General features: G+C 62.6%; 92 protein-coding genes (2 of these 92 cut by a window edge). 45 read left to right on the top strand and 47 right to left on the bottom strand.

All coding sequences use genetic code 11. The features are described from left to right. Positions 1 to 1,401: the 5' portion of a nitric oxide reductase transcriptional regulator NorR gene (gene norR, locus JM946_RS19405; RefSeq protein WP_203169017.1), read on the bottom strand. The gene continues 147 nt to the left of window position 1, outside the view; 1,401 of the gene's 1,548 nt are visible here — the first part of the coding sequence; the start codon lies at positions 1,399 to 1,401; the stop codon falls past the left edge of the window. A gap of 143 nt (positions 1,402 to 1,544) precedes the next feature. Here norR and hmpA point away from each other — a divergent pair, with 143 nt between their 5' ends. Beyond that, complete coding sequence (hmpA, locus tag JM946_RS19400) at positions 1,545 to 2,714, top strand: NO-inducible flavohemoprotein (protein WP_203169016.1); 1,170 nt, start codon at positions 1,545 to 1,547, stop codon at positions 2,712 to 2,714. 38 nt (positions 2,715 to 2,752) lie between these two features. Here the strand turns inward: hmpA and JM946_RS19395 are convergent, their stop codons facing one another. Next, entirely contained in the window at positions 2,753 to 3,199 is a 447-nt protein-coding gene (locus JM946_RS19395) for a cupin domain-containing protein (RefSeq protein ID WP_203169015.1), read from the bottom strand. A 193-nt stretch (positions 3,200 to 3,392) separates the two neighbouring features. Here JM946_RS19395 and JM946_RS19390 point away from each other — a divergent pair, with 193 nt between their 5' ends. Then, positions 3,393 to 5,051, top strand: a complete 1,659-nt coding sequence (locus JM946_RS19390) for a phospholipase D-like domain-containing protein (RefSeq protein ID WP_203169014.1) — start codon at positions 3,393 to 3,395, stop codon at positions 5,049 to 5,051. 11 nt (positions 5,052 to 5,062) lie between these two features. On the opposite strand, the gene JM946_RS19385 is transcribed toward JM946_RS19390, so the two are convergent. The 24 genes from JM946_RS19385 to JM946_RS19270 form a co-directional block, all read right to left on the bottom strand. After that, positions 5,063 to 6,103: a DUF5924 family protein gene (locus JM946_RS19385; RefSeq protein ID WP_203169013.1), complete on the bottom strand. Its 1,041-nt coding sequence runs from the start codon at positions 6,101 to 6,103 to the stop codon at positions 5,063 to 5,065. 75 nt (positions 6,104 to 6,178) lie between these two features. Further along, positions 6,179 to 8,161 (bottom strand): flagellar biosynthesis protein FlhA, encoded by a 1,983-nt coding sequence (locus JM946_RS19380; protein WP_322110953.1) that lies wholly within the window; start codon positions 8,159 to 8,161, stop codon positions 6,179 to 6,181. A gap of 27 nt (positions 8,162 to 8,188) precedes the next feature. Beyond that, positions 8,189 to 9,253: a type III secretion system export apparatus subunit SctU gene (gene sctU / locus JM946_RS19375; RefSeq protein ID WP_203169012.1), complete on the bottom strand. Its 1,065-nt coding sequence runs from the start codon at positions 9,251 to 9,253 to the stop codon at positions 8,189 to 8,191. Continuing rightward, entirely contained in the window at positions 9,250 to 10,041 is a 792-nt protein-coding gene (gene sctT / locus JM946_RS19370) for a type III secretion system export apparatus subunit SctT (protein ID WP_203169011.1), read from the bottom strand. The genes sctU and sctT overlap by 4 nt, the downstream gene beginning before the upstream one ends. Before the next feature lie 2 nt (positions 10,042 to 10,043). Beyond that, on the bottom strand, positions 10,044 to 10,310 hold the full coding sequence (gene sctS / locus JM946_RS19365; RefSeq protein WP_203169010.1) for a type III secretion system export apparatus subunit SctS: 267 nt from the start codon (positions 10,308 to 10,310) through the stop codon (positions 10,044 to 10,046). 1 nt (position 10,311) lies between these two features. After that, complete coding sequence (gene sctR, locus JM946_RS19360; RefSeq protein ID WP_203169009.1) at positions 10,312 to 10,965, bottom strand: type III secretion system export apparatus subunit SctR; 654 nt, start codon at positions 10,963 to 10,965, stop codon at positions 10,312 to 10,314. Continuing rightward, the gene (gene sctQ / locus JM946_RS19355) at positions 10,962 to 12,068 is read right to left on the bottom strand and encodes a type III secretion system cytoplasmic ring protein SctQ (protein ID WP_218042992.1); all 1,107 of its coding nucleotides are present in this window, start codon (positions 12,066 to 12,068) and stop codon (positions 10,962 to 10,964) included. The genes sctR and sctQ overlap by 4 nt, the downstream gene beginning before the upstream one ends. Beyond that, complete coding sequence (locus tag JM946_RS19350; protein WP_203169007.1) at positions 12,052 to 12,360, bottom strand: hypothetical protein; 309 nt, start codon at positions 12,358 to 12,360, stop codon at positions 12,052 to 12,054. Before JM946_RS19350 ends, sctQ begins: the two co-directional genes overlap by 17 nt. Positions 12,361 to 12,617: 257 nt before the next feature. Next, complete coding sequence (locus tag JM946_RS19345) at positions 12,618 to 13,142, bottom strand: hypothetical protein (protein ID WP_203169006.1); 525 nt, start codon at positions 13,140 to 13,142, stop codon at positions 12,618 to 12,620. After that, positions 13,142 to 14,473: a FliI/YscN family ATPase gene (locus JM946_RS19340; protein ID WP_203169005.1), complete on the bottom strand. Its 1,332-nt coding sequence runs from the start codon at positions 14,471 to 14,473 to the stop codon at positions 13,142 to 13,144. Before JM946_RS19340 ends, JM946_RS19345 begins: the two co-directional genes overlap by 1 nt. Before the next feature lie 3 nt (positions 14,474 to 14,476). Then, positions 14,477 to 15,124, bottom strand: a complete 648-nt coding sequence (gene sctL, locus JM946_RS19335; RefSeq protein ID WP_203169004.1) for a type III secretion system stator protein SctL — start codon at positions 15,122 to 15,124, stop codon at positions 14,477 to 14,479. Next, positions 15,121 to 15,846: a SctK family type III secretion system sorting platform protein gene (locus JM946_RS19330; protein ID WP_203169003.1), complete on the bottom strand. Its 726-nt coding sequence runs from the start codon at positions 15,844 to 15,846 to the stop codon at positions 15,121 to 15,123. Before JM946_RS19330 ends, sctL begins: the two co-directional genes overlap by 4 nt. Beyond that, positions 15,836 to 16,696 (bottom strand): type III secretion system inner membrane ring lipoprotein SctJ, encoded by an 861-nt coding sequence (gene sctJ / locus JM946_RS19325; RefSeq protein WP_203169002.1) that lies wholly within the window; start codon positions 16,694 to 16,696, stop codon positions 15,836 to 15,838. Before sctJ ends, JM946_RS19330 begins: the two co-directional genes overlap by 11 nt. Continuing rightward, positions 16,693 to 17,085, bottom strand: a complete 393-nt coding sequence (locus JM946_RS19320; RefSeq protein WP_203169001.1) for a hypothetical protein — start codon at positions 17,083 to 17,085, stop codon at positions 16,693 to 16,695. Before JM946_RS19320 ends, sctJ begins: the two co-directional genes overlap by 4 nt. 39 nt (positions 17,086 to 17,124) lie before the next feature. Continuing rightward, the gene (locus JM946_RS19315; protein WP_203169000.1) at positions 17,125 to 17,610 is read right to left on the bottom strand and encodes a tetratricopeptide repeat protein; all 486 of its coding nucleotides are present in this window, start codon (positions 17,608 to 17,610) and stop codon (positions 17,125 to 17,127) included. 12 nt (positions 17,611 to 17,622) lie between these two features. Then, entirely contained in the window at positions 17,623 to 17,841 is a 219-nt protein-coding gene (locus JM946_RS19310; RefSeq protein ID WP_203168999.1) for a hypothetical protein, read from the bottom strand. A 46-nt stretch (positions 17,842 to 17,887) separates the two neighbouring features. Further along, complete coding sequence (locus tag JM946_RS19305) at positions 17,888 to 18,133, bottom strand: hypothetical protein (protein ID WP_203168998.1); 246 nt, start codon at positions 18,131 to 18,133, stop codon at positions 17,888 to 17,890. Then, on the bottom strand, positions 18,130 to 19,263 hold the full coding sequence (locus JM946_RS19300; protein WP_203168997.1) for an FHA domain-containing protein: 1,134 nt from the start codon (positions 19,261 to 19,263) through the stop codon (positions 18,130 to 18,132). Before JM946_RS19300 ends, JM946_RS19305 begins: the two co-directional genes overlap by 4 nt. 42 nt (positions 19,264 to 19,305) lie before the next feature. Further along, positions 19,306 to 20,166, bottom strand: a complete 861-nt coding sequence (locus tag JM946_RS19295; RefSeq protein ID WP_203168996.1) for a hypothetical protein — start codon at positions 20,164 to 20,166, stop codon at positions 19,306 to 19,308. Positions 20,167 to 20,251: 85 nt separating this feature from the next. Further along, on the bottom strand, positions 20,252 to 23,092 hold the full coding sequence (locus JM946_RS19290; RefSeq protein ID WP_203168995.1) for a serine/threonine-protein kinase: 2,841 nt from the start codon (positions 23,090 to 23,092) through the stop codon (positions 20,252 to 20,254). 15 nt (positions 23,093 to 23,107) lie between these two features. After that, entirely contained in the window at positions 23,108 to 23,650 is a 543-nt protein-coding gene (locus JM946_RS19285; protein WP_203168994.1) for an ECF-type sigma factor, read from the bottom strand. Between the two features lie 175 nt (positions 23,651 to 23,825). Beyond that, the gene (locus tag JM946_RS19280; RefSeq protein WP_203168993.1) at positions 23,826 to 24,983 is read right to left on the bottom strand and encodes a methyltransferase family protein; all 1,158 of its coding nucleotides are present in this window, start codon (positions 24,981 to 24,983) and stop codon (positions 23,826 to 23,828) included. A 95-nt stretch (positions 24,984 to 25,078) separates the two neighbouring features. Beyond that, entirely contained in the window at positions 25,079 to 26,155 is a 1,077-nt protein-coding gene (locus tag JM946_RS31320; protein WP_203168992.1) for a glycoside hydrolase family 11 protein, read from the bottom strand. A 358-nt stretch (positions 26,156 to 26,513) separates the two neighbouring features. Beyond that, the gene (locus JM946_RS19270) at positions 26,514 to 27,620 is read right to left on the bottom strand and encodes a glycoside hydrolase family 43 protein (protein ID WP_203168991.1); all 1,107 of its coding nucleotides are present in this window, start codon (positions 27,618 to 27,620) and stop codon (positions 26,514 to 26,516) included. A gap of 464 nt (positions 27,621 to 28,084) precedes the next feature. On the opposite strand from JM946_RS19270, the gene JM946_RS19265 reads away from it, so the two are divergent. The 4 genes from JM946_RS19265 (at position 28,085) to JM946_RS19250 (ending at position 37,008) form a co-directional block, all read left to right on the top strand. Beyond that, complete coding sequence (locus JM946_RS19265) at positions 28,085 to 29,962, top strand: cellulase family glycosylhydrolase (protein WP_203168990.1); 1,878 nt, start codon at positions 28,085 to 28,087, stop codon at positions 29,960 to 29,962. A gap of 260 nt (positions 29,963 to 30,222) precedes the next feature. Further along, complete coding sequence (locus JM946_RS19260) at positions 30,223 to 33,129, top strand: TonB-dependent receptor (RefSeq protein WP_218042990.1); 2,907 nt, start codon at positions 30,223 to 30,225, stop codon at positions 33,127 to 33,129. 1 nt (position 33,130) lies between these two features. Further along, positions 33,131 to 34,615 carry a tryptophan halogenase family protein gene (locus tag JM946_RS19255; protein ID WP_203168988.1) on the top strand — a complete coding sequence of 495 codons (1,485 nt, stop codon included), beginning with the start codon at positions 33,131 to 33,133 and terminating at the stop codon, positions 34,613 to 34,615. 62 nt (positions 34,616 to 34,677) lie between these two features. Next, complete coding sequence (locus tag JM946_RS19250; protein ID WP_407700584.1) at positions 34,678 to 37,008, top strand: glycoside hydrolase family 31 protein; 2,331 nt, start codon at positions 34,678 to 34,680, stop codon at positions 37,006 to 37,008. A gap of 59 nt (positions 37,009 to 37,067) precedes the next feature. Here JM946_RS19250 and JM946_RS19245 read toward each other — a convergent pair whose 3' ends face one another. Then, positions 37,068 to 37,940 carry a rhamnogalacturonan acetylesterase gene (locus JM946_RS19245; protein ID WP_203168986.1) on the bottom strand — a complete coding sequence of 291 codons (873 nt, stop codon included), beginning with the start codon at positions 37,938 to 37,940 and terminating at the stop codon, positions 37,068 to 37,070. 299 nt (positions 37,941 to 38,239) lie between these two features. On the opposite strand from JM946_RS19245, the gene JM946_RS19240 reads away from it, so the two are divergent. The 8 genes from JM946_RS19240 (at position 38,240) to JM946_RS19205 (ending at position 50,221) form a co-directional block, all read left to right on the top strand. Beyond that, on the top strand, positions 38,240 to 41,482 hold the full coding sequence (locus JM946_RS19240; RefSeq protein WP_203168985.1) for a TonB-dependent receptor: 3,243 nt from the start codon (positions 38,240 to 38,242) through the stop codon (positions 41,480 to 41,482). An 87-nt stretch (positions 41,483 to 41,569) separates the two neighbouring features. Further along, positions 41,570 to 43,861: a pectinesterase family protein gene (locus JM946_RS19235; RefSeq protein ID WP_203168984.1), complete on the top strand. Its 2,292-nt coding sequence runs from the start codon at positions 41,570 to 41,572 to the stop codon at positions 43,859 to 43,861. Between the two features lie 148 nt (positions 43,862 to 44,009). Beyond that, positions 44,010 to 45,002, top strand: coding sequence for an aldo/keto reductase (locus tag JM946_RS19230; protein WP_203168983.1), 993 nt, complete (start codon positions 44,010 to 44,012; stop codon positions 45,000 to 45,002). Then, positions 44,999 to 46,138, top strand: coding sequence for an amidohydrolase family protein (locus JM946_RS19225; protein WP_203168982.1), 1,140 nt, complete (start codon positions 44,999 to 45,001; stop codon positions 46,136 to 46,138). Before JM946_RS19230 ends, JM946_RS19225 begins: the two co-directional genes overlap by 4 nt. Further along, positions 46,135 to 47,346: a UxaA family hydrolase gene (locus JM946_RS19220; RefSeq protein ID WP_203168981.1), complete on the top strand. Its 1,212-nt coding sequence runs from the start codon at positions 46,135 to 46,137 to the stop codon at positions 47,344 to 47,346. The genes JM946_RS19225 and JM946_RS19220 overlap by 4 nt, the downstream gene beginning before the upstream one ends. A gap of 3 nt (positions 47,347 to 47,349) precedes the next feature. Continuing rightward, complete coding sequence (locus JM946_RS19215) at positions 47,350 to 48,081, top strand: SDR family oxidoreductase (RefSeq protein ID WP_203168980.1); 732 nt, start codon at positions 47,350 to 47,352, stop codon at positions 48,079 to 48,081. Positions 48,082 to 48,156: 75 nt separating this feature from the next. Continuing rightward, positions 48,157 to 49,452 (top strand): L-fucose:H+ symporter permease, encoded by a 1,296-nt coding sequence (fucP, locus tag JM946_RS19210; RefSeq protein WP_203168979.1) that lies wholly within the window; start codon positions 48,157 to 48,159, stop codon positions 49,450 to 49,452. A gap of 7 nt (positions 49,453 to 49,459) precedes the next feature. After that, the gene (locus JM946_RS19205; RefSeq protein ID WP_203168978.1) at positions 49,460 to 50,221 is read left to right on the top strand and encodes an IclR family transcriptional regulator; all 762 of its coding nucleotides are present in this window, start codon (positions 49,460 to 49,462) and stop codon (positions 50,219 to 50,221) included. Between the two features lie 3 nt (positions 50,222 to 50,224). On the opposite strand, the gene JM946_RS19200 is transcribed toward JM946_RS19205, so the two are convergent. Continuing rightward, complete coding sequence (locus JM946_RS19200) at positions 50,225 to 52,684, bottom strand: glycosyl hydrolase family 95 catalytic domain-containing protein (RefSeq protein ID WP_203168977.1); 2,460 nt, start codon at positions 52,682 to 52,684, stop codon at positions 50,225 to 50,227. A gap of 176 nt (positions 52,685 to 52,860) precedes the next feature. On the opposite strand from JM946_RS19200, the gene JM946_RS19195 reads away from it, so the two are divergent. Next, entirely contained in the window at positions 52,861 to 53,253 is a 393-nt protein-coding gene (locus JM946_RS19195) for a c-type cytochrome (protein ID WP_203168976.1), read from the top strand. A 32-nt stretch (positions 53,254 to 53,285) separates the two neighbouring features. Here JM946_RS19195 and hutU read toward each other — a convergent pair whose 3' ends face one another. Further along, positions 53,286 to 54,950: a urocanate hydratase gene (gene hutU, locus JM946_RS19190; RefSeq protein ID WP_203168975.1), complete on the bottom strand. Its 1,665-nt coding sequence runs from the start codon at positions 54,948 to 54,950 to the stop codon at positions 53,286 to 53,288. Between the two features lie 2 nt (positions 54,951 to 54,952). Then, complete coding sequence (gene hutH, locus JM946_RS19185; protein WP_203168974.1) at positions 54,953 to 56,488, bottom strand: histidine ammonia-lyase; 1,536 nt, start codon at positions 56,486 to 56,488, stop codon at positions 54,953 to 54,955. 202 nt (positions 56,489 to 56,690) lie between these two features. Between hutH and hutC the strand changes: the two genes are divergently transcribed. Both hutC and JM946_RS19175 read left to right on the top strand, forming a co-directional pair. Next, positions 56,691 to 57,458: a histidine utilization repressor gene (gene hutC, locus JM946_RS19180; protein WP_203168973.1), complete on the top strand. Its 768-nt coding sequence runs from the start codon at positions 56,691 to 56,693 to the stop codon at positions 57,456 to 57,458. Then, positions 57,458 to 57,967: a nuclear transport factor 2 family protein gene (locus tag JM946_RS19175; protein ID WP_218042986.1), complete on the top strand. Its 510-nt coding sequence runs from the start codon at positions 57,458 to 57,460 to the stop codon at positions 57,965 to 57,967. Before hutC ends, JM946_RS19175 begins: the two co-directional genes overlap by 1 nt. A gap of 4 nt (positions 57,968 to 57,971) precedes the next feature. On the opposite strand, the gene JM946_RS19170 is transcribed toward JM946_RS19175, so the two are convergent. Continuing rightward, the gene (locus tag JM946_RS19170) at positions 57,972 to 58,178 is read right to left on the bottom strand and encodes a DUF6494 family protein (RefSeq protein WP_203168971.1); all 207 of its coding nucleotides are present in this window, start codon (positions 58,176 to 58,178) and stop codon (positions 57,972 to 57,974) included. A 578-nt stretch (positions 58,179 to 58,756) separates the two neighbouring features. On the opposite strand from JM946_RS19170, the gene JM946_RS19165 reads away from it, so the two are divergent. The 3 genes from JM946_RS19165 (at position 58,757) to JM946_RS19155 (ending at position 63,833) form a co-directional block, all read left to right on the top strand. Then, entirely contained in the window at positions 58,757 to 59,017 is a 261-nt protein-coding gene (locus JM946_RS19165; protein WP_203168970.1) for a hypothetical protein, read from the top strand. A gap of 554 nt (positions 59,018 to 59,571) precedes the next feature. Then, positions 59,572 to 62,355, top strand: coding sequence for a caspase family protein (locus JM946_RS19160; RefSeq protein ID WP_203168969.1), 2,784 nt, complete (start codon positions 59,572 to 59,574; stop codon positions 62,353 to 62,355). A gap of 41 nt (positions 62,356 to 62,396) precedes the next feature. Further along, positions 62,397 to 63,833: an autotransporter outer membrane beta-barrel domain-containing protein gene (locus JM946_RS19155; protein ID WP_203168968.1), complete on the top strand. Its 1,437-nt coding sequence runs from the start codon at positions 62,397 to 62,399 to the stop codon at positions 63,831 to 63,833. 69 nt (positions 63,834 to 63,902) lie between these two features. Here JM946_RS19155 and JM946_RS19150 read toward each other — a convergent pair whose 3' ends face one another. Further along, a complete protein-coding gene (locus JM946_RS19150) occupies positions 63,903 to 65,621 on the bottom strand; it encodes a serine/threonine-protein kinase (protein ID WP_203168967.1) in 1,719 nt (572 codons plus the stop codon). Between the two features lie 276 nt (positions 65,622 to 65,897). Here JM946_RS19150 and JM946_RS19145 point away from each other — a divergent pair, with 276 nt between their 5' ends. From JM946_RS19145 to JM946_RS19130, 4 genes are read left to right on the top strand one after another with little or no spacing between them, the layout of a single operon-like run. Continuing rightward, positions 65,898 to 67,379, top strand: a complete 1,482-nt coding sequence (locus JM946_RS19145; protein WP_203168966.1) for an efflux transporter outer membrane subunit — start codon at positions 65,898 to 65,900, stop codon at positions 67,377 to 67,379. 55 nt (positions 67,380 to 67,434) lie between these two features. Then, the gene (locus JM946_RS19140; protein WP_203168965.1) at positions 67,435 to 69,996 is read left to right on the top strand and encodes an FHA domain-containing protein; all 2,562 of its coding nucleotides are present in this window, start codon (positions 67,435 to 67,437) and stop codon (positions 69,994 to 69,996) included. Further along, positions 69,960 to 71,339 (top strand): HlyD family efflux transporter periplasmic adaptor subunit, encoded by a 1,380-nt coding sequence (locus JM946_RS19135; RefSeq protein ID WP_203168964.1) that lies wholly within the window; start codon positions 69,960 to 69,962, stop codon positions 71,337 to 71,339. The genes JM946_RS19140 and JM946_RS19135 overlap by 37 nt, the downstream gene beginning before the upstream one ends. Next, on the top strand, positions 71,336 to 74,413 hold the full coding sequence (locus JM946_RS19130) for a peptidase domain-containing ABC transporter (protein WP_407700575.1): 3,078 nt from the start codon (positions 71,336 to 71,338) through the stop codon (positions 74,411 to 74,413). Before JM946_RS19135 ends, JM946_RS19130 begins: the two co-directional genes overlap by 4 nt. 87 nt (positions 74,414 to 74,500) lie before the next feature. On the opposite strand, the gene JM946_RS19125 is transcribed toward JM946_RS19130, so the two are convergent. Next, entirely contained in the window at positions 74,501 to 74,761 is a 261-nt protein-coding gene (locus tag JM946_RS19125) for a hypothetical protein (RefSeq protein ID WP_203168962.1), read from the bottom strand. 275 nt (positions 74,762 to 75,036) lie between these two features. On the opposite strand from JM946_RS19125, the gene JM946_RS19120 reads away from it, so the two are divergent. From JM946_RS19120 to JM946_RS19110, 3 genes are read left to right on the top strand one after another with little or no spacing between them, the layout of a single operon-like run. After that, the gene (locus JM946_RS19120; RefSeq protein WP_203168961.1) at positions 75,037 to 75,303 is read left to right on the top strand and encodes a hypothetical protein; all 267 of its coding nucleotides are present in this window, start codon (positions 75,037 to 75,039) and stop codon (positions 75,301 to 75,303) included. Between the two features lie 55 nt (positions 75,304 to 75,358). Further along, positions 75,359 to 76,111, top strand: a complete 753-nt coding sequence (locus tag JM946_RS19115) for a peptidylprolyl isomerase (RefSeq protein ID WP_203168960.1) — start codon at positions 75,359 to 75,361, stop codon at positions 76,109 to 76,111. Between the two features lie 23 nt (positions 76,112 to 76,134). Beyond that, positions 76,135 to 77,427 carry a sigma-54 interaction domain-containing protein gene (locus JM946_RS19110; protein WP_407700583.1) on the top strand — a complete coding sequence of 431 codons (1,293 nt, stop codon included), beginning with the start codon at positions 76,135 to 76,137 and terminating at the stop codon, positions 77,425 to 77,427. A 67-nt stretch (positions 77,428 to 77,494) separates the two neighbouring features. Here JM946_RS19110 and JM946_RS19105 read toward each other — a convergent pair whose 3' ends face one another. The 5 genes from JM946_RS19105 to JM946_RS19085 all read right to left on the bottom strand — a co-directional run bounded on the left by JM946_RS19105 (position 77,495) and on the right by JM946_RS19085 (position 83,651). Beyond that, positions 77,495 to 78,856 (bottom strand): LVIVD repeat-containing protein, encoded by a 1,362-nt coding sequence (locus JM946_RS19105; protein ID WP_203168958.1) that lies wholly within the window; start codon positions 78,854 to 78,856, stop codon positions 77,495 to 77,497. A 15-nt stretch (positions 78,857 to 78,871) separates the two neighbouring features. Beyond that, positions 78,872 to 81,043, bottom strand: coding sequence for a xanthine dehydrogenase family protein molybdopterin-binding subunit (locus JM946_RS19100; protein WP_203168957.1), 2,172 nt, complete (start codon positions 81,041 to 81,043; stop codon positions 78,872 to 78,874). Positions 81,044 to 81,050: 7 nt separating this feature from the next. Then, a complete protein-coding gene (locus JM946_RS19095; RefSeq protein WP_203168956.1) occupies positions 81,051 to 82,034 on the bottom strand; it encodes an FAD binding domain-containing protein in 984 nt (327 codons plus the stop codon). After that, complete coding sequence (locus tag JM946_RS19090; RefSeq protein WP_203168955.1) at positions 82,031 to 82,687, bottom strand: 2Fe-2S iron-sulfur cluster-binding protein; 657 nt, start codon at positions 82,685 to 82,687, stop codon at positions 82,031 to 82,033. Before JM946_RS19090 ends, JM946_RS19095 begins: the two co-directional genes overlap by 4 nt. Positions 82,688 to 82,766: 79 nt before the next feature. After that, positions 82,767 to 83,651: a helix-turn-helix transcriptional regulator gene (locus JM946_RS19085; protein WP_203168954.1), complete on the bottom strand. Its 885-nt coding sequence runs from the start codon at positions 83,649 to 83,651 to the stop codon at positions 82,767 to 82,769. A 174-nt stretch (positions 83,652 to 83,825) separates the two neighbouring features. Here JM946_RS19085 and JM946_RS19080 point away from each other — a divergent pair, with 174 nt between their 5' ends. From JM946_RS19080 to JM946_RS19045, 8 genes are all read left to right on the top strand, one after another. After that, the gene (locus JM946_RS19080; protein ID WP_203168953.1) at positions 83,826 to 84,536 is read left to right on the top strand and encodes a response regulator transcription factor; all 711 of its coding nucleotides are present in this window, start codon (positions 83,826 to 83,828) and stop codon (positions 84,534 to 84,536) included. Between the two features lies 1 nt (position 84,537). After that, positions 84,538 to 85,905, top strand: coding sequence for an ATP-binding protein (locus JM946_RS19075; RefSeq protein ID WP_203168952.1), 1,368 nt, complete (start codon positions 84,538 to 84,540; stop codon positions 85,903 to 85,905). Between the two features lie 94 nt (positions 85,906 to 85,999). Next, positions 86,000 to 86,692 (top strand): carbonic anhydrase, encoded by a 693-nt coding sequence (locus JM946_RS19070; protein WP_203168951.1) that lies wholly within the window; start codon positions 86,000 to 86,002, stop codon positions 86,690 to 86,692. 11 nt (positions 86,693 to 86,703) lie between these two features. Next, on the top strand, positions 86,704 to 88,254 hold the full coding sequence (locus tag JM946_RS19065; protein ID WP_203168950.1) for a SulP family inorganic anion transporter: 1,551 nt from the start codon (positions 86,704 to 86,706) through the stop codon (positions 88,252 to 88,254). A gap of 23 nt (positions 88,255 to 88,277) precedes the next feature. Further along, positions 88,278 to 88,574, top strand: coding sequence for a hypothetical protein (locus JM946_RS19060; RefSeq protein ID WP_203168949.1), 297 nt, complete (start codon positions 88,278 to 88,280; stop codon positions 88,572 to 88,574). 47 nt (positions 88,575 to 88,621) lie between these two features. After that, complete coding sequence (locus JM946_RS19055) at positions 88,622 to 89,146, top strand: hypothetical protein (protein WP_203168948.1); 525 nt, start codon at positions 88,622 to 88,624, stop codon at positions 89,144 to 89,146. A 95-nt stretch (positions 89,147 to 89,241) separates the two neighbouring features. Next, entirely contained in the window at positions 89,242 to 90,660 is a 1,419-nt protein-coding gene (locus tag JM946_RS19050) for an alginate export family protein (RefSeq protein ID WP_218042984.1), read from the top strand. Positions 90,661 to 90,853: 193 nt separating this feature from the next. Continuing rightward, entirely contained in the window at positions 90,854 to 91,303 is a 450-nt protein-coding gene (locus tag JM946_RS19045) for a helix-turn-helix domain-containing protein (RefSeq protein ID WP_203168946.1), read from the top strand. A 15-nt stretch (positions 91,304 to 91,318) separates the two neighbouring features. Here the strand turns inward: JM946_RS19045 and JM946_RS19040 are convergent, their stop codons facing one another. After that, the gene (locus JM946_RS19040; RefSeq protein ID WP_203168945.1) at positions 91,319 to 91,477 is read right to left on the bottom strand and encodes a hypothetical protein; all 159 of its coding nucleotides are present in this window, start codon (positions 91,475 to 91,477) and stop codon (positions 91,319 to 91,321) included. Between the two features lie 193 nt (positions 91,478 to 91,670). On the opposite strand from JM946_RS19040, the gene JM946_RS19035 reads away from it, so the two are divergent. Beyond that, positions 91,671 to 92,132, top strand: a complete 462-nt coding sequence (locus JM946_RS19035; protein ID WP_203168944.1) for a cupin domain-containing protein — start codon at positions 91,671 to 91,673, stop codon at positions 92,130 to 92,132. A 70-nt stretch (positions 92,133 to 92,202) separates the two neighbouring features. Here JM946_RS19035 and JM946_RS19030 read toward each other — a convergent pair whose 3' ends face one another. The 4 genes from JM946_RS19030 to gcvA are packed head-to-tail and all read right to left on the bottom strand — an operon-like array spanning position 92,203 to position 95,719. Continuing rightward, positions 92,203 to 92,820, bottom strand: coding sequence for a secretin N-terminal domain-containing protein (locus tag JM946_RS19030; protein ID WP_203168943.1), 618 nt, complete (start codon positions 92,818 to 92,820; stop codon positions 92,203 to 92,205). Between the two features lie 16 nt (positions 92,821 to 92,836). Next, positions 92,837 to 94,240 (bottom strand): substrate-binding domain-containing protein, encoded by a 1,404-nt coding sequence (locus tag JM946_RS19025; RefSeq protein WP_203168942.1) that lies wholly within the window; start codon positions 94,238 to 94,240, stop codon positions 92,837 to 92,839. Next, positions 94,237 to 94,791, bottom strand: coding sequence for an RNA polymerase sigma factor (locus JM946_RS19020; protein WP_218042983.1), 555 nt, complete (start codon positions 94,789 to 94,791; stop codon positions 94,237 to 94,239). Before JM946_RS19020 ends, JM946_RS19025 begins: the two co-directional genes overlap by 4 nt. 40 nt (positions 94,792 to 94,831) lie before the next feature. Further along, a complete protein-coding gene (gcvA, locus tag JM946_RS19015) occupies positions 94,832 to 95,719 on the bottom strand; it encodes a transcriptional regulator GcvA (RefSeq protein WP_203168940.1) in 888 nt (295 codons plus the stop codon). 118 nt (positions 95,720 to 95,837) lie between these two features. On the opposite strand from gcvA, the gene JM946_RS19010 reads away from it, so the two are divergent. The 9 genes from JM946_RS19010 (at position 95,838) to JM946_RS18970 (ending at position 111,146) form a co-directional block, all read left to right on the top strand. Beyond that, positions 95,838 to 96,230, top strand: a complete 393-nt coding sequence (locus JM946_RS19010; RefSeq protein ID WP_203168939.1) for a RidA family protein — start codon at positions 95,838 to 95,840, stop codon at positions 96,228 to 96,230. Positions 96,231 to 96,238: 8 nt separating this feature from the next. Continuing rightward, on the top strand, positions 96,239 to 97,336 hold the full coding sequence (locus JM946_RS19005) for an oxidoreductase (RefSeq protein WP_203168938.1): 1,098 nt from the start codon (positions 96,239 to 96,241) through the stop codon (positions 97,334 to 97,336). Between the two features lie 144 nt (positions 97,337 to 97,480). Then, positions 97,481 to 98,428, top strand: a complete 948-nt coding sequence (locus JM946_RS19000) for an SMP-30/gluconolactonase/LRE family protein (RefSeq protein ID WP_203168937.1) — start codon at positions 97,481 to 97,483, stop codon at positions 98,426 to 98,428. 160 nt (positions 98,429 to 98,588) lie between these two features. Continuing rightward, complete coding sequence (locus JM946_RS18995; RefSeq protein ID WP_203168936.1) at positions 98,589 to 99,179, top strand: RNA polymerase sigma factor; 591 nt, start codon at positions 98,589 to 98,591, stop codon at positions 99,177 to 99,179. Further along, the gene (locus JM946_RS18990) at positions 99,172 to 100,191 is read left to right on the top strand and encodes a FecR family protein (protein WP_203168935.1); all 1,020 of its coding nucleotides are present in this window, start codon (positions 99,172 to 99,174) and stop codon (positions 100,189 to 100,191) included. Before JM946_RS18995 ends, JM946_RS18990 begins: the two co-directional genes overlap by 8 nt. Before the next feature lie 151 nt (positions 100,192 to 100,342). Next, a complete protein-coding gene (locus JM946_RS18985) occupies positions 100,343 to 103,513 on the top strand; it encodes a TonB-dependent receptor domain-containing protein (protein WP_203168934.1) in 3,171 nt (1,056 codons plus the stop codon). A gap of 63 nt (positions 103,514 to 103,576) precedes the next feature. Then, entirely contained in the window at positions 103,577 to 108,079 is a 4,503-nt protein-coding gene (locus tag JM946_RS18980) for a hypothetical protein (protein WP_203168933.1), read from the top strand. 408 nt (positions 108,080 to 108,487) lie between these two features. Further along, positions 108,488 to 109,765, top strand: a complete 1,278-nt coding sequence (locus tag JM946_RS18975) for a hypothetical protein (protein WP_203168932.1) — start codon at positions 108,488 to 108,490, stop codon at positions 109,763 to 109,765. Between the two features lie 94 nt (positions 109,766 to 109,859). After that, entirely contained in the window at positions 109,860 to 111,146 is a 1,287-nt protein-coding gene (locus JM946_RS18970; protein ID WP_203168931.1) for a hypothetical protein, read from the top strand. A 61-nt stretch (positions 111,147 to 111,207) separates the two neighbouring features. Here the strand turns inward: JM946_RS18970 and JM946_RS18965 are convergent, their stop codons facing one another. From JM946_RS18965 to JM946_RS18950, 4 genes are all read right to left on the bottom strand, one after another. Continuing rightward, positions 111,208 to 111,930, bottom strand: a complete 723-nt coding sequence (locus tag JM946_RS18965) for an endonuclease/exonuclease/phosphatase family protein (protein ID WP_203168930.1) — start codon at positions 111,928 to 111,930, stop codon at positions 111,208 to 111,210. Positions 111,931 to 112,017: 87 nt separating this feature from the next. Then, on the bottom strand, positions 112,018 to 114,408 hold the full coding sequence (locus JM946_RS18960) for a glycoside hydrolase family 127 protein (RefSeq protein ID WP_203168929.1): 2,391 nt from the start codon (positions 114,406 to 114,408) through the stop codon (positions 112,018 to 112,020). 80 nt (positions 114,409 to 114,488) lie between these two features. Further along, entirely contained in the window at positions 114,489 to 115,145 is a 657-nt protein-coding gene (locus tag JM946_RS18955) for a GntR family transcriptional regulator (protein WP_203168928.1), read from the bottom strand. Positions 115,146 to 115,247: 102 nt separating this feature from the next. Further along, positions 115,248 to 115,343 carry the 3' portion of a GntT/GntP/DsdX family permease gene (locus tag JM946_RS18950; protein ID WP_203168927.1) on the bottom strand. Its footprint extends 1,215 nt past the window's final position, so 96 of the gene's 1,311 nt are visible here — the last part of the coding sequence; its start codon lies beyond the right edge, outside the window; the stop codon is at positions 115,248 to 115,250.

Genomic DNA, 115,343 nt, shown 5'->3' with positions numbered 1-115,343 from the left:
GAGACTGAGACCACTGATGTCGACGTGCTCATGTTCGCAGCGGACGGGCGGCGCTGCTTCGACGCGGGGCCTGCCGAGATCCAGATGACAGGTTTCGATGGTCACGATGCGATCGCTGCCCGTTCCTCCGGCGGCGGCTTTCAACGCGGCGCGACTGATGGTGTGCTCCAGTTCCCGCACGTTGCCCGGCCAGGTTGCGTACAGCAACGCCTGTTGTGACTCCTGCGACAGCCGCAGGCCGCGCAAGTGCAGACTGGCGCGATTGCGTTCCAGTGCGTTACCCGCGAGCAGCAGGATGTCACGACCGCGATGGCGCAATGCCGGCACCTGCAGAGGATAGATGCTCAAGCGGTGATACAGATCGGCCCGGAAGCGCCCGACGCGAACCTCTTCGGCGAGATCGCGATTCGTCGCAGCCACGATGCGCACGTTCACCTTGATGTGTTCATCCGAGCCGACGCGCTGAATCTCGCCACTCTGCAACACACGTAGCAGCTTCGGCTGCACGGTCATCGGCAGCTCGCCAACTTCATCCAGCAACAGCGTGCCGCCATCGGCGATTTCGAACTTGCCGCGACGGTTCGCGGACGCGCCCGAAAACGCGCCGGCGACGTGACCGAATAGTTCGCTCTCTACCAGCGCCTCGGGCAAAGCCGCGCAATTCACCGATATGAGCGGTCTTCCGCTGCGATGAGAGCCGTAGTGGATGGCGCGCGCGACCAGTTCTTTGCCAGTGCCGGTCTCGCCAGTGATCAACACGGTCAGATCGCTGTTTGCGACCGTATCGATTTCCTTGAGCAAGGCGCGCATCGGGGCGCTGCGCCCGATCAAGTGCTGATCCGGCCTCAACTCCGCCAGCAAGGCGCTGCTGACCAGGCTTTGACGCTCCATCGCATCCTGCATGCGTGTGAGTCGCTCGATGATCTCCAGACAGCCGCCGGCAAGATTCGCAAAAGTACGGAGCGCATCGAGCGCTTTTTGATTGAAGGTGCCTCGGCGTAGCGCGTCGATTGTGAGCACGCCCAAGGGGCCGTTGCTGCCGCGAATCTGCACACCGGCGCAGTCATGCACGTGGAGACGATCCGCGACATTCGGAATGAGGCCGTCGAACGGATCGGGGAGCGCGGAGGTGGGCGGAAAACGCAGCACGTCGGCCGCGCCCATGATGGCCTGCAGGCGCGGATGCTCACTTACAGGGAAACGTCGGCCCATGGCGTCGGCGCTGAGTCCGTCGACCGCGACGGGCACCAGATCGGGTCCTCGAAGTTGCAGCATGGCGCACGAGTCGGCGTGCGTGGCTTCCTTCAATGCCGCCAACCAGAGTTGCCATGAGAGCGTGGTTTCTCCGTCCAGCGCCTCGCGCAGCACCCGCTCGCAGGCGGCGATCAATGCAGTGGTCATTACGACTCGATGATGTCATATCGACTCCTCCGGCAAGTGGGTCATTTTGACTCAGGGTGGAAAGGAACCCGCCGAATCAATGACCTACCGGGTGGCACGAGCCTTGCTCTACATAAGTGGTATCGCCAGCAAGAGAGGATTGCATGCTTACCCCCGCCCAGACCGCCATCGTAAAGGCCACCGCGCCGGTCGTTGCCCAGCACTCCGAGCGCATCACCACCGTGTTCTATCCGTTGATGTTCGAGCGCTATCCGGAAGTGCGCGAGGTGTTCAATCAGGCGCATCAGCATGGAGGCTCACAGCCGCGCGCACTTGCCAACGCGGTCGTCGGCTACGCCATGAACATCGATAACCTCGGTGCGTTGACGGCCGTGGTCGAACGCATCGTGCAGAAGCACGTCTCGTTGAACATCACACCGCCGCAGTATCGGATCGTGGGCGAGTGCCTGATGGAGGCGATCGGCCGTGTACTCGGCGACGCTATCACGCCCGAGGTCGCCGCCGCTTGGTCCGCCGCGTACTGGCAACTCGCCGATCTGTTGATCGCGGCGGAAGAAAAGGAATATCAGCGTAAGGCCGCGATGACTGGCGGCTGGCGCGGTACGCGTCGCTTGCGCGTGGTGAAGCGTGAGCGCGAGAGCGATGTCATCACGTCGTTCTGGTTTGCTGCCGCCGATGCAGGTTCGCTGATGGACTTCAAACCGGGCCAATACCTGGGGCTGCGGATCGACGTCGACGGTCAGACAGTTCAGCGCAACTACAGCCTGTCGGATCTGCCGAATGGAAACACCTATCGCATCTCCGTGAAGCGTGAGCCCGGCGGATTGGTCTCGAATTTCTTTCACGATCATGTGCAGCCGGGCTTCGAGGTCGATGCCTTCGCGCCAGCAGGCGAGTTCACACTGGCGGAGACGTCCAAGCCGGTGGTGCTGCTGACGGCCGGCGTCGGGCAGACACCGGCGCTGCCCATGCTCGATCGGGCGCTCGCCAGTGGGCGACGCGTCATCTATCTACATGCGGCGCTCAACAGCGCGGTGCATGCGTTTCGCGAGCGCATCGACGCATTGGCTTCACGTCATCCGAATCTGCAGCACGCGTACATTTATAGCGAGCCGCTGCCGGGCGATGAGCCGCATCATCGCGGCTTCGTCACTTCGGAGCTGCTGCAGAGATACACGCCGGCAGACGCGGAGGTTTATTTCCTCGGGCCGAAGCCGTTCATGGTCCATGTGAATCGCACGCTGCGCGAATTGAAAGTCGCCGCAGAGCGGATTCGCTATGAGTTCTTCGGGCCGATGGAAGCGTTGGACTGAAGCCGAGACGCCGCCAGGCCAGGGACGGCCGCGGCGGACTACTGTTTTCTGGCGGACGGCGTGGCCGACGAGGTCCAGTTGATGACGTGATAGGTCGCCGGCCCCGCGCCGATGTTTCGCAGCGAGTGCATCTCATTGGAGGCATTGAACACCACCGAGCCCGGGCCCACGCGCTTCATCTGCCCATCCACCAGCACCTCTACCTCGCCCTCCTTGATGATGACGAGTTCTTCGTTGGCGTGCTTGTGAGGCGCATGTGAAGTCGCGCCGGCGGGCAGGGTGGTGACATGCAGCTCCAACTCGTCGAGCGTCGCGGTCGGCGCCCGCAGGAATTGGCGGACAGCGCGTACTTCCTCCTGCTGGACCGGAACGTCGCCCCATGCGATGGCCACCGAGCCCATGGGCTTGGGCGCGCTGACGGCAGTGATCGCAAACGTGGCGGCCACGGATACGGCGGCAATCGTGATATCGCGCGGAGTAATCACAACAGAGGCTCCTCGAAGCTGGAATGCAAGCAGATGGCCGCGTGACAGTACGCGACCGGCGAGTACTTGTCAGCCGAATTCCGTAGCCGTGTCGGCGACTGCTGCCAGCGCCAAGGCCATTTCGCGGCTGTTGGAACGACTGGCCCGCGGTGGAGTTGAGCGAATGCAACTTCACCCATATTAGAAGAGGGCTATGCTCCCCAGACCAACGGACAATGGATCGATTCTTCGGCCGGGGCAAACCTGCTGGCGCGCCTCGCTTGCCGAGCGGGCGACCTTGCTGGTTGATGGCCAGGAGTACTTCGCCGCGCTGAGAGCGGCCCTGCTGCGCGCCCGTAAGCTGGTTCTTATCGCCGGCTGGGACATCGACAGTCGCGTCAACTTGCCGATCGCCGCGGGCGCATCCGGCGAGGCGCTGTCTGCGCCGACGCAACTGGGAGAGCTGCTTGGATATCTGCTGCGCACTCGTCCGGGCCTGCAGGTCCATGTGACTCGCTGGAACTACCATTGGTTCTATCGTGACGACCGTGAAGTGGATACGCGTGAGCAGCTCGAAGCGCGCGGCGTTCATTTCTACGAAGACGCGCAGCACCCGACGACCGGCTGCGTGCATCACAAAGTCGTGGTCATCGACGATGCGCTGGCGTTCGTCGGCGGCATCGATCTGACTCACAGCCGCTGGGACACTCGCGACCATGCGCCGGACGATCCCCGGCGCTCCAATGTGGACGGACAGCCTTACATGCCGGTGCATGACACACAGCTGTGTGTCAGCGGCCCCATCGTCAGCGATGTCGCCGCCTATCTGCGGGAGAACTGGCCGGCAGGCGAGGCTCCTGCGCCCGTGCAGGTGGATTCGGCGTGCTGGCCCGAAGAACTGCCGGTGCACTTCCATCGCATCGCTGCGGGCGTCTGCCGCACGCTCCCCTCGCCACCGTGCACCGTTGCCGTCAGGGAAGTCGAGGCGTTCTACCTGGCCGCCATCGCTCGCACCGAACACTCGTTGTATCTGGAAAACCAGTACTTCACGTGCCCCGACATCGCTCAGGCCATTGCCGCTCGCTGCCGGCAAGTGCCCACCTTGCAGGGGCTGCTGGTCGGTATGGAACGTCCGAAGACGGCAGCGGAGCTGCACACCATGGGTCACGGCATGCAACGTTTCTATCGTGTGCTGGCGGAGAATGGGGTGACCGATCGCGTGCCGCTGGTCGCGGCGCTCAGCGGCAGCGAAGGCATCAATCTGCACTCCAAGCTGGGGTTGTTCGACGATCGCTGGCTGACGGTCGGGTCGGCCAACTTGAACCGGCGCTCCATGGGTTTCGACGTCGAATGCAATCTGGTGCTGGAAGCCAGTACGCCGGAGCATCGCCAGCGCATGCTCGAGCTGCGCAACGGCTTGCTTGCGGAACATTCCAATATGACGTCCAGCGCCGTTGCCGAGGTCGTGCGGGTCCATGGGCTCGCCCAGCTTCCCACGCTGACGTGCGGCCAGCGGCGTCTTGTTCGTTTGCGCCCGGATACACTGCCGGCGCACTTTGGCCCGCTACTGGTGCCGATATTCGATCGCGACTGTCACTGGATTCCGCCGCCAACTGCGCGTTCCAAATCGCGCGGACTCTTCGCCCAAGTAGCAGTGCTCGGGCTCGTAGCACTGGGGGCCGGCGCGTGGTGGGACGAATTGCCTCATCTACAAACGCTCACGCGCAGCGTGACTACCGTGATCGATGAACTGCAGGTCGAAGCAGAAACGTCGCTGCGCTATTTCGAGTCGCAGCAAGCAAAGAAAGCCAGCGACCCGCGTCCCCCTGCGACGGCGTCCGCGCGCGGCTCCGACACCGAGACATCGAAGTGAGCCCGTGCCCGTCAGGGCTGCACGGTGAACTGCATTCGTTTCAGCAGCTGACCCTGGGGCGTCTTCACGTCCACGATCCAGCGCCCCAGCGCATTCGCCGGAAAACTCTGCTTGCGTGAGTAGGTGCGCCAGCCCTGCTCGTTGCCGCCTCGGATTTCCGAGCTGATGCTCTCGACGTCACCGCGATGACGCCATTCGAACACGATGGACTGCGCGACACCGCTGGGCGCACGGATCGCGGCGAAGGCGACGACACCAGAGGCGAGCTCAGCCGTTGTGAGTGTGCGAACGCGCGGGCCGGGCGTCAGATCGTCGATGGATTGCGTGATGACGGCTTGGGTCACTGCCAGACCCGCGGGCGGCACATGAGCGCGCAATGCCCATATCAGCGCCGGTGCAAGCACGGAGCAGGCCACCCACAGCCATCGGTGACGACTGGATCGCAGTGAGCGCAGCGACATAGGCGATGTGAGTAATAACCACAAGCTCACGGCAGCCAGTGCGAGCGGCAACGCCTCGTCCAGCGACAGATGCACGACCATGGGCACGACTACCACCGCCGCGATCAAACTGCAGTAGGCATGAAACAGAAGGCGCGTGGCTGCGCGGGCCGCGATCCAGCGCTCATACAATGGATCGAGCGCAGTCAGCAGCGCGGCGCCCGCAGCGATCGCGATGAATATGATCTGCCCGATATCCCGCTGCAGGGCGCCGAATAGAAACGGCAGCGAAAAGAACAGCACTTCCTGCTGTAACGACTGGGTCAGGAAGTTGGAAACGAACTTGCCGATGCCCGAGCGGCGACTTTCGAGATAGCGCCGGACCAGGGGCTCGATGAGCAGCCACAGCCAACCTGCCAGGGCGGCCACGGCGACATAGCGCGCCAGGCCCGCGCCACGCTTCACCATCACGAACCCGACCACGCCGGTGACGAAACTGATCGTGGGAATGAGCCAGGGCAAGCGTTCGACGACGTGGGCAATCCGCACCCAGGCGCCCCCGGATTCGCGCTCCTTGGTAGGAATTTCAGTCGTCGTCGAATCTGTCTCCATGTGGCGAAAGAGTCGCCGAGCCGGAGACAAAAAGGAAGATGTTTGCGATCGGCGTCAAGCGCCTCGTTCAGGGCGTCAGCTCAGCGACACCGACTCGACCGGGTCGATGCGAACGCGCGGCTCCAGCTCCTGGTAAGACAGCACTGGGATGCGCCCGAGCTCCGGCTCGATCAGCTTGCGCAGGTGCGGGCGGATCTCCAGCGAAGTGAGCAATACCGTGGGCGCGCGTTCCGGCGCCGGCGTGCTGCGTGATGCGAAGCTGGCTCGCAGCTTGGTGATGACCTCGCGACGCGCCTGCGGATCGAGCATCATCACCGTGCCCGCTGAAGTCTGACGCAGCGATTGGCGCAACCGGTCTTCCAGAGTCGGATGGAGCACGACCGCGGACACCGCGCCGGCATTGCCGAACCGATAAGAGATGTAACGCGACAGGCTGGTCCGCACGTATTCGGTGACCAGCGTCGTGTCCTTCTCGCGCGGCGCCCACTCGACCAGCGCATGAGCGATCTCACGCAGGTTGCGGATCGAGATGTCCTCGCGCACCAGGCGCTTCAACACATCGGTCAGCCGCGGCACCGGTATGTTCCGTTGCAGCTCGCGTTCCAGGTCGGGGTATTCATCGGCCAGACGTTTCAGCAGCAGCTGCGTTTCCTGAATCCCGATGAACTCGTCGGCGTGCTGTCTCAATACGAACAACACATGGCGAGTAAGCACTTTCTCCGGCGCTTCGCTGGCCTCGGAGCGGTCGAACCGCAGCTCGCCATGCGCGGCGGGAATCTCGTGAATACAAATGCGATAGGCGCCGTCCGCGAGCTCGGGCGTACGACGCATGACGATCCCCGGAAACGGTACGCCGAGATCGGTTTCCAGCACCCGGCGGATCAGCTTGAGCTCGATCTCCAGCGCGTCCGGTTGCAAGTAACGATCGATGGTCGGAAACACCTCGACCGACAACGGCACGGCGAGCAAACGATCGGTGGCGTCGAGCCACGGCCTGACCAGCTCGGTGCCCTCGCGGCGCATGACAGGCATCGGCCGATCGCCCGCCTGCTTGTAACGCCGCCGATGCGGCAGCAACGCATAGCCGGCCGCGCCCACCAACCCGGCGAGCAGCAAGAACGGCAGCTTCGGAAAGCCCGGGATCAGCATCAACGCGAGAATCACGGCGCTGCCGATCAGCAGCGCGCGAGGATGCACCTTCAACTGGTCCGCAATTTCGTCGCCGAGCCCGGGCATAGCCGCTCGGCTCGGATCCGCGACGCGCGTGATCAGGATGCCCGCCGAAATGGAGACGAGCAGCGACGGAATCTGCGACACCAGCGCGTCGCCGATCGTCAGTACCGCATAGGTCTGCAACGCGTGGTTCAGGTCCATGCCCTTGCGCAGCGTGCCGATCGCAAGTCCCGCAAGAATATTCACAGCCGCGATGATGAGCGCGGCGATTGCATCGCCTTTGACGAACTTCATCGCGCCATCCATGGCGCCGTATAGATGACTTTCGCGTTCCAGGCGGCTGCGGCGCTGACGCGCTTCGTCCTTGTCGATCAGTCCGGCGCGCAGATCCGCATCGATGCTCATCTGTTTGCCGGGCATGGCGTCCAAAGTGAAGCGTGCACCGACTTCCGCCACGCGCTCGGCACCCTTGGCGATCACCACGAACTGCACGATCGCGATGATCAGGAACACCACGACCCCCACGATGATGTCGCCGCCCACCACCAGATTGCCAAACGTGAAAATGATGTCGCCCGCGTTCGCGTGCATCAGGATCTGACGGGTCGATGCGATATTGAGCGCGAGGCGGAACAGCGTCGTGAACAAGAGCAGCGACGGGAAGGTCGACAGCCCGAGCGGCGAGCTGACATACAGCGCGACCAGCAGCAACAGCACCGACATGCTCAGATTCACCGCGATCAGCAGATCGAGCATGAGCGGCGACAGCGGCAGGATCATCATGCCGATCGCCGCCACCACCAGCAGCGTCAGCAGGATGTTGTTTTGTAACAGCGCCGCGCGCCACGGGATCGAGCTGGGAATGTCCTTTGCTATCGTCGCCACGTTCGCTCCATAGGGTTGCCGCGCGCCTCAGGGCGTCCGCCCGATCGAGCGCGCCCATCGCAGCACTTCCGCGACCGGTTCGATGAGCTCATCGGGAATGTACTGGTCGACGGGTACGGTTGCTTGCAGTCGTCGCGCCAGATCGATGTTCTGCATCACCGGGATGCCTTCTTCCTCGGCGATCCGCCGGATCTGGCGCGCAAGGTCGCCTTCGCCTTTGGCGACCACGACGGGCAGATCGGTCTCGCCCGCTTCGTAGTACAAGGCCACCGCGATGTGCGTCGGATTGACGACCACGACGTTGGCGCGTCGCAGGTTCTGCAGCATGCCGGCGTTGGCGACTTCCTGATGGATCTGCCGGCGGCGCGAACGGATCTGCGGATCGCCCTCCATCTCGCGCTGCTCGCGTCGCACTTCCTCGATGGTCATCATGTTGCGGCGTCGATAGTCCCAATGCTGGAACCACACATCGAAGACGGCGATCAGAATGAAGCCGCCCAACGCCGCCCACGACAGGATGCTCAGCATTCGCGTACTCAGCGGCAGCAGCTGAGCGGTCTGCAGCCAATGCGCTTGAAACAACGTCGAAAGCAGCTGACGGCCGAGCAGCCAGATCACTGTCACGAGCAGCAGCGTCTTGATCGCAAGCTTCACCAGTTCGATCAGGCTGCGGCGTGAAAACAGCCGCCGCATGCCTTCCACCGGGCTGGCGCGAGACAGCTGCGGCTTCACGGCTGCGAAAGAAAACACGCTGCCGACTTGAATGAAGGCGGCCAGGGCGCTGGCGGCCACCAGTACGACCACCAACGGCCAGATCATGTGCCACGCTTCCAGCAGCAGGCCGCGGGTCCAATCGGCGACGCTCGCTGGCGACTCGAGCGCGCGAAAATCCGCACTCGCGGTCTTCTCCAGCAACGCGGTGAGTCCGGTGAGAAGCTGCGCGCCGGCAACCGAGAAGTAGAGTACTGCCGCCAGCACCGCAACCGTCGCGGGTACGTCGGCGCTTTTCGGCACATCGCCTTTCTTGCGCAGATCACGCAACCGCTTGATCGTCGGCTGCTCGGTTTTGGCTTGCGAAGATTGACGGCTCATGGCGTCACGCGCTCGAACGGCGCCAGCATGGCGTCGAAGCGCATCATGGGCAGCCATTCGCCGTTGGCGGCGACGATGGTGCCGTAAGCCAGCAGCAGGATCGTGAGAGCCAGCACCTTGAGCGGCAACGTGACGAAGAACACGTTGATCTGAGGCGCGAAGCGCGACAGATATCCGACCGCCACCTCGAGCAGCAGCATGATGATCACGAAGGGCGCCGCCACCTTCACTGCGATGACGATGAGATTGAGCACGCCGGTCGTCAGCAGCTGCACGATGGTGAGATTGGACGCGAGCGGATGCAGGCTGGACAGCGGCCAGATGCGATAGCTGTCGAACAGCATGCCGATCAGCGACAACAAGCCGCCAGCAATAAGAAACAACGCCGTGAACATGCGCATGAACAGCGTCCCGACCATCGAATCGTTCTGCCCCGTGCCCGGATCGATGGTGGTCGCGAACGACAGGCCGGTTTGATATTCGATGATGGTGCCCGCCACATACAACGCCCAGAAGCCGACGCTTGCGGCCAGGCCCAGCACCAGGCCGATCGCGGCTTCCTTGCCGACATACACCAGCAAGCTGGACAGTGGCAGTGAATTCATCGCCGGGTCATGCAGCGCCATGGGCAGCAGCGCCGTCGACAGACCGGCGACAAACGCGATGCGGATGAAAGCTGGAATACTGTTGCCCAGGAAAATCGGTATGACGCTGAAGGCCACCGCCATGCGCGACATCAGCAGCGCGACCGTCATCAGCATCTGTTGCCACTGGCTTTGCAGATCCATGGTCAGCGGATGGTTGGAATCGCATCGAACAGGCGGTTGGCGAAGTTCAGCAACTCGCCGCCCAGCCAGGCCGAGGTGAGTGCGATCGCCACGATGGCCGCGATCAGCTTGATGCCGAACGAGATGGTTTGATCCTGGATCTGCGTGATCGCCTGCGCGAACGCGACCAGCAGGCCGACCACGCCGGCCACCAGTACCGCCGGCAGCGACAGCCACAGCACCAGCAGCAGCGCTTCCTGGACGTTGGTTGCAAGTTGCTCGATCGGCATGTCAGCGATACGTCAGGATCAGGCCGTGGATGAGTTTCGACCAGCCATCCAACAGCACGAACAACAGCAGCTTGAGCGGCACCGAGACCACGGTGGGCGAGAACATCATCATGCCGAGCGCGACCAGTACGTTGGCCACCACCAGATCGATGACCACGAACGCGAGATACAGCAGAAAACCGATGGTGAACGCGGCCGTCAGCTCGCTCACCGTGAACGCCGGCACCAACACCATCAGATCGTCAGAGCGCAGCGATTGCGCTTGCTCCGCGGACCATAGCTGATGCGCCGACTTAACGAAGAAGTCACGTTCACGCGGGCGCGCGTGTTTTGCGAGGAAAGCGCGCAACGGTTCTCGTGCGTCGGAGACGATTCGAAACAAACTCGACGCTTCCATGCGACCGCTCGACAGCCCTTGCTCGGCGCGCTCGGCGATCTGGGTGGCAAGCGGCGCCATGATGTAGATCGACAGCACCAGCGCCAGGCCGTTGAGCACCAGATTGGGCGGAATCTGCGGCAGACCGAGGGCGTTGCGCACTAGCGCCAGCACAATCACGATCTTGGCGAACGAGGTGACCATGATGGCGATCAGCGGCGCGAGCGACAGCAGCGCCAGGGTCAGCAGGACGACGACGGGATCGGGAGTGCCAGTCATGTTGTCGGGCTGCTGTTCTCTTCGAGATATACGTGAGTGATGCGGACGCCGAGGCGTTGGCCGATGGCCACGAGCGCGCCGTGCGCGATAAGGCTGTTGCCAACGCGCAGTTGAATGGTCGAGTCGCCGATGTCCTGCGGCAGCTCGAGTACCGCGCCGGGTTGTAAACGTTCGAGCTGCCACAGTGGCACGTTGAGCTCGCCGGCATCGAATGTGACTGGCACTTCCAGTGTTCGCGCCGTGCGCTCGCTGTCGATGGCGACAGGTTTGGGCGGAGTGGCGGTGGCCGTCGCTTGTGGTTGCAGTTTCATGGTGAGCGCCTGGACGTTTCTGATCTGGAGCTGCCGGTGGCGAACCATGGCCAGCGCCGCGCTGAGATTGCCGATACGGCAGTCGATGTTGATGCCGGCTCGCGTGTGACGTGCGGATTGCACCCAGACGATGTCGCCGGCTTCCAGCTTTCGCATGGCCGACGTGGTGAGTCCGGTTTGTCCAAGCACGAGACGGATGGGAATAGGCAACAGGTGCAGGTTCGCTCGCTGGGCTTTCGATTGCGCCGGCAGCTGTTCGTCGAGCCATGCCAGCGTGGCAGCTGATGGCACTGAAAGTCGACCGTGAGTGACGCAGCCGTCGTCTCCGCGTTGCAAGCGGAAGCCAAGCTTGATGGGCCAGTCGGTTCGTAGTGCCGCTTTCCACTGAATGTCTGTCACTTGCAGCGATTCAGCGAGGACTCGCGGTGTGCTGGTCAGCAATGATGCAACGGTTTTGCGGACCACCAGGCTGCGGAGTGCTGGCGGAAGCAGCTCGAAGGGTTCGCCGATCATGAGTGGATCGATGGCGCCGAGGTTGTCGAGCTCGATCTGCAGGCTGTGAGCGCCGGAGGCGAGGGTGACTGTTATCGCGTGCTCGCCTGGTTGCGCGTTGGCCCAGGAAAAATTCAGCTCCTGGTCGCCGATTTTGAAGGTCGCCGGGCCGTGACGATGTAACAGGCGCTCGATGGCGGGTAGCACCGCTGGATCGATGGTCTCCCATGAGATGGGCTCCGACGTGGCCGGCGAGATGGGCTGCGGCATGGGAAGGAGTTGCTCAGGCTGAGCGGCCATCGCCGTAGCCCTCGATGATTTCGACTCTCGCCACCAGGCCCGTGCTCGCTCCGAGCCGCTCTTCCAGTTCCGCTCGATGCGTCCACATGCTTCGATACGCCGCGTCGTTTCGCGCGAGCAAACGTACGTGGAGGAAGGCGCCGTCTCTTATGAATTCGGCGGACGCGCCGCCCACGATGGCGTGATCCAGAGACACAATGAACCGCGACGCATCGGCTCGCGCCGCGCGTTCCATCGCGACGCTGGTCGCCTGTTCGATCAGCCGCACCGCTTCTTCTAAATCCGGTGCCATCCCAGGCGGCGCCGCCGTTTGAGTCAACGGCAGGGAATAGTAAAGAGAACCCGCCATCGCCGGCACGCCTGTCGCCAACGAGCCCGCATCGCGGCCCTCGGAGGCGGCCGAGTTCGTTGGTTCGGGCAGAGCGGAGCTGGGCTCGCTCAGAGCCTGGCGGAAGCGAGCGATCGTTTCCGTTTGTAGCGCTCTCTGATCCGGGGAGCGAGGGCTTACGCCGGACGTGGGCGGGGTGAGCTGGAGAGGGCGAGTGTCGCTCATACGCCGGCACTCACAACGTCAGAGAGCCACGCGGCGTGTGCCCGGCGCGCGGCAATGGTGGCGAGTTCTTCGTTCTCTCGATGCTGACGAAGCGACCTGGCGTATGCGAGCGAGTGACGGGAGCGAGCAAGTCTGTCGCCGAGTGCTTCCAACCTCACCTGCGCCTTGCGAACAACACCCCGCGCTTTCGTAACCTCATCGGCAGCGACCCGCAACCGCGCTTCGATTTCAGAAAGCTGTTCGTGAACATCGCGCTCCCAAGCGATGAGCACGACGTGATAGCGGTTGTAATCCTCACCGCGACTCAATACGCCATGCGTGCTCAACCAGCTCTGCCATTCGCTTTCCCACGCATCGCGCTGCAGCCGCGCCTGAGCAAGCTCCGCGCGACAAGCCTCTGCTTCGTCTTCGACTTCCCGAAGGACGGCCACCTTCGCCTGCAAATCGCGCTCGAGCGCAGCAAGCCGCGAACCGCGAACGCGATGCAAGTGTTCGAGCGTGACGATATCCCTGGACCGCATCACGACTCCACCGCCCGCCTCAGCAACGCGAGGGTCTCAGGGAGCGAGCCGCGCTCGCCCAACTGCTGTCGCAACAACTTGGTGATATTCGGCTTGCAACGAATCGCCTTGTCCGCCAAGGCGTCAGCCCCCGCCTTGTACTCACCGATCTGCAGCAGCACCTGAATGTCCGCATGCTTCGCCAGCAACTCACGCAGCTCAGCCGCAGCCTTGCGGTGCTCGTTCGATGTCACATGGCTCATGACTCGACTGCGACTTGCGGCGACATCGATGGCTGGGTAGTGATCCGCTGCCACCAACTCACGGGACAACACGATGTGCCCATCGAGCAGCGCCCGCAGCTCCTCGCCGATGGGATCGCCTTCTTCGTCATCGACCAGCACGGTATAAAATGCGGTGATCGCCCCATGAGCACTTTGCCCAGCGCGTTCCACTAACGTCGGAAGCGCCGAGAACACCGAGGGCGGGTAACCACGTCGCGTCGGCGGCTCGCCGGCAGCCAAACCGATCTCACGCAAGGCGCGTGCATAACGAGTCACCGAGTCGATCAGCAGCAGCACCGATCGATTCTGCTGGCGAAAGAACTCGGCAATCGCCGTCGCGACGTTAGCGGCTTTGACTCGCTCACCCGCGGGACGATCCGACGTCGCGGCGACCACAACCGTCTTGGCCGCGCGCCCCGGCGGTAAAACATTGTCGATGAACTCTCTGACCTCGCGACCACGTTCACCGATCAGCCCCACCACCGTCACATCGGCGGCCGTGCCCTGTGCAATCATCGCGAGCAACGTGCTCTTGCCTGCACCCGCCGGCGCAAACACGCCGGTGCGTTGGCCTTCACCGCAAGTGAGTACGGCGTCGATCGCTCGTACGCCAGTCTGCAACGAGCGCTGTATCCGTTTGCGGTCGAGCGGATTCGGCGGTCGGTTGTGCACCGGGAAGTCTTCCGTTTCACTCAGCGGGCCGAGGCCGTCGATAGGTTGACCGAAACCATCCACCACCCGGCCAAGCAGGCCGTTGCCGACGCGAATCGTCGGCGCGCGGCCGCAATTCACCACCTCGGTCTGGACGCAGATGCCGTCGAGCTCTCCGAACGGCAGCAACAGCGTTGCTTGCTTCTGCACGCCGACAACTTCAGCAAACCTGCGCTCCGAGCTGCCGTTGGTGCGCAGCTCGCACAGATCGCCGATACGGGCTTGCACTCCCGTGGCCTTGATCAACGTTCCCACCGCTTCAAGCACACGACCGCGCGACTCGACGGGAGCGACGTCGAGCAACGCTTCATCGAGCGCAGCAGCGAGATAGTGAGGGCGCTGTTGGTGGATGCGCATGACTCACTCCTCGGAGCGAAGATCGCTGGCGAGCCGCTTGCCGACGAAAGCGTTGAGCAGGCCACGACGTAGGGCGGCGAGCTGTGTGTCGATGCTGCCGTCGATGACGCCGAACTCGCTTTCGAGCACGCAGGTGCCGCGCGAGGCGTTGGGATCCTTGGCCACGTCGATCCATTCGACTTGAGGAAATTCCTTCAGCAGCGACGAGACCGCGTCGTTGGCGGGGTCGAACTGCTCCGCGCTGACTCGCAACCGGAGCGGCGTATCGCTCTTTGCTTGCGCCAGAACACGCCGGATCAACGGCTCCAGCAGCGCCCGGTCGCTGGTGTTCGCCAGAATCTGCTGAACCGCCTTGAGCACGGTCTGCACGATGCGGGCTTCGAGGGAGGTAAACGAGTGCTCGAGTTGTGCTTTGGTTTCGGCAATCTGAGTCGACAGCTCCGCACGCGCCTTACGCAATCCAGCCTCATACCCACGTCGACGTGCCTGTTCGATTTCCGCTTCGGTGGTCGCGCGCAGTTGCTCAGCCGCACGCTGAGCAAGGCGAACCGTCTCGCGCGCCTCGACCATCGCTGTGAACTCGTCGGCCTTGATCACCGGATCCCGTCCGGCGATGAGCGCGGCGCGGTTGATCGAGAGAAGGGCGGTCACGCGGCCACCTCCGTGATCGGAACGTTCTCATCGAACAGCCACGAGCACTCGGGCGCGATCATCGATAGAGCTGTCACCACAACATTTGCATTCGACTCCCGGTGATTCAGCGCGGAGCCGATCGAGAAACATTCCTCCGGCCATCCGATGGGGAACTTGAACCGCAGACGACCATGGAGCGCGAGTGTTTGCGGCGGTAGGGCGGAATAGATGATCGCCACACCGCGACGCGCCCAGGCGTCGCTGTGGCCCAGACGCGAGCGCCAGTCCGCGGGCCACAACGCCGGCGCGGCTGGGACAGGCATCGGGCCGCGCCATTCCAGCACCAGTTTGTGAATGTCTTGACCCAGGCTGCGTTGAATCAAGCTCGCATCGTCACGGCTCACCAACAAGCGCAGATGCTGACGCACGAGCAGACCGGCCAGCACGAGACACAGTCGATGGAGCGTCGGGGCGTCGAGCAACGCCAGTCGTTTGCTCCGCTCCAGGAAATCGAAGTCGAACTGGTCGTGGAGCTGGCGCTCACGCAGGAGGGTCGTGGACAGCTCACGAATCCAGAAGGGTTGTGAGCTCAGGGCGGGTTCGATCGAGCCGAGGCGAGCGGTCAACTGCTCGCGCCAGCTGTCGTGCAAATATTCCGCCGGAAACAGATTGAACCTGGTGATCGCCGCCCATGGCGTGCGGCGCTCGTGTGGCGCGAGGCTGGCATGCTCAGGCGGCACGGCGATCCTCCCTACCCACTCCCATCGACTGCCGGCTCGGGTCTGGCTCAGACGTTTTGCCCCGAGCGAGCAGATGAGCCACTCCCGAGCCGAGCGAAGATGCATGCAACAGCATCACCACCATGGCCGCGACCAGTAGCCATGGAATCGCGAGCAGAATCCACAGAGTGGTCGTGCTCGTCGAGGCCACCGTGGCGCCGAAGAACTTGGTCAGCGGAATCTGCGTGCCAGTGGTCACCGGAGCGCGAGCAGGAAACAGGCTGACGGCCACGTTGTCCGGTCCGAGGCCTTCGATGCTTCGCACGACCAGATCCTTCACCGCCGGCACCAGTAACTGCATGTTCAGATCGGGTCGATGCTTGATGAACACCGATGCGGACGACGGCTTCACGGTAGTGTCGAGCGCATTCTGGGCGGGAACGACGATGTGCACGCGCGCGACCATGACGCCGTCGATCTCGGACAAGGTATGCGAAAGCTCCTGTTGCAAGCCGTGTATGAAGCGCATGCGCTCTTCGGTGGGCGAGGAGATCAACCCGTTGCGCTCGAAGACTTCGCCGAGACTCGAATAGCGCTGCGCAGGTTGAGCGTCGGCACGCAACAGCTCGATCGCCGTGGCGACATCTGCATCGCGCACGTAGACGCTGAACTGCTTGTCGTCGGTGACGCGCTTTTCCGCCTCGATGCCGCCACGGATCAACGTGAGCAGCACATCGTTCGCTTCCGTTTCGGTCAGTTGCGAGTAGATGGCTTGTTTACAGCCGGCAAGGGCGAGGATCGAAAGCACTATCGCCGCTCGCCAGGCGTGGCGAGCGGACTGCCGGGACGCAGCGCCATTCAGGAGGCTCATGCACGTTGAGTCAGGGTCTGGACGCCGTTCTCGAAGATCGATGCGCACTTGGAGGAGACTTCGACATCCAGCGCGCAATTGATCATTTGCATCTGGGTCACCACCAGTTCCTTGGTGGTTACTTCCTTGCCATCCGAGAAGCGATGCAAGGCAGCCTGACTCGCTTCCCAGCGCTGCGACAGGCGCTCCAGGTGCAGCTGCAAGCGGTTCTCGCCGACGCCGCTCGTGACGAACGAGCCGCTCGCGCTTGCCGCCGATGTGTTGTTCGGTGCGAACATGAGCTGTTCGAAGCGCGCCACCGACTCAGGTGAGCTCGGCGCACGGCTGACAGGGTTTTGCGAGCTTTGCGGGGCAAACGCCAGATCGGGTAGAACGACGGGGGTGCTCACGCGGAAATCTCCGTTGTCGAAGGGGGGCCGTGAGCATGCTCACGGGCTGACGTTGTAATGCCGGAAGTAGGCGAACGAGCTCGCGTCGCTTTCCGGCGGAGCCTCCTGCTTGCGAGCGAGCTCGACACAGCAGTTGGCGATGCTGATGGCGCCGGCGTCGGCGCCATCGGCGATGATCTTCTCGAACAGCTCGAGCGCTCCCGGGCGGCGCGCGTGCACCAGCATCGTGCCGAGCACCGCACGGCCGATCTCACAATCGGGATGCGTTTCCAGCAGGGCGTTGAGCTCGTCGATGGCTTGATCGAGCTGGCCGCGCCTCGCGTGCACCATGGCCAGCGCGATAAGCGGCGAGGGTTTGCCCGGCCGCAGCTGGCGCAGGCAGATGAATATCTGTTCGGCGCGCTCGTGCATGCCGAACTCGGTGGCCAGGAATCCCGTCTCAGCAAGGCGCTCGAGCAGCAGCGGATCCGGCGCCTTGATACGCCGTGGGGGAATGCCGATGCTCGCGACGCCTTGCTGTGACATGTCGCTCTCCTGTTAGCGAGAGATGGCGCGGGCCGGCGCCGACTTCGCTTCGGAGTCGGACTTGATGATGGCCGACACGGCCGTCGCGACGATCTGATACTGATTCATGCGCAGGCTGGCCTGCGTCAGCTCGGCCGCCGTGGAGTTGGCGCCCAGGCCGTTCACCGCGCTGGATGCCGTGCTCTCGGCGCTGCCTACCGTGTTCACCAAACCGTTCAGGGCAATGGTCATCGTCCTCTCCTCGTTACATGCACTTACATGGGGGGCAAAGTACTCGTCATCCTCGCAAGCTCGCGTGCACCGCCTCGAGCACTTCGATCGACAGTTCGGCGCTTTGCGCGAGCGCCTGCTGAGTACGAAATTCATCCTCGGGTAAGGGCTCGTGCAAGCGTTGACGCGCGCTATCGCGAGCCTGCTCGAAACAACTGCGATATTCCGTCAGCACGCTGTCGCTCGCATCGTCGTGCAGACGACGCGCGAGCTCGCCGTAGGTGTCTGGATCGTCGGGTTTCACCAAGGTCATGAGCGCTTACCCAATGCAGCGACATAGAACTCATATTCGCGGCCGTCACGCGCGAACACCACACGATCCAGCTCGATGCGTTTGATGTTGAAACCGTCGAACTCGTCGCCTTCTCGATAACGCTTGCCTACCTCATTCACCAGATAGCGCTGCTGGCGCCACATCAGCACTGCAAAGCGCTGCGTGATCTGATTGGGTTGCGCCTTAGACGTCGTCTCCGCCACTCGCGCGACCGGCAGTACTTGCAAGTCGAGCAGGCGCAGGCCGGGCACATCTTTGGCCAGCGTGCGCAGGCGAGTCGCCTCCTGCTCCGATGCGATCGGCTGTGTGCAAACGAGCTGCCCGCCGCCGCGATACTGCGGTTCGCAAGCGATGTGCGCCATCGATGCCATCCGTGACATCGCCTCCAACATCTCGTCCGTCGCAAACACTTCGACGCGTGGTCGGAAGCTCGAAACAGCGGCATCGTCGGATAGTTTGATCCGATGATCGTTGCTGGGCACGTAACCGGACAGCAGCAACTCGCGTCCATTGCGTTGATCGATGCCAATCTCGAGCTCGCTGCCGGTGGGTGCGATCTTTGCGAGCCACTGACGCGCGGCGTCCACTCTGGAAGGCATATCTGCCGACTCCGGCGTGGAGAGCGCCGCATAAGTCAGGCTCAGCACACCGGTGAGTCCCACCAGTAATGTCGCGAACAGCACATACGGATTCACTTTGCGCAGCGAACCGATCGCTCCCGTCTCCTCGGTGCGCACGGCGAGGCGCTGCTGGAGCCGCTGCCAATCGGTCGAAGCAGCCCCGACACTGAAAGCGGCTTCGCCGCATTCGACGATCTGTCCCTCGCTGAGCGCGGCAATCTCGCCAGGCGCGATATGCCGGCCGTCGATGGCAACGGACGCATTGAGTGCGCGACAGCTCATGCCGAATCGATCCGCGCTGATCTGGCAATGAGCGGCAGCCACTCCGCCGTCACAGAGCACGACGCCGGAGGAGAAATCCGAGCCGATCACGAGCTTGCCGTCGTCGGGCAATGCCGCGGTCGCGCCGTGATGCAAGCCGTTCAGAACATATATTTGTCTGAGCGGGGCTACCGCGGTCGCATCAGTTGTTACGTGACTTTCGGACACGCGCGTTCACCGTGGAGTGTGATGCACGAAACGTTAGCTGCGTCACGTGAAGTCGCCAACGCAAATCGCGGCTCGAGACGACAAAACGCCAGGAGCACCGGGCGCTTTCGGACCGCGTGCCCGCCGGGCGTTCAGCAGGGCTGCCGAGTCGTCGATCATGGCGCGTGCGCTTTGAATGGAGGTGGAGCGCAGCCGAGCGGCCAGCAGCGCGGCCAGCTCCTCATGGCGATGATTGAATCGGAAACACATCTCGCCGAGATACAGGTGAAAAAAGCTGCAGGGGATCTTGCGGAGCGTCTGCAGGCGCTGTTTCGCGAAGCCCCAGAATTCCTCGATGGGCGTCGATCCCAGGGGAATGGTGTTGCGAGCGTTGACGACGACGTAGCGACCGCGAACCTGCAGGTTCGCCAGCGCCTGCTGATGATCGATGGTCCATACGCCACCAACGGCGGTTCGTTCGCGAAGCAATGGCACGCTCGCTTCCGGCGGCCCGTCGGGAGCCGCGACCATCACCGTGCCTTCGTGCTGAGCGATGCCCATGACGAGCACTCGGCTGGCAGTGGTCCAGCCGCGAAAGCCGCTACGTTGCCGCGATGGAGCGGGGCGACACTGAGCCACCGCGAATGCGGAGCGACTCACGCGCGCGTCGATGGCGCAACAGGCGCGAATCAAACGGTAGAAGCGCTCCTTGGTGTCGACGCATGCGTCGGCTTCGTGTCGCTGGCTGTACACTGAAGCGCCTTGCACGAACGCGCTCAGCAGTTGCGTCTTGGCCGCTTCGGCCAGGCGAATCGATTCCCAAACTGAACGCCAGCTGTACCGATGGCCGCAGCCCTGGCACTTATAACGTCCATCGCCCAGCTTCCAGCTCTGCGCCGCCGAACACTGCGGACATGTGGTCATGTCTGCTCCTTTCAATCGTTGGTCAGTGGAGCGAGCGCCGGAGCGCCGCTCTATCACTGCTTACGAAATCGGGGAGTCAGAAGGCTCACATGGTTGTCACTGTCTCTCGCCAGCGCGCGGCTTCGGCCGGCTTGTTCCACGTTGCATAAAGCGCGACCAGCGCCTGCGCGGTTCGCTGGCGCAGGCGAGCTTCATACGCGGGCAAGCGGGTGACCATCAAGCGTTCATATGTGCTCTTGAGCACCTTTTCGGATTCTTCGCGCAGGCCTGCGCCGGCGAGCGCTACGCCGAGCAAGCTCTGCGTCTTCAGAGTGCGCCAATGAGTCGGTGCGTTTCGTTCGCGCTGCGCCGAAGTCTCACGTAGCAATTCGAGCGCATCCGAGAAATTGCCACGTTCGATCAGCACTGAAGCGAGTCGATCGTTGAGGTCCAGCGTGTACGACTCGGTTGGGCCAAACACCTCGATGGCGCGCGGTGCTACCTCGCGCAACAGGGTCTCCGCCCGCGCCAGATTACCCTGCTCCTGATAGGTTTGAGCAAGATGGGTCGCGGTGACGATGGCAAGCGGATGATCGGCGCCGTAAGCCTTGGTGGCTCGCTCGACCACACTGGCTTGTAACTTCGCAGCCGCGCCCAACTCGCCGCGATCCCGATAGATCGAAGCCAGGAGGTTCTCGGCTCTGAGCGTGTTGGTGTGATCCACGCCGATGGTCCGCCGCGAGAGCTCGACGGTCTGCGTCTGCAGGCGCTCGGCGGTTTGCAGGTCGCCGATTTCACGATGGCTGGTCGCAAGGTTGTGACGGATGATCAGCGTCTCGGGATGATCCTCGCCGGCGATGCGGCGCGAGATCTCGAAGGCCTCGCCATTGAGCGCCATCGCCTGATCCCACTGACCGAGATCCGCGTGCGTATTGGCGAGGTTGTTCATCGAAGTCAGCGTGCTCGGATGCTCCGGCCCGAACGCCTTGCGACAGATCGCCAGCTCTTGCGCATGCAGCTGCTGAGCGTTCAGATATCTGCCCTGATTGCGATAGCCGATCGCCAGGTTATTCATGGTCGACAGCGTCTCTTCGTGCGCCTCGCCCAGGATGCGCTGCTGAGTCGGCAGGATCTTCTCGAGCAGCGACACCATCTGTTCGAACTTGCCGCGCTGATAGAGCAGCAGCGCCACGTTGCCCGCGTGAGCCAATGTGTCGGAGTGCTCGGCGCCGCGCACTCGGGTCATGCGATCGAGCGTCTCCATGGCGAGCGGCTCCGCTTCCTCGTAGCTCGATTCCGCGATCATGATGCTGACGAGCTGGGCCCGAGACTGAAGTGTCTCCGGATGATCTTCACCGAGCTGTTGACGCCGCAGCTCGAGCGCACGCTCGTGATGTTCCCGCGCCGTAGCGTACGCGCCGAGTGCGTCGTACGTCGTGGCGAGCGTGTACTGCACATTGGCCTCGATCAACGGCTGGTCGACGAAGCGCTCACGTGCTTTGGCGGCAGCGCGATCGAGGACCGTGCGCAGCTTCACGTCCGGCTCCGGCTGTTCGTCCGGCCCTGCCTGAGCGAGCAGATCGTCTCGCAGGAAGTTGATCACCTGCTCGCGCGATGCGGCTTCGATCTGCGCTCGATGCTCCGCTTGCCTGGCGCGCACGGCCAGCCAGGCACTCACAGCGGTCGCGCCGACCAGGAACAGAACAAACACGGCGAACATCCCGACCACGGCCCGATGTCGTCGCGCGAATTTTGCCAGCGCATACACGGCTGTATGTGGACGCGCCAGCACCGGCTCGTTGCGCAGATGACGTTCCAGATCCTGCGCCAGTTCGGTGGCGCTCGCGTAGCGACGACCCGGTTCCTTTTCAAGGCAGCGAAGCACGATCCAATCGAGCTCGCCTTGCAAATGTTTGCTCAGCTGCGCCAATGGGACACGAACGCGCGCAATGGCGACAGCGGCCTGCTCGGGCGACAGTGTGCGAAGTTTGTGAGATGGTCGCTGCGGCTCGTCGCCACGAATGCGCTGTTTGATCGCGGCGATTTGCGAATCCGAGACGGCATTGACATCAAAGGGCAGGCATCCCGTCAGTAGCTCGTACAGCAGCACGCCGAGCGCATAAATGTCGCTCTGGGCATCGACCGCGCCGTTGCCCGGATATGTCTGCTCGGGGCTCATGTAGGCGGGCGTGCCGACAAACTGATCGAATGCTGTGAACTGCGTGTGATCGCCGACGCGCCCCTGCGTGGCCTTGGCCACACCGAAGTCGATGACTTTGGCCAGCGCCGCGCCCTCGTGCAGGGTCACCAGAATGTTGGAGGGTTTGATGTCGCGATGGATGACGCCTTTGGCATGCGCGTGCTGAATTGCGTGGCACACCTGAATGAACAGGCGAATGCGCTCTTCGAGCGTGAGTCGGCATTGAGCGCAGTAGTCGGTGATCTTGATCCCGCGCACCAGCTCCATGACGAAGTAGGGCCGGCCAGTCGGCGTCGAGCCGGCGTCGAACACCGTGGCGATGCCTGGATGATCCATCATCGCCAGCACTTGCCGCTCCGCCTGGAAGCGCGAGACCACCGCCCGCGTGTCCATGCCGAGCTTGATGATCTTCAGCGCGACTTGTCGTTGCAGAGGTTGCGATTGCTCCGCCAGGTATACGACGCCGCAGCCGCCTTCGCCTATCTGATGTAACAGCCGATACGGACCGATGGCTTCGACTTCCGCATGCTCCTCGAGCCAACTGCGCTTCGAATCGGCCGCAGCGCTGGGGATAATTGGCGAGATAAAGTCGTCCGCGGGCTGCACGCCTGAGAGTAGCGCGTCGATGCGCTCGCGCAGGCTGCGGTCGTCGCCGCAGGCGCGATCGAGAAAGCGCGCCCGTTCAGATTCGGGCAGCGCCAGCGCGGATGAGAACAGCGCTTCTTCAAGCTGCAGCGTCTGGGTCATGCTCGAAGCGTCTCTCTAGGAGTTGCGCAGCTCGCGATAGATCCACGTCTTGGCGAACATCCACCAGCGATTGGCGGTGGCGCGCGACACGCTCAAGGCGAGCGCGGCTTCATTCACTTCCAGGCCGACGAAGTAGCGCAGCTTGACCAGCTCGGCGATTTGCGGGTGTTCAAGCTCGAGCCGATCGATGGCGGCGCTCATGGCGAGCAGGCGCTCATCCTCCTCGCCAGTTTCGGCAAGCTCCACTTCATCGATATCTATATGCTGATTCGCGCCACCATGGCGAAGCGCCTGCCGACGACGAGCCCGGTCGATCAATATATGGCGCATCGTTTCAGTGGCGGCGGCGATGAAGTGCGCCCGACTCTGCCATTCGCCGGCTTCGGCGCGACTCAGGCGCAGCCAGGCTTCGTGAACCAGCGCCGTCGGTTGTAATGTCGCATCGTGCGCGCGCCTGGCTATTTGTGTCGCCGCCAGTCGCCTCAGTTCGTCGTACACCGCCGGGAGCAGGGCAGCGATCGTGGGTTCGGTGCGGTGGCGGCGATTGCTTTCGAGCACTAACGATCCTTTGGTTGCGAATATTCCGTCGCAGCTCGCGGGTCTTGTCGCGCGACATCCCTGTCACGCCCGGATTCTTGTACAGCAGTGCTGAAAAAGTACAGCGTTGTCCGCGACGCCGATTGGCGACAAGGACTTGCAAATCCTTCAGGTTGCGCTGACGCTGGGAGCCGCGCTACCAGAGCCGTGGAATGAATCGCCACCTGACGCTCTGAGCGTATTGCGCATAGCCGTTGTCATACATCAGCAAGTGACGTTCTTCAGTGATAGCGCGGAGTGCGTAGATCACTGTCCAGCCGAATAGCGCGACCAGCGTATAGCCGGTCGCGCGCCAGTTGCCGTCCGCGATTGTCATTCCGATGGTGGGAAGCGCACCCAGCCACCAGGCGAGGTTCTTCGCCGCATAGGCAGGATGTCGCACCAACGCGTAAGGCCCATGCGTGACAATGCCTCGGTTAGTCAGATTACTGGCCTTGAAGCCCAGCGCAATCGATGCCCAGGAGAAAACGGCCAGCGCCATCAGCAGCGTCACGTTGATGCCGAGGTGGAGCAAGTCATTCTCGAAGTGGGGGAAGTCGCTGCTGCGCCATTCCAGAAAACGCATCGTGAAATCGTTGAAGGGCGGGTAGCAGATCAAACAGATGAACCAACCGAAGAAGGTGGGATCCACGCTGCGGATACGGTTGCCAAGCGCCGGCAACTCGATGATGTAGCCCAACGTGAATAGCAGCGTGTCCACGAACAGAATCAGCTGAAAGGCCGCCCAGAACAGGGAGGTGTCGAACAGCACGCGCCCGGACACGCCGCTGTCCACGGCGGTCGCGAGCTGCAGCAGCGATCCCACCAGGTTGGCGATGTGAATCAGGCACCAGTTGATCATCAACGGCGCGAAGAAGAACTTCAGCAGCAACGCCAACCCGGCCTGGCGGGCGAGCGGCGAAAGCCGCACCGTGGTTGGCAAGGCCATGGATGAACTCGACCCTCTGACTTTCGCTGCGCGGCTGCGTCGCAGGGCGAACCACAATCCCTGCATGAAGGTAAAGCTCTTCGAGCGCATCCACGGATAGCGCGCGTAGTACGGGACCAGTATCACCGCATACAGCACGACGAGCGTGACCAGCACGGCATGCACGCTGATCGTCGCCTCGATAGAAAACATGCCGAGATGCCACTGCCCTTGCAGGATCGAGCGGTGAAAATCGCTGACACTGGCAATGATCCAATACGACAGACCGATGAAGGCCAGCGTCGATAGATAACTGGAGGCGAAGCGCCAGCTGCACAGCCGGCCGAGCGGGGTGACGGGGGCAATGGTGGCGATGGAAACATTCATGGCGGTCCGCTGCCGATGCTCTCTTGCTCACGATCGAGGAGAGGGCGCAGGGCCGCGCCCTCTCGCAAGCCCAAGCTAAGGTGTTTACGCCCCGATCAGGGAGTATTGCCGTAGCCGATGGCGCCGTTACAGTGCATCCATTCGCTGTTGGATCCACCGCCGCAGCTGCCGTTGGCGTACAGCCCGGTGTTATAGGATTGCGCTTCGGACTGGCGCGTCTGGCCGTTCACCTGGATGTAGTCCACCTGCACATCGCGATTGCCGCCGTCGTTGGTGAACGCGACCGTGATGCCGCCGCTCAGGCTGGTGGTCGCCGTATAGTTCTGCATGCCCGTCGACAGTGACCAGGTCGCGACGTTGTTGTTGTTGACGCGCAGGGTGATGGACTCGCCGCCGGCCGTGCCACGCGCACGCACGACGATGGTCTTGTTTCCACCGCCGCCACTGCTGCTACTGCTCGAAGACGACGAACTGCTGCTGGAGGACGAGGAGCTGCTGCCGCCGTCGCTCACGGTGATGTCGGAGCTGCCGCTGCTCTGATATCCCTCGGTGGCCATGACCATGTAGTTGTGAGTGCCCATGTTCATGCCATAGCTGCGCCAGGCGTCGAAATGATTGCCAGTGGTAATGCTCCCGCCGACGCGCTTCTGCTGCCGAACGCTCCAGTATTGATAGAACGTCCGCGTGCCTTCGATCGAGGGCGCGTTGACTCGCTGGGTGCGATAAACATCGTAAGTGCCGCCGTCGCTCACGACGGTGCCCATGAAGCCTTCGCCTCCGGGCGGACGCCACGTGCCCCAGCTATCGACGATGTAATATTCCACCAGCGGGTTGGTGGTCCAGCCATAGAGCGCCAGATATGAATTGCCGGACGGATTGAAGCTGCCCGAATAATTCACCACGCGGCGCCCGCCGGTTTGCCAGCCTTTGCCGCCGACCCAATTCCCGACGTTGGACCATTGTGAGCTGTAGCGACCGCCCGGCTGCAAGGTGAACGACACCGAGCCGCCGCCATCGGTCCAGAACGAATAATAGTAGCCGCCGTGAGTGCCGGTCTGACTCTGGGTCAAGGTTTGCGCGGGTGTCGCTGAGAAGCTCAGCGCCGCCACGCAACCCAGCGCGGTGGCCACGAACCTTGACTTCGACGTAACTCCTTTCAATCTCGCGAGCATGAGAAGTCCCCCTTTCATGTGACGGGCCGCGACGTTGCCGCCCGCTGCAAAAGTTCATTCCTTGGTTGCTGCTGGAATAGAGAGTCAAGTGTGAGGGGTTGCCGAGTGGATCACCTCCCTGTGTCTGCTGCGATCGAGAATGTTACCGCTACCTTGCGGGCGAGTACTTATGCGCCTCGAGCCGTTGGAGTGTCAAGCGAGTCTCGGCATGCATCGGAAAATATAGGTCGCCGCGAGCGGAATCGGCGACGTGGCGGCAAGCGCGCTGGCGAGCATGGCGCGTTTGTTAAGCGCACATAAAGTTGCGCCGGCTCACGGGCCGGCGCAACACACTTGCTATCGAGTCGCGAGCGACGCGTCAGCGACTGACGAACGGATCGATGGTCTTGATTGTGCCGTCGGGGTTGTAGAACAGCTCGGTGACTTTCACGTTGCGCAGACGCGTCTGTCCGGAGAGCTGCGAGTCGGCGTAGAACAGCCACCAGCGCCCGTCCCATTCGACGATGGAATGATGCGTGGTCCAGCCTTCGACGGGCTCGAGAATGCGACCGGTGTATCTGAACGGACCGTACGGCGAGTCGCCGATGGCGTAGACGATGTAGTGCGTGTCGCCGGTCGAGTAGCTGAAGTAGTACTTGTCGTTGTACTTGTGCATCCAGGACGCTTCGAAGAAGCGGCGATCGTGATCGCCGCCCAGCAGCGGCTTGCCGTTCTCGTCGGTGACCACCACGTCACGTGGCTGCTCCGCGAACTGGAGCATGTCGTCGCTCAACATCGCGACCTTTGCAGTCAGCGCGGGTTGATCGTCCGCCTGCAAGTCGGTCTTCGAGCCGTTTGGATCGTACTCGCCAGTGGTGAAGCGTTGCAGCTGTCCGCCCCAGATGCCGCCGAAGTACATGTAGCTCTTGCCGTCCGAGTCGGTGAAGACAGCCGGATCGATCGAGAAACTGCCCTTGATGGGCTCCGGCTGCGGTTCGAACGGTCCGACCGGCGACTTGGAGGTCGCGACGCCGATGCGAAACGCGCCTTGTTTGTCCTTGGCGGGGAAGTAGAGGAAATAGGTATCGCCCTTCCTGGCCGCGTCCGGCGCCCACATCTGTTTGTCGGCCCAGGGCACTTGATCGATATCCAGCGCGACCGGATGCAGAGTCACCGGGCCGCCGATCTTGTCCATGCTCAGCACGCGGTAGTCGCGCATCTCGAAGTGCGAGCCCAGGTCGTCCTCGGGCGTCGGGCCTTCGATGTCGTGACTGGGATAAACATAGATCTTGCCATCCCAGACGTGCGCCGAAGGATCGGCGGTGTAGATCTCGGAGATGAGCGGCTGAGACAGATACTGACGTCCTTCTGTAGCTGACGCCTGCGGAGCTGCGTTGTCAGCGTCGGCGGCGGTTTCATTCTCGGAGGAGCATGCGGCGACGGCGAGCGCTGCGCATGCAACCAGATACATCGGCGGACGATTCATTCAGTTCTCCTGAGGATGACGGCAATGGGCAGCATCGAAGCTGTCTTGTTGGCGCGCCAACGTTAGCACCAATCGGGTGCGTCTGGTAGCGGTATCAAACTATCGGGCGGCCAGGAGGTCAAGGCGCGCGGCAGGTGACAGCGACAGACAGGAAATCCAAAAAGCGGCGCCCCGAGGCGTCGAGGCAACATGTGGCCTGCAAGAAGCGGAGCGAGCCCCGAGCCTCCTGAACGCATCTCTAAGCGCCGGATCACAGCCGGAAAAATGGAATCGTGGTCTCGGCCTTTGTCCCTGGACACCGAATCAGGACAGCCGCCGAGGACAGCGATTCGTGTTGACAGCGATGGCCAAGTGGGCTCACGGTGCGCACCGTCCAAGGAATGCACTACATCGGGTCGGGCCGTAGCGCGTCGGCCAAAAAGGCGTGCGCGGCCTGTCGATGTTTCACCAACGGGGGAATGGAGATGTCCAAACTCATGTCGTCGCTGCGACGCAGTGTCGTCGCTTGGAGTGCTCTACTGCTGTTGCCCATGGCCGCCTGGTCGCAGACCTTGCCGCCGGCATCGCAGGTCGCCGCCCAGATGCAACTCGGCTGGAATCTGGGCAATACGCTGGAAGCTCAATGCGGTGAGACCGCGTGGGGCAATCCCATGGTCACCCAGCAATTCATCGACTCGGTGCGCGCTGCCGGCTTCAATTCCATCCGCATCCCTGCGGCTTGGGATTGTCACGCCGATCAATCCACCATGACGATCGATGCGGCGTGGATGGCGCGCGTCAAGCAAGTCGTCGACTACGCGCACGGGCAGGGGATGTACGTCATCCTCAACATCCACTGGGACGGGGGCTGGCTCGAGGAACATCCGCTGTACTCGCATCAACAAGCGGTCAATCAGAAACAGAACGCCTACTGGACTCAGATCGCCACCACGTTCCGGAACTACAACGAGCGGCTGCTGTTCGCCGGCACCAACGAAGTCCATGCCGATTACGGCACGCCGACCACCGAACACATCACCGTGCAGCAGTCGTATCTGCAGACTTTTGTAAACGCCGTTCGTGCTACCGGTGGCAATAACGCTTCGCGGACCTTGGTGGTGCAGACCTACAACACCAACGCCTGGCACGGCCTGAACTACTTCACCATGCCTACCGACACGATCGCGAACCGGATGATCGTGGAGATTCATCACTACGACCCTTACGACTTCACTTTGAATCCCAGCGGCAGTTGTCTGTACTGGGGCGCGCCGTATCCATCGCAGAGCGCGTGCACGTGGGCGCAAGAGGCATATCACGACGACCTGTTCTCGCAGGTAAGAAACAAGTGGATTGCGCAGGGTGTGCCGGTGATCATCGGCGAGTACGGCGTGGCTACGCGTCCCAATCTCAGCTTGCCGGCGCGTCAGTACTATCTCGAGTACGTCAACCGTGCGGCGGCCGCGAACGGCATCAAGACGTTCTATTGGGACAACGGAGTGAACCCCAATCAGACCAATGGCTTCGCACTGTTCGATCGCAACAGCGGCGCAGTCATCGATCAAGGCGCACTGGATGCCGTCAAGCGCGGCGCTGGCATCGGCGCGCCAACGAACTACACACTCACCGTGAACAAATCGGGCGCCGGCAGCGGCACCGTGACCTCGTCCCCCTCGGGAATCAACTGCGGCAGTACCTGCAGCGCGAATTATTCGAGCGGGACGTCAGTGACGCTGACTGCAGCGGCGGCGAGTGGTTCGACGTTTGGGGGTTGGGCCGGAGCATGTAGCGGCACGGGCGCGTGCACTGTTGCGATGACTGCAGCGCGTTCCGTCACTGCAACGTTCAACGGTCCAGGCGGCAGCTATTCGCTCAGCGTCACGAAGATGGGCAGCGGGAGTGGCACCGTCACTTCCACGCCTTCAGGAATCAATTGCGGCAGCACCTGTGCGGCGAATTTTTCGAGCGGCACGTCCGTGTCGCTCACAGCGACGCCCGCGAGCGGCTCGACGTTCGGCGGCTGGAGTGGAGCGTGCTCCGGCACCGGCAGTTGCACGGTGTCGATGACAGCAGCGCGCAATGTGACCGCGACGTTCAACACTTCCGGCAGTGGTGGCACGTGCGCGAACGCCATCACCTTCACCAATAACACGGGCAATTTCAACACCACGGGCGCGGTGTGTTATCGAACCAATGCGAACGTCAACGGTTGGGGTTGTTCGAATTTCGACGGCCGCACCCTCACCGTGGGTGGGCAAGCTCGAAGCTGCGGACAGCTGCCGCTGACTCGATCGTCTGACGGTTATTACTACTTCTCGGTGACCGCTGGCACTTATCCCTGGGCGAGCATTTACGCCTGGTAACTCACAACAAAGACTGAACGGCTGCCGGCGCGCGTAACGCGCGTCGGCAGCCGATTGTCTAGCGGCAGACATTCACGCATGTCGCCAAGTATCCACATATGCCAGCGCCGCGGAAGATGAACGAAACACCTCGCCAAGTATTCTTGTCCACCGGTGGACAGACTTGTATGAGTTATGATATTCATTAGTGAATAATATTTCATAGCCTTCCGTAGCCGCGGGCGGAAGGGCACTGGTCAGGCAATGGGGGATACGTTGTTATGGCTGAGGTGAAATCACGCTGCGTCGCTCGCAGCTCGTCCGTGACGAAGGCTGTGCGTCGTGTGCTTCGTGAGAAAAGCAGGACGTCGGCGGCGCCCGCACTGGCGATGTTGATGACATTGGCGGCCCCTGCGCATTCGCAGGAGGCAGCGGGCGAGCCCGAAGAAGTCGTCGTCACGGGCATTCGCCTGCAACTCGAAACATCTCAGGCGCGCAAGGAAAACGCCGAAGAGATCCTGGATTCGATCACCGCAGCCGATATCGGCGCACTTCCCGATCGAAGCGTCACCGAGGTGTTACAGCGCATTCCAGGTCTCACTATCGGTCGAGTGCCGGAAGCGCGCGATGCTGACCGTATCGCAGTGGAAGGCTCCGGCGCGACCATTCGCGGCTTGTCATGGGTGCGCAGCGAGCTGAATGGGCGCTCGGCATTCTCTGCGAATGAAGGTCGTACGCTCGGTTTCGAGGATATTCCTCCCGAGCTGATGTCGGCGGTGGATGTTTATAAAAATCCGTCCGCGGCCATGATCGAAGGCGGCCTGGCCGGCGTGGTGGACCTGCGCACTCGCATGCCCTTCGATAGTCCCGATCGGGTGCTGGGTGTGTCGGCGGAATACACCGTGGGCGATCTGGCCGAGAAGGAGCGTCCTTCGGGTTCGTTTCTTTACAGCGATCGCTGGAACACCGGCATCGGCGAATTGGGCCTGCTGATCTCGGCGAGCGCATCGCAATTGACGACTCGAACGCACACGCTGCACATCGATAAATATTACGCGCGCACCGACTTGCCAGGTTACGAAGGCCAGACGGTGTTTGCGCCAGGTGGCGTCGGCTGGCGTCAGCTGACCGTCGATCGCGATCGCCTGGGCGGCTCGCTGGCGTTGCAATGGCGGCCGAGCGATACCGTGGACGTGTCTCTGCAATATTTCCTTGCGGACGCCACGTTCGAGCAGGACGAGAATGCTTTGTGGACCGAGCAGGGAAACAGCCTTACCGGTCGCAATCTGCAAGTCGCCAACGGGTATCTGGTCGGCGGCGATATCGGTAACACGTATTTCAACGGCTCGTCGCGCTTCAACGAGCGCGAGAGCGAGAATCACGACGCCGCGCTTCATCTGACGTGGCGGCCCGGCGATCAGTGGCGTTTCGACCTGGACGTGCAGCGCGCCTTCGCCGATACCGACGCCATCGATCTGACCATGGGATCGCCCACGTTTGCTCAGGGCAGTGGCGACGCGCTGGGAGTGGATCTGCAGCTCAACGGCAGCCGCAAGCCGAGTTTCGTAGTCATGCCCAACAGCGTCATGACCGATCCGGAGCAGTTCTACTATGGCTGGGCGATGGATCATTACGAGAAAAACGATGCCGATGCCTGGGCCTACCGGGCCGATGGCGAGTACACCTTCGACAACGGCGACTGGCTGGATCGCATCCGCTTCGGCGTACGCCACGAGGATTACAACTCGACCACGCGTGAGACCGGTTACCGTTGGGGTTCCGTGGCACAAGGCAACGGCGACACGACGTTCGCCAGCGGCAGCGTGCCCGTCATGCGGCAGGATTTCTCGGATTGGTTTCATGGCGGGCGAGCGCCGAGTGGCTACATGTTTCCTCGGACCTCGGCGTTCGACAGTCGCCAGAGTTTCCAGAACACGGTGCTCAGCGTCTCCACCCCGGGCACCTGCTGCGCGTGGACGCCCTGGAATGGCGACTTCACCGATACTTCGCCAGGCAACGACGGCTTGGGCATCAACACTCAGGACCAGCGGACCTGGGCAGGGTATGTCGCCGCGCATTTCCAGAAGAACAAACTGGACGGCAATCTCGGCGTGCGCGTGGTTCGCACCGAGAACCTCGGCACCGGACTGCTGACCTTCAGTGGCGCCAATCTCATCGGAGCGCCGGAGGAGCAGGCCTTCGCCAACGGCGCCTCCTTCGAAGCGACCGAAGAGAACACCTATACAGACGTGCTGCCGAGCTTGAATCTGCGGTACAAGTTACGGGACAACCTGTTCCTGCGCTTCGCGGTGGCGCGTTCTTTGGCGCGCCCCGACTTTCCGAAGCTGCTGCCCGCGATCAACATCAGCGCAGACCTGGGCGTGATGGTGGGAGGCGTCTGCAACGAGTTACCGGAAGGCGTCGAGGTCGGCAACTGCGTGTTCGAATACAACGGCTATTCGGGCAACCCGGACCTGGAGCCGATGCGCTCCTGGCAATACGATCTGGCCGCCGAGTGGTACATCAATCCCACCAATTCGCTCAGCGGCGCGATCTTCTACAAACGGGTCGAAGGTTTCCTCGAGACCTCGTTGAATTCCGCGGTGGAGTACACCAACAACGGCCAGACTCGCACGGTCCGTGTGCTGCGTCCCGAGAATCAAGGCAACGGTCACGTGCAAGGTTTCGAAGCGGCGTGGAACGGCTTCTTCGACTTCCTGCCGGGCTTCTGGAGAAACTTCGGCGCGCGAGCGGCATTCACCTATGTGGAAAGCGGCGGGACGCGCAACGTCGCGGCCAATCCGTACGACGCCAGTCAACGCGACAATTCGGCCATCGACGAATACCCGCTCGAGGGTTTGAGTAAGACCAGCTACAACGCGGAGCTGTACTACAGCACGCAGCGTTTCGAAGCACGCCTGGCGTACAACTGGCGCGAACGCTACGTGCTCACCATGGCCGCGGCCAATCTGGATATTCCCGCCTGGGCGGATGATTACGGTCAGCTCGACGGCTCGGTGCAGTGGAACGTGCGGTCGAACATCAAGGTCGGTGTGCAAGCGGTCAATCTCACCGACGCGACCTATCGGGTACTGGTCGACAACGTTGCGCAGAACACCGGTCTCACTTATCACAACTGGGTGAGTGCCGATCGTCGCTACAGTGTGTTCGTCCGGACCAGTTTCTGACATGCACTTCGTGATCGCAGGCGGCGGCTCGGCGGGCTGGATGGCCGCCGCCGCCCTGGCGCATACCCTCAAGGGTGCGCACCGGGTGACGCTGGTCGAGTCGGAGGAGATCGGCACGGTCGGCGTCGGCGAGGCCACGATCCCGCCGCTGCAGTTCTTCAACCAGGTGCTGGGGATCAACGAGCGGGAGTTCGTGCGCGCCACGCAGGCCAGCTTCAAGCTGGGCATCGAGTTTCATCACTGGGGTCGGCTCGGCCAGCGATACTTTCATCAGTTCGGCGAGTTCGGCGCCAACATCGACGGGATTTCATTTCATCAGTTCTGGCTGCGCCTGAGCGCGCATGGGCATCCGTTTGCACTTGCAGACTATTCGCCCGCAGCCATCGCCGCCGTCCAGAGCCGTTTCCTGCCGCCGTTCCCATCCATGCCCAAGGACATGCCGCAACTTGCGTATGCGTACCATTTCGACGCCGGGCTGTATGCGCGCTTTCTGAGGAGCTACGCCGAACAACGCGGCGTCGTGCGCATGGAAGGTCGCATCGTGCACGTCGCTCGCGATGGCGAAAACGGACTGATCCAAAGTCTGCAACTGCAGGACGGTCGCGTGGTCGCCGGAGACTTCTTCCTCGATTGTTCCGGCTTCCAGGGCCTGTTGATCGAGCGCACCCTGCAGACCGGCTTTGAAGACTGGAGCCAGTGGTTGCCATGTGATCGTGCGCTGGCCGTGCCGTGTGAGCTCAGCGGAGATATCGTGCCGTACACGCGTTCGACGGCGCACCGGGCGGGATGGCAATGGCGCATTCCATTGCAGCATCGCATCGGCAACGGTCACGTCTACTGCTCCAACTACGTCGACGAAGACGAAGCGACGCGCGTTCTGCTCGATAACCTGGACGGCAATCCGCTCGCGGAGCCGCGCTTGTTACGTTTCACGACCGGACGCCGCAAGAGATTCTGGAATGGCAATTGCGTGGCGCTGGGGTTGGCGGCCGGTTTCATGGAGCCGCTCGAATCGACCAGCCTGCATCTGGTGCAGGCGGCGGTGTTTCGCTTTCTGTCGTTGCTGCCGCGATCGAGCATGCCCGATCCCGCCGCGGAGCAGGAGTTCAATCGCCTCTGTGGCATCGAGTACGAGCAGATCCGCGACTTCATCATCCTGCATTACGTGGCCAATCGACGCGAAGAGAAATTTTGGCGAGACTGCGCCAGCATGGTTATTCCCGACAGCCTGGCGCATCGGCTCGAGCTGTTTCGCTCGCGAGCCAAAGTCGCCAGGCATGATGGACAACTGTTTGCGGATGCGAGCTGGGTTGCAGTCATGCTGGGACAAGGCGTTCAGCCGCAACGATGGGATCCGCTGGCCGACATCATGCCGCTTGCGGAATTGCAGCAGAAGGCTGAGGGCTTGCGGCGCAGGTTGCATGAGGCAATCGCACGCATGCCGAGCCATCGGCAGTTCATCGAGAACCATTGCAAGGCCGCGTGATGTCAGCAAACGATTTCGAAGTTTCGCAAGAGAACCCTCAGATGACGTTGATGCGTGTAACCATGGACTGTCTCGGTCGTGCGGCAATGGTCCTGAGCGGGCTGCTCATTGGCGGCGTAGTTCAGGCGCAACCGTTGGGGCTGCTGGATCGTAACGGCAGTTGGGTCGCGATCGAGCCGTATGGTCACAATATCGTGCGCGTGACGTTGAGCCTGGAGAAGGAGCGGGTGGTAGCGCCACCCGGCTATGGGTTCACAGCCAGCGCCGACGCCGACGGTTGGAAACACTCAGTCGCCGATTCGGGCGCCGATGTTTTCACTTCGCCGGCCATGTCGGTCGAAGTGAAGGCGCAGCCGCGGCCCGGTCCGCCAACTCAAATGCAACGTTACTTCGCTTCCTCATTGCCGCCAGTCTCCCTGGTGATGCGCAGGGCCGGTGGGGAAGTGATCGTCGAGATGAGCGGCTGGGAACTGGCCCCGCACACCGTGAACGGCGAGAAAACCTTCCGTGTCGGCGCCAGTTTCGTCGCGCCTGTCGACGAGCACTACTACGGCCTGGGTCAGAATCAGGAAGGAATCCTGGATCACCGCGGCCGCACCCTCGATTGCAAACATAACTACGACGCACCCGCGGGCGAAACGGTGTGCGTGCCATTCCTGGTGACCAACAAAGGCTATGGCGTGATCTGGGACAACCCTTCCAGCACCGTCATCTCGGCGGGGTTGCAGGGCCGGACGACATGGCAGTCGAGAGTAGGCGAGCGCGTCTCGTACTTCGTCATCGCGGGCGCGAACGCGGATGACGTTTACGCGGGCTATCGCAAGCTCACGGGAGTCACGCCTCTGCCACCAAAAGCTGCGTTCGGTTACATCCAGAGCAAGGCGCGCTATGAGAATCAGCAGCAAGTGCTCGATGTGGCGGCGGGTTATCGTCAGCGCGGCTATCCGCTCGACATCATGGTGGTCGACTGGTTCCACTGGACGCGCATGGGTCAGCTCGACATCAATCCGGTCGACTTTCCGGCGCCGGCGGCGATGAACAAGACGCTCAACGATCAGGGTATACGCACCATGATCAGCGTGTGGCCGCGGTTCGAGCTGGAGTCGCGCTACTTCAATTTGCTCGCGGCCAAGGGTTATTTCCTGAAACATCAGGACGGCCGTCCCGTGGACGGCTTGCCCGTGCGCAACGATCGCGCCGGGGCATTGCTCGACAGCACCAATCCCGAAGCGCGCGAATGGTTCTGGGGCAAGATCCGGGACAACATTGCTTCGCAGGGATTCGACTGGTTCTGGCTGGATGAAACCGAGCCCGACCTGGTGCCGGATGGTTACTTGTATAGCATCGGATCGGGCGATCGATACCGCAATCTCTATCCATTGGTGCACACGCAAGGTGTTGCGGAGGGCTCCCGCCGAGATCGTCCCAACAAGCGCAGTTTGATCCTGGCGCGTGCGGCTTACCTTGGCGCGCAGCGTTACGGCAATTTGTTCTGGTCGTCCGACATTCATCCGACGTGGGAGGCGCTGCGGGCGCAGGTGCCGACGGGCCTGAATTTCACGGCATCTGGCCTTGCATACTGGGGCAACGACATCGGCGGATGGCAATGGCACACGCCCGCCGACGGGCCCGAGCGCAAGCCACTCGTCGATCCGTCCGACGCGCGCGATGTCGTCGGCAACTACGACGACTACCCGGAATTGGCTGTACGCTGGTATCAGTACGGAACATTCACTCCTACCATGCGCGCGCATGGCTTGCGCAAGCAAACCGAGGTTTGGTCGTATGGCAAGGAAGCAGAAGCCGTCATCAGCAGATATCTGAAGTTGCGCTACACGCTGATGCCTTATCTGTATTCGCTGGGCAAGCGGACCTACGACACAGGCGCTCCGTTCATGCGCGCTTTGTTCATGGACTTCCCCAAGGATCCCAAGGTTTTCAACATCGGCGATCAATACATGTTCGGTCCGGCATTCCTGGTGGCGCCGGTCACGGAGCAGGGCAGAGAGAGCCGTGAGGTGTACTTGCCCGCCGGCAGCGATTGGTACAACTACTGGACCAACGAAAAACTGTCGGGTGGCCAGACCGTCACCGTGGCGGCGCCCATCGATGTGATTCCGTTATTCGTGCGTGCGGGCTCCATCGTGCCGCATGGCGTGGATATTCCAAGCACCGCGACACCTCAAGCGCTCAAGGAGCTCCGTGTGTACCCGGGCAAGAACGCAGAGTTCGCGCTGTACGACGATGACGGAGTGTCGTACGACTACGAAAAGGGCAAGGGACGAACGACACGATTGAAATGGGACGATAAAGCCGGCCAGCTCACGACCGAGGGAGACAAAGCTGTAAGTCGTTCGGTGCGCGAGCTGTTACAGGTCGTGCGAGCTCGTTAGCGCGCCCGAGCAGGCGAGACGTCGCCTGCTCGACCACGCGTAAGTTTCCGCTTTCGCGTTTACCGCTGATCGACGATCAACAGCGGGCGCATCTCCGGGACTTGCGTTGCAAGCTCGGCGGTGACCATCGCGGCGAAGTAGTCGGCGCCCTTGCGACCCAGATGGGTGTAGTCGAATGACAGCTTCGGCTGCGCGAGCGGCGGCAATGAGGGATCCGCGGCTTTGGCGTTGTTCGCTGGCGGCCGATCGTTGGTCTCCTTGGGCGCTTCGATCGTCGTGCCGGTCGCCGCGGCGGCTGCAACTTCCGGTGACGGAGGACGCTGCGCGAATTCATTTGCAGCGGTCGAGCCCATCGCCTCCACCGCGCTGCTGCTCAGGGCGTTCAGATCGATCACCGGAACTTTCATCTCTTTGGCCACGCGCTTCACCGCGTCGGCCCAGGGGATCAGTGTGTTCTGCACTTTGCCGTCCTTGAACTGCCGGCGGGTGAGTGGAGTGACCAGGATGGGCTTGGCTCCCACGGCTCGAGCCTCGGTCACATAACGGCGTAGGTTGGCGGGGAATTCAGTGGCGAGGTCGGTGGAGCGGCCCGGCTTGCCCGGCTGATCGTTGTGGCCGAACTGAATCAACACCCACCTGTTGACGTATCCAGGGGTGCGCGCTTCGTTCAACGCCAGCTCCCACGAGCCCTCCGCGATGTAGCTGCCTGAACTGCGACCGCCTCGCGCAAGATTTACGCAGGCGGCGAACGAAGTCACATGCTCGGCGCAGAAACTGCTGCCCCAGCCGCCCTGCACGGCCACGGTCGAATCTCCGATCAAAATGATCTTGGACGCCTGGATTTTTTTCGGCGCTTCCGGAGCGGCGCTCGCGGGATGGCAGCTGAACGAAACAAACAACAGGGCACTGCCCAACAAGGATTGCACTCGCATCGATATCTCCGTGGAAGCCACGCGACCTGCCAGGCAGGCCGCTTCGGATGGTAGCGGTAAACCGAGACTCGCATGGCTACGCGTCAAAGCCGGTTGACTTTCATATATGAAGAAAACATCATTAATGAAAGTCACCGGATCGGCACGGCTCTGCGCCGGGACCGCTCGGGGACGGCGCGGCGCTAATGCGTTGATTTCGGTCGGGAAAGCATTTTCCCCGAGTTGCCACCGGTGTCAACGACCTTGGCGCACGCGCACGACGACACGACAAAAACTTATTGCGTGCGAGGGGGATGAGTATGTCCAAGAGCAACGCGACCGTCAGAGTCGCAGTCCGTGTGGCGCTGGGCGCCATCGCAGTCGGCGCCGTGCAGCCGGTGGTGTTCGCGCAGGGAGCGAGCGACAACACCGGAGCGACGCGCCTGGAAGAAGTGGTGGTCACGGGTTATCGCGAAGCGCTGCGTAGCGCGCTCGATGACAAACGAGCCAGCGCGGAAATGGTCGATGTGATCAACGCAGAGGACATGGCGGACTTTCCAGATGCGAATCTGGCCGAGTCGCTGCAACGTTTGCCCGGCGTATCGATCGATCGCGACAACGGTGAAGGCCGAACCATCACTGTGCGCGGCCTCGGCAGCGACTTCACGCGAGTTCGCATCAACGGACTGGAAGCGCTGTCGACAGCTGGATCGAGCGACTCCGGCAGCAGCCCCAACCGCGGCCGCGGTTTCGATTTCAACACGTTTGCCTCCGAGCTGTTCAGCTCGCTGAAAGTGCAGAAGACCGCGAGCGCCGACATCGACGAAGGTTCGCTGGGCGCGACGGTGGATCTGATCACCGGACGGCCGCTCGATTTCGACCGACGCACCATGGCGTTCTCGGTGCAGGATGCCTATTACGAGATTGGCGAAACTCACAATCCCCGACTGGCCGGACTGATCGCCGATCAATTTTTCGACGGACGGCTCGGTGTGATGGCCTCGGCGGCATTCAACAAGCGCGAACAGAATATCGATGCGTACCGGCGCTCCCCGGGATCGGCCGACTACGCCTATCGAGGCGCAACGTTCGCTTCCACCACGGCGCCCAATCTGATTCGCGGCTTCGCGGTGCCGGATGCGAGCATGCTGCCGTCCACCATCACCAATCCTGGAGTGCGCGATGCGCTGAGCGGCTCGAATCCCGCGGCTTACGCGCAGTTGAACGACCTGACAGTGATCCCGGCGTTGCCGGCGATCGAAGAAGCGCAGCTGGAGCAGGAGCGCCTCGGCGTGACCCTGGGTCTGCAGTGGCAGGCCACCGACACCACCATGGTGAGTCTCGATGGCCTGTACTCGAAGTTCGAGCAGGACCAGATCAATTATCAGATCTCGCCCATCGGTATGAATCGCAACAATACCAACGCGAATCTGAACACCGCCACCGCGAGCACTTCGCAAGCGACTCGCCGTGGAATGTATGCGACCTGCACTTCGCGAGCCGCCACCGCCACGCAGGACGCCATCGACTGCGGCGAGCAGTTCTATGGATCCACGCCGGTGTTCGCCGGCGGGTACAGTCGGAATCCGAACAATCTGGAGCCGTACGAGTACTACAACCATCCCGGCTCGGTGGGCTATCAGGTCGATCCGACCGGACTGGGCCTGGCGATGCGGGGCGCGTTGATCGGTCGACCGGCGACCCGCTTGCTGGACGCGCATGTGAACGAGGCCAATCAGGCGGACTACCTGGTGCTGCAGAACGTGGATTTCCGTTCGGCGGCGGACGCGAGCTTCTACACCACCGAGTTCAACCAGGTGTCGTTGAACGTCGATCATGAATTCAGCGATCGGTTGCGCATGAAAGCCGTGTACGGCCAGTCGGAATCGACCAATGACAGCCAGGGTCTGCTGGCCGAATTCAATCGCATGGATTCCCCTGGAACGTTCGTCTACGACGATCGTGGCGGCGGCTCCATGCCGGTCTACGACTTCGGCTTCGACGCGGCCGACCCGAGCAACTGGGATGTCGTCAAAGGCTTCTCGGCGTTGCGCATGTATCAGCGCGAAGTGAAAAACAGCTTCGAAACCGCGCGGCTGGATTTCAACTTCGAAGTCACGCCGGATGTGAGCGTGGACGTCGGGGCGAGCCTGCGCACTTACGAGTTCGAGACCCGCCAATTGCAGCGGCTCACGACCGAGACCCTCAACCCGAGCCTGCTCGAGCTGGGCAAATCGGTGTCGGAGATGAGCCGTGTGTTCACGTTTGGCGACGGTCTCGATGTGCCCGCGGGCGTGCCTCGTCGGTTTCTTGCGCCGGATCTCAACGCTTTCCGACGTGCGACCGGCTTCGATTGCAACTGCGTGAACGAGTGGGGCGACTGGCGCTTGTCGTACCTGTCGACGCCACAGAACGCATACGGCGTCATCGAGGATGACCAGAGCTATTACGCGCAGCTGAATTTCCGTTTCGACGTGTTCGGCCGCGAGCTGCGCGGCAATACCGGCATTCGATATGCCATGACCGATGTGGAAGCGAACGGCTTCACCACCGGCTCGCGACCCATTCAGGCCAGCAACGACTACACCGACACGCTGCCGTCGTTGAACCTGAGCTACGAGATCGTCCCGGACCTGCTGTTGCGATTCGGCGCAGCCAAAGTCATGGCGCGCCCGCTGCTCGGCAATCTCGCGCCGAGCATCACCTCCCTGTCGATCCCGACCAACGGCAACAACACCGGGGCGTCGATGACGCTGGGCAATCCGAAGCTCGATCCGTTCCGCGGCAAGAACTTCGACTTCAGCGTGGAATGGTACTTCGCCGAAGGCGGTTTGCTGTCGGCCGCGTATTTCACCAAGAAGATCGATGCCTATCCGCAGACCATCGTCACCACGCAGACGCTGTCGTCGTTCCTGGATCCGGCCATCATAGAGCAGATCCTGGCGCAGCAGACCAACGCCAACGCCATCAACTACATCCTGGCGGACAATCCGTTCGATGTGCGGCAGTTCAAATCGGCGCCGGGCGGCGACATCAAGGGCTACGAGATCACCTATCAGCAGAACCTGACCTTCCTGCCGGGTTGGATGAGCAACTTCGGCGTGCAGGCCAACTACACGCATATCGATTCGGAGCTGCTGTACATCATCGATCCGGGCACGCCGGACGGCTCGCGACCGCGCCTGGTGCAGCCCGGCCCGTGGCTCGGCGCATCGCCGGATTCGTACAACCTGACCGTCTACTACGAAACGGAACGCTGGAGCGCGCGTCTGTCGAGCGCATTCCGCGATGGCTATGTTACGCAGTATCCACTCGCGTCGGGCTCGTGCGATCCGGGCGTGTGCGATTCGCCTTTGATCAACGACTTCGTCGGTAGCGAGGAGACCCTGAATCTCGATGCGTCGATCTCGTACGTGCTCAACGACGCGGTCACGCTGAACTTCGAGGCGCTGAATCTCACCAATCAGGAGGATGAGCGCTGGGCCTACCAGGATCATCCGCTGGTGACTCAATACCGCGCCACCGGCCGGCAATTCTTCGCCGGCGTTCGACTGCGCTTCTAGTTGCTGCGGATCCGGGCTGTCGGCGTGAGATGCCCCCTTCGAGCGCCGGCGGTCCGGATCTTTCTGGAGAAGGAGACGATTGCGAACATGTCGAAGTGGTGGTCGATTGCGTTGAGCGGCATCGCGCTCGGTGGGCTTGCTGCGTGCGCAACCCGGCAGCCGCCTGAAACTTCCGGTGCACAGAGCCGTGAAGTACTGGCGTTTCCAGGCGCGGAGGGCGCAGGGCGCTTGTCGCTGGGCGGCCGCGGCGGGCGCGTGTTGAAAGTCACCAATCTCAACGACACCGGGCCGGGCAGTCTGCGCGCCGCGATCGAAACTCAGGAGCCACGGATCATCGTATTCGATGTTTCCGGCACGATCGCCCTGGAAAGTCCGCTCCGGATCGCCGCACCACGAGTCACCATCGCCGGACAGACCGCGCCGGGCGACGGCATCACCCTGAAGAATCACGAACTCGTCGTCGAGGCCGACGATGTGGTGATTCGATATCTGCGCTCTCGGCTCGGCGACGAGCAGGGCGCGGAAAGCGACGCCATTTGGGTTCGGAGCGGCCGGCGCATCATTCTGGACCACGTGTCCGCCAGCTGGTCGGTGGACGAAACATTGTCGGTGAACAATGGCTTTCGCGATCCGGCCGACGGGTTCTACGATGTGACCGTGCAATGGTCGATCATTGCGGAGTCGTTGAACAACTCGCTGCACGTCAAAGGACCGCACGGCTACGGCTCGCTGATCGCCGGCGGCTTTGGCACGCGCATCAGCTTTCATCACAATCTCTGGGCGCATCATTCCGGGCGCAATCCGCGACCGGGCAACCCGGCACAGCCCGATCGCGACCCTGTCGGAGCGTTCCATGACTATCGCTCCAACGTTTTCTACAACTGGGGCGGTGAACATGCGGGCTACAACGCGGACACCGGTCGGAAGGCTTCAATCGTTCGCTATAACTTCGTCGACAACACGTATATCCAGGGGCCTCAGTCCACCGGGCAGGTGATGTTCGCCGAGTCCAACGAACTGGCCCAGGCCTGGTTCGCGGGCAACACCATGAATGGCGAGATGCCTGGGGATCCATGGCGCCACGTCACGGGCAAGTCGCAAGGGCGCTATCGCCTGACGGAAGCGGTGGAGGTCGCGCCGGTAGCGCGTGACCCAGCTAACAGCGCGTATGAGCGTGTGTTGAACTACGCCGGTGCGTCGCTGGTGCGCGATGCCGTCGATCGACGTGTCGTGCAGAGCGTGCGCAATCGAAATGGAAGCCTGATCGACAGTCAGAAGGATGTCGGCGGCTGGCCGGAGCTTCGATCGTTGCCGCCACCGCAGGATGCCGACAACGACGGCATGCCCGACGCATGGGAGCGCGAGCACGGTTTGAATCCGTCACTCGATGACAGTGCGCAGGATGCGGACGGAGATGGCTACACCAATATCGAGGCGTACCTCAACGATATCGTGAGTGTTCAACCGCGCGTGACGTATAACGGCGTGGCTTACGGTTCATTGCAAGAGGCGCTGGATGCGTTGCCTGAGGGCGGGGGCGAGTTGCTGCTTGCGCCCGGGCAGTATCGAGAGAAGCTGAGCATCGACAAGTCAAAGGTGCGACTTCGTGGTCTCGGCCAGCGGCCCGAAGATGTGGTGCTGGTGTGGGGCGATGCGGCTGCGACTGCCGGTGGCACGTTCCGCTCGGCAACGCTGCATGTCAGCGGCGACGATTTCCAGGCCGTGAATCTGACCATCCAGAACGACTACCACTTGCGCGCTACCACCCAGTCGCAGGCGGTGGCGCTATCGGTGACTGCGGACCGAGCGGTGTTCGACCGGGTTCGATTGCTTGGAGCGCAAGACACCCTCTATGCGGGCGCGAAAAAATGCGCCACCGAGCCTTGCCCGACCAGTCGGCAATATTTCCGGGATTGTTATATCGAAGGCCACGTGGATTTCATTTTCGGCGACTCCAAGGCGTTCTTCGAGCGTTGCCACTTGCACGCCATTGCTCACGATGAAATCCTGATCACGGCGCACGCGCGCACTGCCCCGGACCAGGACAAGGCATTCGTGTTCGACCACTGTCGCATCACCGGCGATGCCGGCGCCCGATCGATCTATTTCGGCCGGCCGTGGCGCGATTACGCGGCCGTGATTTTCATGAACACCCGGATCGATGGCAATCTGCATCCCGACGGCTGGCGCGAGTGGACGCCCGGCAAGACCGATCGATTGCAGCGCGCTTATTACGCCGAGTTCCAGTCGACCGGCCGGATGGCGGATATGAAAAGACGGCAACCTCACGCGCAGCGGCTCTCGCCGGCCGAGGCGCAACAGTGGCAACGAGACAGATTCTTGAAGGGCAACGATGGCTGGACGCCAACGAGCCCCTGACCCAAGGACCCAATGATCAAGGCTGACAGATCGATCCGGCGCATCTGCGAAGCGACTGCGTTGCTGGTGAGTGCGTAGAGTGTCTGCAATGCAACCGCAGCCAGTATCCCGAATCCCGCGCCGTCGAATTGGCAGGACCGGCCTGCATGTGTCCGAGATCGGGCTGGGCGCCGCGCCGCTCGGAAATCTGTATCAGCCGATCTCGGAGGCCGATGCGCAGGCCACACTGGCGAGCGCACTGGCGGCAGATGTGACTTACGTCGACTGCGCGCCGTACTACGGCTTCGGCTTGTGCGAGCGCCGCGTTGGCGATGCTCTGCGAGGCCGGGACGATGTCGTGATCTCGACCAAGGTGGGCCGGGTGCTGGTCGCGGCGCCGGAGGTGGTCGATGACCGTGAGCGCCACGGCTTTCGCTCTTCAATGCCGTTTTCGCCGATCTTCGATTACTCCTACGACGGCGTGATGCGCTCGTGGGAAGCGAGCCTGCAGCGACTCGGGCTGGCGCGCATCAATGTGCTCTACGTGCACGACATCGGCTCCATCACTCATGGCGACGCGCATCAGCAACGCATGATGGAACTCACCAAGCGGGGCGGCCTGCGCGCGCTGGAGGTGCTGCGAAGTGAAGGTCAGATCGACGGGTTCGGTCTCGGCGTGAATGAGATCGACGTGTGTCTCACGCTATTGCGTGAAGCCGATCTGGACGTAATCCTGCTCGCCGGCCGCTACACGTTGCTGGAGCAGGGTGCGATGGATGAGCTCATGCCCGAGTGCGCACGGCGCGGTGTGTCGCTCGTGATCGGTGGTCCATACAACTCCGGTATCCTGGCGACGGGCACGCGCGGAGCCCACACCCCGCGATTCAACTATGAGCACGCGCCAGACGATGTCATCCAGAAGGTGCGCCGGCTGGAGGATGTATGCGAGCGGCACCGCGTAGCGTTGCCAGCGGCAGCTTTGCAATTTGCCCTGGCGCATCCGCAAGTGGCGTCTGTGATCCCCGGTCTATGCGGACCCGCGCAGGTCGAGCAAACGCTGGAGCTGTACCGCGCACGCATTCCTGACGCATTCTGGAATGAACTGAAATCGCAACGGCTGATCCGCGACAACGCGCCGGTGCCGGAGTCCAAATCGTCATGAACATTGTGGTCGATGCTCACGTGCATCTTTGGGATCCGGCCCGCGGCGACTATGGCTGGTTGAAGCCCGAGCTCACGGGTTTGTATCGTCGCTTCGAAGTCCAAGAGTTGCATGCACTGCTCGAGCCGGCTCACGTCGACGGCGTCGTGCTGGTGCAAGCGGCCCCAACGGCCGCCGAGACAGATTATCTTCTCGGCATCGCCGAGCAAACGCCGTGGGTGTTTGGCGTCGTGGGATGGATCGACTTCGACGCGGAGAATGTCGTCGACGTGGTGGCAAGCCGTGCTCGGCATCGCAAGCTGGTCGGGGTTCGGCCCATGCTGCAAGATCTCGACGATCCGGAATGGATTCTGAATCCCACGCGTGCACCGGCGCTGACAGCACTCGCCTCGCACGGTCTGGTGTTCGACGCCTTGATCCATCCTCAACACATCGGCGCCATCGAACAGATCGCCGAGCGCCATCCCGACCTCAGCATCGTCATCGATCACGCGGCGAAGCCGATCATCAGTGCCCAGCCCGACCTGGCGTGGCGCGACGGCATGCGCCGGCTGGCTGCTAGAAACAACGTCGCTTGCAAGCTCTCGGGATTGCTGACGCAGCTCGTCCCGAACACCAGCGAGGAGCATGTGTCGGCACACGCTGAAGTCGTCATGGATTTGTTCGGTCCTTGCCGAACGTTATGGGGCAGCGATTGGCCGGTGCTGACCCAAGCAGCACCTTACTCGCAATGGTTTGAACTGACGCAGCAGATACTGAGCCGGCTGAGCGCCACGGAACGCAGGGCCGTCCTCGGCGGCAATGCCGCGCGCATCTACCATCTCGATCTCAGAGCCCAGGCGGCGGCGATTCTGCTGCATCCCGCGGACAACGTCGTAGTCTGCTGCCGTCCCGTCGCGGCGGGCGAGCGCATCAGAATCGGCGAGCAAGAGCACCTGGTGGTGCTCGATCCGGCTGAGCTGGGCCACAAGATCGCGCGACGAGCGCTGCAGGTCGGCACGAAAGTCATCAAGTACGGCGCCTCGATCGGCTCGGCCACCGCTGCAGTGGCCGCGGGCGGTTGGGTTCATCTACACAACATGAAAAGCGACTACATCAGTCCGCATACGCGCGCGCTGGGCGGAGACGGTTCATGAGCTTCAATGGTTTCCTGCGCAGCGACGGACGCAAAGGCATTCGCAACGTCGTGATCGTCGCGTATCTGGTGGAGTGCGCGCACCACGTGGCTCGGCGCATCGTCGATCGATGCGACGCTGAGGATGTGCATCTCGTCGGCTTTCCCGGCTGCTATCCGAATCAGTACGCGACGCGAATGATGAAGGCGTTGGCCACGCACCCGAATGTCGGCGGTGTGTTGCTCGTGTCCTTGGGATGCGAGTCATTCAATCGCGAGGGATTGGCGAGGCACGTCGCCCATAGCGGTCGTGTCGTCGACACCATCGTCATCCAGCAGGCGGGCGGTACGCGGACTGCGATCGATCGCGGTGTCGCCGCCGTCGCCGCGCTCAAGGAGAAGATGGCGGCCGCTGAAGTCCGTGTGCCCATGCAAATGAACGAGCTGGTGGTGGCGACCATCTGCGGTGGCTCGGACGGCACCAGCGGAATCACCGCCAATCCAGCCGTCGGCCGCGCCTTCGATCGCCTGGTGGCGCAGGGCGCGACCTGCATTTTCGAAGAAACCGGCGAGATGATCGGCTGCGAAGGTCCGATGGCCGCACGGGCTGCGACCCCGGCCGTGGCCGAAGCGATCGTCGCGTCCATCGCCAAAGCGGAAGCCTATTACCGCGCGATGGGCTTCGGCAGCTTCGCTCCTGGCAATGCCGAGGGCGGCTTGAGCTCACAGGAAGAGAAATCCGCGGGCGCCTACGTGAAGTCGGGTTCATCGCCCATCGTGGGCGTCATCAAACCCGCGGAGATTCCCGAAGTGCCGGGTCTCTATCTGCTCGACGTCGTGCCCGACGGTGCGCCAAAATTTGGTTTTCCCAACATCTCCGACAATGCAGAGATCGTGGAGTTGATGGCCTGCGGCGCGCATCTCACGCTGTTTACGACAGGGCGCGGCTCTGTGGTCGGCTCGGCGATCGCGCCGGTGATCAAGGTGACCGGCAATCCTGACACCTATCGACGCATGGCCGAGGACATGGACGTGAACGCGGGGCGCATTCTCGAAGGCCAGGCGAGTCTGGACGAAGTGGGCGCCGAGATCGTGGCGTTGGTCGAGGCCGTCGCGGCCGGCCAGCCCACCAAGTCCGAGGCCATGGGCCATCGCGAGTTCATTCTTACTTACAAGACGTTCGAGCCGAGCGGTCCGGGATGTTTCCCGCGCGCGGCTCATCGAGGTTGATCCATGTCACAAAGACTCGCGGGCAAAACCGCGTTGATCACTGCCGCCGCACAAGGGATCGGGCGCGCAATTGCCGAGGGATTCGTCGCAGAAGGCGCGACGGTGATCGCAACAGATATCGCCACCCAGCAGTTGACGACCCTGCAGGGTTGTCGGACGGAACGGCTGGATGTGACGAACGCCGATGAGATCCGCCGTGTCGTGGCCGCCGCCGGAGACATCGACGTGCTGGTGAACTGCGTCGGCTACGTGGCTTCCGGCGCGATTCTGGACAGCTCCGAAGAAGAGTGGGCCTTGTCGCTGGACCTGAATGTCACATCCATGTTTCGGATGATTCGCGCCGTGCTGCCCGGCATGATCCAACGCAAAGGCGGCTCGATCGTCAACCTGGCCTCGGTGGCCGGCTCCATCAAAGGCGTGCCGAACCGCTGCGTGTATGGCACGACCAAAGCCGCGGTCATTGGCATGACCAAGGCCGTCGCCGCCGACTACGTCGGTCACAGCATCCGTTGCAATGCTATCTGTCCGGGCACGGTCGACACGCCGTCGCTGGAGCAGCGGATGCGAGCGAGCGGCAATTACGAAGCGACGCGCGCCGCCTTCATCGAGCGCCAGCCGCTCAAACGACTCGGGCAACCGGCCGAGATCGCGGCGCTCGCCATCTATCTTGCGTCCGACGAGTCGGCCTTCACCACTGGCCAATGTCACATCATCGACGGTGGCTGGACCAACTGACCGATTCTTGCGCCATGGCGGCAAAGCGGCATCAGACCGCAGATCGCCTGGATCGAACACCACGGGGGATATGGCATGCCAGCCGAACCGAAATCGAGCACGCCGCTTGCGCCGCTGATCCTGATCGTAACGTTGTTCTTCCTATGGGGCGTGGCCAACAATCTCAACGATGTGTTGATGCCCCATCTGCGCAAGGCGTTCTTTCTGACCGACCTGCAGTCGAGCCTGGTGCAGTCGGCGTTCTATCTGGGCTACTTTTTCCTGGCGCTGCCGGCGGGCTGGGCGATTCAGCGCTGGGGCTATCAGCGCACGGTGCTGATCGGTCTACTGGTGTTCGGCGTCGGCGCGTTGATGTTCTATCCGGCGGCGGAATTTCGCGAGTACGCATGGTTTCTGGCTGCACTGTTCGTGGTGGCCTCGGGGTTGGCGTTCCTGGAAACCTCGGCCAATCCGTTGATGACGGTGCTGGGCGATCCGGCGCGCGCCGAGCAACGATTGAATCTGGCGCAGGCGTTCAATCCCCTGGGGGCGATCAGCGGCGTGTTGATCGGGCGCGAGTTCATTCTTTCCGGCGTCGAGCCCACCCAGCAGGAGCTGGCCGCCATGAGCGCCGCGCAGCTCGAGGCATTCCAGATCACCGAAGCGCAGTCGGTGCAGATGCCGTACCTGGTCATCGCCGGTGTGGTGCTGACCTGGGCGGTGCTCGTGGCAATGACCAAGTTTCCGCCGCAAGCGCAGGCGCCGGAGCCTGCGTCCCGTGATTCTCTGACGATGCGCGAGGCCATCTCACAACTCAGGGGCAAGCGCCATTTCCTGTTCGGAGTGGCGGCCCAGTTCTTTTACGTCGGGGCGCAGGTCGGCATCTGGAGTTTCATGATCCGCTACGCGCAGGCGCAGGTGCCCGGCATGGGCGAGAAGTCCGCGGCGGCCTATCTCACCTGGTCGCTGGTGGCCTTCATGGTAGGGCGCTTCGTCGGCACGGCATTGATGATCCGGTTCACCCCGACGCGGCTGATGGGCGGCTTCGCGCTGGCGAATGTTGTATTGACCTTGACCGCGGTGTTCGTCGGCGGGCCGCTCGGCTTGTATGCGCTCGCGGCCAGCAGCTTTTTCATGTCCATCATGTTTCCGACCATCTTCGCCAGCTCCCTGCGCGAGCTGGGGCCGCTCACCAAGGCGGCTTCGTCCTTCCTGGTGATGAGCATCATCGGCGGCGCGGTGCTCACGGCGCTGATGGGCGCGGTGTCCGATGCCGGCAGCATCCGGTTCGCCATGCTGGTGCCCACCGTTTGTTTCCTGGTGGTCGGCTCGTTCGCATGGAATGCGGGGCGCGTGCCCACGCATGACCTCAAGGCGGTCGCCGCCCTATAATGGGAGCATGGCCGCCTCAGCAGACGAAGATCGCAAAGTCCGTGCTCCCGCGCTGGAAAAGGGATTGGACATCCTGGAGCTGCTGGCTGCGCGGGGGGCACCCCTGACAGCCTCGCAGATCGCCGCCGAGCTGGATCGCTCGGTCAGCGAGTTGTTTCGAATGATGGAGGCGCTGCTCCATCGCGGCTATCTGGCGCCGGCGGCCTCCGGCGAAGGCTACGAACTCACCAACAAGTTGTTCGCCCTCGGCGTGGCCGGTGCGCCCGCCGCGAGTTTCCTCGAAGAAGCGCTGCCCGAAGTGAGGAAGCTCACCAATGCGATCGGGCAATCCTGTCATCTCGCGGTCGCCAGCCAGGATCAGATGGTGGTGGTCGCGCGCATCGAGGCGCCGGGCAATCAGGGATTCTCGGTGCGCGTGGGTTATCGGCGCCCGCTGGTCGAGTCGACCTCAGGGTTGGTGCTGTATGCGTTCCAGCCGGAAAACGTGCGTGCCGAGTGGCGCGAGCAACTGGCGCCGAGGGTGGGTCAGAAGGCCTGGAAAGCGTTCGAAGAGAAGGCCGTCAGCGCGCGTGCTCAGAAGTACGTGAAGGCGGACAGCGACGTCACTCGTCACATCGTCGACCTGTCCGCGCCCATCATGAACAAGGAAGGCGTGGCGGCGGCGTTGACCTGTCCTTACATCGAAACGCCCATGGCCATCCCCATCAAGGACACCATCGCCGCCATCCGGCGCACCGCGCAGGACATCTCCAGAAAGCTCGGCGCCTGACCGCTACACGGCGATCAGCGCGCCATCGCGGATTCGCAGTGTCTGCGAGCGGCCCGCTTTCAAAGCGACGGGCAGGGAAGATTGCTTCGAGCGCAGCAGCCACTGGCCATCGCGACGCGCCGTGAGCCGGCACTCTTCCAGCGAGCCGTTGCGCCAGCGCAGATCCACACCGAGCCCGCCGCGGGCGCGCAGCCCGGAGATGGAGCCCTGCGGCCACGCGCTCGGCAACGCCGGCAATAACAACACCTCATCCTCTCCCTTGGGTGTTTTCAAGCTCTGCAGCAGCATCTCCGTGATGCCCGACGTGCCGCCGAAGTTGCCGTCGATCTGGAAGGGCGGGTGAGCGTCGAACAGATTGGGATAGGTCCGTTCCGGGCCGAGCAGCAATTTCAGGATCCGGTGCGCGCGTTCGGCATCACGCAGCCGCGCCCATAGATTCAAGCGCCAGCCGATGCCCCAGCCGGTCGCTTCGTCGCCGCGAATCTCCAATGTTTTGCGTGCGGCATTGGCCAGTTGCGGTGTGTGATCCACGCTGATCTGGCCGGAAGGATGCAGCCCATACAGGTGGGAAACGTGACGGTGATGGATGTCCGGAACGCTGGCGTCCCAGTCCTCCAGCCATTCCTGCAGATGTCCCTGGGCGCCGATCTGGTCGGGCGGCAGGCGCTTGCGAGTGGCTTCGAGTCTGGCGATGAAGTCGGCGTCGCGCCCGAGAACCCTGGCGGCCTGCGCGGTGTTCGCGAACAGATCGCGCAGGATCTGATTGTCCATGGCCGGGCCGGGCGCAATCGAGACTTCGTCGTGATGATTGTTTTCCGGCGACATGGAAGGATTCGTGACCAGCCACTTGCCGTTGGGATGCTCCACCAGGGTGTCGAGGAAGAACTCGGCGCTGGACTTCAGCACCGGATACACCGACTCGAGGTAGCGAACGTCGCGGCTGTAGTCGTAGCGATCCCACAAGTGCAGGCACAACCAGGCGCCACCGGTGGGCCACATGCCCCACTTGGTGCCGTCGATCGGCGCGGTCGCGCGCCACAGGTCGGTGTTGTGATGGGTGACCCAGCCGCGCGCGTCATACATCGTGCGCGCGGTTCGGGCGCCGGTCACGGCAAGATCCTTGACCATGGCAATCAGCGGCTCGACGCATTCGCCCAGATCGGTCGGCTCGGCTGGCCAATAGTTCATTTCGGTGTTGATGTTGATGGTGTACTTGCTGCCCCAGGGCGGGTTGAGCATGTCGTTCCACAAGCCCTGCAAATTGGCGGCCTGCGTGCCGGGGCGCGAGCAGGAGATCAACAGGTATCGCCCGTACTGATAATAGAGCGCGGCCAGCGCCGGATCGTTGCTCGACATCGACTCGCGCACGCGCGCGTCGGTCGGTTTCTCGGCCGCCGGTGTGTGGCCAAGGTCGATCGAGACTCGACGGAACAAACGACGATGCTCGTTTTGATGTCGGGTCAGCAGCTTGTCGAAGCTGTGCTTACGTGCCTGGCTCAGTGCAGCCACGTTCAGTGCAGTGGGATCGCCATCGACGTTCTCGTAGTTGCGATAGCTGGTGGCCATGGCGACCAGAATGACCACGCTGTCGGCATCGCGGATGCTGACCGCAGTGTCGCTCGATTGTCTGGTTCCGCCTTGGCTCAGCAGGCGCGCGCGGGCTTCGTAAACGAGCTTGCCGGCGATGCCGTGTTGAGCGGAGTTGCGGCCGCGCATGATCACGTCGCCATCCGACGATGTTTCCAGCACCAAACCAGCAGGCGCGGCGCTGTTATCATCGAAGGCGACCGCACCGACTCGCTGAGACCGGTTTCGGGCTGCGGCTGTCGGAGGCTCGGCAGGCCGCGAGGGCGAGGGCCAACGGAAAGTCGCATCGACGTCAATGCTGCGCGGCTTGTCGGCGCTGAGTCGGATCACCAAAACGTTGTCAGGCGTGCTGGCGAAAACTTCGCGCGTGTATGTCACATCGCCGACGGTGAGTCGCGTGGTGGCAAGTGCGCCGTCGATATCCAGACTGCGTCGATACATCGCGGGCTCTTGCAGTCCGGGGAAACTGAGCCGCAGATCTCCCACTGTCTGATAGGACATTTGCCGCAGCGGCTTGGCCATGACCTTCGCGGTCGCGAGCTCAGTGGCCTTCTCGTATTCTCCGGCAAACACCAGTTTGCGGACTTCCGGCAAAGCGGCGCGCGCCTCGGGATTCACCGGATCGTACGGGCCGCCGGCCCACAGCGTGTCCTCGTTGAGCTGCAGCCGCTCACGCTCGACGCCGCCAAACACCATCGCGCCGATGCGGCCGTTGCCCACTGGCAATGCTTCCACCCACTCGGCTGCGGGATGCTCGTACCACAGCAGATTCTGCGTATTCGAGGCGGCGCGTTCACCGCTCGCCGAGCCTGCGATTTTCGGCGCGAGCAGCGAAGCGGCCGCGGCCTGAAGCACCGTTCTTCTGGTGAAACTCATGAATCCCCCCGATAGCGGAAGGCGGAGGAAATCATACTGGTTTCAAATATGCAACGGTTTTCATAAGTGAAAATCAGCTCGCGCTCGCGCCCGGACGGCGGTTGGATATACTCCGCCGCCGAACGCCATGACCGGGCTGCGACCCGACCTTCTGGCGGGGACGAGGGGATGGCTGAATGAGATCGATCCGATCGTGGCTGCTGATCTGTGCGCTGCCACTGACTTTATCTGCATGCAGTTCCGGCGGCGATGCCACTCGCGGGCGCGAGCTCTACGCCAAAGAATGCGCGGCGTGTCATTCGCTCGCTGCGAACACCGATGCGCCGCTGCATTGTGGATTGATGGGCCGCAAGGCGGGCACGGTGCCTGGATTCCCTTATTCGGAAGCCATGCGGTCATCGGGCCTGGTGTGGGATGAGAAGACTCTCGATGAATTCCTGGCGGCGCCATTTGTGTTTCTGCCCGGCACGCTCATGGGCTTCCCGGGCTTCGCCGACGCCGCCGATCGCGCCGACGTTATTGCTTATCTGCGCGAGGCGAGCACCGACCGGAGTCAGTGCTCCAAATGAGCTAGGGCCGGCTGGCTCGGCGACTGCGCTCGTCAGCCGAGACTGGGCAAATCCAATCCCATCTTGCGTGCATGTTCGATGGCGGACTCATAGCCGGCGTCGGCGTGACGCATGACCCCGGATGCCGGATCGTTCCACAACACGCGGCCGATGCGAGCCGCTGCGGCGGGCGTGCCGTCGCAGACGATGACCATGCCGGCGTGCTGGGAGTAGCCCATGCCGACACCGCCGCCATGATGGAATGAAACCCAGGTCGCGCCGGAAGCAGTGTTGAGCAGGGCGTTCAACAACGGCCAATCGGAGACTGCATCGGAGCCGTCTCGCATCGCTTCGGTTTCGCGATTGGGGGATGCGACCGAGCCGGAGTCGAGGTGATCGCGCCCAATCACCACGGGTGCGCTCAACTCACCTGAAGCGACCATTGCATTGAAGGCGAGTCCCAGGCGATGACGCTCGCCCAGCCCGACCCAGCAGATGCGCGCCGGCAAGCCTTGGAATCTGATCCGAGCACGCGCCATGTCGAGCCAGTTGTGAAGATGCTTATCGTCGGGCAGCAGTTCTTTGACCTTGGCGTCGGTCTTGTAGATATCTTCCGGATCGCCGGACAGCGCAGCCCAGCGGAAGGGGCCGACGCCGCGGCAAAACAGCGGACGAATATACGCGGGCACGAAGCCGGGGAAGGCGAACGCATCGGCCACGCCTTCATCGAACGCCACCTGACGGATGTTGTTGCCGTAGTCGAAAGTTGGAATGCCGAGCTGGTGGAACGCGAGCATCGCTTGCACATGCACGGCCATCGACTTCTTGGCTGCCGCCGCGACCCCCTCGGGATTGGAAGCACGCTCTGCGTCCCAGCGCTCGACGGTCCATCCGGTCGGTAAGTAGCCGTTGGTGGGATCGTGAGCCGACGTTTGATCCGTCACCGCATCGGGTCGCACGCCGCGACGAACCAGTTCGGGAAGCACCTCGGAAGCGTTGCCACGCAAAGCCACGGACACGACCTTGCCGGAGCGCGTTGCTGTATCGATCAGCTCCAAGGCTTCATCGAGGCTGCCGGCCTGCACGTCGATATAGCCGGTGCGCAAACGAAAATCGATGCTGGCCTGGCGGCACTCGATGGCGAGGCAGCACGCGCCGGCCATGGTCGCGGCCAGCGGCTGCGCGCCTCCCATGCCGCCCAGCCCGGCGGTGAGAATCCATTTGCCAGTGAGATTGCCGCCGTAGTGACGACGGCCCATCTCGACGAAAGTCTCATACGTGCCTTGCACGATGCCTTGCGAGCCGATGTAGATCCACGAGCCCGCCGTCATCTGGCCGAACATCATCAGGCCGCGCCGATCCAGCTCGTTGAAATGCTCCCAGGTGGCCCAGTGCGGCACCAGGTTTGAATTGGCGAGCAGCACCCGAGGTGCGTCCGGGTGAGTGCGAAACACGCCGACCGGCTTGCCGGACTGAATCAGCAGTGTTTGATCGTCTTCGAGCCGCTTGAGCGTGGCGACGATGCGATCGAAGCTCTCCCAATCGCGTGCGGCGCGTCCGATGCCGCCATAGACCACCAGCTCGCTCGGCCGCTCGCCCACTTCCGGATCGAGATTGTTCATCAACATGCGCAACGGCGCTTCGGTGAGCCAGCTGCGTGCATTGAGCGTTCTACCGCGTGGAGCACGAATGGTGCGCGTTGTGTTGACTCGTGACATGGTCAGACTCCACAGAGAGTGGGAAGCTGCATTCGAGCGGCGGCGATGATCGCGCCGCTGCGAACCAGCGCGCTCGCCGCCTCGATATCTGGATGCATGTAGCGATCGTCTTCCAGCTTGCCGACGCGCTCACGCAGCGTGGTGCGCACCGCTTCGAGCGGCGGGCTGGATTTCATCGGTGCATGGAAGTCACATGCCTGCGCGGCTGCGAGCAGCTCGATGCCGATCACTGCCGACGTGTTTTCGACCATTGGCAACAGCCGGCGCGCGCCGTGCGCCGCCATCGACACGTGATCTTCCTGGTTCGCCGATGTGGGAATGGAATCGACGCTGGCAGGGAAGGCCTTCTGTTTGTTTTCCGAGACGAGCGCGGCGGCGGTGACTTGCGGGATCATGAAGCCGGAGTTCAAGCCCGGCCGCGGCGTCAGGAAGGCCGGCAGGCCCGACAACGCAGGATCGATGAGCATGGCGATGCGCCGCTCGGCGATCGAACCGATCTCGCACAACGCCATGGCGATCATGTCCGCGGCGAAGGCGACAGGCTCGGCATGAAAGTTACCGCCGGACAGGGCCTCGCCTTGTTCCGGAAACACCAGCGGATTGTCGGAGACGCCGTTGGCTTCGGTGTCGAGGGAACTTGCCGCCTGGCGCAGCAGATCCAGACATGCGCCCATGACTTGCGGCTGGCAGCGCAAACAATAGGGATCCTGCACGCGATCGTCATTCACCAGATGCGAGGCGCGCAGGGCGCTGCCCGCCATCAAAGTGCGCAGTGCCTCTGCTGCTTCGATCTGGCCACGATGTTTACGAAGCAAATGAATGCGCGCGTCGAAAGGCGTGTCGGAGCCTCGTGCGGCGTCGGTCGTGAGCGCGCCAACGATCAACGAAGTCTGCAATGTAACTTCTGTTTCGAACAGCGCGACCAGCGCTACTGCGGTCGAGAACTGCGTGCCATTCAGTAGCGCGAGTCCCTCTTTGGGACCCAGCACGAGCGGCTCTAGGCCTGCGCGCGCCAGACCTTCGGCAGCGGGCAAACGGCCTTGCTTGGTGAATACTTCGCCTTCACCGATCATCGCCGTCGCCATATGCGCCAGCGGCGCGAGATCGCCCGATGCGCCGACCGAACCCTGCGAAGGAACGACTGGGATCACATCCCGCGCCAGCATGTTCTCCAGCAGATCGAGCGTCGAGGTCTGCACGCCCGAGGCGCCCTGGCCCAGGCTGGCGAGCTTCAGCGCCATCATGAGTCGCGTGATGTTGACGGGCAATGGCTCGCCGACACCCGCCGCATGCGACAGCACAATGTTTCTTTGCAGGCGAGCGAGGTCGGCGCTCTCGATGCGCACGCTCGCGAGTTTGCCGAAGCCGGTGTTGATGCCATACACGGGCTGGCCTTCGGCGACGATTCGGGCGATGACTTCGGCGCTGCGGGCCACGGCCGCGCGACATGCCGGATCCAGTGTCGGCACGGCCCCGCGATAGATCGCCTGCCAATCGGCCAGCGAAGCCTGTCCGGGTTTCAAGACAATCGGCGACATCGGTCTCTCTCCAGGGGCGGACGGCGGCCCGGCGCCAGGACGGCGAGAGGGGCTGGCCTGGACGTTAATGTATAGGCATAACGAGGTAATGTATAGTCATAAGGGCGGCCGTCGCGGAGCCTCTCGCCCGGTTGCCCGACACATATATATGTACGCGCCGGCGGGTTTGTTGCCGCCGGGCCTTGAAGGAATTGCGCAGCCGATGCCGTCGAGCGAAAAAAAGACCCAGTCGTTGCATCAGCGCATGCTCTCGGACATTCAGCAGCTGATCCTGACTGGCGCCTGGGCGCCGGGCAGCCGGATCCCGATCGAACAGGAGCTGATGAAACAGTACGACTGCTCGCGCATGACGGTGAGCAAGGTGCTGACTCAGCTCGCGAATGCGCGGATGATCGAACGACGCCGCAGAAGCGGCAGCATCGTGAGTCGACCGCATGCGCAATCGGCGGTGCTCACCATCCCGGATATCAAGAGCGAAGTGGCCGCCCTGGGACTGGAATACAGCTTCGAGATCCTGCGCAAGCAGCGTCGTCGCAGCAGCACCGAGGAACGGGCCGTGCTCGGTGTCGAACGCTCGATCCCTGTGCTCGAGATCGCGTGCTGTCACTTCGCTGGTCCCCGACCGTTTTGTCTGGAGCAGCGGATCATCAATCTGGAGTCGGTGCCGGAGGCAGGTGAGGAGAGCTTCGAGCAGATGGCCCCGGGCACGTGGCTGCTTCATCGCGTGCCATGGACGTTGGCCGAACATCGCATCCGGGCTGCCGAGGCCGATGCAGAGATGGCTCGGACGCTCAAAATACGCGCGAAGTCGCCCGTGTTGACCATCGAGCGGACCACGCGCTCCGCCGAAGCGGCCACCGTCACATTCGTAAAGCTCGCTTATCCTGCCGATTTGCACCAACTCGTGGCAACATTCTCGCCGCCTGGAGCAATGCCCGCCGAGAACGCCAGGTTCAGTCGGCCTGAATGATGACGGTGAAGATTGCCATGACCTTCGGTTCGTTTCGCACACTCGCTGTGATGTTGGTTTTCGCGTTGGCTGCAGCTTGCTCGACGCCGGGCAGGCAGAGCTTGCGGGGCGTCGATGTCGAAGCGGAGAAGCAGGCCATTCTGGCCGTCATCGGTCGGATGGAGCAGGCCTGGAATCGCGGCGACTTCCGCGGCTATATGGAAGGCTTCGCCAATCCCGATGTGATTTTCGTTTCGCGCGGTCAGTTCCAGAAAGATTGGCAAGGCACGCTCGATCATTACATCCGCGACTATGGCGAATCCGTGGATACGCGCGGCAAGCTGCACTTCTTCGACATCAAGATCGAAATGCTGGCGCCGGACGCGGCCCAGCTCATCAGCCGCTATCGCCTGGAGCGGCCCCGCAACGGGCAGGATGGCATCAACACTCGCCTGATGCGCAAGCGCGACGGGAAATGGGTGATTGCACTGAATCACGTCTCGTCGCGCGAGGTGCCCGACGAGCAGTGATCCGTCACTCCAGCTCGATGCTCCCGTCGAACACGATCTTGAGCTTTACGCCGTCGACTTCGAGCGTCATTCGACAGGGCAAGGATTCGGTGCCGGAAATGGCGCCGTCCCGCAGCGCCGCCTCGACCGCATGTTCTATCTCCCGTTGTGAGCCGACGCCGACCATCTTCAGGAACTTGCGGATGCTCAGGTTGAAGGTGTCTTGGTTCATGTCTGCCTCCAGATAAAGCCTTAAGCGATGTGCGGCCCGTCAGAGTTCCGCGGGACTATCGGAAAATGCTGACGCGCTGGAGTTGCCTTAAACATCGAGCCGGACCGCCCGCACCTTAGAGTGAACGTCAGCGGTGCGAACGTGTAAGCGCGACCGCCAACCACGATGCCGGTGGCCTGCATGCGCGGGACATCAGGCGAACGAAACATTCCGTATCCGCGCGGTCAGGCACGATCCGGCACGTAGTGAGACTTCGGATCAGGCACGCGTGCTTCCCGCCTCCGTCTCATGCCGAATTGAGCGCCCATACCATGCGAGCGGCGCCGGCGCTGGTGTGTGTCGTCCACGATCCAACAAACAAACATATCGGTGTTGGGGGCGATCCAACGAAATGAAACATTCGTGTCCATGGCGAGGACCGCGATTTTTCTTCGGGGAAACTATTTGCTGGCGACATTCAACGACTTAAAAATAATTCGCGGGCGCTTGGCACGGTTGGCACGAGCTCTGCAATCTCTTGGGCAAGCGCGACGCGAAGCGCTTCGAACTCAACCTCAACCACTGACGGAGTCACTCAAATGAACACTTTGCAGATCAACGACCTCCAGCTTTCTGACGCCCTGGACCGCAAGACCATGTCCGAGCTGGCCGGCGGTAGCTCCTATCACTACAAGGGCGCCACGATTTACACCGGCGCATGGAGTGGCTACACGCTGATGTCGGCGCAGTACCAGGGTTACGCCTACCATGACGGTGCGTGGAACAAGAAGTACGCCGAAGTGTGGCGCCGTACTCGAGTCCAGACGGAGTACAGCTACTGGGATCACTTCGTGAAGTAAGCCGGGCGCTCCGGCAAGGCGGAGGTTCGAAAGGACCTCCGCAGCAAAGAGGCAAGGTGTGTTTCACACCTTGCCTTTTTTCATGCTGCGCTCTTTCGTGCATATATAGAACGCACAGTCACCATGATGCTTTGCGATGAGATGGTGCGATCACGTTGTGAGATCGCGGGCGCCTTGACCTTGAGTGCGATTGCGAACACAGCGGCGATGGCGAGTAAATGCGCAGGCCACGGCGACGATCCAGCAGTGGTTCATCGCCTTGAATGTTGCGGTAGCGAGGGGTATATGCTCCATCGATCCGATAGCGAGAGGCTCGCGCCGATCGGCGATCGGTGTTCATTCGCTGCAGTCGCAGCCTCGGGGAGCAAGTGCGTTTCATGGGGAGCGCGCCGCAATCCTCCAGTGCAAACCTGTTCCGTGCTACGGACGATTCGGAGCGAGGGTCCGTGCGGCAGTGGTTTGGCGCTCATGTATCTCACATTCGATTCGGTTTGTTTCAAGCCGCAGCGCGCCCACGTGGGTGAAGGCTGCGACGTTGCATGGGGAGTACCGCGATGACTACATTCGCCGTGCGCTGCCAGCGCCCATTCCTCGCTATTTGTGTCGGCATCCTGGTCGTGATCGGCGGTGGGCCGCTGGCGCGTTCGGTCGATTCAGAGAAGGAGGAACGCAGCCGTATCGCCGCGGCGAATCTCGAAGATGCGATCGTGGTGGACTGTCAGCTACCCGGGAAGCTGCAGAAGCTCGGCGGCATGCGGTCGTATCTCACACCCGGGCGTCTGGTGCGATTGTCGGCGGTGGACTGCCGCGCGCGCGGTGGCGAATACACCATCGGCGATCTGTCGAGCGGCACGCTTTCCATTCAACGCTGGATGCCGCTCGCCGAATCCGGCGAGGCCGAAGCGCAATACTATGTCGCCCGCATCTATGCCAACGGCATGGGCGGCGTCGCCACCGATCATTCGCTCGCCGCCAAATGGTATCAACGCGCGGCGGATCAGAACTATTCGGCCGCGATCCAGGAGCTCGGCTATCTGTACGAACAGGGCTTGGGCGTACAGAAAGATCCGGTGCTTGCGCTCAATCTGCAACGCAAAGCCGCGGGCCTGGGCGATGAGCTGGACTACGCATGGAAGATCACAGCTGCGGAGGAAGAAGGTGCACGCCAGGTCGCCGCACTGAGCGAGCAGCTCGATGCGTCGAATGCCGAGCTGCAAACCTTGCGAGCGCAGTTGGCGGATACCACGAACGCAGTCTTCGAGGCCCGCAACAGGCTCGCGAAGTCCGAATCCGCCGCACTGGATCTGCGTGAGCAATTGGCGACGGCCAAGCAATCCGGTGACTCCGCGATGGATGAATCGAAGCTCGCGGAGTTGAAGACCGCGCTCGAAGCAAAGGAACGGGAATTGGGCGTCGCTCGCCAGAAAATGGATGCGCTGACCGCGCAGCTCAACGGCCAGCAGACGCAACTGGCCGAGCGCCTTGCCCGGTCTCAGGCGTCCAGCATGGAGTTGAATGAGTTGCTGGGCGCGGAGCGCGCCAAGACTCAGGCGCTCACTGCGCGGCTGGCGCAGGCCGATCAGCGACTGTTGCGCTCTCAGCACGAGCTCTCCCAATTGCGCACCCAGTATCGCGCCGAGGTGGAGCAGTTGGTAGCGGAGCGCGAGGAACTCGAACGTGCCGCGGCGAAATCCAAAGATCAGGCGGCGGCTATGCTCGCAGCGCGCGAACGTGACCTGGAGCGGCAGCGGTTGCGCATGGCTTCGCTCGAGAAAGCTCTGGCCGAGGCAAGTCGCACCCAGGTCGACGCCGCCAAAGCCTCGGCCAAGTCCACCACCGGGAATACGCAGGCCAGCGTGACCTCCCTGCGCTCGCAGTTGGAGGAACAGCGCAAGCAGGTCAAGCAGCGCGAAAGCGAGATCGCCTCGTTGCGCGAGCTGGCGCAGAAAGATCGCGCTGCGCTCATGCAGGAGTTCGATGCGCAACTCGCCGCCCGCACTCAGGAGCTGCAAGCCAAACAACGGCGTTTGACCGCGTTGACCTCCGAGACCGAGGCGCTGCGCAGTCAAGTCCAACGCCTGAATCAGCAGCGTGAGAAGGACATGGGGGGAGCGGCTGACGAGGCGTCTCGCGCGCGCGCTTCGCTGCGCATGGCACAGCAGAAGCTCAGCGAACAACGCGAACGCCTCGATCAGCTGCAGACCGAGAAGGCCACCGAGCTGGCGGCGCTCGCCCAGGCGCGAGACGAGTTGCAACGTCAGCTCAACAGCAGCCGCAACGCGAGCGAGATGCAGATCGCATTTCTGCGCAAGGATCTCGAAGCCCGGCAGAAGGATCTCGAAACCAAGGACAGTCAGATCGCCAGCCTCAGCGAGCGCCTGCAGGAGCAGTCGAAGCGCTTCGATGCTCTGGTGGCACAGTCGCTGTCCAGCGGCAGCGCCGCTGACAACGGCCCCATGATGGCCAGCGCCCAGGTGCCGGCGGCGCAGGGCGTAGGGAAGTTGCGCTCGGCCGATAGTCGGCCGGCGAAGTTGCAGCTCTCCATGCGCGAGCTTCGCACCAATGGCAACGGCAACTATCACGCCATCGTGATCGGCAACAGCTTGTATCACTACATGGAAGCGCTCGACACGCCGGCCAACGATGCGAAGGTCATCGCGCAGCTATTGACCGACCGCTACGGCTTCAAGGTGCGGCTGATGCTCGATGCGACGCGCGAGCAGATCATGGTTGCGTTGCACGACGCAAAACGCACCCTGTCGCCCGACGATAGCCTGCTCATTTATTACGCCGGTCACGGCGACGTGGACGCCGCGTCCGGCCGGGCCTTCTGGCTAGGCGTCGAGGCGGACCGCGATACGCGCACCGGCTGGCTCGAAGCGGATCACATTCGCGCCAAGATCAAGGAAATGAGCGCGAAGCACGTGCTGCTGGTGGCGGACTCGTGTTTCTCCGGCGCCATCACTCATCCCAAGACCACCACCATCGGCCGTGGCTTGAATGAAACGCGACTGCGCGTGCAATGGAATCGCAAGGCGCGAATGGTGTTGACCTCGGGTGAAGTCACGCCGGTGGCGGACAGCGCCGGGGATGCCAATCACTCGGTGTTCGCGCGCTCTTTCATTCAGATCCTGCGACAGAACGACAACGTGATGAGTGGCGAGATGCTGGCGCACGAACTGAACGGCCGCATGCAGACCCAGCCGGTGCAGGTCGGCACCGACGGTGCGCGTCAGCGGCCCACGTATTCGACCCTGCAGGACGCCAATCACGACATCGGCGATTTCTTTTTCGTGCCCCTGGCCGAGCCCGTGAAGGTCGCCGCTGTGAATTACTGACCCATCGCTCCAATTCCAACGAGATCAGGGAGAAGCCGACAATGACACCGACGCTCTCGAAAAGACTGATGATGGCTTGTGTGCTCGCCGGCGCCGCCGGCGCGGCGCATGCGCAAACAGCCAACCAGAACGGTCCCTTGACGGCTTTCGTGAACGACGCGAGCAGCAGTGCCAGCAGTCTGCAAAGACAGGCCGGCTATGCCGTGCAGGGCATGTGCGGCGCGTTGGGCGCCGAAGGCGGCTTGCGCCTCACCGGCGCCAAACACGACCTGTTCCTCCGCTGCAACGAAATGGTGGAAACGGCGCGCGTCTTCCAGCAAATCCCGGCGGGCACGGGCAGAACCCTGGGTTATTCGGACCGAGCGCAACTGCTGGCTGCAGTTCAGCAGGTCTCGGGCGAAGAATTGGCGGCGCAGGGCTCGATGTCCACCCAGGTGTCGGCGGGTCAGTTCTCGAACATCGGCGGCCGGTTGACCGCGCTGAGGATGGGCAGCAATCGACAGCGGCTCGGTGGAGGCGCTTCCGCCGATGAGGACGCTTCGATGGCCAACCAGGATCGGCTCGGCTGGTTCCTGGAGAGCAGCTATGGATTCGGCGATCACGATCAGACCGCGGCCGAAGACGCGTTCGACTATGACTCCATGAGCTTCACCACCGGCACCGACTACAACTTCGGCTCGGGCGTGGTGGGCATCGCCGTGGGCTACGACCGCTATCAGGCGGACTTCGACAACGCGATGTTCGTCAGTGGCGGCGACGTGGAAGTGGACGGCATCAGCGGCTCGTTGTTCGCAGGCTTTTTCGGCGCGGGCCTCACGCTCAGCGGCATTGCTACCTACGGCTCGCTGGAATCCGACATCACGAGGCACGTGATCTACGACAGCGCCAACGCAGCTTGCACCGGTTGTGGCGCGCGCCGCAGGCTGACGGGCAGCCCGGACGGCGATTACGTCGCGTTGGGATTGACGGTGGGCTACGAATTCAATGTGGCCGGCTGGGACATCACGCCTTCGGTGAGCGCGAGTTATCGCGATGTGGACATGGATGGGTTCGCCGAAAACGATATCAGCGGCGGCGGCCTGGCGCTGCGTTACGACGACCAGTCCATCGAATCCAAACGATCCATCGTCGGCATCGCGTTCTCGCGGCCCATCAGTCGCACCTTCGGCGTCCTGGTGCCGAGTCTGCGCGCCGAATGGCATCACGAATTCGACGACGACGTGCGTGCGGTTCGAGCCAAGTACGTGCTCGAAGATTCGCTGCTCGTCAACGCGTCAGGCGCGCAGGATTTTGGCTGTGCGATCTCGTGCTTCACCATGCTGACCGATCAGGCCGATGCCGACTATGCGGTGGCGAGCGTCGGCGTTTCAGCTACGCTGCCACGCCGTGTGCAGTTCTATCTCTTCTACGAAGCGCTGCTGGGCGCCGCGAACCTCAACGGCAACTCGATCGCAGGCGGCGTCCGCGGACAATTTTGATTGCTGAAAGTCGCCCCCCGGCGCTTTTCAGCCTCGCTTGCGCAAGGCGCGACTTTGGCTGCGCGGGATCTAATGTTGGTTTCGAGCCAGAGCATCCATCCGACAGATGCTCTGCTCGAGTCGGAACAGTTCCTGGCTCGAGGGCAGCACCTGGCGGCCATAGCGAACCAGATCCAGCGCCTCGGTGACGCGCTGCTGGCCCGATAGCACGCGCGCTCGCTCCGCATATAAGTTCGCGACATCCGCCTTCAACTGTAGCGCCTGCGCATCGGTGGGGTGGAGCCGCAGCACGCCATTGAGAATGTCATTGACGCTGTTGGGGCCGTCGCTGAGGATGTATTTGAGATCTTCGATGCGCGTTGCCGGCGTGGCGTCGAGCATGAAATCCTTGGCCAGCGCGAGATGGTCCTCGATCTCCCGCTGCTGTTCGGGGGTGGGCGGCGGCTGCGAACCTTCCGTTTGGGGCGCGGCGGGCTTGGGAATCTGCGCACACTGCAGGACCTCCATCGTGGAGTCTTCCACCGCCACACGATAGTAGCGGGCGCTCACCGCCACGGCGGCGACGGTGACGAGCACGCCGACCACCGCGCCCGGAACCGCATATTTCTTCAGACGGCTTTGCGGCGTGAAGCTGCTGATGAACTCGCTGACGGTGGGCGTGCGGTCCTGGCGAAGGACGGCGAGCCCTCGTTTCAAACCCTCCCACTGCGTGCGGCTCAGCGATTCAATGCGCTTCGGCGCAAGCTTGCGCTCATGGGCGATCTTGGCGGACTGTCGATCGAAGGGGTGTTGCCCGGAGAGCAACTCATAAGTTACACACGCGAGCGCGTAGATGTCGTCGCGCGGATCCGGGTCTGCCTGCTTCCACATCTCCAACGAAGCGTACGCCGGAGTCAAACCGTGCAGCACCTGCGCCGGGTCGAACAAGGTCTGTTCGCTGCGAGTGTCCGTAGGGTGAATCAGTCGGGCGATGCCGAAATCGAGCACCTTCACCGTGCCGTCCTTGCAGATAAAGATGTTTCCTGGCTTCAGGTCACAGTGCACGATGCGCTTCTGGTGTCCGTACTCCAGCGCCGCCGCCACACCACGGATGATGGGCAGCACCTCGGCGAGCGGCAGGCCGCCGTCGGCGCAACGTTCGTCGATGAAATCATCCAGCGCGCGACCTTCGAGATACTCCATCGTCATGAAGATGTGCGAGCCGTCGCGATCGAAGTCATAGACCGTGACGACGTTGGGATGGGCGAGGGTGCTGGCGCGACGTGCTTCGCGCTGCAACGCCATAAACGATTCGGGATGCGCGCTGACTTCTTTATTCAGCACTTTGAGTGCGATGAAAGGTTGGCGATCGTGTGCCTCCTCGCGTCGCCGATCGCGCGCCTTGAACACCTGGCCCATGCCGCCGCTGCCGAGCTTCTCGACCAGCACAAACCGATCCTTCACCACCATCTGTGGTACGAGCGTGTCGTACGAGACCTTCGGCGACTCATCGAACAGCGGCGGCTTGGCATGGACGGACTTACGGGCGTGAGCAGTCTCACTACCGAGGTCGCGAGTCGCACCTGCGTACTCGGTCTTGAACTGTTCCGGCGACTCGAACAGATCTCTCAAGGTCAACCAGACAGTCGCCGACAGTCGGCCTTCTTCGACGGTATTGCGAAGCCAATGCGAGAGCGATTCGCGCTCGCGCGGATGTTGTAGGAGATAGGCGCGAAACACCGCGCGCAATTGATCCAGAGTGATCGCGCCGCCAATGAATCTTCCGAGTTCGGTGCTCAGCTCGTGCACGTGGAGCTCGTGTGCAGTGCCAATGAAATATCGTGTGAGCAGTGTAACAAAAATAGAAGTGGCCAAATGAGCGGGCGAGAACATCATCTTGCATCGCGATCAAAACAAAATCTCGTGCGACTCTCACCGACACAGAAAGTGATATAGAAACTAAATCGAACGACCAGTGGTGACGAGCTGCGCGGCTCGCTATGCTGGTCACCTCACATGTGGCGCATCGCTGCCGCCATCACAAATCATCGAACCGAAGGGACTCGGGGAAATGGGGTAACGACCGTGAATCAACGTGGTCCGCTCGATCGCGTCGAAAGGATTCGATGGCCGACACTCGCCGCTTCCTTCGTGGCTAGCGCCGTGCTCATGGGCGCCGCCGGTTGCGGCACCATCCAGGGCCCCGCGTACGAGCGTCCCGAAGTTGCGGACAAGCCGCAGTGGTCGCACCTGGAAGGTCGCGAGATCTCCACGTCCGAGGTGATTCAACCGGACTGGTGGCATGGCTTCGGCGATCCTTATCTGCTCCAGCTCATTCAACGCGCCATCGATCAAGGCCTGGACATGCGCATTGCGGCGCTGCGCCTGGATCGCGCCGGCATCCAGCTGGGCAAGGATCGGTTCAGTCAGACGCCCAAGCTGGCAGTGTCGCCAGCCGATAGCATCGCGCGCGGCAAAAGTAACAACCAGAAATCCGCCACCACACGCGAAACGGAGTCGCTGGGTGCGGCCTTGACGTGGGAGCTGGATCTTTGGGGAAAGATCCGCAAGGACATGCAGGCCGCCGACGCGCGCTATCGCGCCACCGAGATGGATTGGCGCGGCACGCAGCTCACTCTGATCGCGAGTGTCGCTGAACGTTATTTCCAGATCCGCCAGTTCGATGAGCAGATCGCGCAGCAGGTCGATTCGAAACGCCAGGCCGAGCAACTGCTCGACATCTACTATGCCCAGCACAAGGAGGGCATGGTGCCCGAGACCAGGATCCGCTCGCAAAAGGCCGAGATCAATGGTCTGCAAAATCGTTTGATCGAACTGCGGCGCGGACGCACCGAGTCCGAGCTGAAGCTGGCCACCTTGCTCGGTGTGCCGGCGGGCGAGTTGTCCGTGCCGGTCGGCAGCCTGCGCGACAGTGTGCGGATCATCGAAATGCCCGAAGTGTTGCCCGCCGATGTGCTGGCGAGGCGGCCCGACGTATTGAAGGCGGAATACAACGTGCTCCAGGCGCACCACCTGGTGGGCAAGGCTCGCCTGGCGCGCTTGCCGACCTTCTCGCTCACCGGCGCGGCCAAGACCGGCACCAGTTTCGTCTCCACCGTGATCAATACCTGGACGTTCGGCCTGGCCGCGTCCTGGGCCGGGCTGTTCGATCGCGATCTCAAGATCGATGTGAAGCTCAACGAAGCGGACGTGCGCATTGCGCGAGAGGAATATCGCAAGACCGTGCTGGAAGCTTACGAAGAAGTCGAGATCGCGCTGGTGAATCTGAATGCGCGGCGCCAGCAGATCAAAGAGCTCGAAGCGCAAGTCGCCGATCTGCAAGTGGTGCGCAACGTGCAGGACGCGCGTCTGCGTGAAGGGCTGGTGTCGCAGCTGGAGGTGTTCGATACCGAGCGGACTCTGCTGGCCGCGCAGCAGGAGATCCTGTCGATGTATCAGCTGGTGCTCACCGACACCGTCACGCTTTACAAAGCGCTGGGCGGCGGCTGGGAGTCGGCACGGCCCGGGGTGGAGCCCAAAGTCAAAGTTTCCCAGAGTGAAAAGTGAGCGCGAGCGAGCTCGTATGAGTGCGCCGCTGCCATCCACTCATGATGGTCCGATCATGAAAGTCATCCTCAAACCTATCTCTCACCCGCGCGTGGGCGACATCGACATCGTCGACGATCTGTTCGCAATCGGTAGAAACGAAGAGCCGTTCGCGTCCAGGTTGGGGGAGGCGGCGGAGAACCTGTCGCGTCGCCACGCGCGTGTGTTCCAGGAAGGCGGCAAGGTCTTCGTCACCGATCTGGGCAGTCGCAACGGCACGCGCGTCAACGAGCGCGAGCTGAAGCACAACGTCGCCGCCACGTTGCGAAACAACGATCGCATCACGTTCGGCGAGGCTGTGGAGTTTCGGGTGGAGATTCACTCGGCCACCGAGCAGGCGGTCGACAAAGCGCCAGCGCTGCGCCTCACCTTGGTGCCGGAGGATCCGGCAGGCGGGCTGGATGCGATCGCCATCGAGCGCTTTCCATTTTTGATTTCACGCAACGAAGGCGAGTTCGAGCACTACAAGGAACGCTTGCCCGCGGCCTGGCGTCGTCTGTCACGCCGACACGCAGTGATCGCGATCAGAGGCGGACGCGTCAGCATCGAGGACCTAGGCAGCTCCAATGGCACCTTCGTCTCGGGAGCCAGGCTCGACGAGCGCGCACGCCCGCTGTCCAACGGCGACGTGATCGCGTTCGGCGATCCACAGTTTTCTTACAAGGCTCGGATCGAAGTCCTGCATGAGCCCACTCAATTCGCCGGGACGGTGATGCGCCGTCCAGAGCCGGCGATTGCGGCCGAAGCGGCGGAACCCGTCGCATTCGCCGATGAGGCTGTCGTCGCTGATCAACCGGAGCAGGCCATGCCAAGCGAGCCGTCTCCGGTCGAATCGCGCGCTGGCACAAATCGCACACGCTTCGTCAGTTCCGCGGACTCGTTCATCAATGTCTTTTGCGCGGACGACGAGTTTGTAGGAGGAACGAGCGAGAGCAGCAGCGTGGCCAGGACGGCTGAGGTGCAGCAGCTGCGCGCACCTCCCACCGGGATCCGAAAATATCAGCTGATGCTCAGACAGGTCTGGCGCGCACTCGGTGGAGGCGGCTCGGTCAGCCGGCGTGCCGCATGGGGTGCGGCGATCGTGCTCGGCGCAATCGTGATCGCCGCCGCCATCACTTATCTCATCGGCATGGACCGCCGCGGTATCAAGGATCTGCTTGCTCAGGGCCAATACACCGAGAGCGCCAAGGTGGCCAACCGATATCTCGAGCACAGTAGCGACGATTTCGAGGCGGGCGCCTGGGCCGAAGAAGCGCTGACCAAAGCGATCGTGCCGACGTGGATGAAGTTCATGGAGCAGGAAAACTTCACCGCCGCGGACCAGTTCCTTGCCGCTCAGCGCAAGCAATATCCATTCATTCCGCGCGGTCAGCAGATGATCGACACACTCGCGTGGGCAGGCAGAGTGGAAGCGCACATCGCCGAGCGCGGCGGTGCCAATTCCCCGATCGCCATGTTCCGACACGAGCCGGTGATCACGGCGCTGGTGGACGAGTGGCGCGCCAACAGCTTCAGACACCAGCAAATCATGGATCAGATGGTCACGCGCGAGCCGCACTTCGAGCCGATCCACACCCGCGTTTTCAGCTACCTGACCAGTCTGCGCAGCGACAACGCGATCTACGTGAAGGCCATCGGACAACTGCGTACCTCCATCGAAGCCGCCTTACGGCGGGATGATCGCGGCGCCATCGGCAAGCTGATCAACGAATTCGCCGCCAACTATCCGCGCGTGATCGGCGTCGACGCACTGCGCGACGACCTCGCTCGCTACGACACGCTGAGTCAACTGATTCGTCAGAAAGAGCTGCTGCAGTTGGTGCATTTGAGCCGGACCGCGCAGTTCCGCACGCCCGTCTTCGCAGAGCACGTCGATATCTGGCTGGAGAAACAGCTACCGCCTGCCGAGATCATCGCCAAGCACGCCGAAGCCGCGGCCGCCTGGAATGCGGGCAAACACGATGAGGCCATCGCTACGTTGAAGTCGGTGAAGGATGCGCCCTGGGGTGAAGTGGCCGCCCGGCAGATCGATCGCTATGAAAAGATCGGCGCCGACTACAACGCTCTACGCGCGGCCAAGGGGACCGATGGTTACTACGACCGCCTGCTCGTGATGTGGTCCGGGCTGCGACCGAATGAAGACGAACATTTGATTCGCGCGCTGGAGGCGGACTTTGTCGCTCATCGCGAGCAGGTATTGCCGCGCTTGGATCGAACGCTGGATCGCGCTCGCGGTCATTGGAGCGAATATCAAACCGCTGGCGGCATCTCGGGCGTGATTCGCGTGGAAGAGCGCGTCTCGCCGCGCTTCTCCGCTCAAGCCAAGCGTCTTTCCAGCGCCTATCGAGAGATCAGCACGGGCGCACGAACTTATCAGATGCTGCAAATGCAGGCGCCTCCGGAGTGGCAGACGCTGCAGCGGGACGTCGCCGACGAAGTGCAGCGCCAACGGCGCTGGTTGCAGGATCTGGACATCGTGCTGGAGCCGGTGCTGCTGCACGCGAAACTGGATCTGCTGCCGGAGATCTCGGAGCAATCGTTATGGGTACAGTCTACTACCGATCCAAGAAAGGACTGAATCGTTTCCTCGAGGACCACGGTCCGGAAGGCGTCGCGATTCTCACCGATCAACCCTCGAGATTGATCCGCGGCACCATCCTGGTGCTGTTCGGGCTGCTGATCGCCGCCGTGCTCTGGTCGTTCTTCGGCAAGGCCGATGTGATCGTGCAGAGCCAGGGCGTGGTGAAGCCCGAGCTCGAACAGCAGGGCGTGTATCTGCCGCTCAAGGGCGAGCTGGTCAACGTGTATGTGACCGAGGGCATGCCGATCGAGAAGGGCGATGTCGTGGCTCGCATCAATTCGCCGAGCGCCATCGAGCTGGCCGGGCAAGCGTCGCAGGCGGCCGTGCATCTGGCCGCGGCGGAGCGCGGCAGAGAAATGTTTCCGCTGAAAAAGAAAGCCATGGAAAAAGATCTCGAGGCGCTCAAGGCCAAGATCGCCGCCGATGAGCGCGATCATCGCTGGCGCGCAGCGGAGGGTGTGGCGAAGCTGTCGGAAGAGCAACAGCTGAAACTGGAGAAGGCGCGCGCCAAATTGGCGAAGGCGGCCGCCGAACGCGATCAGGCGCAGCGTGTCGTGGATCAACACGAGCGTTTGTTCAACTCGCCTGGCAACGGCGGCCTGTCGCGCGATCAAGTGGAAGAGAAGCGCAATATGCTGCGTGAGAAAACCCTGGACTACAAACTGGCCGAGGGCGAGCTCGGCGAGTTCGAAGTGACCTTGATGCAGGAGTACGACAAGCGCAAAGCCGAGCTGCAAAAGAAATCCCAGGAACTGATCGCGTCGCAGGCTCAGTTCGAGAACATGCTGGTGCGCATGACTCAGGAGGAGGAGCAGGCGGAAACCGATTTCCGACTGGCGCGAGCCAAGGCCAGAGCGGCGTCGCGCGTCAGCTACGATGACATCGACGAGGACAACTTCATGCGCGTCCGCGCGCCCGTCGATGGCGTGGTCACCGCGGTGACGTTCACCGATGTAGGCGCCCAAGTCGACGAGAAAACCCCGGTCGTGCTGATCGCGCCCAAGGGCTCGAGAAAGGTGCTCGACATCGAAATCCACGAGCGGGATCGAGCGTTCCTCAAGCCCGGCATGCCGGTGCGAGTCAAGGTGAATGCGTTTCCATTTCAACGTTACGGTGTCCTGCAGGGCGAGCTGGAGCACATCGCGCCGGCCTCGACCACCAATCGCGACACCAAACAGATCGTCTACAAGGCGCGCGTCGGGCTCGAGCGGGATCACTTCCTGGTCAATGAAGTGCCGACGCCGGTTCGCTACGGAATGGCAGTCAAGGTCGAGATCGTGGTCGACCATCGGCGCCTGATCGATCTGGCGCTCGATCCCTTGCGAAACTCCGTCGGATGACTCTCATGAAAGAACTCCGCTCGCTGGCCGATGACGCCGTGGTCGAATTTCTCGCCACGGTCGAGATGTTCTCCGCATTCACCGCCGCCGATCTGCAGCAGCTGGCGACGTATGTGGATTCGCACTGGTACGAGTTCGGACAACCCGTGTTCGAGGCGGGACAGAAGAACACCGGCTTGTACGTGGTGCGCTCGGGCAGCGTCCGGCTGTTCAGTGACGACAATGGCAAGGAAGTCAGCCAGGGCGTGCGTAAGGCGGGCGATGTGGTGGCCGAGATCGGCGCATTGCGCGAGCATGTCCACGACGTTTCGGCCCGCGCCTCCGCCAAGACCGAGATTCTGTTCCTGTCGCGCGAGGCCATCGCACCCGTGCTCGCCAACAACAAGGATGCTGCGACGTTTCTCACCAGCTACACAGCGATACGCATGGCCGGCGGTGCGGTCAGCCGCCTGTTCGATCTCAAAGGCAAGGTGGAGCAGGCTGAACTTGCGCAGCTGGTGCGCAGTCTCGGCGTCAAGCGTGTGGAAGCGGGCGCCACCGTGCTGACGCAAGGATCCTCCGAAGACCGCCGACTCTATGTGGTGCGGCAAGGCAAAGTCAGGATCACGCGCGAAGAACAAGGCACACAGTATTCCATCGGCACTGCTCGGCAAGGCGAGTTCTTCGGTGAGTCCGCGGCGCTCAATGCCGGCGAGCAGCCGGCTTCGGTGATCGCTGAAACCGATTCGGTGCTGCTGGTGATTCCCACCGACACGTTGCGGCTGCTGCTGGAGCGCAAGCCGCAGATCAAGGAATTCCTGGAAAACAGGATCAAGACCGCCGATCGTGAGCTCGAGCGACAGAAACAACTCGCCGGACGCAGAGGCCGTCGCTTGTTGCTCGACTTCACCGGTCGCGCCGGCGCCGGAGAGAAAGTTCTGCCGCGCTTCGAGCTGGTGGAACAAGCGGAAGAAGCCGACTGCGGCGCCGCCTGCCTCGCCATGATCTGCAAGCGCTATGGCATCGGCATCACGCTAGGAAAATTGCGCGAGATGGCGAATGTCACGACCGAGGGCGCCACGCTCGACAGTCTCGCGCGAGTGGGCGAGTCGCTGGGGTTCAATGCTCGCGGCATGAAGTGCACATACGACTCCATGCTGGGCTTCGAGTTGCCATTCATCGCGCACTGGGAGGGATACCACTACATCGTGGTTTACGGCGTGTCGAAACAACACGTGTGGGTTGCCGACCCGGGCCGCGGCTTCGCGAAAATGGACGCCGCGGATTTCGAGAAGGGTTGGACCGGCACTTGTCTGGTGTTCACGCCGGGCGCCGACTTTTCGCCGACTCGGGCCGACCAGTCGCCGTGGATGCGCTTCGTCGGCTACCTCAAGCCGTTCAAGCGCGTGCTGGGTTACGTGGCCATGGCCACTCTGGTGATCGAGCTGCTGGGCGTCGCACCGCCCATCATCGTGCAAAACATCCTCGATCGCGTGGTGGTCCACAACAATATCAATCTGCTGCACGTGCTGATCGTGGGCTTGATCATCACCCACGTGTTCACCAAGCTGACTACGCTGATGCGCGGCTTTCTGGCCAATTACATCCGGCGCAATCTCGATTTCGAGATGATCTCGCAGTTCTTCCGGCACACACTGTCGTTGCCGCTGGATTTTTTCAACAAACGACGCACCGGCGACATCTTTGCGCGGTTCCAGGAGAACATGAAGGTGCGCAATTTCCTCACCGAGTCGACGGTGAGCACCCTGTTGAACGCGCTGATGGCGTTCATCTACTTCTTCGTGATGTTTCTCTACAGCGTCAAGCTGACCCTGCTGCTGATCGCCTTCATGGTGCCGCTCGGGGTGCTCACCGTGCTGGTGACGCCAAGAATCAAACAATACGCACGGCGCTCGTTCGAGACGTCCACCGACGCCGAGTCGGTGCTGATGGAGACGCTCAGCGGCGCGGAGACGGTCAAGGCCATGGGCATCGAGCGCCCGATGCGCATGCGTTGGGAAGGCCGCTACGCCAAAGCGCTGGATGTGCAGTACCGCGCGCAGCGCTTCGACCTGCTGGTGGGATTCACCGGACAACTGCTGAGCGCGGCCGGCTCGGTCGTGATTCTGTGGATCGGCGCCACACAGGTGCTGAACGGTGAGCTGTCCATCGGCCAGCTGATCGCGTTCACCATGTTGATGGGTAGCGCCATCTCGCCCGTCATGGGCCTGATCGGCCTGTGGGATCAGCTGCAGGAGACCGGGGTTGCGATGGAGCGGTTGGGCGATGTGCTGGATCTGGAGCCCGAACAGCGGCCGCAGGACATCGAATCGCGCATCATGCTGCCCGATCTCAAGGGCGACATCCGCTTCGACAACGTGTTCTTCCGTTACGGCGGCAACGACAGTCGTTTCGTGCTGGAGAGCTTGCGCTTCGCCGTCGAGCCCGGCCAGCTGGTCGCCATCGTGGGCCAGAGCGGCTCCGGCAAGACCACCCTGGCCAAGCTGATTGCGGGCTTCTATGGACCGAGCGAAGGCACCATCTATGTCGACGGCTACGACATGAAGCTGGTCGAGAAGGAATATTACCGGGCGCAGCTCGGCTATGTGATGCAGAACAATCTGCTGTTCTCGGGTACGGTGGCCGAGAACATCGCGGCCGGCGACGAGAATCCCGACCGACGCCGAGTGGTCGAGGTGGCCAAGATGGCCGATGCTCACAACTTCATCAGCGCCATGCCGCTCGGCTACGAGCAGGTCGTCGGCGAGCGAGGCATGGGCCTGTCGGGCGGGCAGGCGCAGCGCCTGTGCATCGCCCGAGCGCTGTATCACGATCCTCGGGTGCTGATTCTGGACGAGGCCACCTCGGCGCTCGACAGCCAATCCGAAAGCAACATTCTTCGCAACATGCAGGACGTGCTGAAGGGGCGCACCTCGATCGTCATCGCGCACCGACTGAGCACGATCATGAATGCGGACAAGATCCTGGTGCTTTACAACGGCAGCATCGTGGAGGAAGGCGTGCATGCCGAGCTGATCGAGCGGCGAGGCATGTATCACCAGCTGGTGCAGAAGCAGATGATGAGCGCGGCGTAAGGGCGGTCGCTTCGTTGTGATTCGAGCCGGTTGCAAACAAAAAGGCGGAGGTCCTTTCGGACCTCCGCCCTGCGACGAGCGCGAGGCTTACTTCACGAAGTGATCCCAGTAGCTGTACTCCGTCTGGACTCGAGTACGGCGCCAGGTTTCGGAGTACTTACGGGCCCAGCCGCCGTCGTGGTAGGCGTAGCCCTGGTACTGCGCGGACATCAGCGTGTAGCCACTCCAGGCGCTGGTGTAGATCGTGGCGCCCTTGTAGTGATACGCGCTACCGCCGTTCAGTTCGGTCATCGCCGCGCGATCGAGGGCTTCAGAAACGTTGATGTCGTTGATGCTCAAAGTGTTCATGTCAGTAACTCCGGAACAAGTGGTTGAGTGGGTTGCCGTCAAAGCGCTTTGCGTCGCGCTTGACCAGGAAATTGCAGGCGGCATGCCAGGGGCTGTCACGGAGCCGAATGATTTTTATAGGTGGCTGATGCGAGCGGAGAAATAGTTGAGCGAGCAAACATTCGTGCAACGCGGCGCGGCGGCCACGCAGCTCGGGCAGTTGGGTCGGCGCCAACACGATTCGCTCGCGATGTTGGAATGAAACCGTCATCGACGGCGCAAGCGAGGGGGGAGTCATGAGCGAGCTCATCATTGCGGACCTCGAACAGAGCATCGAGCTGGATCGCGAGGCGATGCGCGCGATCATCGGTCTCGGCGCACGCAAGCTTTGGCCGAAACAAACGACCGCATTCTTCCTGCTGCACACCAGGCACAGCGCCACCGGCATGCGCGCCGCCAGCAATCGATGGTCGGCGCATCTTCGTCCGCTGCCGATCGAGCCCTTGCAACCGAACATGCACTTTAGACGGCCTGGACGAACGCGCGAGGACGGATCACAGTAGCGATGTCCGCGATGGATGTTTATTTCCAAGTTACATTTCTCGGGGAGTGATCGTCATGACTAATCTCATTCGCATCAATGACGAGATCATCAGCTCCGACAGCTTCGTCAAGCTGCTGAAGTTGAGCGGCCGGTTCGACGCGCTCATCGATGATGTCGTCCAGGAAAAGCTCGCGGTGCATTCGGCCAGGCGACTCGGCATCCGGCTGACGCCCGAAGCGGTTCAGGAGCGCGCCGACCAGATCCGCCGCGTGAATGGGCTGCACCGCGCGGTGGATATGCGGCGTTACCTGGAAGGCTTGAAGGTCACGCCCGAGGAGTACGAGCAGTTCGTGACCGAAATGCTGTGCTTCGAGAAGATGATGGAACAGGTGGTCACCGAGGAGAAGGTGGAGCAGTTCTTCCGTCTGAACTCGCCGCAGTTCGACAGCATCGACGTGAGTCACATCGTGGTGGAGTCCGAAGGCACCGCCAGGGAGATCATGGCGATCCTGAGCGACGAGCCGGAACAGTTCTCCGGGCTCGCACAGGAGCACTCCATTGCCGATACGCGCAGCTCAGGCGGTCATATCGGCAGCGTGCTGCGCGGCGCCTTGCGCGGCGATGTGGAGGCCAAAGTGTTCCATGCCAAGCCGGGTGAGATTCTCGGGCCGTTCGCCTCCGCGGATGGCACCTGCTTCGAGATTTTCATGATCAACGACAAGCGGCCGGCCACGCTGGACGAGGACACCAAGTCGGAGATCCGTCGCCTGCTCAAGGAGCAATGGCTGGCGGCGCAGGCCAGCGAGCACCGGCTCGAGATCATGTGATCGGAGCTCAAGCCATGGCCGCAATGAAGACCGTCGACTTGCAGCCCGAGACGACGATTTCCTATGCAGCCTTGCTGGAGAAGATCGAGATTCTGCGCTCCACCTTGCGTTGGGCGCAGAGTCTCGACCGGCCGCAGATCAACAAGCTCCTGAATCAATGCACCACGCTGCGCGAGGAAGTGTTGCGGCTCTCGCACACGGAGCGCTTCGTCAAGGCGAGCGCCTCGACGCCTCGCAACCTGAGCGTCGCGCAACGTCGGCATGCGCTGCTGGAGAGAGATTTTCAGTTCGAAGGCGTATTTGGCGACAGCCCGAAGCTGATCGAGTCATTGGAGATTGCCGAGAAGGCCGCGCGTACCGATCTGCCCGTGCTCATCGATGGCGAGAGCGGCACAGGCAAGGAGTTGATGGCGAAAGTCATCCACGCGAACGGCAACCGCGCGGAGCGTCCGTATATCACCGTGAATTGCGGAGCGATTCCCGAGAATCTGCTCGAGTCCGAGTTATTCGGCCACAAGCGTGGGGCGTTCACGGGCGCGAGCGCCGATCGCGCGGGCAAATTCGAAGCTGCCAACGGCGGCACCATCTTCCTGGACGAAATCGGCGAGCTGCCTCTGATCGGACAGGTGAAGCTGCTGCGCGTTCTGCAATCCAACGAGATTCAGCGCGTCGGTTCCGACCAGGTCATCAGCGTCGACGCTCGCATCGTCGCCGCCACCAACAAGAATCTCCTGGAGATGTGCAAGGCCGGCGCGTTTCGAGAAGATCTCTATTATCGACTCAGCATCATTCATCTCACCTTGCCGGCACTGCGCGAACGCCGCGACGAGATTGCGCTGTTGATCGAATATCTCGCCAACGAGGCGGCGGCGAGGCTGCAGCGGCAGCCGGTGAAGTTGTCGCGACGGCTGACGAGCTTCCTCGATGCTTACGATTATCCGGGCAACATTCGCGAGCTGCGCAATATCATCTTTCGCATCTCCTGCCTGGCCGCCGACACCGCGGATATCGAGCATCTGCCGGAGAATGTGCGCAGCCGAGTGCCGGAGCGCGCTGTACAAGCCGAGCCTGACGCGGCAGCGACGTCGCTGCTCGACGCCAAGCGCAAGGCGAGCGATGAAGCCGAGCGCATCTATCTGCAGGAGTGTCTGGCGAAGGCGAACTTCAGCGTGACCAACCTCGCGCGCAATATCGGCATGAATCGAAGCCACGTACAAACGCTGCTCAAGAAGCACGGGCTCAACGCTCGGCGCACTGCAGCCAAAGCACCCATACACGGCGCCGCTTCTGGCGCGTCATCTACCACTGCGACTTGATCGACTGATCCGCTCGATCCAACACCCGCGCAGGCTGTGTTGGCCCCGGCTCGACCTCTGCAATCCTCTACGGCGCGCGCGGGCCGGTATAACGGAGCACCCAGAGCCCCTGGTTCTTGTCGGTGATAAAGATGTTGCCTCGACGGTCGACCAGCACATCCTCGGTTTGCGTCACCAGGGGCCCCTGCGGCATGGGGCCGAGTCGCTCGGTCGGATCGGGCGGCATGAACCAGCCGACTTCACGCGGCAGACGGGCATGTGAGACATCGTAGATCCGCAGGCCCGCGTTGAAGTGCGCCATGTAGAACAGGTCGCCTTGTTTCTGGACTGCGGGATTGTGCTGCAACTGGTTGGTGTTGTGCGGGCCGCTCCAGCCCGGGCGCTCGGAGAAACTTCGATAGCTGGCGCCTGCGGGCGGAATCGGTTCTGGAAACAGCGAGATGAGCGTGGGGCGAGTGGGCTCACGGATATCCACGATGCCCGCGAAGTGCGCGGCGCCTTTGCCATACGAAGTATCTTCCGAGCTGACATAGGCAACGCCCCGTTCGGCGACTGGCATGACGGTGTGCACGCCGAAGGTCGAATGAAACGGCGGGCTGAATGGAATCCGAGCAATCTGTTTCGGCTGTCTCACATCCGAGATGTCCAGCACAATGAGACCGGCCGCGCCATAGGGCAACCAGGCGCGATTGCCTTCGATCACCGCCGGCCCATGCAGCGAGACGTCTTTGCCTTCGATGTGACACATGCCGTGCGATGTCGCCTGCTCTCGCTCGGTGCGCGCAGCGCCAGCATCCCGAGCGCTTTCCTGTCCGGGCGCCCACCATCGACCGACTTCGCGCGGATGCGCGCGGTCCTGGATGTCGACGATCGAGTAGATATTTCCGCTGTATCCGGATGCGCCGGCGGCGAGATGCATGTAGCGGCCGCCTTGATAGGCATTGCGATGCGTGCCGCGCCCGCCAGTTCGGTAGTGACCCACTTGCCGGGGCTTGATGGGATCGGTGAGATCCCACAGCAGCACGCCTTCTTCATAAGAGCCCTGCGGATCCAGGCCCCACGGCGCATTTTCAAGCCCTTTTTCCAGGCCGGTGATGAGGGTGTTGTCGGCCAGGTCCACTTGCAACGTGAATGTGTTCCGCGGTCCTTCCAGGAAGTTCACCAACTCCGGACGCGCGGGGTCGGTGACGTCCAGAATGTTCCAACCGCGATGCCAGAAGCAGCCGGTGTACAGATACCAGCGGCGGTCACGCTCCAGAAGCGTCATCTTGAAGCCGGGACGCCGCTTGAGATCGTGATAGGCGATGGCTTCGACGTTCCAGGCCTGCGAGCCTGTGGGCCTGGAAGGCCGTTGCTCGCTCCAGCTGCGAGCGCCGGCGAGCAAGCTCGTTGCCGCCAGGCCCTGCATCACTGCGCGACGATTCAGCATGACATGACTCCGAAATCAGCCGGGAAGAAACGGCAGCAACTTCTCGAGTGTGATGGGGAACTCGCGAACTCGAATTCCGGTTGCATTGAAGACGGCATTGGCGACTGCCGCGCCGGCGCCGCAGATGCCGAGCTCGCCGATGCCTTTGCTGCCGAAGACATTGGCGCGCTCGTCGACTTCCTCGATGAAGACCGTGTCGATCTGCCCGACGTCCGCATTCACCGGAATGTGATATTCCGCGAGGTCGTGATTGATGAAGGCGCCATGAAGCGGATCGAGCAGGGTCTGCTCCATCAGCGCCGCGCCGATGCCCCAGATCATTCCGCCGACGATCTGCGATCGCGCCGTCTTGGGATTCAAGATGCGGCCGGCGGCGAAGGCGCCGAGCATGCGGCGAACGCGAATTTCCGCGGTGTCGAGATCGACGGCAACTTCGGCGAAGTGAGCGCCGAACGCGTGTTGAGAGTAGCGGTCGTATTCAGCACTGCGGGTGACGGACCCTTCGGCTTGCAAACCGCCCGGCGGGATTCCGGGCAGATCCAGCAGCTGACGCTTCAACTTTGTACACGCGTCGTGCACAGCGGAGCCGGCGCTCGCCGCGCCCCACGAGCCGCCGGATCCGGCGGTCGTTGGCAACTGGCTGTCACCGAGCTCGACCTTGATGGAGGCTGGAGGCATCTGCATCACGTCCGCCGCAATCTGCGTCAGGATGGTGTAAGTGCCTGTGCCGATATCGGTCATATCGAGCTGCACTCGAAGCGTCCCGCGAGGCTCCAGGACGACGCGAGCACGACTCGGGCCGATGTAGTTGGGACGAATCGCCGCAGCCATCCCGTGGCCGATGAGCTTGCGACCCTCACGAATTGCACCGGGGCGAGCGCTGCGTCTTTCCCATCCGAACAAACGAGCTCCGCGCCGCATGCATTCGATGAGATTGCGACTCGAGAAGGGAATGCCGCGGTCCGGATCCAGGCTCGTTCCATCCAGATTGGGCTCGTTACGAATCCGCAGTTCGATGGGATCGAGTTGCAAAGCATGCGCGAGCTCATCCATTGCCGACTCCACAGCAAGCATGCCCGGCGCTTCGCCCGGCGCACGCATCCATTCGCCACGATTGGTGTCGAGTCGCATCAGCCGGTGTCGCGTCACGCGATGATCGGCGGCGTAGAGCGAGCGCGTGAACACCCCGGTTTGCTCGGTAAATTCCTCGAACCGAGCTGTCGAAGAGCACACCTCGTGACCGATGGCGATAAGTTTGCCGTCGCGATCGGCGCCCAGTCGTACCTGCTGAATCGACAGGGGCCGATGGCCGGCGTTAGCGAACATCTGCTGCCGTGTCATCGCAACTTTCACTGGCCGTTGCAAGACTCGCGCAGCAAGCGCAGCCAGCATGATGTCGGCATGCGCAATGAGCTTGGACCCGAACCCGCCGCCGATGAAGGGACTCACGACTCTGACGCTATCGAGCGGGATCTGCAGCGTGCCAGCGACACACGCTCGCACGTTCGCAAGCGTCTGCGTTCCGGTGTAAATGGTGACCCGATCGCCTTCCCACTGCGCGATGGCTGCATGCGGCTCCATGGGATTGTGACTTTCGAACGCCGTGGTGTAGGTCGCATCGACCTTGACGGGCGCTTGCGCGAAGGCCTTGGCGAAACCGCCAGCGGAGGTGTCCGTTGCAAACCCCGCATTGGTTCGCTCCGGGCGATAGGTCGCCGCGCACAATTCGGGCTCGAAGTCGCCTTGCAGCCTTTCATAGCGAACGTCGATCGATCCGGCCGCGGCGCGTGCGGCCTCGAAGGTTTCACCCACGACCAGGGCAATCGGCTGGTCGAAATAGCGAATATGCGCATCGCCGAGGACGGGGCGGGGGCGGGTGAAGACTTCGCGAGGTGTCGCAGTCGTGGGCTCGCCAAAGCGAGCCTGCGCTGGGGCATTCTTGTGCGTCATGACCAGCAGGACGCCGGGAGATTTCGTTGCCGCCTGGGCGTCGATGGCTACGATGCGGCCTCTGCCGATCGAGGCGCCCAAGATGTAACCGAAAGCGCATTTGTCACTGACAATATGCTCATAACCGTATCTGGCAGCTCCGGTCACTTTAGCGCGCCCGTCGATTCGGTCGAGCGGCTGGCCGATCTGCTGAAATCCCGGACCGTTCTTGCTCGCGATCTGATCGTTCGATGTCATGTTCCTTTCAGCCATCGCGCGTGGACTCCGCGATCGCATGCATGAGAGTGCGTTTCGCCAACGGTACTTTGAATGCGTTGTGTTTTTGCGACCTTGCGTCTGCAAGCGCGATCTCTGCGATCTGTTCGAGCGCGTCGCGCGAGGGGCGTGCTGATAGAAGTGCCTGCTCGGCGACTATGCCGCGCCAGGGTTTGGGCGCGACGCCGCCAAAGGCGATTCGAGCGTTACGCACTGCTACACTGTCGGCGTCGATGATTGTAGCGACGGCGACCAGAGCAAAGGCGAAGGACGCCCGATCGCGCACCTTGCGGTACATCTGACGGCCGGGCGGCGGAGGTGGCAGTGTGACGCTCGTGATCATCTCGCCCTGAGCGAGCGAAGTCTCGACGTGTGGAGTGCTTCCAGGAGGGCGATACAGCTGATCGATCGGAAAGCTTCGGGCGCCTGCCGCGCTCAAAGTCTCTACTCGAGCGTCGAGCGCCGTCATAGCAACGGCCATATCCGACGGATGCGTCGCGATGCAGTGGTCGCTCGCGCCGAGCACTGCATGGATGCGATTGAATCCGTTCAGCGCCGCACAGCCCGAGCCTGGAACACGCTTGTTACACGGCATGCGCGGATCGTAGAAGTAATAACACCGCGTTCGTTGTAGCAGGTTACCGGCGGTCGTCGCTTGGTTACGAATCTGACCGGACGCGCCGGCGAGCAGCGCCTGACTTAGCAGTGGATACTCACGCCGAATCCTCGAATCGGCCGCGAGATCGCTATTGCGAACGAGTGCGCCGATGCGCAGTGCGCCGCCCGGCAACGGCTCGATGCTCGAAAGCGGCAGCGAGTTGACATCGATGAGGTGCCTGGGCTGTTCGATCTCGAGCTTCATGAGATCGAGCAGATTGGTGCCACCTGCGATGAGCTTTGCGTCCAGCCGTTTGGCCAGCGCGTCCACCGCCTGCTGTGTGGTTGTGGCGCGCTCATACAGGAAGGATTTCATTGCCGCGCCTCGTGCGCCGCCGCCGCGATGGCCTTCACGATGTTTGGATAGGCGGCGCAGCGGCATAGATTGCCGCTCATGCGCTCGCGGATTTCCTCATCGGTCAAAGGAATATTGGCGGCGCACAGGTTGTGCGTCGCATGGCTCGGCCAGCCGCGACGCGCTTCTTCGAGCATGCCGGCGGCCGAACAGATCTGGCCCGGCGTGCAATAGCCGCATTGAAACCCGTCGTGCGCGATGAATGCCGACTGCAGCGGATGGAGCCGCTCGCCGGACGCGAGACCTTCGATGGTGGTGATCTCGTCGTTCTCATGCATCACGGCGAGCGTGAGGCACGCATTGATGCGCCGGCCATTGACGAGCACGGTACATGCGCCGCACTGGCCATGGTCGCAACCTTTCTTGACGCCGGTCAGGCCGAGCTGATGTCGCAGCACGTCCAGCAACGTCGTCCGGCTATCGAGATTGAGCGTCGAGTCGTGCGCGTTGATGCGCAATGTGACTACGTTCGTGTGAACGGCGAAAGAAACTTCATCGGCGGCCGCAGCTTCGGATCGCAACGGCATCCCGGTGGTCAGCAGCAGGGCGCTTGCCGCGCTGCCTTCGAGCAGGGCACGGCGAGTCAACAGGGCGTTGTCGTCCTGCTCGGACATATCAAGGTCTCCGCATCAGTGGCGGAGCCAAGTGTCCGAGCGCGCGGGGGTGCGTGTCTTTCAGGAAACCGGAAAACTGTCAGTTTTCCGGATCGCGGGCTGCACGCAACGCGCGCGGCGTCACTCCATGAGTTCGACGCAGCGTGGCTGTCAAGTGACTCTGACTGGAGTAGCCCAGCGAATGCGCCACCACGCTGACGGGCAAGTCGGTCCGGCTGAGCAGCTCTGCCGCGCGACGCGTCCGCCGTTCGAGAACATAGGCATAAGGAGGCAATCCGGTGGTCGCCTTGAAACGGCGCGCGAACGTATCTGCCTTCATGCCGACCAGGGATGCCAGATCGCTCAACGAGATGTCCGTGGCAATGTGAGTTTCGATGTAGTCGCGCACGGTGGCGAAAGTCTTTGCACCGAGCTTGCCATGACGTCGCGTGTGCAATTTAGCGCCATCCATCGCACGGATGCGCATCAACACCAACGCCGCCAGGTGCTCGACATAGACTGTCTCAGGTCTGAAGCCGCGCGACAGGTCGGAGCTGAGCGAGCAAAGCAAGGTGCGGATCACAGCATCCGAGCGATTGATGAAAACAGGCAGCGAGGACGGATCGTCACAGCCCGCCAGTTGCAGGTTCGGTGCAATCCACAGCGCCGAGTAGTTGAGTCGGGCGTGCCGATAGGCGCCCACGCGCTCGACGTTGGCGGGTACGAATGTCAACGCGCCGGGTTGATCGCGGCCGTCGTAGACCAGCTCGCCGTCGGCGATGGTTTTGGTGCGCTCGGTCGTGCCGCTCTCGGTGAGCACGATCAAGTGGTGCGGGGCCGACCAGCGCAGGTCGGCGGCTTCGCAGCTCCAGTGGCTGTGGTCGAACACCAGCTGCGAGCCCGACCATTCGGCCCGATGGAGCGCCTCAGCATGGTCGTTGCGCGAGCGGATTCTGCCGGTGCCGAGGCGGGGATTGAGCGACATGCTGCAGGATCGGGCGGTGAAGTGTGCGCAAACTGCTCTAAGACCCGGGGTCCGTCGCGCAAGTTCCCCCGGTCCCTCGAAAATCTGATTTGCGTCCGAACCGGTTGACGGACCGGCGTCCGAACATGCTAGATGTGCGGGTTTCTATTGAGCGGATGAGCCGTTGAACGTCACATGACTGCGCCAGCTGTCCTCGTCGTCGAGGACGATCCGGGACTTAGAGTACTGATTGCACGCGCCCTTCAGCAAAACGGCTTCGCCGTTTTCCAGGCTTCCACGGGGGCGGAGATGTGGAATTCACTCGAGCAGCGCCCGGTCGACCTGATCATTCTCGACGTGATGCTCCCTGGCAAGAACGGCATCGACCTGTGCCGCGAGATTCGCACGCGCGGCGACGTGCCCATCATTTTCATCAGCGCCAAGGTGGACGAGACGGACCGGGTCATCGGGCTGGAGCTGGGCGCGGACGACTACATTCCCAAACCCTTCGGCACGCGTGAGCTGATCGCGCGAGTGCGCGCCGTGCTGCGTCGTCGCCCGCAGGAGAGCGGCAGCAGCGATTCGAGCCCCGAAAGAGTGCAATTCGCGGGCTGGGCGGTCGACATGCGTCGGCGCGCCGTGTTCTCGCCGAGCGGCGCCAGCATCGAGCTCACCGGCGCCGAGTTCGATCTGCTCGCGAGCTTCATCGGCAGTCCGCAGCGTGTGCTGGGGCGTGAGCGGCTCATCGAGCTGTCACGCGTCCGACTCGGCGATTCCTCGGATCGCAGCATCGACGTGCTCGTCAGCCGCCTGCGACGCAAGCTGTCGAGCGCCGGCCAATCGGCCCCGATCGTCACCGTGCGCGGTGTCGGATACATGTTGACGGCCGATGTGACGCACGGCTGATATGCGCGTCAAACTGGTTCCGCCCGGCGCAGTCGGACGCGTGCTCGCGGTGGTCGCGTTGACGGGCGTCATCGGCCTGAGTCTCAACACCCTCGTGTACGAGGGCACCAGTCGCTTCAGCATTCGAGAAGAAGAAGCGCGCCGCACCTCCGAGCACATCGTGGTCGTCTCCAGAATGCTGGAGGGTGAAGATCCGGCGCGACGGGCGCGGATCGTCGAATACGCGTCCACCGAACATTTCAAGCTCGGCTGGTTTCGACAGCCCATCGAGCCGGGTGCACGCTCCGACGCGCTCACCCAGATGCACCGGCAGATGGTGGTGTGGGAGCCGAGCCTGGCCGGCAAGGATCTGCGGCTGCATCTCGGCTCGCCGGGCGAGGCCACCGAAGTGAGCGGCTCGCTGCAACTCTCCGACGGCACCTGGCTGCATTTCAGGGCGCAGGATCTGGTGGGCAAATGGCCGCTGAAACTGCGCGGTATCCTGATCGCCAGTTTGCCGATGATCGCGCTGGTGATCATCGCGCTGGTGACCCTGCGCGTCATTCTGCGACCGCTGGGTTTGTTGGCCCAAGCCGTGACGCGCGTAGGTTATGGCGACTCGTCCATCTTGCCGGAGCAGGGGCCGGCCGAATTCCGCCATCTCATCCGCGCCTATAACGACATGCAGACTCGCATCGTCACCATGATCAAGGACCGCACCGAAGCGTTGGCCGCGGTCGGGCACGATCTGCGAACGCCGCTGGCGCGACTGCGACTGAGCGTCGATTGCGTCGACGATGCGGAAATGCGCAACACGCTCACGCACGATCTGGACGAAATGGAGCTGATGCTCGATTCGCTGCTGACCTACTTCCGCGGCGACGATCATTCCGAGAAGCCGGTGCTGGTCGATCTCGCCGTGCTGGTCACGACCGTGGTCGACGATCTGCAGGATCGCGGCTTCGACATCACCTACGAAGGCCCGGAGCATTGTGACGCCACTTTGCGACTGGTCGAGTTCAAGCGCGCCTTGAGCAATCTCACCAACAATGCGGTTCAGTACGGCGATCATGCCTCCGTGAGATTTACGGTGGATGACAGCGTGATTCGCATTTTCGTGGAGGACGACGGGCCTGGCATTCCGGAGGCGGATATGCAGCGCGTGCTGATTCCGTTTCAGCGCCTGGACCCGGCGCGGCAACGAAACACTTCCGGCGTGGGCCTGGGCATTCCCATCGCGGTGCGTGCGATCGCCGCGGCGGGCGGCAAGCTGATCTTGAGCAATCGCCCGCAAGGCGGCCTGTGCGCTCAAATCGTGCTGCCCCGCCAGACCTGGCCGGCGCGCCTCACCAATACTCAGCTCGGCGCTCTGCCCAGCAACACTTTGTAACGAACCCGCTGCAGACGGGAAAAAAAACCTCGGCACTCTTGTATCGGCCCTGCTGGATGAGTCGGCGGGCCTCGTATCACTGTCGAGGTGTTGAATGAACGAAGTCATTGGCCGCGTTTTCAAGTTCGAAAAGCATGTCTTTGCACGGCATGCCGACCTGTACAACCGCCTGGCCACCAATGGCCAGAGTCCCAAAGCTCTGATGATTTCGTGCGCGGACTCGCGCATCGTTCCGGAGCTCATCCTGCAAGCCGAGCCTGGCGACCTGTTCGTCACGCGCAATGCCGGCAACATCGTGCCGCCGTTTGCACAGATGAACGGTGGCGTGTCCTCGGCCGTCGAATATGCCGTGATCGCGCTCGGCGTCACCGACATCATCGTGTGCGGCCACTCGGGCTGCGGCGCGATGGAAGGGCTGTTGAAGCCCGGCGCGCTCGATGCAATGCCCAACGTCGCTGCCTGGTTGCGTCACTCGCACGCCGCCGAAGGCGTGGTGCGCACTTGTTATCCGGAGCTGCCGCATAAAGATCGTCTGCGCGTGCTCACCCTCGAGAACGTCGTTTGTCAGCTGGCGCATTTGCGCACGCATCCTTCGGTCGCCGCCGGCATCGCTCGCGGCACGCTCGCTCTGCACGGGTGGTATGTCGACATCCATACGGGCGCCATTCAAGCGCTCGACGGAGAGAGCGGAAATTTCAGCGTGGTCAGAGACGACCAGCCGCTGCCGATCGCGCTTCCGCACGCCGCCCGGCTTGCTGCGCATCAGACGTTAGATCGCATCGCCTGAGGTAGTCACAAATGACCTCGGGTACCAGCCCGACGGGAGCGTTGTCCCGTCAGAACGTATTCGTGCGCGACTTGACCGCGTCGATCGTGGTGTTTCTCGTGGCGATGCCCTTGTGCATGGGCATTGCCGTCGCCTCCGGCGTGCCGCCGGAGAAGGGCCTGATCACGGGCATCATCGGCGGCATCGTCGTCGGTGCGCTCGCGGGCTCGCCACTGCAGGTCAGCGGCCCGGCTGCGGGCCTTGCCGTCATCGTGTTCGAGCTGGTGCGCCAGTACGGCATGATGGCGTTGGGTCCGATTCTGTTGATAGCCGGCGCGATTCAGTTCTTCGCAGGTGTGGCGCGCCTCGGCGGCTGGTTCCGCGCCATTTCGCCGGCGGTCGTGCACGGCATGCTGGCGGGCATCGGCATCCTGATCCTGATCGGCCAGTTCCATGTGCTGTTCGACGATCTGCCCAAGCCCAACGGCGTGGAGAATCTGCTGGCCATTCCGGTCTCGCTGTGGCGGCTGTTCACCGAATCGCACTCGACTGCGAGCGCCTTCACGGCCGGCATCATCACCATCCTCTCGATGCTGGCTTGGGAACGTTTCCGTCCCACCAGCATGCGGCTGATTCCCGGCGCGCTGGTCGGCGTCGTGCTCGCCACGCTGGTCGCGTACGGGCTGCAGCTGAACCTCACGCGCGTCAACGTTCCTGAATCCATCTTCTCCAGCCTGAGCTGGCCGACCTGGGCCGGCTTCACCGATCTGCTGAGTCCGCAGTTCATCGCGACCGCGCTGGCGGTGGCCTTCATCGCCAGCGCCGAAACCTTGCTATCGGCCGCGGCCGTCGATCGCATGCACGACGGCGTTCGCACCGATTACAACAAGGAGCTGCGTGCGCAGGGCGTCGGCAACTTCCTGTGTGGCGCCGTCGGCGCACTGCCGATGACCGGCGTCATCGTGCGTAGCTCGGCGAACGTGCAGGCGGGAGCGATGACGCGCGCCTCTACCATCATGCACGGCGTCTGGATCCTGGCGTTCGTGCTCGGCCTGCCGTGGTTGTTGCGTGAGATTCCGATGGCCTCGCTCGCTGGCGTGCTGGTGGTGACCGGCTGGCGTCTGGTGAGCCTGGATCACGTAAAACATCTCTACCAGCACTACGGCGTGATGCCCGCGCTGATCTGGGCCAGCACACTGTTCATGGTGGTCACCACCGACTTGTTGACCGGCGTGCTCACCGGCCTGGTGTTGTCGCTGGTCGAGCTGCTGCCTCACCTGCGCAATCTGAAGCTGGACGTGCAGGTCGATCGTCATGACGCGCACGTCGAGCTGCAGCTGCAGGGGCGCGCGACGTTCCTGAGCCTGCCGGGCCTCACCAACATTCTGGACAACCTGCCGCGCGACAGCCGCGTGCGCCTGAATCTTGCGGGACTCGCGCAGCTGGATCACACCTGCGCCGAAGTGCTCGCCGACTGGATTCAGCGGCGCCGCAAGGCCGGCACGCAGCTGGAAGTGGCGGGTGTGGATCACCAGCACGCCAGCAACCTGCATCGTCGTCTGCTGGAAGTCGCGACGGCGTGAGCAAACATTCGTTAGGAGCAAGCATGAACACAAAGCATCGTGCCCAGGGTCATCGTGCGTCGTTCCGAACCGCGCTCTCGACCAGCCTCGCTGTGCTCGGCCTGTGCGGCGGATTGATGACGAGCGCCGCGCAGGCAACCGATCGCAGCGCCAACCCGTCCTGCCGTCAGGAAACCAAGCGTGTCGCTGTGTGGCCGAAAGGACCCCGGCCGGCGCGACAGGCGCGCTTCGAAGAGCGTGAGGTCACCGTCTGCGACGGTGAGGCGATGTCCAAAGGCTCTCGGGAGACCGAGAGCCCCTCCAGCAAGAGCGGTGACTGATCAGGGCGAGCACCGGCTCGATACCGACCTCCGATAGGAAACCCATCATGTTGATTCGATCGATCGCCAAAGCCGCGCTGATCGCTCCCGCTTTCGGATTGCTCGGCTGCGCCAGCTTCCCGAGCAACTACGGCCTGGACGATGGCAGCGCCACGATGGTGCGGCAGACCTGCCAGCAGATCATGGGGCTGCGGGTCGGGCCCGAGTTCGAAGCATGTGGCGGCAGTCTTGCGGACACCATGCGAAGGCTGCAGGACGCTCAACTGACGGCGCAGGCCGATCAGTCATGCGAACAACAAGGCTTGACGCGTGGGACTGCAGAGCACGCGAAGTGCGTTGTGACGACCCGGCGGGCAACGGTCCGTGCCGACGGCGCAGGATTGCGGCTCGCCTCGGTGCCCGAGGCTCAGCCCTGGCAGTCGTATTTCAGCATGAGCCAGGCGCAACAGGACGAGCGTGCCGAGCTGTCCTGCGCCCAGTTGGGTCTGCACCCCGCGGTGGGTGGATTCTGGAGCTGCGTGAGCGACCTGAAGTACTCGATCGCCAACATCCGTTACGAAACGATGCCTTGATCGCGCCGTAGTCCGGCCACGATCCGCCGCGCATCACGGTTTTGTCGCGCAGAACGCGCGATAATCGCTATGTTGTGCCGTATACAGCGGCGGACTTGGCGAGACAGACTATGGTCGGCGAAAGCGGGCTGCGTTTCGGTGTTGCATCGATCGCATTGGCCACTGGATGGACGGGGGCGGCGAGCGCCGCGGAGGACACGACGCCCTGGCGTCTCGAACAGGCGCTCGCCGCCCCGGAATGGCTCAGCATCGGAGGCAGCTATCGCGCTCGCTATGAAACGTTGAGCCATCCCTACCGCGCCAACGCCAGCGGTTCCGATGAGATCTTCGTCAGCCATCTGCTGCTGAGTGCGCGCATCGCGACGGATACGTTCTACGCGCAGCTCGAGTTGGAGGATTCGCGCCAACGTCTTGCCGACTCCAGGAGCGCGATTGGCACCGACTCGGTCAATACGCTCGAGCCGCTGCAAGCGTTGGTGGGGATGCGCTTCAACGACGCGTTTACCCCGGGCGGCCGCCTGGATGTGAGCGCCGGTCGCATGACCATCGACCCGGGCGGGCGCCGGCTCGTTTCACGCAACAATTTCAGAAACACCACGAATTCGTACACGGGCGTGCACGCGCTGTGGAAGGGCGCCGTTGGACAAGAGTTGCGTGCCTTCTATGTACTGCCCGTGCAACGCAGGCCTGCCGATTTGCAATCCTTGCTCGACAACGACCACGAGCTCGATCGCGAAAGCTCGGATGTGTCGCTGTGGGGTGTGTTCGGCGCAGTTCCCGAGACAGTCGGTCACGCCACCGCGGAGGCTTACTGGTTCGGGTTGCGCTCGCGCGATCAGCCCGGCATCGCGGCGGCGGATCGAGATATTTATACGCCGGGCTTTCGGCTCATCAGAAGGCCCGCCGCGCAATCCTGGGACTTCGAGACGGAAGCGGCCTATCAGTTCGGCACGTCGCGGCTGACCACGGCGGCCGCCGATAGAAACGATCTCCAGCACCGCGCCGGTTTCTTCCACGGCGAGATCGGCTATACCTGGCGCGCCAGAATGTCTCCACGCCTGGAGCTCTCTTACGACTACGCGAGCGGCGACGAAGATCCGACGGATAACGAGAACAACCGTTTCGACACCCTGTACGGCTCGCGACGCTTCGACTTCGGACACACCGGAATCTATGGAGCGCTCGCTCGCAGCAACATCAATTCTCCGGGCCTGCGGGTTGAAGCCAAGCCGCTACCGAAAGTGGCGGGGATGTTCGGCTATCGAGCGGTGTGGCTGGCGAGCGATCGCGATCAATACACCACGGCCCGATTGCAGGACCCGAGCGGCGATTCCGGGAGTTTCGTCGGCCATCAACTCGAGTGGCTGCTTCAATACAACGCCCGCCCTGGCAATCTGGTGTTGGAAGTCGGCGGCGCCCATCTCGCCCACGGCCACTTCCTGGAGCACGCACCGAATGCACCATCGGAGGGCGACAGCACTTATTTCTACGCGTCGGCCATGACCACGTTTTGACGTTCAATGCGGTCGACTGATGTCCCGATCGTCCAAGACTGCCCCCGCTGCCGGCGGCAACATGCGGCCACACGAGGACGCGTAATAGCTTGTCATTACCTCGAATGGGTGAGCGCCTGGCCGCCCGCAAGGGGGTTTTTTGACAAGCTGCGGACCTTCAGCATGACGGCATCGGCAGCAAGGGTGATCTGCGATGAACATTCAGAACATTCACGCGAACATTCAGGGCGTGTTGACGAATCCGAGCCCGGCGCGCTCGCGCTGGGTGGCCGCCGAGGATGCCTCCCCCCGCGCTCACGGTCTGAGCCCGCGAGCGTTACAACGGGCGCTGACTTTCATGGAAGCCAACCTCGGCAAACGGTTGACGCTCGCGGAGATCGCGGCCAGCGCGGCGGTCAGCCGCTTTCATTTCGCCCGATTGTTTCGTGTGACCACCGGGCACAGTCCGATGGAGTTCTTGATGAGGGCGCGCATCGCGCGCAGTCAATCTTTATTGGTGCGCGGTGACACTTCGATCTGTGCCGTGGCCGCGGCGCTCGGCTTTTGCGATCAGAGCCATTTCACGCGCACCTTCCGTCGCCTGATCGGCGTGCCGCCACGCGAGTACCTTCGGCGCACGCAAGCGGTCGGTGCTTTGAACTGAGCGTCAGAAAGATACTTACAGAGTCTCGAAGCCGCGCAGCGCCAGCCACGACACAGTCGCCCAGGTTGCTCCGGTAAGAAAAGACAGCAGGAAGGCGCCTCGGGCGGCGATCTTCAACCAGGCGGGCGAACCGTGGGTGGTGGTGGCGACAGTGGCGGCGATGAAGGCTTGCATGGCAGGTTCCTGGGCAGTCGCGATGCTTTAAGCAGTGGTCTCGAGCATAGGACTGCCGTTGCCCCGGCAATATCGGCCGTCCGACCCATCGGGGCTACGACCAGGCCTTACCAACATCGACCACACAGCCGAGCCCATGGGGCAGGCGCGGTACACTGCGTCAGGCAATCTTGGGTCAATGGAGGTGACGTTGATGCGCAGGTCCGTTGTAACGAAAGCACTGCTGTTAGGAATGTTCGTGACCTCGCTGGTGCATGCGGCGACAAACGTCGGCGCACCCGAGGGATTCATCGAGGTGCGGCCGGAACAGGTGCCATGGCGACCGCATCCGGCGATGCAAGGCGCGGAGTTCGCGGTGCTGGTCGGCGCGCTGGATCGTCCGGGCCCGCTCGTCGTCAGAGTGAAACTACCGCCTCGCGCCCGGTTCATGCCGCATACCCATCCGGAGCCGCGAACCTACACCGTCATCTCCGGCGAGTGGAAGCTGGGGTTCGGCCATGACTACGACGAGAAAGCGCTGTTGAGCTATGGCCCCGGCAGCATGTACCGGCTGCCGGCGCAGGTGGCGCATTTTCAGTCGACCGGCCCGGAGCCGACCATCGTGCAGATCGAGTCGATCGGCCCAACCAAGACCGAGTTCGTCAAAGCCCGATAGAGACGCGCGCCGTGCTCGAGGAGGTTGCGCACGGCGCGGGGTACAACGCTTGCCCTTCAGGCGTTCGCCATCATTCCTTGCCGGATTTGGCGGACCTGGCGGGTGCTGGGGCTGGCTCGGTGGTCGAGCATTGCGGCGGTGTATAGGGCTCGCCGCGATCGAGCGACTGGATCACCTGTTCGATTCGTTGCACGTTGCCGAAGGTATCGGCCACGATCAGGCGGTTGACGCAGGGAAGGGCAACGAGATGTGCCTGCTGCGGCAGCAGAGGACGCAGTGTCGGCACCAGCATGGCCGCAGGAATGTGCTTCACGGCGATGACCTTGGTGACGTACTCCGCTGGCCGAAAGTTGTCGCTGTCCGCGACCGGGAGCGCCATATGACGCACGCCGGCGTCCGGGATCACGCGCACGTAGTCGCCAGTCGTCACGGCGGTGAAGCCATGAACTTGCAGAAGCATGAGCAAATCGTCGTAGCTGAGCGTGTCGGGCTTGGCCTGAAGCAGCAGCACGTCACCGGTGACTCTCGGATCTACGAAGAATTTCTTGCCGCTGCTCTTGGCGACCGCGGCGAGCACCGTCGCGATCGGCACAGTGTTCGGGTCTGCAGAGTCGGACTGTGCGTTGGCCTCCAGTGGCGTAAATGCCAACACGAGTGCAGCGAGGGTTCCAGGAAACATGCGTGTCATGACAGACTCCATTGGCTCATTCGAATTCGATTTCGGACAGCGGCAGCGGCTCGTAAGGTCGCAGTTGTTCCACCAGTGAGCTGGGAATGATCCATCGATGGTGGGTGTAGTCCCGTCGCCGCAGGTAGTCGTCGACGAACCCGCTCACCTCGCGAATGTTTCTGATGCGTATCGGGCTCACATAGAGATAAAGCGTGCGCGCGCCGGGATAACTGCCGTCCATGATGGTGCTCGGGGTCGGGGCCGGGCCGTTCAGCATGCTGCCGAGCAGATCGGCGCTGTTGGCCGAATAGAACGAATAGTCGATGACGGCCACGATGTTTGGATCGGCCCACAATCGCTGGCCGACGAAAGTGATGTCCCAGGCCGCCTCTTTGTAGACGCCATCGTCGCGCAGCGTGTGACAGTTCTCGCGGTATGCGGTCGAGTCGCCGGTTTGTAAGGCTCGGATCCGCTCGCACGCCGGCTCCAGAATGGTCGCGGCGAACAGGAGGAAGTGTTGCGAGTCCCGCGGCGGTCCGGACACTTCGATGCGACGGCGTTCCAGCGAGCGGTCGATCTGATTCCAGTCGGTGTAAGGATTGTCGATGAGCCGGTCCGGATCGTCCGGCGCCGGCACTCTTTTCAGCAGCGCTAGCGCGATGGTGTCGGCGGAGAGTCGCATCTTGTTGCCGGCCTTGGCCCCGGTGATCACCATCGCCATGTGACCCAGCTTCGCTTCGCGTAGCCCGGATTTGCAGGCGTTCAACTCATCACGATGGATGCGACGGGACACGAGGGCGACATCCCACCGTGGCAGTTCATCCGCGTCTGCGCATAAACCTTTGAGCGCGTCATCTGCACTGGTGATCTCGGCGCGTGCTTGCGCCCGGTACCGGATCGAAGCCGTGATCCCGTCGGAAAGCACCGCGAGTTCCGGCGTCAGCGCCACTCGCACCGACCTGTCGCCCACCGATTCCGCGCTCGACGATGCAATCGATGTACTGGAGGGAGCGCCGGTCGAAGATGAATCGGCTATGGACGGATCGGAATCACGGGCATCGATGGCAGCGCCGGCTGCATCTCGTACCGATGTTGCCGATGTTTGCTGCCGCTCTCCAGACAGCGTGGCCGAAGCTGCCGGACCTGTCGAATACCAGGCGCCACTCGCATTCCTGGCGGAGCGGGCGAGAGGCGCGACCGTCTCGCTTGTCGCTTGCACTTCAGCGGTGCGCGACACCGACGAGAGATGTTTCACTGTGAGATAAGTGACCGTCGCCAGCGCAGAGCCGCCAATGAGCACCGAGGCGATCAGCACGGTCCACGTCGGTCTTCGCCGCGGCGGCGAGGCGAGCTCCTGCTGTCGCAGTCGTTCTCTGAGCTGCCGTTCGAATGTAGCGGGCGGTCGCCGCCACGCGCGTCGCAGAAAATCATCGTTCATGGCTTCTCCGGCGACTCCCAGCCCGAGCGCAGTTCACGAACCGCGCGATGGAGCAGCGTGCCGACGTTCGATTCACTCAGGCCGGTGAGGCGAGCAATGTCGCGATTACTCAGATCGGCGCCGTATTTCAGCGCCACGACTTCCCGGTCGCGTGGCGAAAGCCGCTCCATCAGCACGGCCAGTCGCGCCAGGTTGGAATCGCGCTCGGCCTGGTCGTGCGGCGACTCGGCGCTCACCACTTCGAGCGCGGCCTCCAAGGGCAGATGAGGGCGGTGCGCTCGCAGGTGGTCGATGGCCAGGTTCTGCGCGATGGTGAACAGCCAGGTCGAAAAGCCGGCGAGATCGCGCCGGTACAAAGTCCGGCTGCGCCACGCCTTTTCGAAGGTGCGAGACGTCAATTCTTCGGCGTCGGCGTCGCTGCCGAGGCGAAAGCGAAGATAGTTATAGACGCGAGGCAGCTGATCCCGATAGGCCGCGTCCCAGTCCACCTCCCTGCTCGGGCGCCCTCCCGACGCGCGGTCCATGAATAGCTGTGCCAGGCTCATGCTCATTTATACGGCCGACCCGGGGAAGTATCACAGCTCGATCTGCTTATCGTGACGAGCGCGCCTGGGAGCGGAGCCAGTCCGCGACTGCGCGCACCGGCGAGGATGGAGTGCGATCGGACCTGGTGACCAGATGATAAGTATGGCCGGCCACCGTCGGGCCGAAAGGTCGCACCAGGCGGCCCGATGCGAGCTCGTGCTCCACCAGCACCAGGCTCAGCAAGGCCACACCTTGCGCCGCGAGTGCGGCTTGAATGGCGTGTCCTTCGTCGGAGAACCGCAATTGTCCGGCGGCAGAGGGGCCCGGCAGTTTTGCTTCAGCGAACCAGCGATCCCAGGTGGGGTTGAGCGGGTGCGCTTTTTTCCATTCGAAATGGATCAGCGTCACCTTGTCGAGATCCGCCGGTGAGCTCACGCCCAGAGTGGGATGGGCCACGGGCGCGAAGCCATCGGCGAACAAGGTCTCGACGGCAACGTTTGCATACGGCCCGGTGCCGTAGCGGATTGCGATATCGACGTTTGCTTCCACCAGGTCGACCACCTGCTCGGACGCCTGCAGATGCAGATCGATCTCCGGGTGGAGCGCGTGAAAGCGATGCATGCGCGGGACCAGCCAGTGCGCTGTGAAGGCGCTGGTGGCGGAGATCGTCACTTGCGCTCTGCCGGTGGCGGGCGCGAGGCGCTCCAAGGTCCGTTCGAATTCGTCGAAGCCGTCGCGCAGCACCGGATAGAGCTGCGCACCGGCTTCGGTGAGCACCACTTTGCGAGTGTCACGCTTGAACAGCGTCAGCCCGGTGAATTCCTCGAGCGCGCGGATCTGATGGCTGATCGCGGTCGGCGTGACGGCAAGCTCGCTGGCCGCTCGTTTGAAGCTACCGTGTCGGGCGGCGGCTTCGAAGGCGCGCAGCGCGGAGAGGGGAGGAAGTCGGCGCATGTCTCATGGCTGAGTTGAATTCACCTTATGCCTGAGAATTTGGAGTTTGTCGATTTCGCGGTCCGGCCGCATCTTCAACGGCGTGGCGATACGGCCACGGAAGCGAGGAGATCGAATCATGTTGGAACGTGTCATGACTCAACCCGACAACTACGCGCCGTTCCTGCTTTCGCAAGGAATCAAGTTCGGCAACCTGCTGTTCATTTCAGGTCAGGCGGGCGCGGGCGACGACGGCAAGATTGTGCCTGGTGGCTTTCGCGCGCAGGGCGAGCAGGCCTTCGCCAATCTGCGCCGCGCATTGGAAGCGGGTGGATCGAGTTTGCGGGATGTGATCAAGGTGACCATCTTCGTCACGGATATGAGCAACTTCCGGCAAGTGGTCGAGCTGCGCCGTAAGTTCTTCACCGAGCCCTATCCCGCCGACACCATCGCGGAAATAAAAGCACTGTACGACCCCGAGGCGCTGATCGAGATCGAAGCCATCGCGGCGGTCCGGACGTCGCAGGGGTGAGTAATCGCATGTCGCTTTTTACTCCCATCGAGATTGGCGCGGTCACACTGCGCAATCGTATCGCCGTCGCTCCAATGACGCGAGTGAGCGCCACTGCCGACGGTCGCCCAACTCAACAAATGGCGCAGTACTACGCAGGCTTCGCTGAGGGTGGCTTCGGTCTTGTGATCACTGAAGGCATCTACACGGATCAGGCTTATTCGCAAGGCTATCTGCACCAGCCGGGTCTGACCGACTCGGCTCAGCGAGATGCGTGGCGAGCAATCGTCGCGGGCGTGCATGCATGCGGCGGCCGGATATTTGCTCAACTCATGCATGCGGGTGCGCTGTCACAGGGAAACATCTATAGAAACGACACTCGAGGCCCGTCAGCGCTGCGGCCGAAGGGACAGCAGTTGTCCCTGTATCGAGGCGATGGCCCGTACCGCGTGCCTGCCGCGATGTCTGCAAGTGAGATCGCCGAAGCGCTGAATGGTTTCGCCAATGCGGCGCTGATGGCGCAGCAAGCCGGATTCGATGGCGTCGAGATCCATGGCGCGAACGGATATTTGCTGGATCAGTTTCTCACCGAAGGCGTCAATCTTCGTAACGATGGCTATGGAGGCGGGATCGAGGGCCGGCTGCGATTGATCGTCGAAGCCGTGCAAGCCGTCCGTGCCGCTGTGGGACCAGCGTTCGCCGTGGGCCTGCGCATTTCACAAGGCAAGGTCAATGACTTGGTTCATAAGTGGCGTGGCGGCGAGCAGCAGGCGACCGCAATCTTCGGCGCCTTGGGTCGCCTGCCGATCGATTATCTGCACACGACCGAGTTCCGAGCCTGGCAGCCCGCCTTCGAGCAGGGACCGAGTCTGGCGGCGCTCGCCAGAATGAATGTCACGGTTCCGGTGATCGCGAATGGCTCGTTGCACGATCCGACCCAAGCCGAGGGCCTGCTCGAACGCGGCGAGGCGGATCTGGTGTCGCTCGGCCGCGGGGCGCTGACGCATCCCGACTGGCCGCGTCGCGTGGCGGCGGGGCAGGCGATCGAGGACTTCGATTCCAGGCTGCTGTCGCCCATCGCGGATCTGGACAACGCCGAGCGCCATCGGTCGGCGCGCGCGGCCTAACCGGAAAAAGTCGGCAAAAAGTTGCAACGCCGGGCGGGAATCCGGTATGAACGGTTCCCACCCACGACAGGACCCGCTCCGATGCACCGTCGCACGCTGTTAGCATTGACGCTTGGCTTATCGTTTCTGTCGTGCGAGGCGTTGATGGCGAAAGAAGTTCAGGCGCTCGGCAAGATCGAGCGGCTCGATCCGGCGTTCGATCGGCTGGTCGAACCGGGCGCCGTGGTCGAATTGCTCGTGGAGCGTAGATTCGAGTGGTCGGAAGGTCCGGTGTGGGATGCGCCGAACCGCCGCGTGCTGTTCTCGGACATCCCTCGCAACATGATCTGGGAATGGTCCGAGGCTGGCGGCCTGAAACAATTCCTGCAGCCTTCCGGTTACACCGGCACGACGCCATTCACGGGCCGCGAGCCCGGCTCGAATGGATTGACGTTCAATCAAGCCGGCGAGCTGATCATGTGCCAGCACGGCGATCGGCGCATAGCCAGATGGAGCGACGGCAAGTTCGTCACCCTGGCGGATCGCTACCAGGGCAAGCGACTCAACAGCCCCAATGATCTGGTGATCAAGTCGAACGGGGATGTTTATTTCACCGATCCGCCGTACGGCTTGCCCAAGGGGGCGGACGATCCGGCCAAGGAGCTGGAGTTCCAGGGCGTGTATCGACTGCGCGCGAATGGCGAGCTGACCTTGCTCACGCGTGAGCTGAGCCGGCCCAATGGACTCGCGTTCTCGCCGGACGAGCAAACGTTGTACGTCGCCAACTCCGATCCCAACAAAGCCATCGTCATGGCCTATCCCGTGCAGGGCGACGGCACGCTCGGCGCCGGCAAGGTGTTTTTCGATGCGACGCCGGCGGCGCAGGCCAAGAAGCCGGGCTTGCCCGACGGCATGAAAGTGAGTCGCGACGGCACGATCTGGGCCACCGGTCCGGGCGGCGTGCTGGTGTACTCGTCAGCCGGCAAGCACCTGGGCACGCTCGCCACCGGTGTGCCGACCGCGAACGTGGCCTTCGGCGACGACGGCAGCACGCTTTATATAACCGCCGACAAGAACCTGGCGCGCGTACGCATCAAGGTCAAAGGCTGGTGATCCAACTTATGTCCACTCACGTCGCTCGCTGAATCGTTCAGCGAGCCTTGTCGCGTTTTGCCACGGAGTTGCAACATAGCCCGACTACAGTGAGCGGTCGCGGCATAAAACAATCACTCTCGAGACGCTGTGTCAGCCGGCAAGGAAGGTATGCGCGCACATGAACGTCAGGCGCTTCAAGCCGGTCGCTGCGGTTGCTTCGGTCGAGGAGGCCGACAAGCAGCTCGAGCCCGCCCGACTCACGCTGGTCGAGCGGCTGTATCGCGATCATTGGAAACATCTGTGCACCCGCTTGCGCAAGGTGTTCGGCAACGGCCCGCCGGAGCCGGAAGATCTGGCCCAGACGGCGTTCACCAAGTTGATCGAGTATGCCGACGCCGCGCGCCTGGACGATCCCGCCTCGTTCCTGTTTCGCATCGCCATCAATGCCGGCCGGGATCGCCGACGACATATCGTGCGCGCCACTGCAATCATCGAACAGCAACTGGCGCCGCAGGGGCTCGAGCAGCTGGATCGGATCACGCCCTCGAACGTCTATGAAACGAGGGAATGCATCGCCGTGACGGAACGGGCGATGGCGACGCTCACGCCCAAACAGCGTGAGGTGCTGATCAGGAGCCGGCTCAGAGGTGAGACATTTGAGCAGATTCGGGACGCGTGCGGGTGGAGCAAGGCCGACATCAGCCGCACGCTTCAGGCTGCGCTTGGTGTACTCCAGACCGCCATGCGAGAGTACCTGGGCCATGACTAACGTCGACCCGCAACTGCAGGCGCGCCGTGACGATATCGACGCACGGGCGCGGCAATGGCTGGCTCATATCTATTCCGGCGAGATCACCGAACAGGAGCGCGCGGGCTTCCAGGACTGGCTCGCGGCCAGCTCCGAGCACCGCGCGGCGTTTCAAAGCCTGAACGAGCTGTGGACGTCCCTGGACCGTGTGCCTCATATCGAGGACGAACCGGCTGACCCGGCGGCCCGGGTGCCGGCGGATGCCGCCAAGCCGGCTCGTTGGCGTGAAGTCCTGCACAGAGCAAGTTCGTTGCGGATGGCGGCGGGGTTGATCGTTGCAGTCACGGCGGTTGTGGCCTTGGCCACATTGCAGATGAGATCGCGCGCCGAACAGCATTTATTTACCACCCAGATCGGAGAGATTCGCGAGCTCGACCTGACCGACGGTTCGAAGCTCGTGCTGCGCGCCGACTCCGCGATCTCCAGTTCCATGTCCAGCGACGAGCGGAATGTGACTATCGAGCGCGGCGGCGCGTATTTCGACGTGTCAAGAGACGAGACTCGCCCGTTCGTCGTCTCGGCAGGCGATATCGATGTGCGCGTTCACGGTACCGCCTTCGATGTTCTGAAAGGTCCGAGCTCGGTCACAGTGTCGGTGACGCATGGTCATGTCACGGTTTCCGATCTCACGAAACCACGCAGCGTGCAGCTCACCGGCGGTCAGCAGCTCACGGTGCTGGCGAATGGCGAGTTCGGCGCTGTCGTCGAATTCGACAGTCAGCGGGTGCTGGGCTGGCGCGAGGGCCGGTTCAGTTATCGCAATGCCCGGCTCGAGGACATCGTCGCGGACGTCAATCGATATCGGATCAAAAAGATCGTCATCGAGGACGAGGCGCTCGCAGACCTGCGCATCACGACCATGTTTCGCGCCGAGAACGTCGATCAGATGCTGGCGGGCATCGCCGCCACCGAGCCGGTAACCATCGTTCATTCAGCAGCTGCGATCTCGATCCGCCGACGCGAGCAGCCTTAGTGTTTCAGCCATGAGCCTCTTGGGCTATGCGCTGTTGCGAGTCGGCTCTTTGTGAATTTTCCATGACATCGAGCGCCAGGCTGAAATAGCCGAACGTCTGGATCGTGTTTCCTCGGAAGACCCTGTAATTCGCAACCAAGGTCCCTGGGGAATGAGATCACTATTGTTTACGGCGACCGCCATGGTCGCGCCTTTGTCGTTGCTTGCCGTTCCGTTCGCTTCGCCTGCCCACGCTCAGGAACAGAAGGTGATGAGTTTCTCCGTGAGCGCGCAGCCGCTGGCGAGCGCGCTCGAGGAGTTTTCACGTCAGGCCGATGTCACAGTCACCGCCTCGGGAAGATTGACCGAAGGAAAACAATCCCCAGGTTTCACCGGCGATGCGACCACTGCGGAGGCTATCGGGGCCTTGTTGAAAGGCACGGGCTTGCGTGCGCGCGAACAAGGCGGCGCTCTGGTCATCGATCTCGAACAGCCTGCTGGCGTGCTCGGCGCGGTGCGAGGCCAGGTGCTGCGAGCCGATGACCAGGTGCCCGTGCGCAATGCGCAGGTCACGATCGTGGGCACGGAATTCAGAACCACCACCGATCGATTCGGTCGCTTCGAGATGACGCTTCCAGCGGGCGAGCATCAGCTGCGCCTGGATCATCCAGAGTACGGCGCGCAGACGGTGGCGAATGTCAAAGTGGCTGCCGACCTGGCGCTGGAGCTGGAGCTGAAGTTGCAACCGGCGCCCGCCGCGGTCACGAGCGAGCAGCCAGAGGTGATCGAGAGTGTCGAGGTGACGGCGGCGCGCTATACCGAGCGCGCCATCGATCTCGAACGCACCGCTGCCGGCGTGATCGATACGATCGACTTCGGCCAGATCGCGCGCTTCGACGACAGCACCATCAGCACCGCGCTCACTCGCATCGTCGGCGTCAGTCTCGAAGAAGGCCGTTACGCCGTGGTGCGCGGCATGAAGAGCCGCTATCAATCCGTCTATTTCAACAACGCGATCCTGCCGAACACGGATCCGGGCCGGCGCGACCTGGCGATGGACATCTTCCCGACCTCGATCATGGAAGCGCTGGCGCTGCAGAAAACGGCCAGTCCCGACGTGCCCGCCACGGCCACGGCCGGTCACATCGCCATGCGCACCAAGGCCGTGCCGGACGAGCCATTCCTGAAGATCTCGACTTCGCTGGACTTCTGGGACGATGTCGACGACGACGTGTTGCGTGTGGAGGGCGGCGAGCGCGACTGGCTGGGCCGCGACGATGGCGCACGCGCGCTTCCGGCCGAGCTCGCCGCGATCAAGGATACGTACTATCGAAACGATGGCTCGGCGGATTATCCCCTGAGTCCGGACCAGCAGATCGCCGCGGCGGCTTCGATCCGACATCCAGACATCAACGTAGGCGAGTCCAATCTCAACGGCACGCTCGATATATCCGGCGGCTATCGCTGGTACTTCGGCGAACAATCGGCGGGCGTCATCGGCGCCGTGCGCTATTCGAATCGCTGGACCAATCGCGACATCGAGAACTATCGGTTCAGCCGCGACCTCGAGCTGGACGAGAACGGCCAGGTGATCGACGTGGGCTCGGAAATCTCCAGCTACAACGATACCTGGGACAGCAACAACATCATCGACGCCAGCGCCATGCTGAACTTCGTGTGGCAACCCGCGGAGGCCCACGAGGTGGGCCTGAACAACATGCTGCTGCGTCATTCGCTCAACTCGGTGGAGCGTGCTTACGATCCCGAGATCACGCTGGACGAGAACGGCAACGTGCTGTTCAACCCCAACAACGATTTCTCCTATGCCTACGGCATCGATTGGGTCGAGGAGCAGCTGTGGAGCAGTCAACTGTGGGGCAAGCACGAGTTCGACCGGCTCGGCGGCCTGACGGTGGATTGGCTGGCGATGCGCGCCAGGGGCGAGTTCGACCGGCCGGACTCCAAGCGCTATACCTGGACCTCCACCGACCAGTTCGCTTCGGCGCAATTGCGGGGCGGAGACAACAACAATCGCTTCGAGTGGGAGGCGATGCAGGAGCGCAGCACCGGTTATCGCGCCGATCTGAGCTTGCCGCTGGTGGAGAATGCCTCGCTGTCGGCGAAGTTGCAGGGCGGCTTCTATCTGCTCGATCGCGAGCGCGATGGCTACGAGTATTCCTGGTACTACCACTGGCAGCAGCTGGCGGCGGGCGATCTGACCCTGCAAGAGCTGGAAAGCTCGCAACCGAGCGGCCTGTTCAATCGAGACAACCTGTGCGCAGGCCAGGGCGCCAACACCTGCGTGGCGTTGCAGGTGTATGGCGTGGATCCCGCCGACGACATCGGTTGGAGCGGAGACAGTTATCGCGTCGAGCAGCAGACCGACGCGGTCTATCTGATGGCGGACGTCGACATCCTGGAGAAAGTTCGCGCCAGCTTCGGCATGCGGCGGGAAACCTTCGAGATCGAGGCGGATACTTACGAGTACACGCTCGAGCCGCTCGTGAGTCTGCTCGACGAGCAGTACGATCTGGCTTCGCTATCGGTCACCTATCGCTTCAACCCGCAATGGCAGCTGCGCCTGGGTTATGGCGATACCGTCAGCTGGCCGGAAGTCTTCGAGATCGTGCCGCGCACGTTCACGGACTACGACACGCTCGAGCAGTATCAAGGCAATCCGAGACTGCGGCCGGCGGAAATCAAAAACTACGACGTTCGGCTGGAATGGTACCCGGGCGAGGACCAGTCGATCACGCTGGCCTGGTACACCAAGGACCTCGAGAACGCGATCGAAAACACCTTTCTCGGCGAGAGCGAGGAATACCAGTATTACACCTTCGACAATGTTTCCTCGGCGAGCGTCGACGGCTGGGAGCTCGACCTGCGTCAGGTGTTTTCTTTCGGCGCCGATCACGAGCTGTTCGTGCAGGCGAGCTACACGGACATCAACTCCGAGGTCAATCTGCCGTCGGATACGCGTGAATACGATCCGAACCGGCCGCTGCAAGGTCAGCCGGATTATCTGATCAACGTGCAGCTCGGCTACGACCACTTCGCCACCCAGCAACAGTTCACAGTGGTCTATAGCCGCCGCGGCGAGGAGCTCGCCATCGTCACTGCCGCCGAAGGCGCCGCGGCCATCAGGAACAACGTGTACGAGCAACCCTACGAGGATCTGAAGCTGATCTATCAAAAGAACTTCGGCCCGAACTGGAGCGTGCTGCTGAGCATGGACAACGTGCTGGGCTCCGAGCGCAACCTCGAGTACGAAGGCTACGGTCTGCCCTATCTGAAGTTCGACCCGGGCCGGCGCGCCAAGCTCAAGGTGAGCTACACCTTCTGAGACATTCTGGCCATTCATTCGCCAACAAACATCGAACGCTTCAGGCAAAGGGAATATCGAACCATGGTGTGCGGTCTCGTTTCTGCCGTTCTCGGCACTGGACGGATTGTGTTGATTGCATTGCTGGCTGCGCTGCTCGGCGCATGCGGCAGCGATGGCTCGAAGCCGGCGCAGCCGGCCTCCAACGACCTCGGGCTCGAGCAATGCGAGCTGGTCGACGGCACCGTGCTGGGCACGCCGGCCGAGCCCATGATGATCGACGGGGTGGCGACGCAGGTCTGCCGCATCACCGCCGGCCAGGTTCGCGGCGGCGCGCAGATCGATCTGAAGTCAAGCCATCGATATCAGCCGCTCGCGTGGCTGCTCGATGGCAAGCTCGAGATCGGCGACAGCCGCACGTATGCGTCGCTCGATGAATTCGTGAAAGGAGAGTTCGCGCGCTTGAGCGTGCCGACCGGCGCATTGCTACGAGCTACTGCGGGTTCGATGATCATCGTGCATCGAAACGGCTACTTCCAGGCCGACGTGGTCTCGCAGGACGAAAACCTCGAGGGCAACGGCGAGTGGGCCGGCATCGTGGTCAACAGCATCGGCTCGCATCCCGACTGTCCCGCGAACACCAGCCCGAGCAGCTTTTGTAACATCGCCGGAGCGCATGGTTACTATGGCGGTCTGTCGAGCGCCGACGCTCGCATCCACGTCATCGGGCAAACCATCCTGCCCTCGAGCGACTTCACTCGCCAGACCAAGCTCGGATTCGAAGGTTCGGTCAGCGAGGCGGGCGGTGCGGTCAGCGGTGGCGCACCGTTGCCGGCCGCGGTCGTGCTGAATGCTCCCCTTACCTATGATCGGCCGCAAAAGATCAGCGCCTTCGATACCGCGGGCACCGCCATCGAGATCAATGGCGGTTACTTCGGGACGATCGCTGGCGCGGCGAATCTGCATCTCGCGGCACAGAACGCGCAAGGCAGTGCGGTTTACTGGCATCACGACTTCGGCGGCGGCATCAAAGGCGTGTTCTATCACGGCCAGTCGGATCAGCCGGCGCTGCGTGGCATCGGCGGAGATGTCGATCTCAGCGGCATTTCGCTGATCGACCGCAATTTCACCGCGGGCCTTGCGATCGCTTTGCAAGGCGGTCACGTCGACTTGACCAACGTATTGGTGCAGAACTTCCGCAGCTGTCTGCAACTCGACGCCACCGCCAGCGCCACGTTGACCGCGGTGGCCTTCGGCTGCCTGCAACCGACTACGGCAGCGGAGGACGGCGTCGACCATGCCGCCCGCGTTACCGCCGCGGCGCTCGCCCAAGCGAGCAGCAACTATTACGAGGCCAGCCCGGATCTCAACCCGGACTTGATGGTGAGCAACGCCGAGCTGATCTCGGCCTATGCGAACTGGGGACCCACCAATGAGCTGCAGGGCGGCCGAGACATCATCGATGGTCCGTTCGACGCTTACGATCTGCACAACCTGCGTCTGATCTATCCGGACTGCCTGGGGATTGGCACGCTGCTGCCAGAGACACAGACCGTCACGGTGGGGCGCACGACCTACCGGCTCTGTGAGCTCAGCGGCACCATCGACAGCAATGCACGCTTGAGCGGCAGTTTCAACGACGGCGCATTCGCCTGGGTGTTGAGCGGCGCCGTGAGCCTCGGCGCGGACTTCGCCCAACTCAGCGAGACGCAGCAGCTGGCAGCGCTGGCTGCGCCGAAATTCTTCGGCATTCCGGCCCGCACGCCCATCTATGCGCGGGGCGGCGCCAGCCTGACGGTGCAACCGGGTGTGCATTGGATCGTCGATGGCAATGTGACTGCTCCGGTGGAGATTGCGCTACTGCCGGGAGATGACGCCGGCGCCTGGGGCGGAGTGCGCGTCAACGGAATAGATGGTCTGACTTGCCAGGGTGGTTCGAGCGCTGGTCTCTGCGCCCATGCGGGCGATCGTCGACTCACCATCGAATACCTGCGAGTGATGCAGGCTGGCGCAGGCCAGCCTGCGCTGCAGCTCCACGAAGTCGGCCCGGGCGCCGCGATCGATCATCTGCAGATCATCGATTCGACCGGCGTCGGCCTGGCGTTGCACGGCGGCCGCGCCAATATCAAACATTTGCTGCTGACTGAAAACCGCGGCGAGCAACTGGTCTGGGAGCGCGGCTATCGTGGCACGATCCAGTACGGTCTGCTCACTGGCGGCGTGACCGGCGCCGCCAATGCGCTGCTCGGTCGCAACGACGGCGCCAATCACGACACCACGCCGCGCTCACGGCCGACGCTGGCGAATGTGACGGTCGTGGGCGCCGGTCAGGCCAATGCCATCCTGCTGGAGCAGGGTTCGGGATTGCTGTTGTACAACAGTATCGTCACCGGCTTCGCGAGTTGTCTCGATATCGACGACGCCGCCACGGCGGCGCTGCAAACGAGCGACCCTCAGCAGATCGCCATGAACGACGTGGTGCTGAACTGTGCAGGAACGCTGGCCGCGGATGCCGAGGACGGCGGTTTCGACTACGGCTACGCCGTGGCGCACTCCGCCACGGTTTACGAGATGGATCCGCAGCTCGACGAGAACTATCTGCCCACCAATTCGAGCCTGCCGGCCACTGCCACTCACATCAACCTGGGACTGGCCGGCGACGCCGCGAATCATCTGAATGCCAACGCCGGCTATTGGGGCGCCGTCGCCAATGCCGAGGACGGCTGGTACCGCAACTGGAGCGGGCTGGGCATGCGGCTATCGCCCGAGTGTGACGGCAAAGGGTTCCTCGACGACGACTACGAATATACGTTCTCGCAAGTGATGGCTCCCTTGCAGAGCTACGGCTATTTCGGCGACATCTATCTCAATTACAAAGTCTGCAGCCTGCCCGCCCAGGTATCCGAAGATCTGGAGCTCACGCCCTATACGGGCGCTGACGCCGGGGCGGTGGCGAGCGGCGGCAGAGTCCTCGTCACCGAAAACGGCAGCAGATACGGCGTGGAAGGGTCGGTGACTTGGGAGCATCTGCCCGTGCCCACGATCTGGCTGCTCGACGGCATGGTGACCGTAGGCGACGGCGCGCGCGAGCTGATGGATCCGGCGGAAGAGGCGGCGCTCAAAGCCAATCCCGTCGAGCTGACGATGCAGCCCGGCACGTGGGTCATGGCGGCGGACGCGAACAGCGGTCTGCACGTCACTCGCGGCGCTCGGCTGCGCATTCTCGGTGAGTCGATGGTGGCCGACGAGGTTTGTTCTTACGAATCTCACACGTTTGGAGACTGCGCCCAGCTTGCAGGCGCCGGTCCGGTGAGCATGTTCGGTCCTCGCGAGCCGGATGCGTTCGATCTCACTCTGCCTGCGGTGATCGACGACGGCTTCGGCGGATATTCCGGCGACTACGTGCCGTATGCGCCACTGGGCAATTCCAACAACACTCCCTATTGGGCCGACTACGCCTTCACTCTGACTTTGCCCTGGCGCGGCATCGTGGTGGACGGCTTTGCCCGCAACAACCAGTGCCCCGAGGCCGCCACGGCGGAGCCCGGCGCTCAGGTCTGTAACATCGCCGGGGAGTTCGGCCGCCACGGCGGGTACGACGATGAATATATGAGCGTCGAAATCCGCCATCTCCGCATGGTCGGAGGGTCGTTGCGCTTCAACAGCGTGGCCGGCTCCATGGAAGGATTGCGCTACGCTCCCATCGCTGCCTATCCGAGCGATCAGATCGGCGAGGCCGCCCTGGTCACTCTGGAAGGTGGGCGGCTGAACATTCGCGAGCTGCAGGCGCGAATGGTCAATCCATTCCATGACGATCCCTATGGCAGCGCCAAGCCGGGCACTCTGATTCGCTGGAATCACGGCTACCGCGGCAGCTTGCAATACATCTATGGCCAGCTGCTGCAGCTTTCGGACGGGCAGGAGCGCCGCATTTCAGCGAACGGCCGCGACTACTTCGTGCCGCTGCTGCGCGGGGCGAACGGCGAGCCGGGCCATGAGGACGATCTGCCGCGCTCCATGCCGACCATCGCCAATCTCACTTTGCTCAGCTACGAACGAGATGCCTCGTCTGGCACGATGTCCGGAAGCATCGATTCGAGTCTGATCGAAGTCGGTGGCGGCAGCGGATTGTTCCTGTCACACGCCGCGCTCGGCACGGACAGCGGCACCGTCGACCAGTTGTCGACCGACTTCTGTTTCAAGCTGGACGCGAGCGTTGCAGCACGCCTCGCCGCGGGCGAGTTCGTGGTGCGTCAGTTGGCGGCGACTTGCGAGAGCCTGAGCGACAACGCGGAAGTGACGTTGGCCGGAATGGCGGGTGTCGACAATGGCTATTGGAGCTCGACGCAATCGCTGTTCGGCCAGTGGTATGACTTTGCCGCGTCCGAGCAGAGCTTCGTCGATCTGTTCGGGCCGGATCCGATCGCGATCGAGTTCGAATCCGACCGCCGCTATCCCGTTCAGCAGGCGATCGACGACTACGGGCACGTGATGCTCGACCTGTCGTCCGCGCCGGCGGCCGATCTGCAGTTCCTGCAAGTGACCGATTATCTCGGCGCCGCCGACTACTGGATCAAACCTTTCTAAGCAGCGGATCCCACCAGTCTCGGGCCAAGGATGGCCCCGTGCCGTGCCGCTCGCTGACGTTCCTCGAAATATTCTCTCGCGCATCGGTGGAGATAGTGCCTGGGCGTACCTGTTGCCCGGTCAACGTCCACTCGGTATTTCATCCGGTTTAATGTTTCTGTTATCGCGGCGTCATGGTGCGCGTGCAGTCTCACTGCGCCTCATCGAAAGGCATGCAATTCGACTTACGAGTCGATGCGGCCGTCGGCGGCTACGACGCAATGGCGCGCTCGTCGCCGTGATGCGATGGCCTTGGAATGTTTGGATGGATGTTGCGATGTCAGTAAGTCTCGATCGGGTTCGGGATGTCGAGCGATCTGCGATGTCGGAGTCCGATCGTCAATGGATGGACTATCAAGGAGTGTTTGTATGAAGCTGAAACTGTTGGCTGCGGCTGTGGCCGCGACCCTCGGCTCCGTCGCTTTCCAGGCGGGCGCCGCGAACCTCGGCCTGGACGCGACTTGCGCCCTCAACGGCACCGATCAGGGCATGGTTGCGACCCCCGACGGCAACCGTCGTCGCTGCGATCTGCCCGCCGATATCGTCACCACCAACCCCGCCGATCCGACCATCACTCTGCCAGCCACCGTGTCCGGCACGCCCATCCTGTGGACGCTGCCGAGCGTCGTGGTGGTGGGCAATGGCAATCAGGCAGGCCGCACCCCGAGCACGGCTGCCAACACGCAACTGACGATCGCCGCCGGCGCGCGTATTGCCGGCGCCATCGCGAACTCCGCCCTCGTGATCACCCGCGGCGCGCGCATCAACGCCGCCGGCACCGCCGCCAACCCGATCGTGTTCTCGTCGCTGGACAACAACTACACCGGCACGGCCGAGTGGGGCGGAGTCATCCTGTCGAGCTGGGACAACACAAACGAGTGCAACACCGGCGGCGAATGCACCATGGAAGGCATCAGCCAGGGCCAGTTCTTCTATGGCGGCTATGTCAACGAGGCGACCACCCCCAGCTGGGACAATGTTTCCAGCGGCACGCTGCGTTTCGCGGTGATCGCCGAAGGCGGCCACGCGGTCAACGTCGACATCGACGGCGATCCGGATCCGAACTCCAACACCGGCGACGAGATCAACGGCCTGACCCTGTACGGTGTCAGCAGCGAGACCTCGATCGCCAACGTGCACATCCACAACAACGATGACGACGGCATCGAGTTCTTCGGTGGCGACGTCGACGTGGCCAACCTGTGGATCAGCTGCGCTGGCGACGACAGCGTGGACTGGGACTACGGCTTCCACGGTGCGCTCAGCAACGTCAACATCCTGCAACGCGATGGCGCCGACCACGCCTTCGAGCTGGCCAACAATCCCAACAACTTCTCGGCCACGCCGGTGGCGGACGCCAACGTGTCGAATGTCTCGATCCTGTTCACTGACGGCTCGCCCGCGGTCGATACGCCCTTCGATCTGAAGGAGGGCAGCGGTGGAACCTTCAGCAACGTCGTGATCGGCAGCGCCTACACGGGCGCCTGCTTCTCTTCGGGTGCGGTGGACGCCGTGTCCGCGAGCGACTTCACGAACTTCGAGTACGCCTGCAACGACAACCTGAGCCTGCTGCCGCCGTCCTCGACGGCGCCCACGGGCTTCCCGAACAACACGTTCTGGACGGCGTACCCGGGCACTTGTAACTAATCGTCAATAACAAATCACATCAGCGGATCTGGATTGCCGCCCGGCCGATTGGCCGGGCGGTCTTCTCGAGCCAAGCAAAATTCAGGAGAACATGATGAAGCTCAGATTATTGGCCGCGGCCGCGGTCAGCCTGACCGCATCCAGCGCCTGGGCCGTGGATCTCGGTCTGGATGCGAAATGCAACGCCAACGGCATCCACCGCGGCTCGGTGAGCTGGAACGGCAGCACCTATCGCCGCTGCGATCTGCCGGCCGACATCGCCGTCGCTGGCACCGTGACCCTGCCGGCCACCGTTTCCGGGACCAAGATCTTGTGGACGCTGCCGTCGGTGGTGACGGTGGGCGACGGTTACAAAGCGGGCAAGACGCCAGAGACGGCCGTGCCGACCGTGCTCGAAATCCAGGCCGGCGCCCAGGTGGCCGGTGCGCCTCGTTCGGCGCTGGTGATTTCCCGCGGAGCTCAGTTGTTCGCCATCGGCAGCGATGTCGCGCCCGTCGTGTTCTCATCGCTCGATGGCAACACCACCGGCACGGGCGAGTGGGGCGGCGTGATCCTGTCGAGCTGGGATAGCAGCAACGCCTGCAATAGCAGCGTCGGCGCCGAGTGCGTGATGCCGGAGCTGCGCCGCCATCGGTTTGGCAAGCAGGCCGACGAGGCCGCCGTCGCGGGCGGTTACAAGCAGCCGTACTATTTCGGCGGCTACATCGACGAAGTGAGCACGGCCAGTTGGGACAATGTTTCCAGCGGCTCGCTGGAATACGTGGTGATCGCCGAAGCCGGCGCTAGCCAGTCCCATCATAGTGACCATCTCAGCGGCCTGGCGCTGTACGGCGTGAGCAGGGAGACCTATCTCGCCGAAGTTCACATTCACAACAGCAAGGACGATGCGCTGCGCCTGGTGGGCGGCGATGCGAACCTCGAGCGCGTGTGGCTGACCTGCGCCGGCGGCGATTCCATCGATTGGGATCAGGGCTTCCAGGGCGATCTGTCGTTCGTGTACGCGCTCCAGAAGAACGGCTCCAGCAACGCTTTCGAGCTGTCGAACAACGCCTCCAACTTCGCGGCCACCCCCGTGTCGAATGGCAGCGTGTTTGGCGTCACGGTGGCGTATGCCAATGCGGCTCCGAGCGTGGGCGTGCCGTTCCGTTTGCAGCAGGGCACCGATGGCAACTTCACCGACGTGGTCGTCGGTGGCGAGTACACCGGCGCCTGCTTCGGCAATCCCGCACATGCCCAGAACCAGTCCGTGGTCGCGCCCAGTGACTTCAACGCGATTCAGTACGCCTGCACGGACAACGCGGGCCTGCTGTCGGGCTCGTCGCTGGCTTTCGGTTTCTCCGAGCCCACGTTCTGGGCCGGCTACACCGGTCGCTGCAATTAACTCGTTCCAATAAGGTCCGGAGTGGCCAGGGAAGGCCACTCATCTGCTTCGGCCCGCGCATTCAGCGTGAGCCGCGCCGCTCGATCAGCGCCATGATTCCTTTGTGATCGCTGATCCCTTCCAACACTCGCGTTTGTATCGCCTGGTAATGCGCGGTCGAGAAGATCGTGTCGACGACCAGCTCGATGTTGCCAAGTCGATGCCACTGCGGATCGAGCGTGGAGGTGACATTCGCAGGCAAGTGATCGATCAGGTTCAGCTCGGCCAGGAACTTGCCGAACATCTCTGCCCCGCGGGGCGCGTTGAAATCGCCGCACAACACATAGTCCGGGTAGCCCGCCAGTACTCGTTGCAGGCGGATGAAGTCCGCCTTCTGCTCGTCGTTGATCATGCCGTCCGGCGTCCACGTGAAATGCGTGGTGGCGATCCGGTATGGCTGGCCCTGGTGTTCCAGTTCGGTGACGAGCAGCACGCGGCGGGCATCGTTCGGCTTGTGCAGCAGTCGAATGCTTGCATCCTCGGAATAGTGGCTGACGATCTGCCGAGTGACCGGCAGTCTCGACAGCACGGCCACGCCCCAGTGGCACTCGCTGCCCGGCATATCGACCCGGCCTGACACGGCATATTTCACTTCATAGCCGCCGCTCGCTGCGAGGCGCTCGCAATCGGGCTCCAACACCTCCTGCAAACACACGATGTCCGGCCGGTGTTCGGTCAGCATGTGGCCAACCCGCGCCAGATGCCGGTCGGCTTCGATGTTCAGGGTCAGTAGTTTGATTGCCATCTCGCTCATCCGTGACGCCGCAGTCAGGCGCAGCTCTAGCTGACCACGAGGCGGGCGACACAGACAAGCGAGTAGGCCAGCGCGCCCTCAGATCGGCGCAGTCGCATTCGCCTGCTGGGTGTAGATACGGCAGCCGAATACGGGACCCGCGGTGTTGCCGGGCTCCGGCTCGAACCGCACCAGTACGCTGTCCTTGCCGCGCGTGAGCGCTTCGGGAATCTCATAATCGACATCGAAGAACACCGGCTTGTCCGGACGCAAACTCTGCGTGGCGATGCGCTGGCCGTCGACCAGAATGTGAAACTTGCGAGCGCGCTCGTCGGCCCAGTAGGTCGCTTGCAGAATCAGCGGACCCGGTCGGACTTTCATGCGGAACTGGAAGAAGCCGCCAGTGCGCGCGTCGCGACCATGCCGGCCGCGATAGACCACGGGATAAGAAATTTCCGATGTGAGCTCGTGATCGCGCTCCGGCTGCATCTCGCCCAGATGCATCACGTCGACCGAGCGGGCGGCGAGCTCTTTCAGGCGCGCCTGTTCGGCCTTGAAGGCCCGCTCTTCATGGACCCACTCAGCATCGGTGAACCGGCGGAAGTAAACAGCGCTGCGTCGGTGATAGTTCTTGTAGAACGGCGAGAAGGTGAGCGCCGTGGGGCGCGCTATGGTGTCGGCTCGATAGATGGCCTGTTGTGGCTCCACCGGTTTGAAACCCGCAAGCAGATCGGCGCCCACCAGGGCCGGCGCCGCGGCTTCGAAGGGCTGGTCGACCGGGCCGAGATCCGCGGCCAGCACCATCGGTCCGTGCAAAAAGGCGATGGTCTTGTCGTCGCCTGGCGTTGCTTCGAGCCGCAACTCCAGAGGCAAGGTAAATGCCAACGCATCACCTTCGCGCCAGCGACGACGAACGATCAGATAGCCGGCGTCGTTGCTCGCTTCGACGGGTTTGCCGTTGACGCTCAACTGCGCGTCTTTGGCCCAGCCAGGGACGCGCAACGCGACGGCAAACTTCTGCGCCTTCTTCAATCCGGCGACCTTGACGTTGACCGCGCCTTCATACGGATATCGAGTGGTCATTTCGAACTGCGCGCCGCGCGCCTGCCACGTCGCGCGCGAGGGAATGAACAAGTTGATCAGCAGCATGTCCTCGGCCTGCCACCAGATCGAGTCGCCATGCTTGGCGTGGCTCTCCATGCCCGAGCCCACGCAACACCAGAAACTGTCGGTCGGTGAAGAGAACTCGCGCCTGGCGCCCGACATCAGCGGCGTCATGTAAGTGAACATGCCGGTGGCTGGATCCTGATGCGCCAGGATGTGATTGAGGTGCGCGCGTTCGTAATAATCGAACAGCGACCCTGACGGTGCCCACGCATACAGATGACGCGTCAGCTTCAACATGTTGTAGGTGTTGCAGGCTTCGCAGGTCTGCTCGGTGATATGCCGGGCAACGGTGCGAGGCTCGGAAAAATACTCGCGATCCGAATTGCCGCCGATCACGTAGCTGTGGTCGGTGGTCACGGTCTTCCAGAAGAAGCGGGCCGCGGTCGCTTGCTCCGGCTTGCCGGTGATCTCGTGCAGGCGCGCCAGCCCGATCAGCTTCGGAATCTGAGTGTTGGCGTGGCGCAGGGCCAGCTCGTCACGCTGGGCGGCCAGCGGGTCGAGCACTCGTTTGTGATAAATCCGTTCGGCCAGTTGCAGCCAGCGCCGGTCGTTGGTGCGTGCGTACAGCTCCGCGAAGCTTTCGTTGATGCCGCCGTGCTCGCAGTCGAGCACGGTTTGCAGCTGTTCCTCGTTCAGCGCGGCCATGACTTTCTCGATGTAGCCGCCGAGGCCGACCGCGACGCCGATCGCACGCGCATTGCCGCCGCAGTATGTGTCTACATCGAACAGGCCGGCGAACAGTTTGTGCCAGTTGTATAACGGCACCCAGCAGCCGTTCAGGTCGAAGCCGGCCGAGCGGATCTCGCCGCGCATGATCTCGGGAAAGATCTCTTTGCCATCGACGATGGTGCCGTCCTTGCGCTTGCGCGTGAAGCCCGCGACGTAACCGTCGCCTTGTTTGGCCTGCACCTCCGCCAGCTCCGCGACGATATATTCCGCGCGCTGTTTCGCTTCGGGCTCGCCGGTCTGCGCATGAACCAACGCCAGCGCCGACAGATAATGGCCGAGGGTATGGCCGGCGATGGTGTCGGCTTCCCAGCCGCCATACGCTTCGCCCTTGGGCGTGAGGCCGGCGAACTTGCGGAAGTTGTGCAACAGCCGGTCCGGCTCAAGCTGCAATAGATATTTGCGATTCCCTTCGACCGCGTCCGCGAACGGCGAGGGCAACAGACGCACATCACCCAGCGGCAGCGGTTTGGCGCGGGTGGGCAGCACTTCAGAGTTCGCCCAGCTATGGGCCCAGGGCAGGCCGGCGCACAGAGCGCCAGCGGCCGCGCCTTTGAGCAGGGCGCGTCGATCGGTGAACAGCGGGAGTCGGGTCATCGCTACTCCTTCACGTGCAGGCGTCCGAGGATACACCTGCTCAGGTCGCGATGGTATACGATATACCTGGATCGATGGCGTCAGGCGCCGTTCTTGAGCTGGGCTCGCAGGTCCTTGAGCGTGCCCTGGATGTGCTCCTTCAACAGCTTCTCCACCTGGCGCTTGTCGCGCTCCAGCCAGGCGTCGAACAGCGCCCGATGCTCGACATGAGCGCGCGCGTCGCGACCGGCCGGCGCGAGATGCGCGATCACATAACGCTCGGCGAGAACGGCGAGGCGCTCGACCAATTGCGTGGTCAGGACTTTGCGACCGGGCTCCACCAACGCGATATGAAACTCACGGTTGCGGACCGCGACGGCCGTGAGATTGCTGTGAGCGGCGGTGTCGAGCGCGGTGAACGCGGACGTGGCGTGCGCGCGGTCGTCGTCGGTTGCCACCTGCGAGGCGTAAGCGGCCGCTTGAGGCTCGATGGAAAGGCGCAGTGCGTAGATTTCATCGACCTGTTCGCGCGACATCGGCTGAACGTAATAGCCCCGGTTGGGGTGATTGATCAGCAGCCCTTCCTGTTCGAGGCGCGCCAGGGCCTCACGCAGCGGAATCTTGCTGATGCCGAGCTCCGTGGCCAGCGCGTCCTGGCGGATGGGCTCGCCATTGCGCAATCGGCCCTGGAGGATCTGTTCCCGGACCACTTCGAACACGCGATCGGACAGCGTGCGGACAACGATGCTCGTGGACATGAGGGACGATGAGGAGACGACGGTGGGTTCGCGGCCCCGAAGGGATACCGTAGACGATCATACCCGAACCGTCCCGCGGCGTCCGGCCGCCGCGGACCGCGCCTACAGCCAGGGGCTGAACAACAGGATCAGCACCAGTCCCACCGAGCCGACGATGGTTTCCATCACCGACCAGGAACGGAACGTATCCGCCAGGCT

It is taken from the genome of Steroidobacter gossypii, from assembly GCF_016801985.1.
GTDB classification, from domain to species: domain Bacteria; phylum Pseudomonadota; class Gammaproteobacteria; order Steroidobacterales; family Steroidobacteraceae; genus Steroidobacter; species Steroidobacter gossypii.
Note: the sequence above shows the minus strand (reverse complement) of the source record. Positions and strands in the feature narration are given on the sequence as shown.

Bases quoted from the DNA above. Each gene is read 5' to 3' on its own strand.
- hmpA (WP_203169016.1), top strand. From the start codon at position 1,545: ATGCTTACCCCCGCCCAGACCGCCATCGTAAAGGCCACCGCGCCGGTC.
- JM946_RS19390 (WP_203169014.1), top strand. From the start codon at position 3,393: ATGCTCCCCAGACCAACGGACAATGGATCGATTCTTCGGCCGGGGCAA.
- JM946_RS19385 (WP_203169013.1), bottom strand. From the start codon at position 6,103: ATGGAGACAGATTCGACGACGACTGAAATTCCTACCAAGGAGCGCGAA.
- sctU (WP_203169012.1), bottom strand. From the start codon at position 9,253: ATGAGCCGTCAATCTTCGCAAGCCAAAACCGAGCAGCCGACGATCAAG.
- sctT (WP_203169011.1), bottom strand. From the start codon at position 10,041: ATGGATCTGCAAAGCCAGTGGCAACAGATGCTGATGACGGTCGCGCTG.
- sctS (WP_203169010.1), bottom strand. From the start codon at position 10,310: ATGCCGATCGAGCAACTTGCAACCAACGTCCAGGAAGCGCTGCTGCTG.
- sctR (WP_203169009.1), bottom strand. From the start codon at position 10,965: ATGACTGGCACTCCCGATCCCGTCGTCGTCCTGCTGACCCTGGCGCTG.
- sctQ (WP_218042992.1), bottom strand. From the start codon at position 12,068: ATGGCCGCTCAGCCTGAGCAACTCCTTCCCATGCCGCAGCCCATCTCG.
- JM946_RS19350 (WP_203169007.1), bottom strand. From the start codon at position 12,360: ATGGCACCGGATTTAGAAGAAGCGGTGCGGCTGATCGAACAGGCGACC.
- JM946_RS19345 (WP_203169006.1), bottom strand. From the start codon at position 13,142: ATGCGGTCCAGGGATATCGTCACGCTCGAACACTTGCATCGCGTTCGC.
- JM946_RS19340 (WP_203169005.1), bottom strand. From the start codon at position 14,473: ATGCGCATCCACCAACAGCGCCCTCACTATCTCGCTGCTGCGCTCGAT.
- sctJ (WP_203169002.1), bottom strand. From the start codon at position 16,696: ATGAGCCTCCTGAATGGCGCTGCGTCCCGGCAGTCCGCTCGCCACGCC.
- JM946_RS19315 (WP_203169000.1), bottom strand. From the start codon at position 17,610: ATGTCACAGCAAGGCGTCGCGAGCATCGGCATTCCCCCACGGCGTATC.
- JM946_RS19310 (WP_203168999.1), bottom strand. From the start codon at position 17,841: ATGACCATTGCCCTGAACGGTTTGGTGAACACGGTAGGCAGCGCCGAG.
- JM946_RS19305 (WP_203168998.1), bottom strand. From the start codon at position 18,133: ATGACCTTGGTGAAACCCGACGATCCAGACACCTACGGCGAGCTCGCG.
- JM946_RS19295 (WP_203168996.1), bottom strand. From the start codon at position 20,166: ATGACCACATGTCCGCAGTGTTCGGCGGCGCAGAGCTGGAAGCTGGGC.
- JM946_RS19290 (WP_203168995.1), bottom strand. From the start codon at position 23,092: ATGACCCAGACGCTGCAGCTTGAAGAAGCGCTGTTCTCATCCGCGCTG.
- JM946_RS19280 (WP_203168993.1), bottom strand. From the start codon at position 24,983: ATGAATGTTTCCATCGCCACCATTGCCCCCGTCACCCCGCTCGGCCGG.
- JM946_RS31320 (WP_203168992.1), bottom strand. From the start codon at position 26,155: ATGCTCGCGAGATTGAAAGGAGTTACGTCGAAGTCAAGGTTCGTGGCC.
- JM946_RS19270 (WP_203168991.1), bottom strand. From the start codon at position 27,620: ATGAATCGTCCGCCGATGTATCTGGTTGCATGCGCAGCGCTCGCCGTC.
- JM946_RS19265 (WP_203168990.1), top strand. From the start codon at position 28,085: ATGTCCAAACTCATGTCGTCGCTGCGACGCAGTGTCGTCGCTTGGAGT.
- JM946_RS19260 (WP_218042990.1), top strand. From the start codon at position 30,223: ATGGCTGAGGTGAAATCACGCTGCGTCGCTCGCAGCTCGTCCGTGACG.
- JM946_RS19255 (WP_203168988.1), top strand. From the start codon at position 33,131: ATGCACTTCGTGATCGCAGGCGGCGGCTCGGCGGGCTGGATGGCCGCC.
- JM946_RS19250 (WP_407700584.1), top strand. From the start codon at position 34,678: ATGGACTGTCTCGGTCGTGCGGCAATGGTCCTGAGCGGGCTGCTCATT.
- JM946_RS19245 (WP_203168986.1), bottom strand. From the start codon at position 37,940: ATGCGAGTGCAATCCTTGTTGGGCAGTGCCCTGTTGTTTGTTTCGTTC.
- JM946_RS19240 (WP_203168985.1), top strand. From the start codon at position 38,240: ATGTCCAAGAGCAACGCGACCGTCAGAGTCGCAGTCCGTGTGGCGCTG.
- JM946_RS19235 (WP_203168984.1), top strand. From the start codon at position 41,570: ATGTCGAAGTGGTGGTCGATTGCGTTGAGCGGCATCGCGCTCGGTGGG.
- JM946_RS19225 (WP_203168982.1), top strand. From the start codon at position 44,999: ATGAACATTGTGGTCGATGCTCACGTGCATCTTTGGGATCCGGCCCGC.
- JM946_RS19220 (WP_203168981.1), top strand. From the start codon at position 46,135: ATGAGCTTCAATGGTTTCCTGCGCAGCGACGGACGCAAAGGCATTCGC.
- JM946_RS19215 (WP_203168980.1), top strand. From the start codon at position 47,350: ATGTCACAAAGACTCGCGGGCAAAACCGCGTTGATCACTGCCGCCGCA.
- fucP (WP_203168979.1), top strand. From the start codon at position 48,157: ATGCCAGCCGAACCGAAATCGAGCACGCCGCTTGCGCCGCTGATCCTG.
- JM946_RS19205 (WP_203168978.1), top strand. From the start codon at position 49,460: ATGGCCGCCTCAGCAGACGAAGATCGCAAAGTCCGTGCTCCCGCGCTG.
- JM946_RS19200 (WP_203168977.1), bottom strand. From the start codon at position 52,684: ATGAGTTTCACCAGAAGAACGGTGCTTCAGGCCGCGGCCGCTTCGCTG.
- JM946_RS19195 (WP_203168976.1), top strand. From the start codon at position 52,861: ATGAGATCGATCCGATCGTGGCTGCTGATCTGTGCGCTGCCACTGACT.
- hutU (WP_203168975.1), bottom strand. From the start codon at position 54,950: ATGTCACGAGTCAACACAACGCGCACCATTCGTGCTCCACGCGGTAGA.
- hutH (WP_203168974.1), bottom strand. From the start codon at position 56,488: ATGTCGCCGATTGTCTTGAAACCCGGACAGGCTTCGCTGGCCGATTGG.
- hutC (WP_203168973.1), top strand. From the start codon at position 56,691: ATGCCGTCGAGCGAAAAAAAGACCCAGTCGTTGCATCAGCGCATGCTC.
- JM946_RS19175 (WP_218042986.1), top strand. From the start codon at position 57,458: ATGACGGTGAAGATTGCCATGACCTTCGGTTCGTTTCGCACACTCGCT.
- JM946_RS19170 (WP_203168971.1), bottom strand. From the start codon at position 58,178: ATGAACCAAGACACCTTCAACCTGAGCATCCGCAAGTTCCTGAAGATG.
- JM946_RS19165 (WP_203168970.1), top strand. From the start codon at position 58,757: ATGAACACTTTGCAGATCAACGACCTCCAGCTTTCTGACGCCCTGGAC.
- JM946_RS19160 (WP_203168969.1), top strand. From the start codon at position 59,572: ATGACTACATTCGCCGTGCGCTGCCAGCGCCCATTCCTCGCTATTTGT.
- JM946_RS19155 (WP_203168968.1), top strand. From the start codon at position 62,397: ATGACACCGACGCTCTCGAAAAGACTGATGATGGCTTGTGTGCTCGCC.
- JM946_RS19140 (WP_203168965.1), top strand. From the start codon at position 67,435: ATGAAAGTCATCCTCAAACCTATCTCTCACCCGCGCGTGGGCGACATC.
- JM946_RS19135 (WP_203168964.1), top strand. From the start codon at position 69,960: ATGGGTACAGTCTACTACCGATCCAAGAAAGGACTGAATCGTTTCCTC.
- JM946_RS19130 (WP_407700575.1), top strand. From the start codon at position 71,336: ATGACTCTCATGAAAGAACTCCGCTCGCTGGCCGATGACGCCGTGGTC.
- JM946_RS19125 (WP_203168962.1), bottom strand. From the start codon at position 74,761: ATGAACACTTTGAGCATCAACGACATCAACGTTTCTGAAGCCCTCGAT.
- JM946_RS19120 (WP_203168961.1), top strand. From the start codon at position 75,037: ATGAGCGAGCTCATCATTGCGGACCTCGAACAGAGCATCGAGCTGGAT.
- JM946_RS19115 (WP_203168960.1), top strand. From the start codon at position 75,359: ATGACTAATCTCATTCGCATCAATGACGAGATCATCAGCTCCGACAGC.
- JM946_RS19110 (WP_407700583.1), top strand. From the start codon at position 76,135: ATGAAGACCGTCGACTTGCAGCCCGAGACGACGATTTCCTATGCAGCC.
- JM946_RS19105 (WP_203168958.1), bottom strand. From the start codon at position 78,856: ATGCTGAATCGTCGCGCAGTGATGCAGGGCCTGGCGGCAACGAGCTTG.
- JM946_RS19100 (WP_203168957.1), bottom strand. From the start codon at position 81,043: ATGACATCGAACGATCAGATCGCGAGCAAGAACGGTCCGGGATTTCAG.
- JM946_RS19095 (WP_203168956.1), bottom strand. From the start codon at position 82,034: ATGAAATCCTTCCTGTATGAGCGCGCCACAACCACACAGCAGGCGGTG.
- JM946_RS19090 (WP_203168955.1), bottom strand. From the start codon at position 82,687: ATGTCCGAGCAGGACGACAACGCCCTGTTGACTCGCCGTGCCCTGCTC.
- JM946_RS19085 (WP_203168954.1), bottom strand. From the start codon at position 83,651: ATGTCGCTCAATCCCCGCCTCGGCACCGGCAGAATCCGCTCGCGCAAC.
- JM946_RS19080 (WP_203168953.1), top strand. From the start codon at position 83,826: ATGACTGCGCCAGCTGTCCTCGTCGTCGAGGACGATCCGGGACTTAGA.
- JM946_RS19075 (WP_203168952.1), top strand. From the start codon at position 84,538: ATGCGCGTCAAACTGGTTCCGCCCGGCGCAGTCGGACGCGTGCTCGCG.
- JM946_RS19070 (WP_203168951.1), top strand. From the start codon at position 86,000: ATGAACGAAGTCATTGGCCGCGTTTTCAAGTTCGAAAAGCATGTCTTT.
- JM946_RS19065 (WP_203168950.1), top strand. From the start codon at position 86,704: ATGACCTCGGGTACCAGCCCGACGGGAGCGTTGTCCCGTCAGAACGTA.
- JM946_RS19060 (WP_203168949.1), top strand. From the start codon at position 88,278: ATGAACACAAAGCATCGTGCCCAGGGTCATCGTGCGTCGTTCCGAACC.
- JM946_RS19055 (WP_203168948.1), top strand. From the start codon at position 88,622: ATGTTGATTCGATCGATCGCCAAAGCCGCGCTGATCGCTCCCGCTTTC.
- JM946_RS19045 (WP_203168946.1), top strand. From the start codon at position 90,854: ATGAACATTCAGAACATTCACGCGAACATTCAGGGCGTGTTGACGAAT.
- JM946_RS19040 (WP_203168945.1), bottom strand. From the start codon at position 91,477: ATGCAAGCCTTCATCGCCGCCACTGTCGCCACCACCACCCACGGTTCG.
- JM946_RS19035 (WP_203168944.1), top strand. From the start codon at position 91,671: ATGCGCAGGTCCGTTGTAACGAAAGCACTGCTGTTAGGAATGTTCGTG.
- JM946_RS19030 (WP_203168943.1), bottom strand. From the start codon at position 92,820: ATGACACGCATGTTTCCTGGAACCCTCGCTGCACTCGTGTTGGCATTT.
- JM946_RS19025 (WP_203168942.1), bottom strand. From the start codon at position 94,240: ATGAACGATGATTTTCTGCGACGCGCGTGGCGGCGACCGCCCGCTACA.
- JM946_RS19020 (WP_218042983.1), bottom strand. From the start codon at position 94,791: ATGAGCATGAGCCTGGCACAGCTATTCATGGACCGCGCGTCGGGAGGG.
- gcvA (WP_203168940.1), bottom strand. From the start codon at position 95,719: ATGCGCCGACTTCCTCCCCTCTCCGCGCTGCGCGCCTTCGAAGCCGCC.
- JM946_RS19010 (WP_203168939.1), top strand. From the start codon at position 95,838: ATGTTGGAACGTGTCATGACTCAACCCGACAACTACGCGCCGTTCCTG.
- JM946_RS19005 (WP_203168938.1), top strand. From the start codon at position 96,239: ATGTCGCTTTTTACTCCCATCGAGATTGGCGCGGTCACACTGCGCAAT.
- JM946_RS19000 (WP_203168937.1), top strand. From the start codon at position 97,481: ATGGCGAAAGAAGTTCAGGCGCTCGGCAAGATCGAGCGGCTCGATCCG.
- JM946_RS18995 (WP_203168936.1), top strand. From the start codon at position 98,589: ATGAACGTCAGGCGCTTCAAGCCGGTCGCTGCGGTTGCTTCGGTCGAG.
- JM946_RS18990 (WP_203168935.1), top strand. From the start codon at position 99,172: ATGACTAACGTCGACCCGCAACTGCAGGCGCGCCGTGACGATATCGAC.
- JM946_RS18985 (WP_203168934.1), top strand. From the start codon at position 100,343: ATGAGATCACTATTGTTTACGGCGACCGCCATGGTCGCGCCTTTGTCG.
- JM946_RS18980 (WP_203168933.1), top strand. From the start codon at position 103,577: ATGGTGTGCGGTCTCGTTTCTGCCGTTCTCGGCACTGGACGGATTGTG.
- JM946_RS18975 (WP_203168932.1), top strand. From the start codon at position 108,488: ATGAAGCTGAAACTGTTGGCTGCGGCTGTGGCCGCGACCCTCGGCTCC.
- JM946_RS18970 (WP_203168931.1), top strand. From the start codon at position 109,860: ATGAAGCTCAGATTATTGGCCGCGGCCGCGGTCAGCCTGACCGCATCC.
- JM946_RS18965 (WP_203168930.1), bottom strand. From the start codon at position 111,930: ATGGCAATCAAACTACTGACCCTGAACATCGAAGCCGACCGGCATCTG.
- JM946_RS18960 (WP_203168929.1), bottom strand. From the start codon at position 114,408: ATGACCCGACTCCCGCTGTTCACCGATCGACGCGCCCTGCTCAAAGGC.
- JM946_RS18955 (WP_203168928.1), bottom strand. From the start codon at position 115,145: ATGTCCACGAGCATCGTTGTCCGCACGCTGTCCGATCGCGTGTTCGAA.